Origin of the sequence: Streptomyces sp. NRRL S-244 (assembly GCF_000717915.1) — a bacterium.
Classification (GTDB): Bacteria; Actinomycetota; Actinomycetes; order Streptomycetales; family Streptomycetaceae; genus Streptomyces.
In genome coordinates this window covers 115128-230470 of record NZ_JOCX01000004.1, presented here as the reverse complement: position 1 = coordinate 230470, position 115343 = coordinate 115128, and the positions used below count along the sequence as shown (strand labels likewise).

The following is a 115343-nucleotide window of genomic DNA, read 5'->3' as shown; positions in this document are numbered from 1 at the left end:
CCCGCGCCGAGGGCGTCCTGCGGATCGCGGACGAAGGCGTGCTCGCCGGTGCGGTACGCCGTCCCGGTGACCTCCGTGACCAGGCCGTCGCGGGATCCCACCGGCACCACCCGGCCCGTGAACACCGTGCCCGTCACCGACTCGTGGAGCAGGTCCTCGCCGGCCCCGATCCGGCCGTCCTCCGCCAGCAGCGCGAGGCGCGCCGAGGTGCCCGATCCGCAGGGCGAGCGGTCGATCTGCCCGTCGGCGAACACGGTGACATTGCGCTGGTGCGGCCCGAAGGGGGTGCCGGGCAGCTCCTCGTACAGGATCACCCCGTAGACCCCGGAGAGCAGCGGACCGTCGGGGTGCCAGGTCCCGGGGTGGGAGGACAGCGCGGCCCTGATCTCCTGCCCGGCGCGGACGAGTTCGGGCAGTGCGGCCCGGGTGACCTCCAGACCGAGGTCCCGGGCGGCGACGGACGCGTAGCAGGCTCCGGCGTGCGCGATGTCCACCTCCGCCAGGCCCAGCGTGGTCGCCACCGGCACCTTGCGGGCGCCGACCCGGGCCGGGACGTTGCGGAAGGTGACCCCGGTGGTCCGGCCGCCGGCGCGGTGCACGGTCGCGGCGACCCGCCCCGACGGCACGTCGATCCGTACCTGCGCGTCCCCGTCGTCCGGCGCGGGGACCCGGCCGGTGTCCACGGCCCAGACGCCGAGGGCCATCGTGCCGTGGCCGCAGGCGGTGGAGTAGCCGTCCTTGTGCCAGAACAGCACGCCGAGGTGGGCCCCGTCGTCGTCCGGGGGCACGACGAACCCGCCGTACATCCCGGCGTGCCCGCGCGGCTCCTGCACGAGGAGCCGCCGTACGTCGTCCAGCGGGCTCCGGCGCGGAGCCGTCCCGGAGCCCCCGGGGCCGATGGCGGTGGCGCAGCGCTCGGCGACGGTGTCCCCGGGTACGGGCGGCAGGCCGGCCGCGGCGGTGTCGACGATCCGGAACGGCTCCCCGGCGGTGTGGTAGTCCACGGTGCGTACGGTGGTCACAGCAGGAACCCCGCGGGGAAGGGGTCGGACGGGTCGAGGAAGTACTGGGCGGTGCCGGTGATCCACGCCCGCCCGGTGACGGTGGGGACGACGGCCGGGAACCCGCCGACCGTGGTCTCCCCGACCAGCCGGCCGGTGAACTCCGTCCCGATGAAGGACTCGTTGACGAAGTCCGCGCCGATCCCGAGGAGGCTCCTGGCGTGCAGCTGGGCCATGCGCGCGCTGGTCCCCGTACCGCAGGGCGAGCGGTCGAACCAGCCCGGGTGGATGGCCATGGCGTGCCGGGAGCGGCGGGCGTCGGAGCCGGGGGCGGCGAGGTAGACGTGTTTGACCCCGGAGATGGTGGGGTTCTCGGGGTGGACGGGCCGGTCGCCGGAGGCGTTGATCGCGTCCATGACGGCGAGTCCGGCGGCGAGCAGGTCGCCTTTGCGCTCCCGGTCGAAGGGGAGGCCGAGGGCGTCGAGTTCGACGAACGCGTAGAAGTTCCCGCCGTAGGCGAGGTCGTAGGTGACCGTGCCGAAGCCGGGGACATCGGCCTTGAGGTCGAGTCCGGCGCAGAAGGAGGGGACGTTGGTGAGGGTGACGGCGGTGGCCGCCCCGTCCTCGACCCGGACGTCCACGCTCACCAGCCCGGCCGGGGTGTCGAGCCGCACGGTGGTGACCGGCTCGACGACCTCCACCATGCCCGTCTCGACCAGGACGGTCGCGACCCCGATGGTCCCGTGCCCGCACATGGGGAGCAGACCCGACACCTCGATGTACAGCACGCCGAAGTCGGCGTCGGGGCGGGTGGGGGGCTGCAGGATGGCGCCGCTCATCGCGGAGTGCCCGCGCGGCTCGTACATGAGCAGGGTCCGGACGTGGTCCAGGTGCTCGATGAAGTGGAGCCGTTTCTCGGCCATGGTGGCGCCGGGGATCACCCCGACGCCCCCGGTGATCACCCGGGTCGGCATGCCCTCGGTGTGCGAGTCCACCGCGTGGTAGATGTGGCGCGTACGCATTCCAGTCCCCTTCCGGTCCCCGCGGGGGACTAGTTGTGGCCCTCGGCGAGGGCCTTCTCGGTGGCGGCGCGGACGGCCGCCTCGATCTCCCCGGTGAGCGGGAAGCGGGGCGGGCGGGTGGCGCCGCCGGGGCGTCCGGCGAGGTCCATGGAGAGCTTGATGGCCTGGACGAACTCGGTCTTGGAGTCCCAGCGCAGCAGCGAGTGCAGGGACTTGTAGAGCGGCAGCGCGGTGGCGAGGTCCCCGGCGACGGCGGCCCGGTAGAGCTCGGCGCAGGAGCGCGGCAGGGCGTTGGGGTAGCCGGCGATCCAGCCGACCGCGCCGGCGAGGGCGAGTTCGAGGAGGACGTCGTCGGCGCCGATGAGCAGGTCGAGGCCCGGGGCGAGTTCGGCGATCTCGTACGCCCGGCGGACGTCCCCGCTGAACTCCTTGACGGCGACGATGCTGCCGTCGCCGTGCAGGCGGGCGAGGAGGGCGGGGGTCAGGTCCACCTTGGTGTCGATGGGGTTGTTGTACGCGACGACGGGCAGCCCGGCGCGGGCGACGTCGGCGTAGTGGGCGCGCACGGTCGCCTCGTCGGCCCGGAAGGCGTTGGGGGGCAGCAGGAGTACGGAGCCGGCCCCGGCCTCGGCGGCCTGGTCGGCCCAGCGGCGGGCCTCGGCGCTGCCGTAGGCGGCGACGCCGGGCATGACGCGGGCGCCGTCGCCGGCCGCCTCGACGGCGGTGCGGACCACGCGGGCCCGCTCCTCGTCGGTGAGGGTCTGGTACTCCCCGAGGGAGCCGTTGGGGACCACGCCGTCGCAGCCGTTGGCGATGAGCCAGGCCACGTGCTCGGCGTAGGCGTCGTGGTCGACGGTGAGGTCCTCGCGCAGCGGCAGCGCGGTGGCGACCATGATGCCGTGCCAGGGGCGGGTGCGGGTGTCCGTACCGGTGGTGGGCGCGGGGGTGTGCGCGTCGGTCATGAGAGAGCTCCCTAGAGTGATGTGTGACATTTTACTAGTGGGTGTGAGGCGGCCACAAGGGTCCGGACCGCCCGATCAGCCGTCCGCCGGGGGCAGTTCCGCGAGGTGGCGCAGCGGGACCGGGCAGGACAGGGGCCGCCGGTCGGGCGCGGGCCCGCCGCCGGCGAGGGCGGCGACGGCCGGTCCGCACATGCGGCCCTGGCACCAGCCCATTCCGGAGCGGGTGAGGAGTTTGACCGTACGGGCGTCCCGCGCGCCGAGGTCGGCGACGGCCTCGCGGATCCGGCCGGCCGGAACCTCCTCGCAGCGGCACACGTCGGTGTCGTCGCGGAGCCAGCCGGTCCAGCCGTCGCCGGGGCGGTGGGCGGCGCCCATCGCCTCGGCGAAGACGCGCAGGCGGGCGCGGCGGCGGGCGAGGGCGGCTGGCGCGGGCCGGCCGGCGATCGCGTGTACGGCGATCGAGTGTGCGGCGATCTCCCCTTCGAGCAGGGCCAGTTGGGCGCCGCCGATACCGCCGGTCTCGCCCGCGGACCAGATCCCGGGGACCGAGGTCCGCTGTTCGGCGTCCAGCTCCAGGGCGACGGTGCCGTCGGGAGTGACGCGGGTGGCGCAGCCGAGGCCGGTCGCCAGCTCCAGCTGGGGCACGAGCCCGTGGCCGACGGCGAGAGCGTCGCAGGGGATCCGGCGGGCGGTGCCGGGCACGGGCCGCCAGTCCCGGTCCAGGCGGGCCACGGTGACGGCCTCGACCCGGTCGGTGCCGTGGGCCTCGGTCACGGCGTGCCGGGTGAGGAGGCGGATGTGCCGGTGCAGGAGGGCGCTGCCGTACGTGGCGGCCTCGGCGAGCTTGCCGGGGTTGCGCAGCAGGGCGGGGAGGTGGCCGGCGTACGCGGTGTACGCGGCGGCCTCGACCACGGCCGGCACCCGGGCCCCGGCGGCCGCCAGGGACCCGGCGACGGCGAGCAGCAGCGGGCCGCTCCCGGCGACGACGACGCGCTTGCCCGGCAGTACGAGCCCGCTCTTGAGCATGGCCTGGGCCCCGCCGGCCCCGACCACCCCGGGCAGGGTCCAGCCGGGGAAGGGCAGTTGCCGCTCGTACGACCCGGTGGCGAGGAGCACGGCCCGGGCGTGCACGCTGGCGGCCGCCTCCTCGGGACCGGCGACGGCGTGCAGCGTCCACCCGGGGCCGCCGCCCGGGACCACGGCCCAGACGTGGTGGGCCGGGAGGTACGTGATCCGGCCGGCCGACGCGTGAGCGCGCAGGGCGGCTTCGCGCGGGGCGAAGGCGGCCCACCCGTGGTGCAGGGCTTCGGGACGGTCCGCCCCGAGTCCGGGCGCGGGGTGGCGGTAGTACTGGCCGCCGGGGCGTTCCCCCGCGTCGAGGAGGACGACCCGGAGCCCGAGTCCGGCGGCCGTGACGGCGGCGGCCAGCCCGGCGGGGCCCGCGCCGACGATCGCGAGGTCGGGCGGGGCGGTGTCAGACGCCGAGCTCGGCATGGCCGGTTCCCTCCTGGGTGGTGACGGTGTCCCCGGGGCGGGCGGGGACGAGGCAGGCGCGTTGGTTGGGGCGGCCGTTGACGGTGACGAGGCAGTCGTAGCAGCTGCCGATCCCGCAGAACGCCCCGCGCGGGGCGCCGCCTTGGCGGGTGGTCCGCCAGGCGAGGATCCCGGCGCCCCAGAGCACGGCGGCGATGCTCTGGCCCGCCTGGGCCGTGAGCTCGCGGCCGTCGAAGCGCAGGACGTAGGTGGCCGAGGGGGCTCCGCCGACGAGGGTGCGGGGGGTTCGGCTCATCGGGGGTTCTCCTGGACGGTCATCGGGCCGGATCCTGGTCGAAGCGGGCCGGGTGGAACGGGGCCGGGGGGAGCGGGGGCTCAGACCCCGTCAGGGCGGCGGTGATCAGGACGCCCGTGGCCGGGGCGAGGCCGATGCCGGCTCCCTCGTGGCCGCAGGCGTGCAGGAGGCCCGGGAGCTGGGGGTCCGGGCCGATCGCCGGGAGGTGGTCCGGGAGGTACGGGCGGAAGCCGTGGTAGGTGCGCAGCACCCGGGCGTCGGCCAGGACGGGGAAGAGCGCCGCCGCCTGCGCGGCGAGGCGCCGCAGGGCCTCCACCGACAGGCTGCGGTCGAAGCCGACCCGCTCCCGGGTCGCCCCGATGAGCACCGGCCCCGCCGGCGTCCCCTCCACCACCGCCGAGGACTGGAGCGCCGCCGAGCCGCTCGCCACGTCGGCGATGTAGTCCGCGGCGTAGACCTTGTGCCGGACCACCCTCGGCAGCGGCTCCGTCACCAGGACGAACCCGCGGCGCGGAAGCACCGGGAGGGACACCCCGGCCAGTTCCGCGATGCGCCCGCCCCAGGTCCCGGCCGCGTTCACCACCGCCGGGGCGAGGAGTTCACCGCCTCGGGTGCGGACCCCGCGGACGCCCCCGGGTCCCGCGAGGATGCCCGTCACCTCCTCGCCGAGGTGCACCGAGGCCCCCGATGCGGCCAGCAGCCTCGCCGCCGCCTGGGCCGGCTGGACCTGGGCGTCCTGCGGGTACAGGAAGCCGCCGACCTGACCCGGGGCCAGATGGGGCTCCAGCTCGCGGAGGTCGCGGGGGCCCGCCTCGACGGCTTCGACCCCGGCGGCGCGCTGGCCTTCGGCGAAGTCCCGCAGCGCCCCCAGCGAAGCCTCGTCCGGGGCGACGACGAGCCCGCCCTTGGCCTCGTACTCGATCTCCTGCGGGAGGACGGCGGCGAGTTCGCGCCACAGGCCGGCCGACAGCAGGGCCAGGTCGAGCTCCGGGCCCGCCTCCTTGTCGGAGACGAGCAGGTTTCCTTCCCCGGCTCCCGTCGTGCCGCCCGCGACGGGGCCGCGGTCGACGACGGCCACGGAGAGTCCGGCGCGGGCCGCGTAGTACGCGATCGCGGCTCCGACGACGCCGGCGCCGATGATCACGACGTCCAGGGGATGTCTCTTGGGCACGGCAGTAATATGTCACATTCTTTAGTAGGTGCCTAGGGTCGCCTACGGTCCGGCGGCCGGTCCGCCCCCCCGTTCGGAATCGGACCGGCCGCCGGCGCCGGATCAGCTGCGCAGCGGGCCCTCGCAGCTGTAGCTCGACGTCCCCGCCTTGTGGTCGGTCCAGATCTCCACGGGGCCGAAGGAGCAGTTCATGTCGGCCAGGTTGTTGGAGGCCGGAGCCGCCCGGTCGAGGATGAAGTAGTCCACCGTCTCCGACATGTCCTTGAAGTTCTGGTCGTCGCTGCGCCAGTTCTTCAGGTTCGCGCTGATCCGGCCGGTACAGGTGAACCGGCGCTTGCCCGGGTCCCCGTTCTCCACGCAGTCCGGGGTGTTGTAGGTGGCGGTCGCGAAGGCCGACTTCACGTTGGCCAGCGCCGCGTCGCGCAGTTGGCCGTTGGGCGTGAAGCTGGTGTTCGGCACGTAGAGCTGGTCGACCTTGGCGATCTGCGCGTCCAGGAAGCGGTTGTAGTCGCGCTGGAGGTAGGAGTCCGCGCCCATCCGGTGGCGCCAGGCGTCGTACCCGGCCACGTCGTTGGCCCGCAGGTGGGTGTACATCTCGCGCAGCAGCGAGGGCTTCTCGGTCCACAGGAACTCGAAGAAGGTGCCCGCATAGTTGTAGAAGCGGAAGCCGTCGCCGTCGTACGTGGCGTTGAGCAGCTGCTCGACCGTCATCCGCGGGCCGCCGCCGGCGGTGTCGTTGATGATGCCCTTGACCAGGGACTTGCGGACGGCGATGCCGTTGTCGCGGGTGGCGCCGTCGAAGAACTCGGCGGTGCCCTCGTCCATCGCGGTCGTGCGGTCGCCCTCGTACCAGGGGCCCTCGCCGAAGAACCCGGGGACGGCGAACCGGCCGTTGAGGTAGTGCGTGTACTCGTGCCGGAAGAGCTCCTCGAGGGTGAGGGAGGAGTCCTGCGGGACGCGCCGCTGGTAGGTGTAGAACGTGGCGCCGTTCTCGATGTACATGCCGCCGTTCTCGGTGCCGTAGCCGTACAGCATCGTCTGGTAGGTCACGTAGTCGGCGCGGGAGGCGTACAGCACGATGTTCAGCGTGGTGTTGGGGTCGCCGGCGAGCGGCTGGTCGGTCCCGATGACGCGGTGGAACTGCGTCTTGACCTGCTTGCTCGCGTAGTAGAGCTGGTCGACGGTGGCCCGGTCGAGGGCCGTGCGGACCTTGATGGCGCCGTTGTCGTAGGTGTACGTGTTCGGGAAGAGCATCTTCTCGATGTCCTCCTTGCACACCCCGTACTGCTTGCACGCGTTGTAGGTGTTCAGCCAGGAGACGATCTTGGCCCAGGGCTCGCTGCCGTTGCCCCACGCGGACTTGACCGGTTCCAGGAGGGCGCCGAGGTCGGTGGCGGTCTGGTCCTGGAGGCCCTCGATCTGGCCGAAGCGGCCGTACTCGCCGAGCGCGTCGCGCACCACCCACGCGTTGGTGGTGCCCTTGAGGTGGGTGTATCCGGCGAAGGCCTTGAAGGCGGCCCGGTAGGCGGGGTCGGCCTTGGCCGCGGCGTGGAAGGCGGCGTCCTGGTTGCCCGGGTAGACGCCGAGGTAGTTGACCGTGAGGGCGGCGAGGGCCGCGCCGCCCCAGTTCGCGTCGCCGCTGGTGGCGGGGTGCGAGGCGTCCAGGGTGGCCAGGACCTTCTTGATCAGTCCGAGCTGGGTCTGGCGCATGCCGGGGCCGGTGGCGTAGAGGGCCTCGCGCAGGGTCCGGGCATTGGAGGCGGTGACGTCGAAGGTGCGCGCGGCGTTGCCGAAGTCGGTGACGGCCCGGCTCATGGCGTCGGCGGTCGCCGCGTCGGTGAGGTCGATCTCCTCGCGCGAGAAGTCGTGGTAGATCGCCGCGTGCAGGTACGTGAACATCTCCTCCAGGTGCGAGGAGTTGCGGCCGTCGTGGGCGGCGGCCAGGCCGGATATCCGGCGGGAGACGGCCTGGACGTGCGCGTCGTCCATGACGGGCGCGAGGCGGGCGTCCCAGGTCCAGACCAGTCCGCGCAAACAGCCGTCGGCGGTGACGGCCGGGTCGGCCAGGAAGTCGGCGAACTGCTCGGGGCTGAGGCCCGTGATCCCGTCGAGGGTGCAGGGGACGCCGGCGGCGACGCTCCGCGCGGTGGGCGCGGCCTGGGCGGCGGCGCGCTCGCGGCTCTTCTCGCTGCGCTCGGTCAGGCGCGCGGGCCGGTCGGCGGCCGGGGCGGCTCCGGGGACGCGGCCGTCGGCGGCGATCCCGCCGGGAGCCTGGGCCGTCGCCGGGGCGGCCTCCTTGGGCGAGGCGCGGTGCTCGACCTCGTCGAACGGGTTCGCGCCGGGTGCTCCGGAGGTGAAGGTGCCGGGCACGGCGGCCGGGGCGGGGGCGGCCGCGGGGGCCCGGTCCGCGGTCTGGGACACGGCCTGGCCGGCGGAGGCGAGCAGTGTCACCGCGACCGCGGCGGAGAGGAGAGACGTACGCACAGCTCTGTGCTGAGACACCAAGGACTCCTGGTTGGGAAGGGAGGTGGGGGAAGTGGTGCGCGAGGTGGTGCGTGATACGCGAAATGCCTGAACTGCCCTGCGTCACACGGCGTTTGACGGGGATTAACGTGCCGCGGTGTGAGCTGTAACATAGTAATGTGAAATTGCACTGACAAGACCTGTGCGCCCACCAGTTCGCATCTTCTTGAGGGAGCCCCGATGGCCGACACCCCCTCCCGCCTCAACATCGGCAGCCACGACCTGCCGGTATCACCGGAGTTGTCCCGCTTCATGGCCGCCGACTGGGCGCCGTCACCCCTCCCCGACACCGCGCGGGTCCCGGCGTACGAGGTCACCCCGGTCCGGCGCGAGCGCCTCTCGGCGCGCTTCCCGGGCGAGCGGTTGATCGTCCCGGCCGGCGAGCTCAAGGTCCGCTCCAACGACTGCGACCACCGCTTCCGCCCGCACAGCGCGTACGCCTGGCTGACCGGGCTGACCGGCGAGGACCAGGTGGGCCACGTCCTGGTACTGGAGCCCTCGGGCCCGCACGGCCACGAGCCCGTGCTGTACCTGCGCCCCCGCTCCCCGCGCGCCGACGGCAACGAGGAGTTCTACCGGGACCGCCGGTACGGGGAGTTCTGGGTCGGCCGCCGCGCCGACCTGGCCGAGGCCGAGCGCCTGACCGGCCTGCGCTGCGCCCACCTGGACGACCTCGGCTCCCCGGCCGGCCGCAACGCCGCGACCGACACCGAACTGGCCGCCGCCCTCTCCGAGTTGCGGCTGGTGAAGGACGCCTGGGAGGTCGGGCAGCTCCAACTCGCCGTCGACCACACCACCGCCGGATTCGAGGACGTCGTACGGGCGCTGCCGCACGCACTGGCGCACCCGCGCGGCGAGCGGTGGATCGAGGGGGTCTTCGGCCTGCGCGCCCGGGCGGAGGGCAACGGCACCGGGTACGACACGATCGCGGCGTCGGGCGCGCACGCGTGCGTCCTGCACTGGATCCGCAACGACGGCCGGCTCGACCGCGGCGATCTGCTGCTGCTGGACGCGGGCGTGGAGACCGACAGCCTCTACACGGCGGACATCACGCGCACCCTCCCGCTCTCGGGGCGCTTCTCCCCCGTCCAGCGCCAGGTGTACGAGCTGGTGCTGGCGGCGCAGGACGCGGGCATGGCGGCGCTGCGCCCGGGCGCGAGCTTCCGGGACTTCCACCGGGCCGGGATGCGGGTGATCGCGGAGGGCCTGGCGGAGTGGGGCGTCCTGAAGGACGCGCGGGGGGACCTGCACCGGCGGTACACGCTGTGCAGCAGCGGCCACATGCTGGGACTGGACGTCCACGACTGCGCGAAGGCGCGCGCGGAGACCTACCTGGACGGGGTCCTGGAGGAGGGCCAGGTGCTGACGGTCGAGCCGGGCCTGTACCTGCAACCGGACGACGAGACCCTGCCGCCGGAGCTGCGGGGCATCGGCGTGCGCATCGAGGACGACCTGGTCATCACGGCAACGGGCGCCCGACTGATGTCGGGCGCCCTGCCCCGCACGGTGGCGGGGATCGAGGAGTGGATGGGGAACCTGCTGGCCGGCTGAGCATCCGCCCCGGGTGGCTGTGGAGGACGGGCGGGCACCGGGACTACCGGCTCATGGAAGCCCCGGGCCCGCTCACCCGGACGCTGACGGGGGGCTAGTGGCCGCCGCCGCCGCCACCCCCACCGTTGCCTCCGCCGCCGCCGTTGCCGCCGCCGCCCCCACCGTTGCCGCCGCCGCCGTCGCCGCCCCCGCCGCCACCGTTGCCGCCACCACCGCCGCCGTCGCCGCCGTAGCCGCCACCACCGTCGTGGCCGCCGCTGCCACCGCCGTCGCCGCCGTATCCGCCGCCGCCGTCGTGGCCGCGGCCGGATCCGTTGTCGCTCCAGCCGTTGTCGTGGCCGCCGTTCCAGTTGTTGTCGTTGCGGTTGTCATGGTTGGAGCGACTGTCATTCCAACGGCCGTTGTTCCAGTTGTCGTTCCAGTTGGCGTTGTTGTGACGGCCGTTGTTCCACGAGTCGTTGTCCCAGCACCAGCTGGGACGGTCGTTCCAGTTGCTCCAGCGGGAGGAGTCGCAGCAGTCGCGCCAGTTGTTGCTGTCCCGGCGCCAGTCGTCGGAGCACCATCCCGAGTTGTTCTGCTGGGTCTGGGGCAGACCCGCGGCGAACGCCCCGCCGACAGGCATCAGGCCGAGCGCGACGCCTGCGGCTCCTGCCACAACCGTCGCGGTGATGACACGGCGCATGACCATGCACCTCCGAGCATTGAGGACATTTCCTTATAAAAAGGTCATTTCCACCCTCACCCTTCTCTGGCCCGCTGTCAAAACCACCTGGTCAGCGGTTCGACAACGTACGTCAGACCTCACCGAGTACGGCGATACCGTCCAGTTCGACCAGTGCCGGCTCGTCCCAGAGCCGGACGACCCCGATGACCGCCATGGCCGGGTAGTCGCGGCCGGCCAGCCGGCGCCAGATACGGCCGAGTTCGGGCGCGTGGACGCGGTACGCCTCCACGTCGACCGTGTACACGGTCACCCGGGCCAGGTCCGCCGGAGCGCCCCCGGACGCGGCGAGGGCCGTCAGGAGGTTGCCCAGGGCGCGTTCGAACTGCTCGGGCAGGGTGTCCCCCACCACCTTTCCCTCGGCGTCGAGCGCGGTCTGGCCCGCCAGGAAGACCAGCCGGGAGCCGCTCGCCGCCACGGCGTGGGAGAAGCCCGTCGGCGGGGAGAGCTCCGCCGGATTGATCCGCTCCGCACTCACCGGTAGAGCTCCTTCGCGATGATGGTGCGCTGCACCTCGCTGGCGCCCTCGTAGATCCTCGGGGCCCGGACCTCCCGGTACAGGTGCTCCAGCAGGTGGCCCCGCTCGAGGGCGACGGCCCCGTGCAGCTGGACCGCGTGGTCCACCACGTACTGGGCCGTCTCCGTCGCGAGCAGTTTCGCCATCGCCGACCGGCGGGGCACGTCCGGCGAGCCGGCGTCGTACGCCCCCGCCGCCGCGTAGACCAGGAGCCGGGCGGCCTCGGTACGGGTGGCCATCTCGGCCACCCGGTGGCCCACCGCCTGAAGGTCGCCCAGTACGCCGCCGAACGCGCGCCGCGCCGCCGTGTACGCCAGGGTCGCGTCCAGGGCGGCCCGGGCCATGCCGACGGCGAAGGCGCCCACGCTCGGCCGGAACCGGTTCAGGGTGTCCATCGCCACCCGGAAGCCCCGGCCGGGCTCGCCGAGCAGGTCCTGCGGGCCGACCGGGACCCCGTCGAAGGACAGCCGGCCGATCGGATGCGGGGAGAGCATGTCCAGGGGCTCGCCCGAGAGCCCGGGGCGGTCGGCCGGGACCAGGAAGGCCGTGACCCCCTTGGCGGCCGGGCCCTCGCCCGTCCGGGCGAACACCGTGTAGAAGTCCGCCTCGGGGGCGTTGGAGATCCAGCACTTCTCGCCGCTGAGCCGCCAGCCGCCCCGGCCCGCGCCGCCGTGCCCGCCGCCTACGCCCTCATCCCGTACGCCCTCGTCCCGTACGGCCTCCAGCGCCAGCGCCGCCGCGTCCGACCCCGCCCCCGGCTCGCTCAGCGCGAAGGCCGCCACCGCCCGCCCGGCCCGGACCTCCGGCAGCCAGCGCGCCCGCTGCTCCGGCGTGCCCGAGCGGAGCACCGGATGCGCCCCGAGACCTTGCAGGGCCAGGGCCGTCTCCGCCTCCGTGCACCCGTACGCGAGGGATTCGCGGAGCAGGCACAGCTCCAGCGCCCCCGAGGTGAAGACCCGCTCCAGCAGGCCCAGCTCGCCCAGCGCCGCGAGCAGCGGGCGGTTGACCCGCCCCGGCTCCCCCTTGTCGGCCAGCGGCCGCAGCCGGTCCGCCGCCAGTGCGCGCAATTGCCCGCACCACTCCTCTTGTTCCGCCCCGAGCGCGAATCCGTTCATCCGAACATCCCCGGTTCTATCGCGTCCTGTTGACTGCCGTCACCATCACGATACGCTCGTAGCGCACCCGTACGGCCCGCTCCGCCACTTCGGTCCCCCACCCGGGGAGCCGCTGTCGTTGCAAGGGGGCGAACCCGCCTTGGAGCTCAAGCCTTCCGCCCACGCCGACACCTTCGCGCGCGACCATCTGCCGCCGCCGCACGCCTGGCCGCGGCTCCTCTTCGAGCTCCCCGAACTGGCCTACCCGGACCGGCTCAACTGCGGCGCCGAGCTGCTCGACGCCACCATCGAACGGTTCGGGCCCGACCGCCCCGCCTTCCGCAGCGCCGCCGGCGAGGTGTGGTCGTACGGCGGGCTGCGCCGGCGCGTGGACCGCATCGCCCACGTGCTCACGGCCGACCTCGGCGTGGTCCCGGGGAACCGGGTGCTCCTGCGCGGCCCCACCGGCCCCTGGCTCGCCGCGTGCTGGCTGGCGGTGATGAAGGCGGGCGCGGTGGCCGTGACCGTACTCGCCCAGCAGCGGGCGCAGGAGCTGGCCACGGTCTGCGCGATGGCCCGGGTGCAGCACGCGCTGTGCCACGTGGGCGTACTGGACGACCTGGCCAAGGCGGAGGTGCCCGGCCTGCGGATCACCCCGTACGGCGGCGAGGGGGAGGACGACCTGCTCCGGCTGGCCGAACGGCACCCGGCCGCGTTCCCCGCAGTCGAGACCTCCGCCGACGACGTGGCCCTGATCGCCTTCACCTCGGGAACCACCGGCCGGCCCAAGGGCTGCATGCACTTCCACCGGGATCTGCTCTCCGTCGCCGACACCTTCTCCCGCACCGTCCTGCGCCCCCGCCCCGACGACGTCTTCGCGGGCAGTCCGCCGCTCGGCTTCACCTTCGGCCTCGGCGGCCTGGTCGTCTTCCCGCTGCGGGCCGGCGCCTCCGCGCTGCTGCTCGACCAGGCGGTCCCGCGCCGGCTGCTGCCCGCCCTCGCCGAACACCGGGTCACGGTGCTGTTCACCGCGCCCACCGCGTACCGGACGATGCTGGACGAGCTGGGCCCCTACGACGTGGGCACCTACGACCTGTCCGCGCTGCGCCGCTGCGTCTCGGCGGGCGAGAACCTCCCGGCGGCCACCTGGCAGGCCTGGTACGAGCGCACCGGACTGCGGATCATCAACGGCATCGGCGCCACCGAGCTGCTGCACATCTTCATCTCGGCGGCCGACGAGGACATCCGCCCCGGAACGACCGGCCGCGTGGTGCCGGGCTGGCAGGCCCGGGTGGTGGACGCCGCAGGCCGCCCGGTCGCGGACAACGAGCCCGGGCTGCTGGCCGTACGCGGCCCGGTGGGCTGCCGGTACCTGGCGGACCCGCGGCAGGAGGAGTACGTACGGGACGGCTGGAACCTGACCGGGGACACCTACGTGCGCGATCCGGAGGGCTACTTCCGGTACGTCGCCCGGGCCGACGACATGATCGTCTCGGCGGGCTACAACATCGCGGGCCCGGAGGTGGAGGAAGCCCTGATGCGCCACCCGGACGTGGCGGAGGCCGCGGTGGTGGGCCGCCCGGACGAGCGACGCGGGCAGATCGTGGTGGCGTACGCCGTCGCACGGGCGGGCGCGGTGCTGGGCGAGGAGGACCTGCGCGCGTTCATGCGGGCCGAGCTGGCCCCGTACAAGTGCCCGCGCGCCTTCGTCTTCCTCCCGGCCCTCCCCCGGACGGCGACCGGGAAACTGCAGCGGTTCCGGCTGCGCGATCTACAGTAGGCCCGTGGTCGAGCAGCACACTCCGCGATCCCTGATCGTCACGTTCTACGGCGCCTACGGGCGGGCCTTCGAAGGTCCCGTCCCGGTGTCCGCGCTGGTCCGCCTGCTGGGCGCGGCCGGAGTGGACGCCCCGTCGGTCCGCTCGTCGGTGTCCCGGCTGAAGCGGCGCGGCTTCCTGCTGCCCGCGCGCGCCGCGGACGGCTCGGCGGGGTACGAGCTCTCCGCGGAGGCCCGGCAGCTGCTGGACGACGGCGACCGGCGGATCTACGGGGAGCGCGGTGCGCACCCGGCGGGCGAATGGCTGCTGGCGGTGTTCTCCGTACCGGAGCAGGAGCGGCACAAGAGACACCTGCTGCGCTCGCGCCTCGCCCGCCTCGGCTTCGGGGCGGTGGCACCGGGGGTGTGGATCGCGCCGGCCCACCTGTACGAGGAGACCGGGCACACCCTGGACCGGCTGCACCTGACGGCGTACGTGGAGCTGTTCCGCGGCGGCCACCTCGGCTTCGCCCCGACCGCCGAGGCGGTGGCCCGGTGGTGGGACCTGACCTCGCTGGCCAAGCAGCACGAGGAGTTCCTCGACCTGCACGAGCCGGTGCTGCGCGCCCTGCAGTCGGGCCCGGCCCCCACCGCGGAGGAGGCCTACCGCGGCTACCTGCTCGCCCTGGACACCTGGCGGCGCCTCCCGTACGCCGACCCGGGGCTGCCGCGGGAGCTGCTGCCCGCGGACTGGCCGGGTGACCGCGCGGCGGCGGTCTTCACCGAACTGCACGCCCGGCTGCGGGACATCGGGGCGGGGTTCGTGGAACCGTAGGCGACGGGGGGCGCGTCACGTCGGGGTGTGACGAGAAACGATCTTCCTCCCGAGACCCCGCCCCCGCCCCCGCACCCACCGCAGGTCCAGCCGCCGGCCGGTTCGCCGCCGCCCGGATTCGGGCCGCCGCCCACCATGGCGGGCAAGCGGGTGCGGTGGCAGGGCGCGGTGGCCTCGGCGCTGGGCGGCGCCGTCGCCGGCTACCTCGCGCACGACCTGGCCGCCAATGCCCGCGCCTACTGTGACGCCGGCTGGGAGGCGGGCGGCAGGTTCGAGCTGTTCTTCGAGATGGTCCTGCTGGTCCCGGGGTGCGCGGTGCTCGCCCTGCTGGTCTGGCTGCTCGCCCGGCGCGTGAACCCGGTGGTGGGCGTGGCGGCCGTGGTGCTGGTCCTGGCGGTGGTGGTCGTCTGGTACTTCGCCACACAGGGCACACCGGCCGGCTACCGCGGGGACTCGGGGCTGTGCGGGCCCGACAACGTGCCTCCGTGGTGGCCGTCCTGGCTCCCCTCCTGAAACTGGAGTGCGCGGGGAAACGGTCCGGCGCCATCATGAGCCATGACGTGGACGTTCACCCATGACCTGGCGGCCTATCGGGCCGCAGCGGGCCCGGCCGTGGCCGCCGATCCCGTGGCCAACACCACCCTGCTGACCGTGCTCGACGCGCTGGAGCGCCGCGGCCCGGACGCCTACGGATCCGCCGAGCCCTTCTTCGGCTGGTGGACCGGAGCCGACGGGGGCGTCGCCGGCGCCCTGCTGCGCACCCCGCCGTACCCGCTGCTGATCGGGGCGCTGCCCGCGCAGGCCGTGCGCGACCTGGGGGCCGCGCTCGCCACCGAGCCGCTGCTCGCCGGGGTCGACGCGCTGAACGCGCGGCGCCGCGATGCGCAGGCGCTGGCCGCGGCCTGGGGCAGGCCGAGCGAGGTCGCCGAGGAGACCCGGCTGTACCGGCTCGCCGGACTGCTCGCCCCGCAGCCCGCCCCGGCCGGGCGGGCCCGGACCGCCACCGCGGCCGACCTGCCGCTGCTGCTGGACTGGGCCGGGGCCTTCAAGCGGGAGACGGGGGAGCCGGGCGGCCCCTCCGAAGCCTTCCTGCGCGACCGGCTCTCGTACGGGGGCGTGCTGTTCTGGGAGGACGCCGGCACGCCGGTGTCGATGGCCGGGTTCTTCCGCGTGATCGGCTCGGCCTCCCGCATCGGCCCGGTCTACACCCCGCCGGCGCTGCGCGGCCGCGGGTACGCGGCCGGGGTCACGCACGCGGTCAGCGAAGCGGCGTACGCGGCCGGCGCCTCGGAGGTGCTGCTCTTCACGGACCTGTCCAACCCGACGAGCAACGGCATCTACCAGCGCCTGGGCTACACCCCGGTGGAGGATCGCGTCGAGGTGGCCGCGCTGTGAGCCTCCCTCAGCCCCGCCCGGTCGGGGGTTTGCGACTGCCGGCGCGGTAGGGGGCGGGCCAGGGAGCGGCCGGGCCCTCGTAGGACTGGTCGGCGGCCGCGTGCAGGGTCCAGTGCGGATCGTAGAGGTGGGGGCGGCCGACGGCGCAGAGGTCGGCGCGGCCCGCCAGCAGCAGGGAGTTCACGTCGTCCCAGGAGGAGATGGCGCCGACGGCGATGACGGGGACGCCCAGCGCGTTGCGGATCCGGTCCGCGTACGGGGTCTGGTAGGAGCGCCCGTACTCGGGGCGCTCGTCCGCCACGACCTGGCCGGTCGACACGTCGATGGCGTCGGCGCCGTGCGCGGCGAAGGCCGCCGCGATGTCCACCGCGTCCTGGGCGGAAGTGCCGCCGGGGGCCCAGTCGGTGGCCGAGATGCGGACGGTCATCGGCCGGTCGGCGGGCCAGACGGCGCGGACCGCGTCGAAGACCTCCAGCGGGAAGCGGAGCCGGTTCTCCAGGGGCCCGCCGTAGGCGTCCGTACGGTGGTTGGTGAGCGGGGACAGGAAGCCGGACAGCAGGTAGCCGTGGGCGCAGTGCAGTTCCAGCAGGTCGAAGCCGCAGCCGGCGGCCCGTACCGCGGCGGCCGCGAAATCGGAGCGGATCGATGCGAGGTCCGCCGCCGTCAGTGCGCGCGGGACGGCCGAGACGCCCGGCCGGTAGGGCAGTTCGGAGGCTGCCGCCACCGGCCAGTTGCCCTCCGGGAGGGGGTCGTCCATGCCCTCCCACATCCGCCGCGTCGAGCCCTTGGCACCTGAGTGGCCGAGCTGTACGCCGAGCGCGGTGCCGGGCGCGGAGGTGTGCACGAAGTCCGCGATCCGGGTCCAGGCCGCCGCCTGCCCGGCCGTGTAGAGGCCGGTGCAGCCGGGGGTGATCCGGCTCTCCGGGGACACGCAGACCATCTCGGTCATCACCAGGGCGGCCCCGCCGAGGGCCCGCGCGCCCAGGTGCACCAGGTGGAAGTCCCCCGGGATCCCGTCGCCGTCCGGGGCGGAGTACATGTCCATCGGGGAGACCACGACCCGGTTGCGCAGGGTCAGCCCACGCAGCTTCAGCGGCGTGAACATCGGCGGGGTGTGCTCGTCCGGGCAGCCGAAATCCCGCTCCACGGCCCGGGTGAACCGCTCGTCGCGCAGCCGCAGGTTGTCGTGGGTCACCCGGCGGCTGCGGGTGAGCAGGTTGAAGGCGAACTGCCGGGCGGGCTGGTCCACGTACCCGGCGATCTCCTCGAACCACCGCATGCTGGCGGCGGCGGCCCGCTGGGTCGAGGCCACCGCCGGGCGCCGGGCGGCCTCGTACGCGGCGAGCGCGGCGGGTACGTCCGGCTCCGCCGCCACCGCTTCGGCGAGGGCGAGCGCGTCCTCCACCGCCAGCTTGGTGCCCGAGCCGATGGAGAAGTGGGCGGTGTGCGCCGCGTCGCCGAGCAGGACGACGTTGCCGTGCGACCACCGCTCGTTGGTGACCGTACGGAACTCGGTCCACGCCGAGCGGTTGCCGTGCAGCGGGCGCCCGCGCAGGGCCTCGCCGAAGATCTTGGCGCAGCGGGCGGCCGATTCGGCCTCGTCGCACAGGTCGAAGCCGGCGGCCCGCCACACCGTCTCGTGCATCTCCACGATCACGGTGGAGGCGTCCGCGGAGTACGGATAGGCGTGCAGCTGCATGACGCCGTGCTCGGTCTCCGCGATCTCGAAGCGGAACGCGTCGAAGGCGAAGTCGGCGGCGAGCCAGATGTACCGGCAGTGCCCGCTCGTCAGCGTCGGACGGAAGTGCGCGGCGCCGCTCTGCCGGGTCGGGCTGTGCACCCCGTCGGCGGCGACGACCAGGTCGTACGAGGCCGCCAGGACCGCGGCGGCCGGCGCCGGGGTGCGAAAGCGGAGCCTGACCCCGAGTCCGGCGCAGCGCTCGTGGAGGATCTCCAGCAGCCTGCGCCGGCCGAGGGCGGCGAAGCCGTGGCCGCCGGAGGTCAGCAGCCTCCCCCGGTGCACGATGTCGATGTCGTCCCAGCGCACGAACTCGGCGCCGAGGGCGGCGTAGACCATGGTGTCGGCCTGTTCGATGCCGCCGAGGGTCTCGTCGGAGAGCACCACGCCGAAGCCGAAGGTGTCCTCGGGGGCGCCCCGCTCCCAGACCTCGACCGTGTGGCCCTGGCGGGCCAGCAGCGCGGCGGCGTACAGGCCCCCGGGCCCGCCGCCGACGACGGCGACCCGCAATGCGCTGCCTGCCGGCATGGCGCTACCTGCCCTTCCACTCCGGAGGCCGCTTCGTGGTGAAGGCGGCGTGGAACTCGGCGTAGTCCCGGCCGTTCATCAGCAGGGCCTGGGTGTTGGCGTCGAGCTCGACCGACGCGGCCAGCGGCATGTCGAGTTCGGCGGTCAGCAGCGCCTTGGTCTGCGCGTACGCGAGGGCCGGCCCGGCGGCGAGGTGCGCGGCGAGTTCGGCGGCCCGCAGGCCTGCCTTGCCCTCCTCGGTGACCTCGCTGAGCAGGCCGATGCGCTCGGCCTCCGGTGCGCGTACGGGCTCTCCGAGCATCAGCAGCCGGGTGGCGTGGCCGAGGCCGACGACGCGGGGCAGCAGGTACGCGGCGCCCATGTCCCCGCCGGAGAGGCCGACGCGGGTGAAGAGGAACGCGAAGCGGGCGGTGGGGTCGGCGATCCGGAAGTCGGCGGCGAGGGCGAGGACGGCGCCGGCTCCGGCGGCGACCCCGTGCACGGCCGCGATGACCGGGAAGGGGCATTCGCGGATGGCCCGCACCACCTGGCCGGTCATCCGGTTGAAGTCGAGGAGCTGGGCCGTGTCCATGGCGAGGGTGGCGCCGATGATCTCGTCCACGTCCCCGCCGGAGCAGAAGCCGCGCCCCTCGCCGCCGAGGACGAGGGCCCGTACGGACCGCTCGCGGGAGAGCTCGGCGAGCAGGTCGCGCAGGTCGGCGTAGGCGCCGAAGGTGAGGGCGTTGAGTTTCTCGGGGCGGTCGAGGGTGACGGTCGCCACGCCGTCCTGCCGGGTCACCCGCAGGTGGCGCCACCGTTCGGTCGCTGCTGTGGAACCGATGAAGGGGCTCACACGATCGACGGTATCACTGCATCGTGACTGCCGTCAGAGAAACGCGACACATGGGTGAGGGGTGCCCTGCGGGATCGAAACGGCACTCCGTATCGTTGAAAGTGGAAGTTCCCCCTCCCCCGCTCGCCCCGCCCCACGCCCCCCACGCCCCCTCGCCCCTGGCCGCTGGCCCCTGCTCCCGGAACGGACGGTCCCGCATGCCCGACGTCTCCGCCTGGCGGATACCGCTGCCCCGTACGACGGCCGCGGTGCCGCTCGCCCGCGCCCTCGTCCGTACGGCGCTCACCGACGTCCCCGTCGTTCACGCCGACAGCGACACGGCGGAGCTGCTGACCGCGGAGCTGGTCGCCAATGCCGTGGAGCACACCGCCGGGGAGGCCCCGATCGAGCTGGTCGTGGAGCTGCTGGCGAACGGCTGCCAGGTCGAGGTCCACGACGGTGATCCGCGGCCGCCCGGCGCCCTCGGCACGGCCGGCGCCCCGCCCGCCCGCCCGGACGAGCTGTTCCCCGACCCGTGGCAGGAGCACGGCCGCGGACTGCCGCTGGTCCGCGCCCTCAGCTCGGCCTGCGGCCACCGCCCGACGGCGGACGGGAAGGCCGTCTGGTTCACCCTGGCGGCGCGGCCCGCATGACTATGCGGGACCATGCCATGCCATGCCTGCCTAACCGGCGTCCGGTCCGGCGAGGGTCGCGACGAGCACGGCCTTGATGGTGTGCAGCCGGTTCTCGGCCTCGTCGAAGACGACGGAGTGCTCGGATTCGAACACCTCCTCCGTCACCTCCAGCGAGTCCAGCCCGTGCCGCTCGTGGATCTCCCGGCCGACCTTGGTGCCCAGGTCGTGGAAAGCCGGCAGGCAGTGCAGGAACTTCACGTCCGGGTTGCCGGTGGCACGCAGCACGTCCATCGTGACGGCGTACGGGGCCAGGGCCGCGATCCGCTCGTCCCAGACCTCCTTGGGCTCGCCCATGGAGACCCACACGTCGGTGGCGACGAAGTCGGCCTGGGCCACGCCCTCGGCGACCTCCTCCGTCAGCGTGATCCGGGCCCCGCTGGCATCCGCGAGCTCGCGCGCCCGCGAGACCACGGACTCGGCCGGCCAGTAGGCCTTCGGCGCGACGATGCGCACGTCCATGCCGAGCAGCGCGCCGGTCACCAGGTACGAGTTCCCCATGTTGAAGCGGGCGTCCCCGAGGTAGGCGAAGACGATGCGCTCCAGCGGCTTGGCGCAGTGCTCGGTCATGGTGAGCACGTCGGCCAGCATCTGGGTGGGGTGCCAGTCGTCGGTGAGGCCGTTGAACACCGGCACGCCGGAGTGGGCGGCGAGCGCCTCGACGGCCTCCTGGCTGTCGCCGCGGTACTCGATGCCGTCGAACATCCGGCCCAGCACCCGTGCCGTGTCCTTGACCGACTCCTTGTGGCCGATCTGGGAGCTGGCCGGGTCGAGGTAGGTGGTGTGCGCCCCCTGGTCGGCGGCGGCGACCTCGAACGCGCAGCGGGTGCGCGTCGAGGTCTTCTCGAAGATCAGCGCGATGTTCCTGCCCTGGAGGCGGCGCTGCTCGGCCCCGGCCTTCTTGGCCGCCTTGAGGTCGGCCGCGAGCTCGATCAGGCCGCGGAACTCGGCGGCGGAAAAGTCGAGCTCCTTGAGGAAACTGCGGCCGACGAGGTCGGTGGCCATGGGGACACTCCAAGGGTCGCGCTGACAGGGGAGGCTGGAAGTCTATACGATCCCCTGTATTGATATACAGAGGGGTCTCAGACCGGATCCCGCTCCACCGGGCAGCTCATGCACCGCGGTCCGCCCCTGCCCCGCCCGAGCTCGCTGCCCGGGATCTCGATGACCTCGATGCCCTCCTTGCGCAGGTGGGTGTTGGTCGTCACGTTCCGCTCGTACGCCACCACCACCCCCGGCTCCACGGCGAGCACGTTGCAGCCGTCGTCCCACTGTTCGCGCTCCGCCGCGTGCACGTCCTGCGTCGCGGTCAGCACCCGGATCGAGTCCAGCCCGAGCGCCGCGGCGATCGCCCGGTGCATGTGCTCCGGCGGGTGGTCGGTCACCTTCAGCTCCTGGAGGCCCTCCCCCGGCTCGATCGTGTAGGAGCGCAGCATGCCGAGGCCCGCGTACTGAGTGAACGTATCTCCGTCCACCATCGTCATCACCGTGTCCAGGTGCATGAAGGCCCGCCGCTTCGGCATGTCCAGCGCCACGATGGTGGTCGCCGACCCGGCCGCGAACAGCCCCCGCGCGAGCATCTCCACCGCCTGCGGCGTGGTCCGCTCGCTCATCCCGATCAGCACCGCGCCGTTGCCGATGACGAGCACGTCCCCGCCCTCGATGGTCGAGGGGTAGTCCGCCTGCCCCTGCGACCAGTAGTGGAAGGCGCCGGAGGAGGTGAAGAGCGGGTGGTGCTTGTAGATCGCCTCGAAGTGCACCGTCTCCCGCTGCCGGGCCGGCCAGCGCATGGCGTTGATGGACACCCCGTCGTAGATCCAGGCGGAAGTGTCCCGGGTGAACAGGTGGTTGGGCAGCGGCCCGAGCAGGAAGTCGTCCAGCTCCATGGCGTGGAAGCGGACCGACACCGGCTCCGCGTGCCGCTCCAGGAACTCGCGCTTGGTCATCCCGCCGACCAGCGCCTCGGCCAGCCCGGTCACCGGCAGCTGGTCGAAGACCGCGCGCAGGTGGTCGGTGGCCAGCGGCCCGTACTCCTTCTCGTCGAACACCCGGTCCAGTACGAGGTGTCGGGCCTCCGGGATCTCCAGGGCCTCGCACAGCAGGTCGCCGAAGAGGTGCACCTCCACGCCGCGGTCGCGCAGGACGTCCGCGAAACCGTCGTGCTCCTGGCGGGCCCGGCGCACCCACAGCACGTCGTCGAAGAGCAGCGCGTCCTTGTTGCTCGGTGTGAGCCGCTTCAGCTCCAGATCGGGCCGGTGGAGGATGACGCGGCGAAGCCGCCCGGTCTCGGAGTCGACATGGAATCCCATGGCGTACACGTTCGCAGACCGGACGGCTTTTTGATGTGGCGTTCGCTCAGGAGACGCGGCGCAGCCGGCATCCCCCGCGGTCCCGGCGGCGCCGGCGGGGATCAGCGCAGGCCGAGGAGCGCAGCCGGGGCCCCGATCAGCTCCGGGGTGGTCAGGCCCAGCTTGGGGGTGGTCAGGTTCGGGATGCCGTAGTTGCTGCCGTCCGGCATCGTCAGCGGGGCGCCGACGACGGCGCCGGGGGTGCGGGCGAGCAGGTCGGTGGCCGGGGACTCCAGCGAGCCCTCGGCGTCGGTCTTCGGGTCGCCGAGCAGGTTCGGCACCGGCGCCCCGACCAGGGTGCTGCCGAGCTGGGTGGTGACCGGCAGCGACGGGAGGAGCGGGCTGGGGAGCAGATCGCCGGTGTGGTGGACGGGGGCCTCCGGCGCGCCGACGACGGGCACCGGCACCGCGGTGGCCACGCGCGGGGTGTCCACGCCCAGTGTGGTCTTCACGGCGTCCAGGGGGACACCCACCGGCACCGAGTCGGCCACGGCCGGGGTGGCCGCGCCGGCCGCGGCCATACAGGTCATGAGTGCCGCAATGCTTCCGCGCGCGGTCATCTTCATAGGTGACGTTCCGTCCTTCCAGGGTCGCGGACATTCCGCTGCCCTGGATGAACGATCCCGCCGGTGGTTTTCCCGGCGTTCTCCCGGAAAGTTCCCCCATACGACCTAATTCGGGGCCGTACAGGGGACTCGCCTTTACGGCTCCGCGTACCGCCCCCCACTCACAACCGGGGGTCGACCGGCTCCGATTCGAGGGCGAGCACCGCGAAGACCGCCTCGTGCACCCGCCACAGCGGCTCCTCGCCCGCCAGCCGGTCCAGGGCCTCCAGCCCGAGCGCGTACTCGCGAAGGGCCAGCGAGCGCTTGTGCCCCAGGAACCGCCCGCGCAGCTTCTCCAGCTGCTCCGGACGCGTGTACTCCGGGCCGTAGATGATCCGCAGGTACTCGCGCCCGCGCACCTTGACCCCGGGCTGGACCAGCCGGCCCTTGCCGTCCCGGGCATACGCCTGGAGCGGCTTGACGACCATGCCCTCCCCGCCCGCCGCCGTCAGCTCCAGCCACCAGTCGGTGCCCGCCCGTACGGAGTCCTCGTCGGCGGTGTCGACCAGGATCCGGCCGGTGCGGCGCAGCAGCCCGGTGCCGGCCGCCTCGTCCGCGGCGACCAGCCGGTCCAGCCAGAACAGCTGCTCGTCGTGCGGTACGGCGGCCAGCGAGCGCCCGGCCGCCGCCAGCAGCTGGAACGGCGCGAACCGTACGCCGTCCAGCCCGTCGGTGGTCCAGCAGTAGCGCCGGTAGGCGTCGGTGAACCGCTCGGCGTCGGCGGCCCGGTCCCGCTGGCGGGCGAGCAGGTCGCCGGTGTCGATGCCCCGCCCGGTGGCCGCGGCCAGGGCGGCGAGGGCGTCCGGGAAGACGGCGCGGGAGGCCGCGCCGACGGCGGCGTACTGGTTGCGCAGCAGGCCGGTGGACTTCAGCGACCAGGGCAGCAGCTCCCCGTCCAGCAGCAGCCAGTCGGTGGCGAGTTCCTCCCACAGGCCCGCGTCGGTGATGGCGCCGCGGAGCCGGGCGAGGACCTCCTCGGTGACCTCGGGGTCCTGGAAGAAGGGCCGGCCGGTGCGCGTGTAGACGGAACCGGTCGGGCCTCCCCCACCGCCTTCGGCGTGGGAGGCACCCCCGGCACCGAAGCGCGCACGGGCCGCCTCGGCGTCCTTGCAGACGAGGACGGTGGCGCGGGAGCCCATGTGCTTCTCCTCGCAGACGACCTGGGCGATGCCGTCCTTGCGGTACTGGGCGAAGGCCTCGGCCGGGTGCTCCAGGTAGCCGCTCTCGTTCGAGGTGGCGGTGGGCGCCATGGTCGGCGGCAGGTACGGGACCAGCCGCGGGTCCACCGCGAAGCGGCTCATGACCTCCAGGGCCGCCGCCGCGTTCTCCTCGCGCACGGTGACGTTGCCCAGGTGCCGGGTCTCGACGATCCGGCGCCCGTGCACGTCGCCCAGGTCGAGCGGACGGCCATCGTGTCCGCCCGGCGCCTCGGTGGCGAGCGGCCTGGCCGGCTCGTACCAGACCTTCTCGGCCGGTACGTCGACCAGTTCGCGCTCGGGCCAGCGCAGGGCGGTCATCTTCCCGCCGAAGACGGCGCCCGTGTCCAGGCAGATGGTGTTGTTGATCCAGGCGGTGTTCGGGACCGGGGTGTGGCCGTAGACCACGACCGCCTTGCCGCGGTACTCCTCGGCCCACGGGTAGCGCACGGGCAGGCCGAACTCGTCGGTCTCGCCGGTGGTCTCCCCGTACAGGGCGTGCGAGCGGACCCGGCCGGAGGTGCGCCCGTGGTACTTCTCGGGCAGGCCGGCGTGACAGACCACCAGCTTGCCGCCGTCGAGCACGTAGTGGCTGACGAGGCCGCGGATGAACTCCCGCACCTCCTGGACGAACTCCTCCGGCTCGCGGCCGAGCTGCTCGATCGTCTCGGCGAGCCCGTGGGTCTGCTGGACCTTGGAGCCCTTGAGATGACGGCCGAGCTTGTTCTCGTGGTTCCCGGGCACGCACAGGGCGTTGCCGGAGCCGACCATGCCCATCACCCGGCGCAGGACGCCGGGGCTGTCCGGGCCGCGGTCGACGAGGTCGCCGACGAACACGGCGGTGCGGCCCTCGGGGTGGACGCCGTCCTCGTACCCGAGTTTACCGAGCAGGGTCTCCAGCTCGGAGGAACAGCCGTGGATGTCACCGATGATGTCGAAGGGGCCGGTGAGGTGGGTGAGGTCGTTGAACCTCTTCTCCCGCACCACCTCGGCGGCCTCGGCCTCCTCCGGAGTGCGGAGCACGTGCACCTTGCGGAAGCCCTCGCGCTCCAGTCCGCGCAGCGAGCGGCGCAGGTCGCGGCGGTGCCGCTGGATGACGGCGCGGGGCAGCCCGGCCCGGTCGGGGCGGGTGGCGTTGCGTTCGGCGCAGACCTCCTCGGGCATGTCGAGGACGATGGCGATGGGCAGCACGTCGTGCTCGCGGGCGAGCCGGACCAGCCCGCGGCGGGCCTCGGCCTGCACGCTGGTGGCGTCGACGACCGTCAGGCGGCCGGCCGCGAGGCGCTTGCCCGCGATGTAGTGCAGGACGTCGAAGGCGTCCCGGCTCGCACTCTGGTCGTTCTCGTCGTCGGAGACCAGACCCCGGCAGTAGTCGGAGGAGATGACCTCGGTGGGCTTGAAGTGCCTGCGGGCGAAGGTGGATTTCCCCGATCCGGTGGCCCCGACCAGGACGACGAGGGACAGATCGGTCACGGGAAGTACGCGGTTGCCGGTACTGGTCATGCGGCCTCTCCCTCCTTGGCGGTGTCGGTGTCGGTGTCGGTGGCGCTGTCCGTGTCGGTCTGGATCCGTGTGAAGACGGCCATCTGGGTGGGCGGCCCCACCTCGGGGTCGTCGTCGCCGACGGGCACGAAGGCGACCTCGTACCCGTGGCGGCCGGCCACGGCGGCCGCCCAGCCGCGGAACTCCGCGCGGTTCCACTCGAAGCGGTGGTCGCCGTGCCGGACGTGCCCGGCGGGCAGGCTCTCCCAGCGGACGTTGTATTCGACGTTGGGGGTGGTGACGAGGACCGTACGGGGGCGGGCCGCGCCGAACACCGCGTACTCCAGGGCGGGCAGCCGCGGCAGGTCCAGGTGCTCGATGACCTCGCTGAGCACGGCCGCGTCATAACCGGCCAGCCGCTTGTCGGTGTACGCGAGCGAGCCCTGGAGCAGCCGGACGCGGCTGCTCTGCCGCTCCCCCATCCGCTCCAGGCGCAGCCGCTTGGCGGCCATGCCGAGGGCCCGCATCGACACGTCGACACCGACGATCTCGGTGAAGGCCGGCTCCTTGAGGAGGGCCTGCACCAGCTGGCCCTGTCCGCAGCCGAGGTCGAGGACCCGGGCCGCACCGGCGGCGCGGAGCGCGGTGAGGATCGCCTCGCGGCGCTGCACGGCGAGCGGCAGCGGCCTCTCGTCGGTCTCCTCCACGGCGTTGTCGAGCTCCTCGACCTCACTGCCGTCGGCCTCGGCCAGACGCAGCAGCTCCAACCGCTCCAGGGCGTCGCGGGTCAGCCTTTTGTGGCGTGCGAGATAGCGGGCACTGATGAGTCCGTTCTCGGGGTGCGCGGCGAGCCAGCCGTCCCCGGCACGCAGCAGCTTGTCGACCTCGTCGGGGGCGACCCAGTAGTGCTTGGCGTCGTCGAGCACGGGCAGCAGGACGTAGAGCTGCCGCAGGGCGTCGGCGAGCCGCAGCCCGCCCTCCAGGACGAGCCGTACGTACCGGGAGTCCCCCCACTCGGGGAACTGCTCGTCGAGCGGTACGGGTTCGGCCTGTACGAGGTCCCAGCCGAGCGGATCGAACAGCCGGTGGACGAGCTCCGGCCCGCCGCGGGCCGGCAGCGCCGGTATCTCGATCCGCAGCGGGCGCGCCTGCTCCGGCAGCTCCGGCCGGGCGGCGCACTTGGCGCCCAGCGCGCTGCGGAAGACGGAACTGAGCGCGACGGCGAGCAGCGAGGAGGCCGCGTACGGGCGGTCGTTGACGTACTGCGCGAGCGCGGCGTCGGGCGCACCGCCCCGCCCCTTGCCCTGCCCGCGCCGCACGAGCGCGACGGGGTCAACCTCCAGCAGCAGCGCCGCCGTGCACCGCTCTTGCGCGGCTTCGGGATAGAACACGTGGGCCACGCCGTGGGAGGTGGAGAACGCCTGCACCTTCCCAGGGTGCTTGTGCAGCAGGAAGCCCAGATCGGTGGCCGGGTGCTCGGCACTGCCAGTGGTGGAGATCGTCAGGAACATGCAGCTCAGCATGGACGCAGCCCGCCGCCGGAGGCCACTGGATTTCCTTCCTCCGCCGCCGCCGGCGACCCCGCGGATCCCGATCCGGGCAAGTACCCCACACCCGTGCGGCGGGCGCTGTACGGTCCCCGGAACACGTCGTTCCCCGTGCCCCGGCAGGCCCGTCGCCCAGGAGGGCTTCCTCTCGTGTACCCGCCGCAGCCTTACCCGCCCATGCCCGCGCCCGTGCGCCGCTGGTGGCAGCATCCCGCCCTGATCATCGCTCTGCTGGTCGTGATCCCGCCCGCGGGCATCGCGCTCGCGTGGACGAGCCGGTGGGGACAGACCAAGAAGGTCGTCGCAACAGTTCTCGCCGGTCTGTGGTTCCTCACACCGTTCCTGGGCGACCCGCCGAAGAAGGCCGAGGCCGACTCCAAGCCGGCCGCTGTCGCGTCCGCCCCGCCCAGCGCGAGCCCCGCCCGGGCCGAGCCGCCCGCCCTCGTCGGCCGGAACCTCAAGGAGGCGAAGGCGATGGCGCTCGCCGCCGGATTCGGCGTGCTCTCGCACGACGCCTCCGAGGGGAACGCCGCCCAAGTGGCCGAGGACACCTGGAAGGTGTGCTTCCAGAGCGTGCTCACCGAGAAGGCCGGTGCGATACCCACGCTCGACTTCGGCGTGGTCCGCACCGATGCCCCGTGCCCCGCGAAGGACGGGGATCCGATCCCCTATCCGAAGATGCCCAAGGTCGTCGGTCTGGCCTTCGCCAAGGCATCGGAGACGCTCAGGCCGATCGGCTTCCAGAAGATCGAGCCGCAGAGCGCCTACACGGACGTCACCCTGCCGACCGCCGTGGACGACTGGGTCGTCTGCTTCCAGGAACCCGAAGAGGGCAAGGAAATCAGCGCGCCGGGGACCACCTCCGCCGCCCTGAAGCTCGCGTCCCCCGGGACCCCCTGCCCGAGTGCGCCGAACACCCGGCTCCACCCCGAGCCGGTACCGACGCATGAGGACGACGACTCCGGCAGCACGGCATCGGGCGGTTCCTCTTCCGGCGGTTCCTCTTCCGCGGGGTCCTCCTCCGGGGGATCCGCGTCCGGGGGTTCGTCCTCCTCCGGGGGTTCGTCCTCCTCCGGCGGTTCCGACAGCGGCGGCGGGGGCGCGGGCACCGTGACGCCCGGAGCGTTCTGCTCCCCGGCCGGGGCAACCGGCGTCAGCAAGAAGGGCGTCTCCTACACCTGCAAGGGTCCCGGTCAGCCCCGCTGGCGCCAATGACCGGTCCCGTCCCCCTGAATCCCCGCGGCCAGTTCGGCGATGTCGGGCGGGCCGATGCGGCAGCAGCCGCCGATCAGGCGGGCGCCCGCGGTGCGCCAGGCCTCGACGGGCCAGGGGGCGGGGTCGGGCGGGGCGTGCCAGGTGGCGGTGGGCGCGTCCCAGACGGAGCCGTCGTTGGGGTAGGCCAGGAGCGGTGCGGCGGTGACGGAGGCGGCTGCCTCCAGGGCGGGCAGCACGTCCGCCGGGTCGCAGCAGTTGACGCCGACCGCGATGATCTCCGGGGCCCCGGCCGCGAGGGCGAAGGCCTCGGGGAGCGGCTGGCCGGCGCGGGTGCGGGCGCCGTCCACGGTGTAGCTCAGCCAGGCGGCCGCCCCCGTTCCGGCGAGGACGCCGAGGAGGGCCTCGGCCTCCTCCGCGTCCGGGATGGTCTCCAGCGCCAGGACATCGGCGCCCGCCGCGAGCAGCGCCTCGATACGGGGGCGGTGGAAGGCGGCGAGCTCGCGCACGCTCAGCCCGTACCGCCCGCGGTACTCGGAGCCGTCCGCGAGCACCGCCCCGTACGGGCCGACCGAGGCGGCGACCCAGACCTCGCGGTCGGCGGCCCCGGCCGCCCGGGCGGCCAGCGCGACGCTGCGGTGCAGCAGGTCGGTGGTCTCGGCCCGGTCGTGGCCGTGCGCGGCGAAGGCCTCGTACCCGACCTGGTAGCTGGCGGTGATCAGCACCTCCGCCCCGGCCCGCGCGTACGCCGCGTGGGCGGCCTCCACCTGGTCCGGGCGCTCGGCGAGCACCCGGCCCGACCAGAGCCCTCCGGACAGGTCGCAGCCCTGGTCGGCGAGCTGGTTGCTCAGACCGCCGTCCAGGAGCACGACCCTGCGGGCGAGGGCTTCGGCGAGCAGGCCGGACGCGCGGGGCACGGTTCCTCCGCCTCCCTCAGCCGAGCTGGGACAGCACCTGGGCCGAGATCAGCTCCAGGTGGTCCAGGTCGTCGAGATCGAGCAGCTGGAGGTAGACGCGGGAGCTGCCGACGGCCGCGTAGGCGCCGATCTTCTCCACCACCTCCGACGGGGAGCCGGCCAGGCCGTTGGCCTTGAGCTCGTCCACGTCCCGGCCGATGGCGGCGGCCCGGCGGGCGACCTCGGCGTCGTCCCTGCCGACGCACACCACCAGCGCGTTGGAGTAGACGAGGTCGTCGGCCCCCCGCCCGGCCTCCTCGGCGGCCCGGCGCACCCGGCCGAACTGCCGCTCGCTGTCCGCGATCGACGCGAACGGCATGTTGAACTCGTCCGCGTACCGGGCGGCGAGGCGCGGGGTGCGCTTCGAGCCGTGGCCGCCGATGAGCACGGGCACCTTGGCCTGGGCCGGCTTGGGCAGCGCCGGGGACTTCTCCACCTGGTAGTGGGTGCCGGCGTAGTCGAACGTGGCCCCGGGCTCGGTCGCCCACAGCCCGGTGACGATGGCCAGCTGTTCCTCCAGCCGGGCCATCCGCTCCGCCGGGAACGGGATGCCGTACGCCTTGTGCTCCTCCTCGAACCAGCCCGCACCCAGCCCCAGTTCGACCCGGCCGCCGGACATCTGGTCGACCTGCGCCACCTGGATGGCGAGCACGCCGGGCAGCCGGAAGGTCCCGGCCGTCATCAGCGTGCCGAGCCGGATCCGCCGCGTCTCCCGGGCCAGGCCCGCGAGGGTGATCCAGGCGTCGGTGGGCCCCGGCAGGCCGTCCGCCGAACCCATCTTCAGATAGTGGTCCGACCGGAAGAACGCGTCGAAGCCCAGGTCCTCGGTGGCCTTGGCGACGGTCAGGAGGGTGTCGTAGCTCGCGCCCTGCTGGGGCTCGGTGAAAATACGGAGATCCATGACTCCCATCCTGCCTCGCCCACCCCGGCAGGGTGAATCTGCGTCAACCGGACGGTCCACCCCGCGCCCGGCCAGTGACCAGCCCGGATGGAGATCGTTGGCTCGGACGGAGCCGGACCGCCCGGCCCGCGCGCCGGCGGCCTCTCGCCGACGCGTCCACCGCCCCCTTCCGCCTTGGAAGGGCCAGGGCCGAGGAGGCCGCCATGTCCCACGAGTCCGTGCCCGAGCACACCGGACAAGCCGGACAGGCAGCACACGACCACGCACGTCAGGAGCCCGCGGCGGCCGCCCAGGGCGGCGCGCCGAAGGGCCTGCTCCAGCAGATGGAAGAGCTGATGGCGGCGCTGAACGCCGACCTGTCGCAGCTCGACGCCGACCTCCAGTCCTCCACGGACCGCGCCCCCGGCACGCCGCCGGCCCCGGGCAGCCGCACCCCCGAGGGCGAGCGCCCGCCCTACCGGTCGCACTGACCGTGCCGGCCGGATGACCGTGCGGGTCCCGTCGCGCGCGGCGGGACCCCGATTCCGCTCCGCACCGCTCTCCCGTCAGGCCACGCCGGAGGCGGACCCCCGTTCACGGACCGTCAGTCTGCGCAGGACGCCCCGGACCCGGTCGCTCGATTCGTCGGCCGCGTCTATGGACTCTATGCACTGCCAGTACAGGCCTTCGTCGTCCGTCGCACAGGCCACTCCGACCAGGGCTATCCCCACTTCGCCGAGCAGTGCCTGCAGCCCGAGCAGAGCCTGGCGGACATCCGCCACCCCGGTCAGCTGCGCGGCTCTCGGCGGATAGTCGGGCGCACTGCCCTCTCCGCCCACGGCCGCTCTGTCGAGCACCCCGCAGCCTCTGCCCCCCGCTTCACCCAGTCCCCGTGCCTCCGATCTCAGCTCCGGCGGTCCCGTGACCGCCAGCCAGCTCCCGATCCCCTGCGCGAGCGCCTGGGCCTGCCAGGCCTCGCCCACGATGTCCATCGCCGCCCCGCTCTGCGCCAGCGCGTGCCGGCCGGCCGCGATGAGCCGTACCGCATCCATATGCCGTCCCCCGTCCGCACGACATCCGCCATCCTCACCACTACCCAGAGTGAGGGCAATGGGCCAGTAAAGCCAGGGGTATTCGGAAATCTGTGGACACAAACATGGTTGTGGACGACGCCATCACTCCGAAGAGTGACAATTCGATGTCGGAGGCCCTGTCACCGGGAAGCGGAGCTCGTTCCTCTCGATCTTCGCGGCGAGCGCATCCAGCACATCCACCCCGAGAACCTCACAGAATTGCAGCAGATACGCCAGTACGTCGGCGACCTCATCGGCCACGCGGTGCGCGGTCTCCGGCTTCTCCATGACCTTCGCCGACTGTTCCGGGGTCAGCCACTGGAAGATTTCGACCAGTTCGGACGCCTCCACACTCAGCGCCGCGGCCAGGTTCTTGGGCGTGTGGTACGGCTCCCAGCCGCGCGCGGCGGCGAACTCGGCCAGCCGCCGCTGGAGTCGGTGCAGCCGCTCGTGCGGCTGCGGCTCGTCCCCCTGCTGTACGTCCTGCTCATCGCTCATGGCGTCAGGTCTACCACCGTGACCCCCGGGGTCGCGCGGGCGGCCGCGGCCGCCGCCTCCCCCACCGCCGCGAGCAGCCGGACATGACCGCGACCGCAGGACAGCAGGGCCAGCCGCAGCAGTTCGGCGCTCTGCCGCCGGTCCAGATCGCGGTCGAAGCCGTCGGCGAGGACGGTCAGCGCCTGCCGGGCGGAGAGCAGCTCGGCGGCCGGGTCCATGGCGAGCACCCCCGGGCCGGTCAGCAGGACCAGCGCCAGCGCGAGGAAGCGGAGCTCTCCCGCGCCGAGCCGGCCCAGTTCCGTGGCGGGCCCGGCGCGCCCGCGGTCCAGCACCGCCGCGACCGGGCCGTGCGCGGGAGCCCGTACGTCCAGCCCCTCCACCGGGCCCGCGCAGCCGGTCCGCGCGGCCGCGGCGAGCAATGCGTGGCGGGTGCCGCATTCGTGGCGGGTCCGGCGGAGCACATCGGCCAGGTTGGCGCAGTCGCCGAGCAGCCGGCCCTCGCCCGGCGGGACGGGTGCGCGCATCCGGTCGGGGTGCGGGTCGCAGGGGAACACCGAGCGCAGCGCCACCACCACCTGCTCCGCTGCCGCGAGCACCTGGCGCTGCCCGGCCGTGGAACCGGCGACGCGCAGCGGGAGCAGGGCGGTGCCGAGCCGGTCGTCGGGCAGCGGGGCCCGGGTGACGCCGACGGCCCCGCCGGTCAGCCAGGAGGCCTGCACGGAGCGCCGGCCGGGGTCGCGCAGGGCGGTGCCGAGCAGGATCTGCCCGTCCACCGCGAGCCGTTCGCCGACGATCCGGAGCGTGGGCTCGGCCTGTACGGCGAGGTCGAGCCGGACCGGCCCGACGGGCCCGTCCACGGTGCAGCCGATGCGGAAGCCGCGCCGCCCCTGGCCGTCGGGCAGGGCCCGGTCGGGGATGCGGGCCCGCGGATCGGGGAACGCCTCCTCCAGGGTGGCCCCGGCCCCGAGCCCGGCCAGCGCCTCGTAGGCGGCCAGGACCTGGGACTTGCCGCTGCCGCTGGGCCCCGCGAGGAAGGTCACGGGCTCCAGTGCGAAGACGGCGCCGCGGTGCCTCCCGAACGCGGAGAGCCGCAACTCGGTGACGACGGGCCGGTGGTGCACGACGGCGGGCGGCCGCGCGCGGTCCACCGGCACGGCGGCAGCGGGCGGGAGCCCGTCGTCGGCAAGGGCAGCGGATAACCCGGCACGGGCAGGGGCCGCGGCCCCGGGCGCGTTCAAGTCCGAAATGGCGTCCATGCGCCGGACGGTACGGGCCGCCGGGCCCCCGGTGGGCACGGCGAACCGTTCCGCCCTGGCGACCTTCCTACGATCGGGGGACGGCTGCGGCCGCGATCCCCTCGACCTCGGTCCCGACGGGCGCCAGCAGGAAGACGTTCCGGTCGACCCGGTGCATCCCGCTGCCCAGCCCGAAGACCACGCCACTGCTGAAGTCGAGGATCCGCTTGGCCACTTCGCCGTCCGCGCCGGTGAGGTCGAGCAGCACCGGGATCTGCGCGATCAGGTACTCGGCCACCTCCCGCGCGTCGGCGAAGACCTGGACCCGGATCACGACGAAGCGCCGCTGTTCCGCCGCGGACGCCCCCGGCGCCGTGGGGATCGTGCGGTGGTCCACCCGGGAGGGCCACTCGTTGCGACTGCGCAGGGGGACCACCTGCGCGAGCCCCTCCCACTGTTCGTCCGTGACGTCGTACCTGCTCACCGGGCCGCCTCGGCCGTGCGCTTCATGTGCATCCCCCCATCCTCTCGCGTTTCACCCGTTCAGCCCAACAACGACACGAGCGACACGGGGTACTCCTGCAGAAGCGAATAGGTTAGGTTAGGCATACCTAAGTCACTTGCCCAGGACGATGGAGAGATCCCGCATGCGCATGTCCGGTGCCGCCTCCGCCACCCCGGCCGCCGGCCGGCCCGCCGATGCCGAGCGGATCCGGTCGATCCTGGCCGCCGCCCACTCCATGACCGTGGTCACCGACGGGCTGAGCAGCGAGGTCCGCCACCTCGACGGGTCGGACCCGATGGGCCGGCTGCACCTGCACCCCGCCGAACCCGGCGGCGAATCCGAGTGCCGGCCGTCGATCCGGCTGGAGTTCACCGACATCGCCCCCACCCCCGTACGGGACCGGGTGCGCGCCCGCGTCACGATCACCGGCCGCCTGCTCACGCCGTATACGGACGAAGGCGCCGACTCCACCTGCATGGAATTCGGCCGGGCCGTCCTGGAGACCGGTGAGGGCCGCACGTACGTCGGCCTCGAAGAGCTCGACGCGGCCTGCCCCGACCCCCTCGCCCCGTTCGAGGCCGGCATGCTCACCCACCTCCTCGACGACCACGCCGAGCTCGTCACGCTCCTGCTGCGCCTGGTCCGGCCGCTGCCCGCCGGCGCGGTCCTGCGCGTACTGCCGCTCGCCATGGACCGGTACGGGATCACCCTGCGCCTGGAGCTGCGGCGCGGCCACCACGACGTACGACTGCCGTTCCCCTCCCCGCTGGACGACGTCGAGCAGTCCGGGGTGCAGATCCAGGCCCTGTTCAGCGCGGCCCGGCGGCGCTCGCACCGCAACAGCCTGCCTGCCTGAGGGCTCCGGAGGAGCCCGTACGGGAATAGCTCCGCCCGGGGCCCCGTTGGGTTCGATCATGAAGGCAATCACGTACGACGCATACGGAACTCCCCAGAACCTCAAGCTCGTTGACGTACCGCAGCCCAAGGTCGGCCCCGGCGAGGTGCTGATCCGGGTCAAGGCCGCCGGTGTCAACCCGGTCGACCGGAAGCTCGCCGCCGGATATCTCGACCCGATCCTCGAAGTGCGGTACCCCGTCATACCCGGCTGGGACGTGGCCGGCGTCGTCGAGGCCGTCGGCCCCGACACCTTCGACCACGCCGTCGGCGACGAGGTGTACGGGTACGTCCGCAAGGAGTGGGTCGAGCTCGGCACCTACGCCGAACTCGTCTCGGCCCCCGTCCGGACGCTGGCCCGCAAGCCGCGCGCCCTGAGCTTCGAGCAGGCCGCGGGCCTCCCGCTGGCCGGCCTCACCGCGTACCAGTCCCTCACCCGCGTGGGCCTCAAGGCCGGCGAGACCGTCGTCATCCACTCCGCGGCGGGCGGCACCGGCTCCTTCGGCGTGCAGATCGCCGTCGCGCTCGGCCTGCGCGTCATCGGCACGGCCGGCGCGCACAACCACGACTACCTGCGCTCGCTCGGCGCCGAACCCGTCCTGTACGGGGAGGGCCTGGCGGACCGGATCCGCGCGCTCGCGCCCGAAGGCATCGACGCCGGGCTGGACTTCTTCGGGGACGGCGCCGTCGAGATCCTCCAGTCGCTCGTCAAGGAGCGCGGCCGGGTGGTCTCCATCGCCGATTACGAGGCCGCCGCCAAGGGCGCGCACCAGCTGTGGGTGCGCCCGGACCCGACCGACCTGGCGTTCCTGGCGGAACTCGCCGACGCGGGCAAGCTCACGGTCAACGTGGAGCACGCGCTGCCGCTCGCCGAGGCCTCGAAGGCCTGGGAGCTCAGCGCGGCGGGCCGCACCCGCGGCAAGATCGTCCTCACCGTCTGACGACACGCGCGGGCCGCCGGAGCACGAGGCTCCGGCGGCCCGCGGACTTGGGCCGGTCAGCCGGTCAGCCGGTGGCAGCGGCAGTGACGGCCTCCGCGTACCGGTTCGCCGGGCGCCCGAGGCCGTAGTTCTCGCGCAGGGTCGCCCCCGTGTACTCCGTGCGGAACAGGCCGCGCCGCTGGAGGATCGGCACGACGTGGTCGACGAAGTCGGTGAGACCGGTCGGCAGCACGGGCGCCATGATGTTGAACCCGTCGGCGGCGCCCTGGGTGAACCACTCCTCCAGCTGGTCGGCGATCTGCTCGGGCGTGCCGGCGAAGACGCGGTGGCCGCGGCCGGCGCCGAGGCGGGCGATCAGGTCGCGCAGGCTGAGGCCGTCGCGGCGGGCCAGTTCGGCGACGAGGGTGAAGCGGCTCTTGTTGCCGTTGATGTCCCGCTCCTCGGGAAGCTCGGGCAGCGGGCCGTCGAGGGGCAGGCCGGTCAGGTCGGTGCCGAGCATTCCGGAGAGCTGGGCGAGCCCGTACTCCGGCACCTGGAGGTCGGTGAGCTGCTGCTCCAGAGCCTTGGCCTCGGCCTCGGTGGAGCCGATGACGGGGGCGATGCCGGGCAGGACGAGCAGGTCGGACTCGGCCCGGCCGTACTTCGCGAGGCGCGACTTGAGGTCCTTGTAGAAGGTCTGCCCGTCGGCGAGGGTCTGCTGGGCGGTGAAGACGGCCTCGGCGTACTGCGCGGCGAACTCCTTGCCGTCCTCGGAGGAGCCGGCCTGCACGAGCAGCGGGTGGCCCTGCGGGGAGCGGGGCACGTTGAGCGGGCCGGCGACGCCGAAGTACGTACCGCGGTGGGCGGCGGGGTGGAGCTTGTCGGTGTCGGCGTAGATGCCGCGCTCCTTGTCGAGGACGATCGCGTCGTCCTCCCAGCTGTCCCAGAGCTTGGTGGCCACGTCGAGGAACTCGCGGGCGCGGTCGTAGCGGAGGCTGTGTTCGAGGTGCTCGTCCTGGCCGAAGTTGCGGGCCTCGTCGACGGTGCCGGAGGTGACGATGTTCCAGCCGGCACGGCCGTTGCTGATGTGGTCGAGGGAGGCGAACTTGCGGGCGAGGTGGAACGGCTCGTTGAAGGTGGTGGAGACGGTGGCGATGAGCCCGACGTGCTCGGTGACGGCGGCGACGGCGGAGAGCAGGGTCAGCGGCTCGAACCCGCCGAGGGCGTTGTAGCGGGCCTTGCCCCAGAGGGCGAGTCCGTCCGCGAAGAAGATCGAGTCCAGCCGCCCCCGCTCGGCGGTTTGCGCGAGCTCCTGGAAGTACCGCAGGTCGGTGACCCGCTCGGGACTGCTGTCGGGATGCCGCCAGGCGGCGTCGTGGTGCCCGGCGTTCATGAGGAACGCGTTGAGGTGGAGGGTCCGGCGTGCGGTCATGATGGTGTTCCTCGGGGTGGGAGAGACGAGTGTCAGGCGGGGACGCGCCAGAGGCTGAGGCGGCGCTCGACGGTGACGAGGAGCTGGTTGAAGGCGACGCCGATGGCCGAGATGGTGACGATGCCCGCGTACATCTCCGGGATCGCGAAGTTGAACTGCGAGGCGTTGATCAGATAGCCGAGACCCGCCTTGGCGCCGATCATCTCGGCGGCCACGAGGACCAGGATCGAGACGGCGCCGGCCAGCCGGATACCGGTGAAGACGGCCGGTACGGAGGCCGGCAGGATCACCTTCTGGAACAGCCTCGGCGTGGACAGGTCCATGGAGCGGGCGAGTCTGACCAGGGTCGGATCGGCGTTGCCGACGGCGCTGATGGTGTTCAGCAGGATCGGCCAGACGCAGGCGTAGACGACGATGGAGACCTTCGAGGTCTCGCCGATGCCGAGCAGCAGGACGAACACCGGCAGCAGTGCGAGGGCCGCCGTGTTGCGGAACACCTCCAGCAGCGGGCCGAGCAGCACCGCGACCGGGCGGTACCAGCCGATCAGCAGGCCGAGCGGGACCGCGACGACGACGGCGATGCCGAAGCCGCCGAAGGAGCGGACCAGGCTGGCCTGCGTGTGCTCGGCGAGCTGGCCGTTGCCCGCCAGTTCCCACCAGGCCGCGGCGACCTCGCTGACCGGCGGGAGGAAGGTGGAGTCCACCAGCCCGAGCCGGGGCGCCGCCTCCCAGACCGCGAGCAGGGCGAGAATCGCCGCCGAGCGGAGGGCGGCCGCGCGCAGCCACCGGGCGACGGCGCGCAGGGCGGCCGGTGCGGCCGGAGCCGGAGCGGGGGCCGAAGGGGCGGCGGCCGACGGCGCGGCCGGGGCCGCGGCGGGTTCCCGTACCGGGCCGGGCTCCCGTACGGGCGCGGGTTCGCGTACGGGCGCGGGTTCGCCTACGGGCGTGGGCGCCTCGGTGCGCACCCCGCTCTCGGGACCCGCCTCGGGACCCGCCTCGGCCGCGGTGCTCTTCGTATCGGTTCCGGTGCTCATACGGTGGCCTCCTCCTTCTCCAGTTGCTGGGCGCGGGCCACCTCGTCGTGGAGCAGGGTCCAGATCTCGTGGCGGTAGCGGGCGAATTCCGGGCTGGAGCGCAGCTCCTCCCCGCCGGCGCCGGTGGCCCGGTCGCCGAAGGAGACGGGGACTGCCTCCTTGATCCGGCCGGGGCGGGAGGTCATCACGGCCACCCGCTGCCCGAGGTACACGGCCTCCTCGATCCCGTGCGTGATGAACACGACGGTCTTGCCGGTGCGCTGCCAGATGCGGCGCAGCTCGTCCTGGAGGGATTCGCGGGTCTGCGCGTCGAGCGCGGCGAACGGCTCGTCCATCAGCAGGACGTCCGGGTCGTAGGCGAGGGACCGGGCGATGGCCACGCGCTGGCGCATCCCTCCGGACAGCTCGTGCGGGTGGCGGTCCTCGAAGCCGGTGAGGCCGACGAGGTCCAGGAACTCACGGGCCCGTTCCGCGCGTTCACGGCGGGGGACGCCGGTCGCCTCCAGCCCGAACTCGATGTTGCCGAGCGCGGTGCGCCAGGGCAGCAGGGCGTACTGCTGGAAGACGATGCCCCGGTCCAGGCCGGGTCCGGTGACCGGCTCGCCGTCGAGCAGGATCCGCCCGGAGGTGGGCCGGGTCAGGCCTCCCAGCAGGTCGAGCAGGGTGGACTTGCCGCAGCCGCTGGGGCCGACGACCACCACGAACTCCCCGGCCCCGATCTCCAGGTCCACGCCGTCGAGGGCGGTGAAGCTCCCGCCGTCACCGAGGGCCCCGGCCTTCCTGCCCTTGGCCTGCTTCCTCGGGAAGGTCTTCGTCACGGACTCGAACACGATCTTCGCCATGGAGCTCAGCCCTTCCCCTGGTCGTTGAACTCGTTCGTGTAGAGGTCGGAGGGCTTCAACTGGCCCTTCTTGATCTCGCCGCGCTCACCGAGCCAGTCGATCCACAGCTGGAACTCCTTGTCGGCGATCCGGCCGCCGGTCTCGGCCACGCCGAACGAGCGCCAGTACTGGAGGGTGGAGGTGTCCTCGTTGCGGCCGCGCTTCTTGACGATCTCGGTCATCCGGGCGATGACCTCCTCGCGCGGGGTGGTCCGGGACCATTCGATGGCCTTGGCGACACCGGTCGTGAAGGTCCGTACGGTGTCGGGGTTCTCCTTGATGAACCGCCGGGTCATCACGTACGACCCGGCGCTGAAGGCGCCCAGCAGCTCGAAGTCCTTGAACAGCGGGCGGATGCCGCCGGTGGCCAGGGCCTTGTCCCGCAGGACGCCGCTGAGCACCCCTACCTCGATCTGCTTCTGGCGCAGCGCCTGTTCGGTGTTGACGGGCGGGACCACGAGGGACTCGACCTTCGCGGCCTCGGCCTTGGCGACGCCGTTGCGCTCCAGGTAGATGTCCAGCAGGGCCTGGGCATGGGCGCCCAGGGTGTTCATGCCGACCTTCTTGCCGATCAGGTCGCGGGGCGAGCGGATCGGGCTGTCCTCCAGGACGTAGTAGCCGAGGTAGGTGTCCTTGTCGGAGCCGTAGTAGGAGATGACCGACTGGATCTGGGCCTTGCTCGCGGCGAGCTTGACGATCGCGCCGTTGAAGGCTCCGCCGAAGTGGGTCTGGCCGGTGGCCGCGGACTGGATGTCCTGGGGGCCGCTGATGGTGTTGCCGACCCAGTCGAGGGTCAGGCCGCCCAGGTAGCCGAGGTCCGCGGCCAGTTCGGGGAGCAGAACGGCGCCGACGGCGCCCTGGTACTTGAGGGACGTGACCTGCTTGGCGGATCCGCCGGTGGCGGTGGCCGTGCCGCAGCTCACCGCGGCCGCCGAGATGCCGAGCAGGGTGAGGAACTGGCGTCGGGTGGTGGAGGTGGAAGCGAGGGCTGCGGGCATGGAGGGGGTCCTTGTTCGGAATCGGTGGTTTCGGGGCCGCTACGGGGCGGTCGTGGCGAAGGGGGCGGCGGAGGCTTGGGCGTTCAGCGCCTCGGCGAACTCGTCGACGGCCTGGAAGAGGTCCAGTTCCGCCTCGGGCCGCAGCCGGCCGGGGCCGGCCCCGCGCTCCACGGAGGAGTCCAGGACGAACCGGCCGGCGGTGACGTGCCGGGCTCCGAGCGCGGCGAGCACCGGGCGCAGGGCGTAGTCGAGGGTCAGTACGTGGGCGAGGCTGCCGCCGGTGGCGATCGGCAGGACCGTCTTCCCGGCCAGCCCGTCCTGCGGGAGCAGATCGAGGAAGGCCTTGAGCAGGCCGGTGTACGCGGCCTTGTAGACCGGGGTCGCGACGATGATCCCGTCGGCCTCCGCGACGGCTTCGAGGGCCCTGCGGATCTCGGGCTCGCCGCGGCGGGCCGAGAGGAGGTCGGCGGCGGGCAGCTCCCGTACGGCGAGGTGGGCGGTGTCGAACCCGGCGTGGGCGAGCCGGCGCAGCACGTGCTCGGCGACGACGGCGGTACGGGAGTGCGGGGAGGGGCTGCCGGTGAGGGCGAGCAGGGTGGGCACGGTGCCTCCTGGGGCGCGTACGGGCGGGGCGGTTGGGTCAGGCGGTGGCGGAGGCGCCCGACGGGATGCCGAAGGACGGGTCGGGGACGGTCTCCGGGCTGATCAGGCGGGACGGGACCCCGTCCGGCCCCACGGGTACGTCGCCGTCGACCGTCACGCGGCGCAGGGTGCGCTCGTGGTCGTCGGAGTCGTCGACGCCGTAGTGCTGGGTGGCCCGGTTGTCCCAGATCGCGACGTCGCCGGCCCGCCACTGCCAGCGGACGGTGTTCTCGGGGCGCTCGATGTGCGACTGGAAGAGGTCGACCAGCGCACGGGAGTCCTGACCGGTCAGGCCGTCGATCCGCTGGACGAAGTTGCCGAGGAGCAGGGTGCGTTCGCCGGTCTCGGGGTGGACGCGGACGACGGGGTGCTCGGTGCGGAACTTCGTGGACGTGAACACCTCGCGGTACTGGGCGAGGGCCTCGGGCAGCGCGTCGGGCTTGAGGGCGGCGTAGTCGTACTCGTTGGTGTGGACGGCGCGCAGGCTGTCGGCGAGGACGCGGAGCGGCTCGGGGAGGTGGGCGTACGCGGCGGCGGTGTTGGCCCAGAGGGTGTTGCCGCCGTACGGGGGGATGGTGACGGCGCGGAGGATGGAGAACGCGGGGTAGGCGGGGACGAAGGTGACGTCGGTGTGCCACTGGTTGGCGCGGGCGCCGTGGTGGGAGTCGATGCCGAGGGCGTAACGGCCGTCGGCGGAGGGCACGGTGGGGTGGGCGACGGGCGTGCCGAGAAGTTGGGCGAAGGCTTCGTGGCCGGCCTCGTCGAGGTGGTCCTGGTCGCGGAAGAAGACGACCTTGTGGGCGAGGAGGGCGGACCGGACCTCGGCGACGACCTCGTCCGGAAGCCCACCCCCCAGCCGCACGCCCTCGATCTCGGCGCCGATCCGGCCACCGATCCGGGTGACAACGGGCTGGGTGCGGGTGGCGGTGCTCATGGGAACTCCTTCGGGTTGGTTTCGACAGCGGATGGCCGCAAGGCGGCGACCGGACGCGGAGCGGGTACGGGGCGCCGGCCGGAGGGGGAAGGTCCGGCCTGCGGGCAGGGCTTGCCGCCGGTCCGCGGGACAGGGGGTGCTGGGCATGTGACCGCGAGACGGCCGCAGGGGGTCGCCGAACGGGTCGACCTGGGGCCGGGTCGTCGGCCTTCGGTCAGGTGGCCGGAGGCTGGTTGGCCGGAGGCCGAGCGGGATTCGAGCCGGTTGGCAGGGCCGAACCGGCCGGAGGCCGGAAGGCGAACGGCCGCGGCCTGACCGGCCGACCGCGGAGGAGCCGGCCGGGAGCCGGGCCGTGCCGGGTCGCAGTGGGACCGATGGCCGGTCCGGCGGGAGGCCGAACGGTCATCGGGCAGGACCCGGGGCGGCGCTCAGGCGCGGCGCGGGGCCTGACAGCGGCCCGGACACGCACCCGGCGCGGTACAGGAGCCGGGGGTGTGGAACCGCGGGGCGAGAAGCTCGTACGCGGACATGGCTCGGAGCCTGGCAGCGACTCCAGGACGGGTCAAGCCCCGCCCGACACGCCGAAACAAACCCTGAACGGATCCCCCGCCCACCTCGGCGCACCACCCCTGACCTGGCGTTTCAATCGCACTTGTAGGCACCACCCACCGCCCCCGAACGGCTGAAAACCGTGGCCGGATTTCACGCCCCTGCAACGCGACCGCCACGCACCCGCCGGGCCGCATGCCCTCGGGGCCGAAGCCGCCCCCCGGCACCGGCCCCACCCCGGCCCCACTCCGGCCCCGCCACCGCCCCCGGCCCCGGGCCCCCGAACGCCGCGCCGCCGCTCGGGACGCTCTTTCGTGACCCGACCCCTCTCACATGAGAGGGGGAGATCACATCCGGTGGTTATAGTCGTGCACAAGGCCACCCCCCTAGCATTCGAGCCATGACGGTCCTGCCTGATGACGGGCTCTCCTTGGCCGCCGAGTTCCCTGACGCGACGCATGAGCAGTGGCAGCGCCTGGTAGAGGGCGTTCTACGCAAGTCCGGCAAGGACGTATCCGGCGAAGCCGCAGAAGACGCGTTGTCCACGAAGCTCGAGGACGGGCTCATCACCCGCCCGCTGTACACCGCACCCGAAACGGCCGAAGAGACCGGGTTTCCCGGATTCGCGCCGTTCATACGGGGCGGCAGCCCCGCCGGTGGTGCCGCCGCCGGTTGGGACGTACGGCAGCGGTACGTCGGAAATGACCCCGTACGGGTGAACGAGGCCGTTCTCACCGACCTCGAGAACGGGGTCACCTCCCTCTGGCTGTCCCTGGGCGGCGGCCCCGGCGGGCTCCCCGTCGACGCGCTCCCCCGCGCCCTCGACGGCGTCTACCTCGACCTGGCTCCCGTCTCCCTCGACGCCGGAGCCGAATACGCCGACGCCGGCCGCGCCTTGCTGCGCCTGTACGCCGAGCGGCGGGTGGCCCCCGAGGCCGCCCGCGCGAGCCTCGGCGCCGACCCGCTCGGCCATGAGGCCCGTACGGGTGAAGTCCTGGACCTCGCCGGCGCCGTCGGCCTCGCCCGGGAGGCCGCCGCGCACTGGCCCGGCGTCCGCACCCTCCTCGTCGACGCGCTGCCGTACCACGAGGCCGGCGGCTCGGCCGCCGAGGAGCTCGGCCTGTCGCTGGCCACCGGCGTCGCGTACCTGCGCGCCCTCACGGAGGGTGCCGCTACGGACGGCGCCCCCACCGCCGAAGGACCCACCGCCGAAGGCCTCGGCGTCGACGCCGCCCTCGGCCAGCTCGAGTTCCGCTACGCCGCGACCGCCGACCAGTTCCTCACCATCGCGAAGTTCCGCGCCGCGCGCCGTCTGTGGGCCCGGATCGCCGAGGCCTGCGGGGCCCCCGACGCCGGCGCCCAGCGCCAGCACGCCGTCACCTCTCCCGTGATGATGACCCGCCGCGACCCGTGGGTGAACATGCTGCGCACCACCGTCGCCTGCATGGCGGCGGGCGTCGGCGGGGCCGACTCGGTCACCGTGCTCCCCTTCGACCACGAGCTGGGCCTGCCGGACGCCTTCGCGCGCCGCATCGCCCGCAACACCTCCACCATCCTGCTGGAGGAGTCGCACCTGGCCCGCGTCATCGACCCGGCCGGCGGCTCGTACTACGTGGAGCAGCTCACCGACGAACTCGCGCACGCCGCCTGGGAGTTCTTCCAGACGATCGAGAAGGCCGGCGGCCTGGCCGCCGCCCTGCGCTCCGGGCTGGTCGCCGACCGGCTGGCCGCCACCTGGGCCGAGCGCTCCAAGCGGCTCGCCAAGCGCCGTGAACCCATCACGGGCGTCAGCGAGTTCCCACTGCTCTCGGAGAAGCCCCTCGACCGCGAGCCCGCCCCGGCGGGCCCCACGGGCGGGCTGCCGCGCGTACGGCGCGACGAGGCGTACGAGGCGCTGCGCGCCCGCAGCGACGCGCACCTGGCCGCGACGGGGAACCGTCCGCGCATCTTCCTCGCCGCGCTGGGACCTGCGGCGGCGCACACCGCGCGCGCCACCTTCGCCGCGAACCTGTTCCAGGCGGGTGGCGTCGAGCCGGTCCACGACCCGGTGTCGGTGGACCCGGCGACGGCCGCCGAGGCCTACGCCGCGAGCGGCGCGGACGGCATGGCCGTGCTGTGCTCCAGCGACGCGCTGTACGAGGAGCAGGCCGAGGCGGTGGCCGCGGCCCTGCGCGCGGCCGGTGCGACGACGGTGTTCCTCGCGGGCAAGCCCGGCACGTCGGCCGGCGCCGTGGACGAGTACGTATTCGCCGGCTGCGATGCGGTCGCCGTGCTGTCCTCCGTACTCGACCGGATGGGAGTGTCCTCGTGAGCGGCACCGCAATCCCCGATTTCTCCGCCCTCCCGCTGGGCGGCGGCGCCGCCGCGGCCGGGTCCGAGGACCAGTGGCGTGCGGCGGTGAAGGAGTCCACCGGGACCGCCGCCGGAGACCTGCTGTGGGAGACCCCCGAGGGCATCGGCGTGAAGCCGCTGTACACGGGCCGGGACCTGGAGGGGCTGGACTTCCTCCGGACCTACCCGGGCGTGGCCCCGTACCTGCGCGGCCCGTACCCGACCATGTACGTCAACCAGCCCTGGACGATCCGGCAGTACGCGGGCTTCTCCACGGCCGAGGAGTCGAACGCCTTCTACCGCCGCAACCTCGCGGCCGGCCAGAAGGGCCTGTCGATCGCCTTCGACCTGCCCACGCACCGCGGCTACGACAGCGACCACCCGCGCGTCACGGGTGACGTCGGCATGGCGGGCGTGGCGATCGACTCGATCTACGACATGCGCCAGCTGTTCGACGGCATTCCGCTGGACAAGATGACGGTGTCGATGACGATGAACGGCGCGGTGCTGCCGGTCCTCGCCCTCTACATCGTGGCGGCGGAGGAGCAGGGCGTCTCCCCCGACAAGCTCGCCGGGACCATCCAGAACGACATCCTCAAAGAGTTCATGGTCCGCAACACCTACATCTATCCGCCCAAGCCCTCGATGCGGATCATCTCCGACATCTTCTCGTTCACCTCGCAGAAGATGCCGCGGTACAACTCCATCTCGATCTCCGGCTACCACATCCAGGAGGCCGGGGCCACGGCCGACCTGGAGCTCGCGTACACGCTGGCCGACGGCGTGGAGTACCTGCGCGCCGGTCAGGGCGCCGGGCTGGACGTGGACGCGTTCGCGCCGCGCCTGTCGTTCTTCTGGGCGATCGGCATGAACTTCTTCATGGAGGTCGCGAAGCTGCGCGCCGCGCGCCTGCTGTGGGCGCGCCTGGTCAAGCAGTTCGACCCGAAGAACTCGAAGTCGCTCTCGCTGCGCACCCATTCGCAGACCTCGGGCTGGTCGCTGACCGCCCAGGACGTGTTCAACAACGTCACGCGCACGTGCATCGAGGCGATGGCGGCGACCCAGGGGCACACCCAGTCGCTGCACACCAACGCCCTCGACGAGGCGCTCGCGCTGCCGACGGACTTCTCGGCGCGCATCGCCCGCAACACCCAGCTGCTGCTCCAGCAGGAGTCGGGGACCTGCCGGTCGATCGACCCGTGGGGCGGCAGCGCGTACGTCGAGAAGCTGACGTACGACCTGGCGCGCCGGGCCTGGCAGCACATCCAGGAGGTCGAGGCGGCCGGCGGCATGGCGCAGGCCATCGACGCGGGCATCCCGAAGCTGCGCGTGGAGGAGGCCGCGGCCCGTACGCAGGCGCGGATCGACTCGGGGCGCCAGCCGGTGATCGGCGTGAACAAGTACCGGGTGGAGAACGACGAGCAGATCGACGTGCTCAAGGTCGACAACTCCTCGGTGCGCACGCAGCAGATCGAGAAGCTGCGGCGGCTGCGCGAGGAGCGCGACGAGGCGGTCACGCAGGACGCGCTGCGGGCACTGACGAACGCCGCGGACCGCGCGGACGGGAACCTGCTGGCGCTGGCGGTGGACGCGGCGCGGGCCAAGGCCACGGTGGGTGAGATCTCGGACGCACTGGAGAAGGTGTACGGGCGGCACGCGAGCCAGATCCGTACGATCTCGGGTGTGTACCGCACCGAGGCGGGCGAGTCCCCGAACGTGGAGCGCACGCGTGCGCTGGTCGACCGGTTCGAGGAGGCGGAGGGGCGCCGTCCGCGTGTCCTGGTCGCCAAGATGGGCCAGGACGGGCACGACCGCGGCCAGAAGGTGATCGCGACCGCCTTCGCCGACCTGGGCTTCGACGTGGACGTCGGCCCGCTGTTCCAGACCCCGGCGGAGGTGGCCCGCCAGGCCGTCGAGGCGGACGTCCACGTGGTGGGCGTGTCGTCGCTGGCGGCCGGTCACCTGACCCTCGTACCGGCGCTGCGCGAGCAGTTGGCGGAGGAGGGGCGCGAGGACATCATGATCGTGGTGGGCGGGGTGATCCCGCCGGCCGACGTGCCGACGCTGCTGGAGATGGGCGCGGCGGCGGTGTTCCCGCCCGGCACGGTGATCCCGGACGCGGCCCACGACCTGGTGACGCGGCTGGCCGCGGAACTGGGCCACGAGCTGTAGGGCGCGGCCGATGCCTCCGAAGATCGAGATCGAGGCCTACGCGAAGGGGGTCCTCGACGGGAAGCGCGCGTTCATCGCGCGCGCCATCACCCTCGTCGAGTCCACCCTGCCCGCCCACCGCGCCCTGGCGCAGCAGCTGTTGACGGAACTGCTCCCCCACGCGGGGCGGGCGCGCCGGATCGGGATCAGCGGGGTGCCGGGGGTCGGCAAGTCCACGTTCATCGACGCTTTCGGCACGATGCTGACGGGGCTGGGCCACCGGGTGGCGGTCCTGGCGGTGGACCCGTCCTCCACCCGTACGGGCGGTTCGATCCTGGGCGACAAGACGCGGATGGAGCGCCTGTCGGTGGACCCGGCGGCGTTCGTCCGCCCGTCGCCTTCGGCGGGGACGCTGGGCGGGGTCGCGAAGGCCACCCGGGAGTCGATGATCGTCATGGAGGCGGCGGGCTACGACGTGGTCCTCGTCGAAACGGTGGGCGTGGGCCAGTCGGAGACGACGGTCGCCGGCATGGTGGACTCCTTCCTCCTGCTCTCCCTGGCCCGTACGGGGGATCAGCTGCAGGGCATCAAGAAGGGTGTCCTGGAGCTGGCGGACGTCCTCGCGGTGAACAAGGCGGACGGCCCACACGAGCGCGACGCGAAGGCGGCGGCGCGGGAGTTGTCGGGCGCCCTGCGCCTGATGCACCCGGCCGACGCGGCCTGGACCCCGCCCGTACTCACGTGCAGCGCGCGGGAGTCGGCGGGTCTGGACGAGGTGTGGAACCGCCTGGAGCAACACCGCCGGCTGCTGGACGCGGGCGGCCGGCTGGCGGCGAAGCGCGCCGATCAGCAGGTGGAGTGGACCTGGTCGATGGTCCGCGAGGAGCTCCTGGAACGCCTGCGCGCGAACCCGGCCGTCCGCGACGTGTCGCCCGCCCTGGAAGCAGCGGTCCGAGCGGGCACCGTCACCCCCACCTCCGCGGCGGACCGCATCCTGTCGGCGTTCGCCAACTGACCGACCCACCCCGGTGTCCGGGGTGGGTCGGAGCGGGTCAGGCTTCGATCAGGGCCGCGTCCTGGGTGCCCAGCGCGCGGGCCAGGACGCGGGTCTGCCCGGCCGGGTCCGTGGTGGCCAGCAGGGCCGAGAGGACCGCGATGCGGGCCTGGCCGGCGCGGAGGGTGCCCGTCGGGACGGCGCCCGCGGCGACCAGGTCCACGGCGCCGCCGTGCGTGTAGATCTCCGTCACCGGCCCGGCGGCGACCCGCGTGGTCAGCGCGACCAGCACGCCTCGCGCGACGGCGTCCCGTACCGCGTCCACGATCTCGGGAGTCGCGTTCCCGGCCCCCGTACCGACCAGCACGAGCCCCCGCGCACCCGCCGCGAGCGCGGCCTTCAGGAGCACCGGGTCCCCGTCCGCGTGGTGCATCACCATGTCCACCCGCGGCGGCACCTCCGGCATGGCCGGCAGCGGCAGCGGCTCCGGGCGCTGCGGGGCCCGCAGCATCGTGACCTTGCCGAAGCCGATCTTGCCGAGCAGTTCCTTCGAGGGGTCGGCGAACGCGTCCAGCGCCACCGCCTGGGTCTTCACCGTGCCGCGGGCCGCGTGCACCCGCCCGCCGAAGGCGATCAGCACGCCGAGCCCCCGGGTGTTCGCCGCGGTGAGCAGGGCGTCGTAGAGGTTGCCCGGGCCGTCCCCGTCGGCCGTGCCCATCGGGCGCTGCGCGCCGGTGAAGACGACGGTGCGCGGGTCGTGGTGGTGCAGGTCGACGAGGAACGCCGACTCCTCCAGGGTGTCGGTGCCGTGCGTGACGACGATGCCGTCCACGCCCGGATCGGCGAGCACCTCGTGCACGGTGCGCAGCAGGGTGAGCTGGTGGGCGGTGGTCAGCCGGGGGCTGTTCACGCTGAACAGGTCCACCACGTCGATGGTGATGTCCTCGGGCAGCGGCGCGGTGGCCATGACCTCACGCCCGTCGGCGTCGGCCGCGAAGCCGGAACCCTGCCAGCGGCTGGCTATCGTGCCGCCGGTGCTGATGACGACGATCCGTCCCATGGCCACCCTTTCTCGCGTACGGGTGATACCTCGTACAGATGTGCTGAGCTGGCAATGATAGTGAGATCGATGCGCAACGCGATTGCCAGTTTCACTCACACTCTCACCCTCCACGGGGTGATAATTGCCCGATGGACGCCATTGACCGTGAAATCTTGCGCGAGCTCCAGGCCGACGGCCGCCTCAGCAACCAGGAGCTGGCCCAGCGTGTCGGCTTGACTCCCTCCCCCTGCATGCGCCGCGTACGCCAGCTCGAACAGGACGGGGTGATCCAGGGCTACCGCGCGGTGATCGCCCCCGAGGCGGTCGGCCGCGGCTTCGAGGTGCTGGTCTCGGTCGAGGTGCGCCGCGACCGCGCCGCCGTCGAGGCCTTCGAGGCCGCCCTCCAGGACATCCCCGACGTCATCGAGGCGTACCGCCTCTTCGGCAGCCCCGGCTGCCTCCTGCGCATCGCCGTCGCAGACCTCCGCGCGTACGAACGCCTCTGGATCGAAAAACTGACGGCCCTCTCCGGCGTCACGGAAGTCAACTCCCAGATCATCATGAAGCGCATCAAGGAACCAACGGGCCTCCCCGTCTGAACACACCAAGGCCCCGTTCGATGAACCAGAGGGCCGCGGCCGCGATGGCGGCGGGCACGGCATCAACCCCCTGGGCGTCTGCCGGAGTCACCCGGCCGGAGGAGCCGCCGTTGATATTGTCGGCCCTGCCCGGCTGCTCGTCCGGGCGAGGCATTCGGGGACTTCCGGGGGATCGATGGGGCCGCGCCTGGTGTTCGTGCACGGAATCGGCGGTCCTCGCGACCCCGCGGCCGAGCGGGAGATACTGCTGCGCGCGCTGGCCGACGGAGCGCGAGCAGCCGGCCATTCCCGCATCGTCCCGGGGCTGCTGGACGGGTCCCTCGCCGACGTGCGATTCGCCTACTACGGCGACCTGTTCACGGACGGCCGGGCCCGGGGCAGGGCGGGCCGCAGCGCGGACGAAGCCGAGGCGGAGCTGGTGGGAGAACTGCTGCTCGACGCGGTCGAGCAGCGACTGGCGGTCACCGCGGACGGGCAGGAGGCACGGGTGCTGCGCCGTGCCCGGGCACAGCTCGCCCCCGAGGGCGAGCAGCAAGGACTCGGCAACGTCCTGCGCCGGGTGCTCAACGCGGCGAACACCCTCCTTGCCCTGCCCGGCCTGAGCAGGGCGGGCGGCTGGATCAGCTCCGCCGTCATGGTCCACCACCTCGGGCAGGTCAGGCGCTACCTGGCCCGCCGGGATGCGGACGGAGCCGGGATCGGCATAGACCGGCGGATCCGCGACCGGGTCGCCGAACAGCTCGACGCCGCGGGTCCCACCATTGTCATCGCTCATTCGCTGGGCACCGTGGTCACGTTCGAGACGCTCCACGACCACACCGGCCCGGTGCCGCTGTTCGTCACCCTGGGCTCGCCCATCGGGATGCGCACGGCGGTGCGGCCCCGCATGCGGCCGCAGCCGCTGCGGGCGCCCGCGACCGTCGGCGGCTGGTTGAACTTCTGGGACCGCGACGACTTCATCGCGGGGCAGCCGGAGTTGGAGAAGTGGATCGCCCCGAACGCCGCAGCGGTGGGGCCGGTCAGCAGGCGCATCGACTCGGACGGTGCGTGGGCGCACCCTGCGGTCAAGTACCTCTCGCAGCCCGGTGTGGCCGGCCCCGTCGCCGAGGCGCTTGTGGCAGCCGCCGCCCGATGACCGCCCAGCTCCCGCCGCGGCACCTCCTGGTGATCGCTCCCCAGTGCCCGGACCTCGGGATGCTGCCGGGCCTGGAGGATGTGGCGCGCTCCCTCCACAGCACGCTGCTGGACCGCTGGACGGGCGGATGCGCGCAGCCGCCGCCGGGCGTGGCGACGCTGCTGTCCGGGCCGTCGATCAGGCAGACCCAGATCGAGGACGCCGTGCGCGGCGCGGCCCGCCGGGCCGGTGAGGCCGGCGCCGTGCTGGTCCTGGCCTTCGTCGGGCACGGCACGCTCCCCGGCGAGGTGCCGAAGCTGTTCCTGATGGCCGGCGACTCCCGGCAGGACGAGCCGACCACGGTCGTGAACGTGGGCGACCTGCTGTCGCAGGTGCTGGACACCCGGGGGGTCCAGGAGGTCATCGCCCTGGTGGACACCTGCCACGCCGGAGCAGCCGTACCGAACATCGCCGACCTGGGCGCGGGGATCCGCGAGGGCGCGACACGGCTGACGCTGCTGATGGCGGTGGGGCCCACCGAGACGACGTACGGGCTGGATTTCACACGCGGGCTGCTGCACGTGCTGGAAGCGGGCGTTCCTGGGGCAGGCGAGTTCTTGTCGGCGGAAACCCTGCGCGACGCCGTCAACGAGTCCGCGGACACGGGCGCCCGGCTGGTGCAGATGGACGGCGACCCCTTCGGCCGGCTGCGGTGGGTCGCGCGCAACGTCCGGCACGCCCGGGACGGCGGGCCGGTGCTGGGGCCCGCCGGTGAGGAGGAACTGGCCTGGGCACTGGAGCCGTTCGATGCGGAGGCGCTGCCGGGACCGGTCCACTGCGCCGCCGACCTGGAGAAGCTGCGGGAGGCCCTGCGCGGCCCGCGGTCCGGCGGTGCGGGATCCGAGGTCGAGGTGACGTGCGCACTGCGCACCGTCGACGGCCTGATCGACGCGTGCCACACGATCCGTCTGCTGCGTTCGTGGCCGGGCGCCCCGCTGACCTCCGAGCGGATCCGGCGGGCGGCCTGGTCCGCATGGCCGGCTGCCGCCGCGGCGGGCTCCCTGCCCGATACCGACGGCAGCGATCTCCTGCGCGACTGCGTGGAGTTGCTCAGGCTGCGGGCGCCCCGGGCGGGTGGCAGCCGTACGGCGCCGATCGCCGCGTTCGTGGCCGCGCTCGCCGAAGAGGACGGCCTCAAACCGGACTGCCCCGATCTGGCGGCGTGGGCCGGGGCGGGCAACGCGGTCGTCGAGCTCAATGACGCGTTCGCCGCGCTGGAACAGCAGGCCGGTTCCTCCCGGCTGCGGCTGGTCGTCAGTCTGCACGCGGCGCTCGCCGACGACTGGCCGGAGACGCTGGTCGCCTGGCTGTTGGACCGCGGCGAGCAGGTCGCACACCGGGAATTCGCCTGCGCCCCGAGTCGGGCGGGAGTCGAAGCCCAGCTGATGGGCGTGCTGAAGTGGGCGTCGACCGAGGCCAGGCGGGTCGGGGCGGCACTGCGGCGCGTGGAGATCGCGGCGCCCACCGCGCTCCTGACCCGGTGGCGGCCCGAGGAGGCCGGCCCTCAGGTGCTGCTGGGGGTGGGGTACGACGTCGTACTGCGCTGGAGCGAGCGGCTGTGCCCGCCCGACCACTTGAGCTGGATCAACGAACACGCCCGCATGCAGCTCGCGACGATGGCGGCGGAGCCCGGCTGCCGAGCCCCCGTGGACTGGCTCGACCAGGACGACACCTGCCGGCCGGCGGAGCTGAACGAGCGGCTGCGGAAAGGCGCCTACGGGCGGGCCGTCGCCCTGGGTCACCGGCCCGAGCACCTCGACCAGGTGATGCCCTCCCTGCTGGCCTACGCGCCGATCGTGCTGTGGCCCGAGGGCGCGGAAGACCTGCCGCCGGACTCCCGCACGAGTGTGGACCGCTACTGGAACCGGCTGCCCGGGGAGTTCAGCGCCGCCTACCGGGACAGTTGGAAGGTCCGGCCGGGGCAGAGCGGCGCGGCGGACGGCCGGGCGCACCTCGCGCGCTTGCGGTCCGTGTGGCACGACACGGAATGGCTGGACTTCTGCGACTGGTTCGAAGCGTGTACGACTGATGGGGAGAACACCGTATGACCTGGCAGCCCTTCTACGTCGGCGACGGCAGGCCGCGGGACGTGGACCTCGGCACGCCGCCGCCCTGGCGGAGGTTTCCCCGGCAGCCCCTGCACCGGCAGTTCCAGCCGCCCGCGGGTCTGGTCAGCGCGGTCAATGCCGCCCTGGCACTGCGGCGGCCGCTGCTGGTGACCGGCACCGCGGGATCCGGGAAGTCGACGGTGATCGAACAGGTGGCGGCCGAACTGAAACTGGGCGACGTGCTGCGCTGGCACATCACTTCCCGCAGCACGCTCACCGATGCCCTCTACCGCTATGACGCGTTGGGCCGCATCCACGCGCAGCGCCTCGAAGGGGCGGACGGCAGCGACGACATCGCCCCGTTCCTGCGGCTGGGCCCGCTGGGGACGGCCCTGTTGCCGACGCGGCTCCCGCGGGCGCTGCTCATCGACGAGATCGACAAGAGCGACCTCGATCTGCCGAGCGACCTGCTCGACGTACTGGAGCGCGGCGAGTTCGAGATCCCCGAGCTCGCACGGTACCGGGAGGACGTCGTGGAGGTACGCGAGTGGGGCGGCGACGCCCGGCACCCCGTGGCCAAGGGCCGGGTGCAGTGCGACAGCTTCCCGTTCATCGTGATGACGAGCAACGGCGAACGGGACTTCCCCGGCGCCTTCCTGCGCCGCTGCGTGCGCTACACCATGCCGATGCCCACGGCCGCGTCGCTGCGCCAAGTGGTCGAGGCCCACCTGGAGATCGACGAGGACCGGTCCGGCTCGGTGGACGCGCTGATCGCGGGGTTCGTGGAGCGGCTCGCCGCGAACGAGAGCCTGGCCGTGGACCAGCTCCTCAATGCGGTGCACGTGCTCACCGGGGCGGGCGCGCCGGGCGGGGCGGACGAGCAGGAAGTCATGCGGCTGATCCTGCGCGAGCTGTCTCGTGCCTGAGTCTGCTTCCTCCGGGGCGGCGCCGGCCGGCGCGATCGGCACGGCTGCGCTGGCGCGGGCCGTCGCCGCCCTGCGCGCCGCGGCTCCCGCGCTGGACGCCACGGCCCTCGCGGAGGCGTTGTGGCTGGCGGCCCGCATGGACGCGGCGGCGACCGCGGCCGCGACGGACCGTGCGGCCGACCGGGAGCCGGAGCGCTCCGGGGAGAGTGGTTCCGTCCCCGCCGACCCGCCCTGGACAGAGCGGGCCGAGGCACGACCGCAGTCCGGGACCGAGGGGCGCGAGGGACATGCGGGGCACGAGGGGCCCGACGGCGAGCGGGCACTGCACGAGCGGCTGCCCGGGTCGGGCAGCCGGGTGCGCGGCGATGCGCTGACCGCCCCGCGCGGCGCACGGCTTCCGCTCGCGCTCGACGTGACGCGGGCGCTGCGTCCCTGGAAGCGGCAGTGGCGGCCCGGCCGGCGCCACGAGCTGGACGTCGAGGCCACGGTGGACGGGTACGCGAGGAGCGGCGAGCTGATCCCGGCGTTCAGGGCCGCGCCGGAGCGTTGGTTCGACCTGGTCCTCGTCGTGGACCGGTCGCCCTCGATGCAGGTGTGGAAGGACACTGTCGGCGCCTTCGCCGGTGTACTGGACCGGCTGGGCGCGTTCCGTACGCTCCAGATCCGGGACCTGACCTTCGACGGCCCGGCGGGCGCGGCACTGCGCGACGGTCAGGGCCGACCGACCCCGCCCGGCCGGCTCCGCTCACCGGACGGGCGCCGTCTGGTGGTAGTCGTATCGGACTGCACGGCCGGGGCATGGCGCAGGCCCCAGGTGTGGCAGCAGGTGCGGGACTGGTCCCTGACGACACCGGTCGCGCTGCTCAACCCGCTGCCGGCCGCCATGTGGCGCAGGACCGGCCTCGACCTGCCGACGGTCCGGGTCGCACCGGCCGTTCCCGGCGCGCACAACGCTCAGCTCGTCTTCGACCGGCCGCCTCTGCTGCCACCGGCCGAGGACGCGGGACAGGGCTACTGGCTGCCGATCCCGGTCCTGTCGCTGTCGCCGCACTCCCTGGACCGCTGGTCGCGGACGGTGATGCGCGCCGCGCCGGACGGCTGTGGCGCCGTACTGGTCCCGCCCGCCGGCCGGGTCGGGAGCGCCGATCAGCCGCGTCCGCCGGCGTCCCGGAGCCTGGAAGCACGTACGGAGGGGTTCCTCCGCACGGCCGCGCCCGCGGCCGCCCGGCTGGCGGTGCTGGCCTCGGCCTACGACCGGCTGAGCCTGACGCTGCTGCACCTGATCCGCCAGGAACTCGTACCGGAGGCGACGACCGCCGACCTCGCCGAGCTGCTGACGGGCAGCGTGTTCACCCTGGAGACGCAGGCCGGCGGCGCCGTGGAACTCGTCGTGCCGCCGCAGGTGCAGGGCCTGCTGAGGCAGCACCTCGCGGAGCGCGATGTGATGCGGCTGGACCGCGCCGTGAGCGGGTACATCTGCGCACAGGTCGGCGGGCAGGGCGGAATGCCCGCAGTGGCCGCCCGTACGTCGGAGCCCGGACAGGACTCCCCGGACGCGCCGGACCTTCCCGCGGAACTGCGGCCGTTCGCGCAGGCGTCACTGCGGACGCTTCAACTGCTCGGGCTGGCCGCCCCGGAGGCGACGTCCGCCCAGCCCAGCCGATGGCCGGTGCCCGATCAGCTTCCGCCGCAGTCGGAGCCGTTCTTCGTGGGCCGGCAGAACGAGGTCGCCCGGGCCATCCGCCTCGTGACCGGCCCTGGTGTCCCGACCGTATGCATCACCGCGCCTCAAGGCGTGCAGGGTGCGGGCGCCACCAGCCTGATGCTGCACGTGGCGCACCGGGTGAAGGAACAATTCGAAGACGGTGTGCTCTTCGCCGACCTGCACACGACGAACGTCTCATCGGCCCTGTACGGCTTCCTCCGGGCGCTCGGCGTCCCGAGCACGACCATTCCGAGCGGCATGCAGGACATGGCGGAGCTGTACCGCGCCACGCTGGCCGGACGCCGCGTCCTCATCGTGCTCGACAACCCCTCCACCGACTCCGCGGCCAGGCTGCACCCGACAAGTCCCGGCTGCGCCGTCCTGGCAACGGCCAAGGACGCGGCGGGACCCTTCCGGTCGGTCGTCTCCCTCGGGCCACTGGACAGCGCGAGCGTGCAGACCCTGATGCGCCGCTTCGCACCGCAGCCGGACGGCGCCGTACCCGCCGCCCACCTCACGGAGCCCTTCCACCTCGCCGAAGCCTGGCCCCTGGCCGTCAAGGTGATCGCCAAGTGGGTCGCCGCCGACAGCTACGCACCCGCCACACTGCGGGCAGCGCCTCCCGGCACGCCGGAGCAGCTGCCCGGCTGGGACCTGCGGTCGGTCCTGACCGCGCGGCTGAACCGGCTCGCGCCCGATCGGGTTCGGGCGCTGCTGCTGCTGGCGCTGCATCCGCGGGCCCGGCTGACGCTCGCGGAGATCGCCGTGCTGCTGGGCACCACGGAGCGCGAGGCCCAATGGTCCACCGATGCCCTGGTCGCCGCCGGACTGGTGGAGCGTTCCCCGGGGGATGTTCACCATCTACACGACGCCATCAGGAGTTTCGCTCAGGCCAAGGGGCTGTCCGACCTCCCCGCCGCGGAATGGCGTGCGGCGCTGGAGCGGCTGGTCTCCCACCATGGCCGCATCGTCGTCAGCGCCTGCACGCATGAGCATCCGGGTGACCCCCTTCCCCGCCAGGTCGGCTGCGATCCGTACGAGGGCCCACCGGAGTTCCCTCTGGGCGACTACGCGGACCGGCACCCGCACCTGCTGACCCTGCTCACACCGCGCGACGAAGCCGAGGACGGCGACCTGGGCACCCGGGCCCGCCTGTTGGTCCTGCTGCGCGACCTCGCGGCGTCGCCGCGCCACCGGACGGCATATGCGAGGGCCGCCGACGGGCTGTCCAAGGCTGCGCTCGCCGCCTCGGACGAGGCGAGTCACAGCTGGGCAGGGGTCGCGCTGGCCCACAGCCAGCTGGCCTCGCACCACTTCTCGCGGGCCACCGCCACTCTGACTCAGTTGAAGGCGCCACCGACGGAACTGCGGTGCCTGATCGCCCGGTTGCAGGCCGACGCGGCCCTCGGCCAGGGCAAGCCGACGGTAGCCGAGTCACTGCTGGCGAAAGCGGTCGACCTCGCCCACGAGAACGGCGACCCGTTCAATGAGACGAAGGCCCTGCACCGCCTCGCCGAGCTGCTGGCCGGCGCCGGGCAGAGGGCTGCAGCCCTGCGCTACCTCGATCGGGAACTGAAGCTCCTCCGTACCCTTGGCGACGAGGAGTCGCTGGCCGTGGCCGCCCGCACCCTGCAGAACACGCTGGAGCACGCGCCCGACCTGCCGACCCCGGCCCCGGCCCCGGCCGTCCAGGCCCGGGCGGAGCGGGCCTCGGAACACGCGACCGTCATCATGGCCGACGGGGACCTGGGGGACGGCTCGCTGTACGGCCGCCTGCTCACGGCCGTACGGAGGGCCGGGGCGCTGGAGTCCGAGTACCGCATGCACATCACGGACAGCACCCTGACGGTGGCAGTGGCACGCCGGGTGCCGGTTGGGCGCCTCGTCGAGGCGCTCCTGGCGGGTCTCCCCGCTCCGGCGGTCCCCGTGTTCAGCATGGTGGTCCACACCGGCGTGGTCCATGAGGACTTCACAGGAACCGGCATCCGGACGGCCCGTCTTATCCTGCGCTCCTCCGAACTGAACCGCACCGCGTCGGAGCTGGGCCTGCTGAACCTGCTGACCGTCTCCGATGCGGCCATGCTCCTGTCGGAGCAATCGGGCGGAGCCTTCGCCAAGGTCCGACTCGCCGACGAATCCCTGGACGCCTGGCTGCACTACCCGGAAACGGCACGTCAGCCGCAGGCGCCGGTCACGGACGCAGCGCCGGACGAGGAGTTGGAGGCGCTGCACTCGTCCCTTCTTGCTGCGGATCCCGACGGCAGCGTGCTGGCGTACGCCCTGCGCGACGCCTTCGACTTCGTCCTCGACGGAACCCGTACGGGCCGCTTCGACGTCCGGGAGCTCTCACGCGCGGAACGGTCCGTGATCGGAGTCAAGGTCGAGCAGGCCATCACCTCGGCGTTGGCCCTTGAGCGTGGGGTCCGGATGGACCTGCGACACCGAGGCACAGAATTCGACCTACGCTTCTCCGGGCGTCGTGGCGTCTGGGCGATCCCGCCCGAAACGTACGGCCACATCTGCCTCCTCATCCACGCGGACGACCTCCATTCACGCTGGGGCGCCGGCCTGTTGCGCATCGATCCCGACCTCGTCCTCAGGCCTGCGGGCAACCGTGACGGCAACCGAGCGCTCCGGAGAACCGCGATGGACCGGGTGCGGTGGCTCCATCAGGACATGCCACTGCCCGAAAACGTCCTGCTCCATCTCGACCCCGACGCCCGTGCGGCGGTCCTCACCCCGCGGGGCCCGCAGAGGCGCGTCAACGAACTCTTCCGCAGGGCGATCGGCAAGCGGATCACGGTCACGACTCTCACCATGGTCGCCGGCCCGAGCGGCCACCGCCGCGCCCGAGAAGCCCGCCGCCTCCTGGAACCCGAGGGCATCGCCGTCCTCGGCCCCCGCGACCTGCCCCCCGACGGCTACTCCGCCCCGGCCCTCAACGAATGGATGAGCGTCCGCGTCCCCCCCACCCCCACCTGACGTCCGGCTCCACCACAGCCGGGCCGGCGACGGCTCATGCGTCGTCGCGGATGGGGACCGTCACCGGTCCTCACGCATGAAGCTGCCGCCCAGCTCCGGGGACATGATCCACGTCCTGTTCTAGGATTGCTACGACCATCTCAGCGGCCCGCCGGGCTTCCGCTCCACTTCCGTGGAACCGAAGGACATGCCCCCACCCGCACGAGCTACTTCGTGCTGCCTGGGGGCATTTTCTTGCTGTTCCGTGAGTCCGCGGCGTCGTTGGCCACCCGCACCCACCTCGAAGGACGGCTGGCCGAGCTCCTGAGCGAGAACTTCCTGCACAAGCACCGCCACCGGCCCCATCCGTCGGAGGTGCGCTCCTGGGAGCGCAGCATCCCCGCGCTCACCAATGCGCTGGTCGAAGCCGGCCTCGGCGAGGTGGAGATGCTGCTGGAGTACGGGCTGCCTCTGACCAGCAAACGCGCGGACGTGATACTGGCGGGGGTGCATCCGGGCACCGGAGGACCGTCGTACGTGGTGGTCGAGCTCAAGCAGTGGAGCAGTGCCTACCCGGAGGACGGCGACCCGCTGCGGTGCCGCATCGACGCGTACCCGGGGCCCGTCCTGAACCCGATCGAGCAGGTGCGGGGCTACTGCGACTATCTGGTGTCGTTCAACGGGGCATTGGAGCAGGCACCGGAGTCCATCGCCGGAGTGGCGTACCTGCACAACGCGACCGAGTTCGGGGTGGCAGGGCTGCGGGACGTGACGGAAGACCGTCGAGGCCGGATGTTCACCGGTGAGCAGCGCGGCGCCTTCCTCGACTACCTCCGCTCGATGCTCGCACCGAAGCCCGGCGCCGAAGCGGCCGACGCCCTGCTCCAGGGCAAGGTCAGGCCGTCCAGGCAGCTGATGGCCGTCGCCGCCGAAGAGGTGCGCAACCGGGAGCAGTTCGTGCTGCTGGGTGAGCAGCGGCTCGCGTACGAGACGGTGATGTCCGCGGTTCGAAAGGCGCGGAGGTCCAACCACAAGCAGGTGGTCGTGGTGGCCGGTGGTCCGGGCTCCGGCAAGAGCGTGATCGCGCTGTCCCTGCTGGGCGACCTCTATCGGCGCGGGGTGCCCGCCCTGCACGCCACCGGATCGGCGTCGTTCACCAAGACGATGCGCAGGGTCGCGGGAGCCCGCAAGCCCGAGGTCCAGAAGCTCTTCCGCTACTTCAACAGCTTCATGGAGGCCGAGCCCAACGACCTGGACGTGCTCGTCTGCGACGAGGCGCACCGCCTCCGCAAGACCTCCGCGAACCGCTACACCAAGGCCGCCCTGCGCTCCGGCCGCCCCCAGGTGGCGGAGCTGATGGACGCTGCACGGGTTCCGGTGTTTCTCCTGGACCAGCACCAGGTGGTGCGCCCGGGTGAGATGGGGACCGTGGAGGAGATCCGGGAGGCGGCGGCCGAGCAGGGGCTGGAGTGCACGGTGGTCGAGCTGGACAGCCAGTTCCGGTGCGGCGGCAGCGACGCGTACCTGCGCTGGGTGACCGGTCTGTTGGGGCTGGAGGGCGACGGGCCCGCCGCATGGGAACCCGACGGGAAGGTGCAACTGCTGGCGGCGGACAGCCCGCAGGAGCTGGAGGAGTTCCTGGCCGCACGGCGTGCCCTGGACTACGAGGCTCGGCTGTCTGCCGGCTACTGCTGGAAGTGGACGACGAAGATCACTCCGAGCATGACGGAGCTGCCCGCCGATGTGGTCATCGGCGACTGGGCGAAGCCGTGGAACCTGTCCGGGGACCGTTCCCTGCTCGGCGCGCCACCGGCGCCGCTGTGGGCCACCGACCCCGCGGGCTTCGAACAGGTCGGGTGCGTCTACACCGCGCAGGGCTTCGAGTACGACTGGTCCGGCGTGATCATGGGTCCGGACCTCGTCTGGCGGACCGACCGCTGGGTCGTGGACCGTACGGCGTCCAAGGACCCCTCCTTCACCAAGGCCACCCCGGACGAGGACGTCGACCGCCTGGTCCGCAACACCTACAAGGTGCTGCTGACGCGGGGCATGATCGGCACGATCATCTACTCAACCGACCCGGAAACCCGCGGGAAACTCCGCTCATTGATCCCGCCCGTTGCCGAGGTCTCGACCGCCGAATAGGGCCCGGACCAGCGGGAGGGCATCGTCGGCGCGACATGGATCGGCATGTTTGCGCCAATGAACCAGCCGGTTCCGGAAGACAGTGCCATAGGCATCCATTCCCCTGTATATCCTCACGGGTTCGTGCGCGCCGCACGAGGAAAACAGGGGGACAGTCAGCATGAACACCAGCCACGCGGGTTCGCCCGGCTACCGCATCTCCATCGTCGACGAGGACCCGCTGCGGGCTCGCCGCGAGACACGCGAGCTCCTCACCGCGATCGGTGACGCCGACCCCTCGGCCGCCCTCGACGTCCCCGGTCAGCGGACCGTCCGCGAGGGCGACAAGGGCGGCCCGGTCACGGACCTCATCGGGCTGGTGTTCAGCGGAGGCTCCCTGGTGACCGCGTTGGTGCAGGTCTGGCTGGCCCGCGTGCCGCAGCGGACCATTGTCGTCACCCGCCCGGACGGGGCCACCCTGCGCATCTCCGGCAAGGAGGCACGCGCCGACGACGAGCAGATCGCACGGTTCCTCGACGGGGACACCCGGGCCGCCGCCGACGGCGATGAGGGCGGGCCGGGCGCCGAATGAGCGAGAACGACCGGTACGCCATCCTCATCGGCGTATCCACGTACGACAGCGACCGCTACCACGATCTGCCGCCGGTCCGGGCCGACCTGCACTACATGCAAGCAGTCCTGGAGAGCACCGAGATCGGCATGTACAACGACTGCGCCATGGTCACGGAGCCCACCCGCGCCGAGATGCTGCACGCGATCGAGGCGTTCCTTGAGGAGCGCCAGCCCAGCGAGACGGCCCTGCTGTACTTCAGTGGACACGGGGAGTTCTGCGAGGCCGACAACCAGCTGTACTTCCTCACCCGCGACGCCGACCCGGACGACCTGCCGGGCACGGCCGTCTCCGCGGAGTTCCTGGAGCGCATGCTCCAGTCCTGCCGCGCCTCGTCAAAGGTCGTGCTGCTGGACTGCTGCTCCAGCGGCTCCGTCGTCCAGGGGTGGACGGCCAAGGGTTCGACGGAGGCGGAAGTCCGGCCTTCGCCCAGCACCCTGCTGCGGCCGACCGGCGTCTACTTCATCACCGCCTCCGACGCACTCCAGGCGGCCTCCGCCATGGCCCCGGTCGGATCGTCCCTCGGCACCTCCCGGTTCACCGGGGAGATCGTGGAAGGCCTGCGCACGGGCCGGGTCAAGGAGAACGGCGGCTGGATCACACCGGATGACCTCTTCGAGTACCTGACCTCGCAAATGGTGCGCAATGGCGTCCCCGAGGAACAGCGACCGACCAAATCGACGATCCGCGCGACACACAGTCTGCCCTTCGCACGCTCCGTGGCCCGAACCGTCCAGCTCCAGCCCCCGCCCCACGACGCCGTCGAGGCCGCACAGCGCTCCCCCGCACTCGTCAAGGCACGGGAACTGGCCGCGCGGGACGCTCGCGACGGCGTGGAGTGGCAGCGGCTGCTGCGCTATTACGTGCACTGCCTGACCGCGCAGGCAGCGTCGGGAACACTGCCCGACCGGGACAAGGGGCGCGACTCGGCCTACTTCCTCCTGGGACGGGGCCCCGAGACGATCCAGTCCGGACTCGGGGCCTCCTTCCCCGCCCCCGCACAGCTGCCCAAGCCCCGCAGCGGCGGCGCGCAAGCGAATGCCGATGCGCTGCAGGAGTACTGGTACGGATATCCCGCCGTCACCCTGCCCGAACGCGGCGGAGACGGCCGACGACGAGCCTCGGTGCGGCTCGCGCCACTGCTGATCCAGTCGATGGAACTCGCTCCGGACGAAGACGGCCGGGACCTGCTCCGCCCGAGCGGAGTGCCCTCCCTGCACGCCGGCGTGATCACGGAACTGCTGGGCGACGACGAGGCCGCCGATCTGCTGGCCCGCTGGCAGCCGACCTGGCAGGAGGGCAACGAGAGCCAGATGGTGCGAGCCATCAGGGAGTTGCTCACCGAGTTGGGGCTCCCGGAGCTGGAGCCCCTCGACCTGTCCGCGCTGAGCGAGCAATCCGTGATGCAGTCCCTGCGTCCCGGAGCCCACAACGCCGCCGTACTCCTGGCGCCCACGGGTGTGGAGCGCATCGCCACGCAAGCCCTGGTGGACAACCTGCTCCAGATGTCGGCCCGTACGGGACAGATCGCCGGTACCGCGCTGGACGCGCTCCTGACGGGAGGGGATCCGGGCGCCGTTCTCGACGCGCCCGACACCGTGGTCGCGCCCGGACCCTGCAACGAGAGTCAGGAGCTGGTGATCAGGTCGGCGATGTCACGCCACCTCACCGTCGCCACCGGGCCGCCCGGTACCGGAAAGAGCGAGGTCGTCACCGCGGTCGTCACCACCGCCGTCGCTGCCGGACAGTCCGTACTCGTCGCCTCCACCAACAACGAGGCGGTCGATGTCGTCGCCGGACGGTGCGATGACATCTCGCCGGGGCTGCTCATGCGGACGGGGAATGCCGCGGCCCTGGAGCGCGAGGCGACGAAGCTGGAAAGGCTGCTTGCCGAGCCGGGTGAGACACCGCGGCGCGGCGCGGCGACCGTGGCGGGAGAACTGCGCAACCGCCACGCGGAGGCAGCCTCAAGGCGGGCGGAAGCAGCCGGCCTGATCAGTGCGGAATCCCGGTTGCTGGAGCTGCTCCGCGAGCGCGCCGAGCGGGCCGGCAGCCTTGGAATGCCTGTGGAACTACTGGAACGGGCTTGGGCGGGCGACGGGTCCTTGCCGCTCACCCGTTGGCAGGAGCGGGCGCGGAAGGCCGCCTCGGCGGGTTGGTTCTCGCTCGGCCGGTGGCGCAGGGGGCGGGCCCTGTCCGCGCTCGTCGCCTCTCAAGCCGCCGACCCGGCGTACCCGTGGCCGGTCTGGGCCTCCGAGCGGCCCGCCCTGCCCGAGCTGCTCGACTCGCTGGCCGAAGCCGCAGACGTGGAACGCACCCTGCGGGATCTCGTACCCGAACATCTCGCCCGGGACGAGGAACAACTGAAACGGGCGCGGCTGGAAAGCGCGGCCCGCCTGGCGGAAGCTTCGGGCGAGCTGTCCCGGGCCGTGGCCGCCGAGGCCATGTCCCGGGGGCGCTCGCTGATGAACCAGCGGCTGCAGGCCCTGCGCCAGCGCTCCGGCTTCCAGAAGAGCCAGCGGAATCTGATGACCCACATCAAGGGGTGGGCCATCAGTACCCATTCGGTGCGCCAACTCGAGCTGGCCCCGAAGCTCTTCGACCTCGTGGTGATCGACGAGGCGAGCCAGTGCTCGATCCCGGCGATCCTGCCGCTGCTGTTCCGCGCGAAGCGTGCGCTGATCATCGGCGACCCGATGCAGCTCGGCCACATCCCGGGCATCTCCCCCGAGCAGGAGCGGCAGGCACGGGTCCGCTCCGGTCTGAGCGCAGCGCTCCTGGAGGACCACCGGCTCGCCTACCACGTCTACTCCTCGTATCACGCCGCAGCGCAGCACGGTGAGGCGGCGCTGCTGCTGGACGAGCACTACCGGTGCCACCCCGAGATCGCGGACGTGGTCAACGGCTATTGCTACGCGGGCCAGTTGCAGGTGCTCACCGACGTCCGCAAGCAGGTGCCGGCGCTCGATCCGGTCGGGTGCGCCGATCCGGCCCCGGTCCTGGGCTGGGTGGACGTACCGGACGGCGAGTCCGCGCGGGGCGCCGACGGGCAGTCCTGGCGCAACACGGCCGAGGCCCGAGCGGTACGGACCACGGTGGACGAACTGCTCGCCCGGCTGCCCGAGCAGGCCACCGTCGGGGTGGTGACACCGTTCAGGGCCCAGAAGGACGCACTGGCCCGCATCTGGGCGGACGACGACCGCGTACGGGTGGGCACGGTGCACGCCTTCCAGGGCGGCCAGCGGGACGTCATGGTGCTCAGCCCGGTGGCGACGGGGAACACCCCGCCGCGGACGGCGCACTGGGTGGCGAGTCAGGTCAATCTGTGGAACGTGGCGATCACCCGGGCGAAATCGCAGCTGGTCACCGTGGGCAGCCACGGCTTCTGGCAGGGGCAGGCGGGACTCCCCGCCCTGCTCGCCGAGCGGTCCTCCCGGTTGAGCGCGGTCGCGCGCGCAGCCGCGGACCCTGACGTCAGCCCGGTGACAGCGCCAGTGACAACGGCGTCCAGGTTCCGCGAGGAACTCGGGGACCGGATCCAGCAACACCTCGCCGCACGGGGGGTCACCGATCTGGAACGGTCGGCGCCGGTCGGCGGGCACTCCGTGGACCTGCTGTTCACGGTGGACGGTGCGAACACGGCGGTACTGATCGACACCGGCCCGCAGCACGGCCAGGACCCCGCACGGCACCTGCGCCTCACCCACGCGCGCGGCGATCTGCTGGTGGGCCTGCCGTCCGGCGGCCGCGGCGCGAAGGCCGGTCCGGTCGAGCACACGATCCGGGTTCCGGCCTGGCGGATCCTCGCCGGAGACAGTGCGCTGAATCCACTGTTCGACATGGAAACCACTCATTGAGAACCGGGCGAACGCGGCGCTCGCGGCCGCCCGGCCCGCGCTGCCATGGGTGCACCGCACCCATGGCAGCAAGCGCTCACGACTTCGTCGACTCGGACAGCACTCAGCGGCACTGCCCTGGCACGCGGGTCAGGCGTCTTCGCGGATGGGCTCAAGGATGGCGACGCACTCCACGTGGTGGGTCATCGGGAAGAGGTCGAAGGCTCGGAGGGTGCGGGGCTTGTAGCCGGCTTCCTTGAAGTAGGCCAAGTCGCGGGCCAGGGCTGCCGGGTCGCAGGCCACGTACGCGATGCGGCGGGCGGAGAGGCCCGCTACGTGGCGGACCGTCTGCTTGCCCGCGCCCGCGCGCGGCGGGTCCAGGACGACCAGGTCGCACTCGGTGATGCCGGTCTTCGGGAGGACCGTCTCGACCTTGCCCTGCTCGATGCGGACCCGGGGGAAGTCCGCCAGGTTGTGCCGGGCGTCCTCGACCGCGCGCTTCGTCGACTCGATGCCGAGCACCGCGCCCGTCTCGCCCAGGCGTTCGGCGAGGGCGCCGGCGAAGATGCCGACGCCGCAGTAGAGGTCGAGGGCCATCTCGCCCTTGCGCGGCATCAGGCCCTGCATGACGGCCTTGATCAGGGTGTCGGCGGCCTGCGGGTGGACCTGCCAGAAGCCGCCCATGCCGACGCGGTACGTACGGCCGTCCGCGCGCTCCCGTACGAAGGGGCGGCCGTGGACCCGGTGGACCCCGCCGTCCTTCTCCTCGACGCGGAGCACCGAGACCGGCTTGTCCAGCTCCACGAGCGGGAGGCGGCCGCCCGGGCGCGGGGTCAGCACGACCTGGCGGTCCTGGGAGCCGGTCGCGGCGATCGCCTCGACGGTGGCCATCTGGGGCCAGTCCTGCTTCTCGATGCCCAGCTCGCTGACGCCCGGCGCCGCGATCATGCAGTGGTCGACCGGCTCGATGTCGTGCGAGCGGTGCTTGCGCAGGCCCGCGCGCCCGTCCTCGTCGATCGCGTACTGGACGCGGGTGCGCCACTGCGGGACCTCCCCGGCCGGCAGCTTGTCGCCCTCGGCCGGCATGACCGTGCCGTCCCAGCCGGCCTCCTCCGGGGTGAGCCCGGCGAGCCGCAGCAGCTGCTCGGCGACGACCTCGCCCTTGAGCCGGCGCTGGGCGCCCGGCTTGGCGTGCTGCCAGTCGCAGCCGCCGCACTTGCCGGGGCCGGCGTACGGGCACGGGGCCTCGACCCGGTCCTTGGAGGCGTCGAGGACGGTGATCGCGTCGGCGCGCAGGAAGCGGGAGTCCGACTCGCCCTCGGTGACCTTGGCGATCACTTTCTCCCCCGGGAGGGTGTGGCGGACGAAGAGGACACGGCCGTCGGCGGTGCGGGCGATGCAGTGGCCGCCGTGCGCGACGGGACCGACCTCGACCTCGTACTCCTCCCCGACCAAGGACTGCTTCTCGTTCTGCTCGGTCATGTTGGGGAGACTCCAAAACATAAATGGGAACGGCCGGACGACCGACCCACCAGTTTACGTGGATCTCGTCCGGCCGTTCGCCACACCTACGGCAGCGCCGCTACTTTCCGGCGCGGTCCTTCGGGCGCGGGGTGTCCACCGGTCCGCGGCGCACCGCGCCCGGGGCGTTCCATTCCTGCCGCTTCTTCGCCCGCCTCTTCGCGAGCTCCGAGGACTCCAGCTGGTAGGGCACCGAGGTGACCATCACGCCGGGGGTGAACAGCAGGCGGCCCTTGAGCCGCAGCGCGCTCTGGTTGTGCAGCAGGTGCTCGTACCAGCGGCCGACGACGTACTCCGGGATGTACACGCTGACGGCGTCGCGCGGGTTCTCGCTGCGCAGGCCCTTCACGTACTCGACCACCGGGCGGGTGATCTCGCGGTACGGGGAGTCGAGGATCTTGAGCGGTACGTTGATCCCGCGCCGCTCCCACTCCTCCTTCAGCGCCTTCGTCTCGGCCGCGTCGACGCTGATGCTGAGCGCCTCCAGGGTGTCCGAGCGGGTCAGCTTGGCGAAGGCCAGGGCGCGCAGCGTGGGCTTGTGCACCTTGGAGACCAGGACGATGGAGTGGACCCGGGAGGGCCGCACGCTGTCGTCGCTGGGGCCCTCGGCGGCGGCGATCTCGGCGGCGACCCGGTCGTAGTGCTTCCGGATCGCGGTCATCGTGCCGTAGAAGATCACCATGCCCAGCAGCGCGACCCAGGCGCCGTGCGTGAACTTGGTGGCCAGGACGACGACGAGCACCAGGCCCGTGAAGATCGCGCCGAACGTGTTGATCGCCCGGGAGCGGTGCATCCGGCGCCGCGCGGCCTGGTCCTTCTCGGTCCGCAGGTGGCGGTTCCAGTGCCGGACCATGCCGATCTGGCTCAGCGTGAAGGAGACGAAGACGCCCACGATGTAGAGCTGGATCAGCTTCGTGGAGTCGGCGTCGTAGATCCACACAAGGAGGATCGCCGCGCCCGCGAGCAGCACGATGCCGTTCGAGAAGGCGAGCCGGTCACCGCGGGTGTGCAGCTGGCGCGGCAGGTAGCGGTCCTGCGCGAGGATCGAGCCGAGCAGCGGGAAGCCGTTGTACGCGGTGTTGGCGGCCAGGAACAGCACGAGCGCGGTGGCGGTCGCCAGGACGATGAACAGGAAGCTGCCGTTGCCGAAGACGGCCTCGGCCACCTGGGAGATCACCGGGTGCTGGACGAACTCGGGGCCGACGGGGACTCCGTTGTCCAGCAGGTTGGTGGCGGGCTCCTCGGCCATCCTCACGTCGGTGGCCATGGCCAGGCCGATGATCCCGCAGAACATGGTGACTGCCAGGCCGCCCATGAGGGCGAGGGTGGTGGCCGCGTTCTTGCTCTTGGGCTTGCGGAAGGCGGGCACGCCGTTGCTGATCGCCTCGACGCCGGTCAGGGCGGCACATCCGGAGGAGAAGGCCCGCAGCAGCAGGAAGACCAGCGCGAAGCCGGCCAGCCCCTGGTGCTCGGCCTTGATCTCCAGATGGGCCGTCGGGGCCTCCATGGTGTCGCCGGCGACGAGGCCGCGCCAGGCGCCCCAGGCGATCATCACGAAGACGGCGCCGACGAACACGTACGTCGGAATGGCGAAGAGCTTCCCGGATTCCTTCACGCCGCGCAGATTCATCAGCGTGAGCAGCAGAATCATGATCACCGCGGAGAGCACCTTGTGCTCGATCACGAAATCCACGGCGGAGCCGAGATTCTCGACTCCGGAGGAGATCGACACGGCGACGGTCAGGACGTAGTCGACGAGCAGCGCGCTCGCGACGGTGAGTCCGGCCTTCGGCCCGAGGTTGGTGTTGGCGACCTCGTAGTCACCGCCGCCGCTGGGGTACGCGTGGACGTTCTGGCGGTACGAGGCGACCACGGTGAACATCAGCACGACGACCGCGAGGGCGATCCAGGGGCTGAAGTGGTACGCCGACACACCCGCGATCGACAGGACCAGCAGGACCTCGCCGGGGGCATATGCCACCGAGGAGAGCGGGTCGGATGCGAACACGGGTAGGGCGATCCGCTTGGGGAGGAGCGTTTCCCCGAGGCGGTCGCTGCGTAGCGCCCGGCCGATCAGGATCCGTTTGGGCACGTCGGTCAGTTTGGACACGCAGAGGATCGTAAGCGTTCGAAATCCGGCTGACGAACCCCCCGCCCGTATTACAGGGCAATGACACCCGCATTGAGACCCCGTGTGCGCTTCAAAGGTCACATGGGGGACCGCCCGTGTGTAGCTTGGGCCATGGTCTGAGACCCTGTGAAGCCAGAGCATGCAATGAGGCTGGGAACCAGCGAGCGCTGACAGCCGGAAGGACGGCCGTGCACATCGTCATTATGGGCTGCGGAAGAGTGGGCTCCGCCCTCGCGCAGACCTTGGAACAGCAGGGGCATACGGTCGCTGTCGTCGACCAGGACCCCACCGCATTCCGCCGGCTGGGAGCCGGATTCGGCGGGCGCCGCGTCACCGGGGTCGGCTTCGACCAGGACACGCTGCGCGAGGCCGGGATCGAGGAAGCGGGCGCTTTCGCGGCGGTCAGCAGTGGTGACAATTCCAACATCATCGCCGCCCGCGTGGCACGCGAGATGTTCGGTGTCGAGAACGTCGCCGCCCGCATCTACGACCCCAAGCGCGCCGAGGTCTACCAGCGCCTGGGCATCCCCACCGTCGCGACCGTACGGTGGACCGCCGACCAGATGCTGCGCCGGCTGCTGCCGTCCGGGGCCGAGCCGCTGTGGCGCGACCCGAGCGGCGGGGTCCAGCTCGCCGAGGTGCACACCTCCGCCGCCTGGATCGGGCACAAGGTCAGCAAGCTGCAGGAGGAGACCGGCGTCCGCGTGGCGTTCCTCACCCGACTGGGCGAGGCCATGCTGCCGACCTCCCAGACGGTGCTGCAGGAGGGCGACCTCGTCCACGTGATGATGCGTACGGACGAGATCGACAAGGTCGAGGCGTCCTTCGCCGAGGGCCCCGAGGAGGCACACGCATGAGGGTCGCGATCGCCGGAGCCGGCGCGGTGGGCCGTTCCATCGCGGGCGAGCTGCTGGAGAACGGGCACGAGGTGCTCCTCGTCGACAAGGCGCCGACCGCCATCTCCGTGGAGCGCGTGCCGCAGGCCGAGTGGCTGCTGGCCGACGCCTGCGAGATCACCTCGCTCGACGAGGCCGCGCTGCAGCGCTGCAACGTGGTCATCGCGGCCACGGGCGACGACAAGGTCAACCTGGTCGTGTCCCTGCTGGCCAAGACCGAGTACGGGGTCCCCCGGGTCGTGGCGCGCGTCAACAACCCGAAGAACGAGTGGCTCTTCAACGAGTCCTGGGGCGTCGACGTCGCGGTGTCCACGCCGCGTCTGATGTCGGCCCTCGTCGAGGAGGCCGTCAGCGTCGGCGACCTGGTGCGGCTGCTCCGCTTCAGCCACGGCGACGCCAACCTCGTCGAGCTGACCCTGCCCGCCGACTCGTCGGTCGCCGGCACCCAGATCAGCGAGATCACCTGGCCCGAGGACACCTCGCTGGTCACGATCATCCGCGGCAACCGGGTCCTCACCCCGCACGCCGAGGAGACCCTGGAGCCGGGCGACGAACTGCTCTTCGTGGCCGCCCAGGCCCGCGAGGAACAGCTGGAGGAACTCCTCCAGGCCCGCCACTGACGGCCCGCCACTGACGGACGTACGCATGCGAGAGGGGCGGGCAGCCGGTCGGCTGCCCGCCCCTCTCGCATGTCCTGTGGACCGTCCCGCTACTTGGCCCCGGCCTTGCGGGCCTTCTCCGCGGCCTCCTCGGCCTCCCACTCCGCGATCACGTCGATCGGCGGCGGCGCCTTCGCCAGGAACACCCACGTGAAGTACACCGCGAGCACCATCGGCGGCAGCTTCAGGGCGATCAGCACCCAGCCCAGCTGCGTCGCGTCCCCCCACCAGTACAGCGGGAAGAGGATCGCGTACTTCGCCAGGAAGATGAGCCCCCAGGCCAGACTGGCCTTGGTGTACGCCTTCTTGCGCCCGGGGTTGCGCGTCCGCCAGGACAGGTTCTCCTTGAACACCGGCCCCAGGATCACGCCCAGCAGCGGGAACCCGACCAGCGCGGACAGCGTGAAGGCCACGCCCAGCCCGGCGCCGTAGATCATGCCGGGCAGGTAGAAGCCCTTGGCGGTACCGGTGAACAGGGCGAAGGCCACGCCGACGCCCACGCCGAAGACCCCGCTGAACGCGTGCTTGACGGTGTCCTTGCGCAGCAGCCGCACGATCACGAGCAGGACCGCCACCGCGCCCGCCGCGAAGGCGGACATCTTCACGTCCTTGTTGATCGTGTAGATCATCACGAAGAGCAGGCCGGGGAGCATCGTCTCCACGGTGCCCCGCACGCCTCCGAAGGCGTCGAAGAGCGCCGCCTGCGTCACGGCCTTCTGGTCCGCGGACGGTTCGCCCGCGGGATCCGGGGTGATCGGTTTGTCGAGTGACGTCACCGGCTAGTGCTCCTGTCCGAGCGGTCGGAGTTCGTACTTCGGATTGAAGAGGACCCGGCGGCCGTGGCTCATCGCGATCCGCCCCGAGGCGATCATGCGCCGCCCCGGTTCGATTCCCACGATCGAGCGACGTCCGAGCCAGACCACGTCCAGCGCCGCCGAGCCGTCGAAGAGCTCCGCCTCCAGGGCGGGCACCCCGGCGCGCGGCCGGAGGGTGACGGTACGCAGGGTTCCCGTCACCTTGACTATCTGGCGGTCGTGGGAGTCGCAGATCCGCGTGCACCCCGCGGCTTCTGCGGCCTCCTGCAGTTCCGCCGAATGCAGCTCCTCCTGCGAGGTGGACAGCCGCTCTATCATCCGCCGGAACCGGCCCGCCGGCCTGACCGGCTTGACGGACTTCTCGGGACGCGGTTCAGCACTCATACAGGAAGCGTACCGGCGCCCGCACTACCTCTCGAAGCGGTATCCCATGCCCGGTTCCGTGATGAAGTGCCGCGGATGCGAGGGGTCGGCCTCCAGCTTGCGCCGCAGCTGGGCCATGTAGACCCGCAGGTAGTTCGTCTCGGTGCCGTACGAGGGCCCCCAGACCTCCTGGAGGAGCTGCTTCTGGCTGACCAGCTTTCCCCCGTTGCGGACCAGCACCTCCAGCAGGTGCCACTCGGTCGGCGTAAGCCGTACGTCGCGCCCCTCGCGCACCGCCTTCTTGGCCGCCAGGTCCACCGTGAAGCCGTCGGTCTCCACGATCACCTCGTCCTCGCCGGAGCCCGCGCCCGGCTCGGCCCGGCGGACGGCGGCGCGCAGCCGCGCCAGCAGCTCGTCCATGCCGAAGGGCTTGGTGACGTAGTCGTCGGCCCCGGCGTCCAGGGCCTCGACCTTCTCGTCGGAGCTGTGCCGGGCCGACAGGACCAGGATCGGCACCCGGGTCCAGCCGCGCAGGCCCTTGATCACCTCGACGCCGTCCATGTCGGGCAGGCCCAGGTCCAGGACGACCACGTCGGGGTGGCGGGCCGCCGCGAGCTCCAGGGCCTGGGCCCCGTCCGCCGCCGCGTCGACCTCGTACTTGCGCGCCTTCAGATTGATCACGAGGGCTCGGACGATCTGCGGCTCGTCGTCCACCACGAGCACCCGGGTCATTGAGGTCCTGCTTTCTGTCGTATGGGGTCGAGATCGATGAGGTCGGCGGCGTCGGCGGCGTCGAGGCCGCCGTGCACCGCGGCGTGTTCCGGTCCACTGTCGCCCGTCGCGGCGCGCAGCGTCAGCACCATGGTCAGCCCGCCGCCGGGGGTGTCCTCGGCCGCCAGGGTGCCGTCCATGGCCTCGGCGAAGCCCCGGGCCACCGCGAGCCCGAGGCCGACCCCCGCGCCGCGGGGGGCGTCCCCGTGCCGCTGGAAGGGGGCGAAGATCCGGTCCTTGGCCTCGTCGGGCACCCCGGGCCCCCGGTCCACGACGCGTACTTCGACCCGGTCGCCCAGGTAGCTCGCCCGGACCAGCACCCGCTCGTCGGCCGGGCTGTACTTGACGGCGTTCTCCACCACGTTGGCCACGGTCCGCTCCAGCAGCCCGGGGTCCACCGCCACCATCGGCAGCGTCTCCGGGACGTCCAGCACCACGCTGTCCTCCGGTACGCCGCCCAGCGCCATCGGGACCACCTCGTCGAGGTCGATCTCCCGGATCAGCGGGGTCACGGTGCCGGTCTGCAGCCGGGACATGTCGAGCAGGTTGCCCACCAGGTGGTCGAGCCGGTCGGCGCCGTCCTCGATGCCTTCGAGGAGCTCGGCCCGGTCCTCCTCGGACCAGTCCACGTCGTCGGAGCGCAAGGAGGACACCGAGGCCTTGATGGAGGCCAGCGGCGTACGCAGGTCATGGCTGACGGCGGCCAGCAGCGCGGTCCGGATCCGGTTGCCCTCCGCCAGCCGGCGGGCCTCCTCGGCCTCCCCGACCAGCCGCTGCCGGTCCAGGACCACGGCGGCCTGGGCGGCGAAGGCGCCGAGCACGCGGCGGTCCTCGGCGGGCAGCACCCGGCCGGACAGGGCCAGCGCCATGTGGTCGCCGATGGGCATGTCCACATCGGCTTCCTCGGGGCGGTCGACCGGGCGCGGGCCGACGCTGCCGGCCCGCTTCCAGGGCTCGACGTCGCTCGTGCGCTCCAGCAGGGCCACGGACTCCATGGCGAAGGTCTCGCGCACCCGTTCCAGCAGCGCGTCCAGCGTGGTCTCGCCGCGCAGCACGCTGCCGGCCAGGAAGGAGAGGATCTCGGACTCGGCGCGCAGCCGGGCGGCCTGGTGGGTGCGCCGGGCGGCCAGGTCCACCACGGAGGCCACGGAGACCGCCACCCCGAAGAAGACGGCGATGGCCACGATGTTCTTCGGGTCGGAGATGGTGAACCGGTGCACGGGCGGGGCGAAGAAGTAGTTCAGCAGCAACGAGCCGAAGGCGGCCGAGGCCAGCGCCGGCCAGAGCCCGCCCAGCAGCGCTGCGGCCACGGTCAGCGAGAGGAACAGCAGCATCTCGTTGGCGAGGCCCGGGTCGGCGTTCACGTGCGTGAGCAGGACGGCCAGCAGAGCGGGGCAGACGATGCCGACGACCCAGCCGGCGATGATGCGGGGCCTGCCGAGCCGGGCCGCCGAGCGGACCACGGGCAGCCCGCGGCCCCGGGCGACCTCCTCGTGCGTGACGATGTGCACGTCGAGGTCGGGCCCCGAGTCGCGGGCCACGGTGGCGCCGACGCCGGGGCCGAAGACGTACTGCCAGGCCTTGCGGCGGCTGGAGCCGAGCACGATCTGGGTGGCGTTGACCCCGCGGGCGAATTCGAGCAGCGCGTCGGGGATGTTGTCGCCGATCACATGGTGAAACGTTCCGCCAAGGTCTTCGACCAGCGTCCGCTGGACCGCGAGCTCCTTCGGCGAGGCCGCGGTCAGCCCGTCGCTGCGGGCGATGTAGACGGCGAGGATCTCGCTGCCCGAGCCCTTCGCCGCCATCCGGGAGGCGCGGCGGATGAGCGTACGGCCCTCGGGCCCGCCCGTGAGCCCGACGACGATCCGCTCGCGGGCCTGCCAGGTGGAGCGGATGTTGTGCTCGCCCCGGTACTGCTGGAGGTACTCGTCGGCCCGGTCGGCCACCCACAGCAGCGCCAGCTCGCGCAGCGCGGTGAGGTTGCCGGGCCGGAAGTAGTTCGACAGGGCCGCGTCGACCTTGTCGGACTGGTAGATGTTCCCGTGCGCCATCCGCCGGCGCAGCGCTTGCGGGGACATGTCGACGAGCTCGATCTGGTCGGCCCGCCGCACCACCTCGTCCGGCACGGTCTCCCGCTGCCGCACCCCGGTGATGGACTCCACCACGTCGCCGAGCGACTCCAGGTGCTGGATGTTCACGGTGGACACCACGTCGATGCCGGCCCGCAGCAGCTCCTCCACGTCCTGCCAGCGCTTGGCGTTGCGCGAGCCCGGCACGTTGGTGTGCGCGAGCTCGTCCACGAGCGCGATCGCGGGCCGGCGCGCCAGTACGGCGTCCACGTCCATCTCCGTGAAGCCGGCGCCCCGGTACGAGAGCTCCTTGCGCGGGACCTGTTCCAGGCCGTGCAGCATCACCTCGGTGCGCGGCCGCCCGTGGTGCTCGACGAAGCCGACGACGCAATCGGCGCCCCGCTCCACCCGGCGGTGGGCCTCGGACAGCATCGCGTACGTCTTGCCCACACCGGGTGCCGCGCCGAGGTAGATCCGTAGCTTGCCGCGTCCCATGCGCCCATTCTCCGGGACGTTTCCGCCGATCACGCACTTTTGCAGCCCCTCCGCCCATCCCTGACGGATCCCTGACACCCCGCGGGTACGACAGCGGGCCGTACCCCCGAAGGAGTACGGCCCGCGGCCGGAAACAGTCGCCTGACAGGCGCCGCCGGGCATCAGCCGGCGGTCAACCGGCGATCAGTCGGCGGTCAATCGGGGATCAGCCGGGTCAGCGGACCTCGGTGATCGTCGGACCCTGCTCCAGCTGGCCCATGCCGCCGGAGAAGCGGGAGCCCTCCTGGTCCTCGGTCTGCACGCCGTCCGGCACCATCTGGGCGTCGTTCGGCAGCTTCAGCACGATCGGGTCGCGCGGAGCCATCGGGCCGTCACCGCGCACGATGACGGTCTCGCGGAAGATCTGCTCCAGCACGCCCGCCGACTCGGGGCGCACCGCGCCCTGGCCGGAGATGACGCCGCGCAGGAACCAGCGCGGGCCGTCGACGCCGACGAAGCGGACCAGCTGGGCGCCGGTCTGGCCGTCGGGCATCGGTACGGGCACCTGGGCGCGCAGCTCCCAGCCCAGCGGACCCTCGACCTCGTCGATGATGCCGCCCTGCTGGGTGATGCCCGTGGCGATCTCGTCGCGGACCTCGCCCCAGATGCCTTCCTTCTTGGGCGCCGCGAAGGCCTGCAGCTGTACGGCGCTGTCGCCGAGGACGACCGTAGCGGCGACGATCGCGTCCCCGGCGACCTCGACGCGCAGCTCCATGCCCTCGACACCCGGTACGAGAATGCCGCCCAGGTCGACGCGACCCTCCTCGGGTGCACCGGGCACCTCGGAGACGTCCCAGGGGCCGTCGGGCCGCGGGGCCGGCGGCAGATTCACCCTGCGGGGCGCGGAGTCGAGCTCCTCGCCGCCGTCCTGCTCATCGGCAGCCACGCCGTCCACGACCTGCTCGGCCGCGCCGCCGTCCTTGGCGGAGTCGTTCTTCTTGCGACGTCCGAACACGTCACTGTCCTTCCCGGTCGGATACGACCGAAGCGTAGCCATTCCCACCCTGCTGACCAGCGCCGAATCCGGCCACGGCCGCATGACCGCCGGTGGAGCCGAAACCCCCCTCGGCCCGCGCCGAGCCGGGAAGTTCCGCCACCTCGTGGAAGCGCACCTTCTCGACCCTCTGGACAACCAGCTGGGCAATGCGGTCGAAGCGCTCGAACCGGACGCTCTCGCGCGGGTCGAGATTGACCACGATCACCTTGATCTCCCCACGGTACCCGGCATCCACCGTCCCCGGGGCATTCACGAGCGCGAGCCCGCAGCGGGCGGCCAGGCCCGAGCGCGGGTGCACGAACGCCGCGTACCCGTCGGGCAGGGCGATCGACACCCCCGTGGGCAGTACGGTGCGCTCGCCGGGCTCCAGTACAGCCGCCTCGGTGGTCACCAGGTCGCAGCCGGCATCGCCGGGGTGGCCGTACGCGGGCAGGGGCACCTCGGGGTCGACACGCTTGATGAGCACGTCGACCGGGGCGTGGTTGTTCTCAGACATCAGGGGTTCACCTCGAAGGCGCGCGTGCGCCTGACCTGGTCCGGGTCGGACATCGCCGCCCGGATCTCCTCGGGCCGACCGTTGTCGATGAAGTGGTCGACCTTCACCTCGATGAAGAGCGCGTCTGCGCGCACGGCGACCGGGCCCTCGGGCCCGCCTATCCGGCCGACCGCGGTGGAGTAGATCTTGCGCCCGGCGACGGCGGTCACCTCGGCCTCCAGATACAGCACGGTGCCCACGGGCACGGGCCGCACGAAGTCGGTCTCCAGCCGTCCCGTCACCGCGATGACGCGCAGCAGCCAGTTCAGGGAGCCCAGCGTCTCGTCGAGCGCGGTGGCGAGCACGCCGCCGTGGGCCAGGCCGGGGGCACCCTGGTGCGCGGGCTTGACGGTGAACTCGGCGCTGACGCGGACGCCCTCCCCGGCACGGGCCTCCAGGTGGAGTCCGTGGGGCTGGCCCTCGCCGCAGCCGAAGCAGTGCCCGTAGTGCGCACCGAGCAGCTCGCCGGGTGCCGGGGCGTCGGGGTGCCGGACCGGTGCGGCGGCATCGGCCGGGGGCGTCAACGCTGTGTTTCGTCCACTCACAGGCGCAGACCTTACCCGCGCCGCTACCCACCGGTCGCCTCGTGGCAGGCTTGGCGCTATGCAGCTTTCCCCCGCGCACCACGACGAACGTCTGACCGCCCCCCGCTCCTGGTGGGCCATCGCCGTACTCATCGGCCTGGCGTGCGCGCTGATGCTGCTGCCGCTGGGCACGCTGCCGCTGCTGGCCGGGCTGGTCGGGGGCACCGCGCTGGCGGGGCTGCTGGTGAGTTCGTACGGCTCCGCGCGCGTGCGCGTGGTGAACGGTGCGCTGGCGGCCGGTGAGGCGCGGATCCCGGTGGCGGCCCTGGGCGAGCCCGAGGTGCTGGACGCGGAGGAGGCGCGCGCCTGGCGCACGCACAAGGCGGACACGCGCGCCTTCATGCTGCTGCGCAGCTACGTCCCGACGGCGGTGCGCGTCCCGATCACCGACCCCGGGGACCCGACGCCGTACGCGTACGTCTCCACCCGCGAGCCGCAGGCGCTGGTCTCGGCGATCCGGGCGGCCAAGGGCTGATCAGCCGCGCTCGGCGGCGCTCAGGCCGGGGGCCAGTCGCCGTCCGGGCCTTCGAGGGCGTCCCTGATGGCCTCGGGAAGGGGCTGGGAGGGCTGCTCAAGGGGCGGGAGCTGCGGGAGCGACTCCCACGCCACGGCGCGGCTCCGCAGGTCGGCACGGACCTTCTCGGCGAGTTTGAGGGTGTCGCGGTGGTTCATGACCGCCCCGACGGTGGCGCCCACCATGAACGGCAGCAGGTTCGGGAGGTTGCGGAACGTCCGCTTCATGATCTGTTGGCGCAGTTCGCGCTTCATCTGACCACCGAGCGCGATGTTCAGCGTCGTCGGCTTGGTCAGGTCCACCCCGCGCTCCTCCGTCCACGCGGTCAGGTAGGCGAGGCTGCGTTCTTTGAGGTTCCCGGCCGGCCGCTGGCCGTACACCTCGTGGAGCTCCGCGACGAGCTTCAGCTCGATGGCGGCGACCCCGGTGATCTCCGCGGCCAGTTCGGCCGGCATCGCGGGCGGCACCGGCAGCATCGCCGCGGCTCCGATGCCCGCGCCCACCGTGGAGGTGCCGTACGCGGCGCCCGCGATCAGCTTGTCGGCAAGCTGATCGGGACCGAGGCCCGGGAACTGCGCGCGCAGGGTCGCGAGGTCCCGAACCGGAACGCGCGGTGCGTTCTCGATGATGCGGTCCGCGACGTGCTGGACGGCGGCCCTGACATATTCGCCGCCCTTGCGCACACCGCTCTTGACGGCTTGCAGCCGACGAGCCCCGGACCTGTGCCGGGTTCCCTCGCCGGACTCTGCGGCCGACGGCACCGCCGCGGCGGTGCCGGACGACACGGCGGGTACGCCGGAGGCTGCTGGGCCCGTTACCGGGCCCGTGGCCGCCTCTTGCGCCTCCACCGGATCACCAGCTTTTCGGAAGCGGCGCTTCCGAAACGGTGTCGAGCCGGTCACGGCCGACGCCTCTCAGTCGCAGTCGCGGCAGATCGGCTGACCGTTCTTCTCGCGTGCCAGCTGGCTGCGGTGGTGGACCAGGAAGCAGCTCATGCAGGTGAACTCATCGGCCTGCTTGGGCAGCACCCGAACGGCCAGTTCCTCGTTGGAGAGGTCTGCGCCGGGGAGCTCCATGCCCTCCGCCGCGTCGAAGTCGTCGACGTCGACGCTCGAAGACGACTTCTCGTTGCGCCGGGCCTTCAGCTCTTCAATGCTGTCGTTGTCGACGTCGTCGTCGGTCTTGCGTGGGGTGTCGTAGTCCGTTGCCATTTTTCGCTCTCCCCCTCTGGGATTTAGCGGTGTCTCAGCGCACGTAACGCGCGAGAGGCCGGACTTGTGCCCGACCTGAGGCGGAGATTTTGCCTCACATCAAGGTCTGTTACTCAATCGACACCCAGCCGCACACCTGAAGGAGCGATTGGCTGGGATGACGACCGGGACCGTACACGGTCCGGGGGCCGTCTTGCACAAACGCCACCCCGTGTATTTCCCGCCGTTCGAGGGGCGGGAAACCCGGACGTCCCGGGCTTTCCGGCCCCCTATGGGGTCACTGAACGCACATGACCCAACACTCGACAATGTGATCGATCACACAGGCGCCACCCTCGCCACCTCCTCACTGTTCAGCCAAGAGCGAACAAGCGGCCAGGGGACTCACAGGGGCAAAGTGACACGCATCACGAGGCCACCGCCCTCGCGCGGCGTCGCCGAGATCCGCCCGCCGTGTGCGCGGGCCACAGAGCGAGCGATCGACAGGCCGAGCCCCACACCCTTGTCACTGCCCGTGCGCTCCGTACGCAGCCGCCTGAAGGGCTCGAAGAGGTTGTCCACCTCGTACGCGGGAACCACGGGACCCGTGTTCGAGACGATGAGGATCGCCTGGCCGTGCTGGGACTCGGTGATGACCTCCACCCAGCCGCCCTCCGGCACGTTGTACCGGACGGCGTTCTGCACCAGGTTGAGCGCGATCCGCTCCAGCAGGACGCCGTTGCCCTGGACCACGGCCAGTGCCCGCTCGCCGCGGATCTCCACGCCCTTCGCCGCGGCCTCCCCGCGCGCCTGGTCGATGGCGCGCGAGGCGACCTCCGCCAGGTCCACGGGTTTGCGCTCGACTATCTGGTTGTCGCTGCGGGCCAGCAGCAACAGGCCCTCGACCAGCTGCTCGCTGCGCTCGTTGGTCGCCAGCAGCGTCTTGCCCAGCTGCTGGAGCTCCACCGGTGCACCCGGGTCGGACAGGTGCACCTCCAGCAGCGTCCGGTTGATCGCCAGCGGCGTGCGCAGCTCGTGCGAGGCGTTCGCGACGAACCGCTGCTGGGCGGTGAAGGCCCGCTCCAGCCGGTCGAGCATCTCGTCGAAGGTGTCGGCAAGCTCCTTGAGCTCGTCGTCCGGCCCGTCCAGCTCGATCCGCCGGGTCAGGTCGGAGCCGACCACCCGGCGGGCGGTCCGGGTGATCTTGCCCAGCGGCGAGAGCACCCGGCCGGCCATCGCGTAGCCGAAGGCGAAGGCGATGATGCTGAGGCCGAGCAGGGCCATCAGCGACCGGCTGAGCAGGTCGTCCAGCGCGTGCCGGCGCTGCTCCAGGATGCAGGTGTTGATCACGGAGTTGAACTGGTCCGGGGCCTGGATCTTGCCGACCACGCCGGGACAGGTGCTGGTGACCTGGATGTCCGTGCCGCCCAGGATCTTGTACGGCAGCCCGTTGCCCTCGCGCAGGGCCTGCGCCGCCAGCAGGTAGATGATCGACAGCAGCAGGATGCCGGCGATCAGGAACATCCCGCCGTACAGCAGCGTGAGGCGTATGCGAATGGTCGGCCGCAGCCAAGGGAAGGGACCCTCGGGCTGGCCGGGGTCCCAGGTCGGTCTCGGCGGCACCGTTGGCGGTGCCGGGGTCGCCGCCACCCGCGTCAGATCCGGTAGCCGGAGCCAGGCACGGTCACGATGACCGGCGGCTCCCCCAGCTTGCGCCGCAGGGTCATGACCGTCACCCGCACCACGTTCGTGAAGGGGTCGGTGTTCTCGTCCCATGCCTTCTCCAGCAGCTGCTCGGCGGAGACGACGGTCCCCTCGCTCCGCATGAGAACCTCCAGCACCGCGAACTCCTTGGGCGCCAGCTGCACCTCTCTGCCCTCACGGAACACCTCGCGCCGGTTCGGGTCCAGCTTGATCCCGGCCCGCTCCAGTACGGGGGGCAGGGCGACGGTGGTACGCCGCCCCAGGGCGCGCACGCGGGCGGTCAGCTCACTGAACGCGAAGGGCTTGGGCAGGTAGTCGTCCGCACCCAGTTCCAGGCCTTCCACCCGGTCGCTCACATCGCCGGACGCCGTCAGCATCAGCACGCGGGTGGGCATGCCGAGCTCGACGATCTTCCGGCAGACGTCGTCACCGTGCACGAGCGGGAGGTCCCGGTCGAGCACGACCACGTCGTAGTCGTTCACCCCGACGCGCTCCAGGGCCGCGGCGCCGTCGTACACGACGTCCACGGCCATGGCCTCCCGGCGCAGCCCGGTGGCCACCGCATCGGCGAGCAGCTGCTCGTCCTCGACGACGAGTACGCGCACGTCGTTTCCTTCCATCGAGCCCTGAGGGCACACGTGTATTGCGTCGTCCATCCTGCCCGTTTCAGCCGTAAACCGGCTGTAAGGCGCCCCTCCGGGGCCCGCGGGGGCCGGAAGTGAGGATTCCCTCGCCTCCCGAGGTTTCTGCGCCCAGGGTGCCGGGGAGGACGACAGCACACCCCAACCACTCCCTGACGGCGGACTGCCACGTGCCGCCGCCGACCCACGAAGAGGGGGCGAACCCACCATGGACGCATTCACCGCGGGTCTCCTGCAGCGCATCCGGGCCACGCAGTCGGACCTTGAGCAGGCCCGCGAGACGGGCGACGACTTCCTCGTGGAAGTGGAGCAGGCGGAACTGGAAGATCTCCAGCGCCTCGCCGCCGAACACGGCGTTCCCGTCTCCGTCTCCGCCTGCTGACAACCTCCAGTCCAGCCAGAACCCCGGCGGCCGCAGTGCGGCGGCCGGGGTTCCCTCATGCCGGGGTTCCCTGGGGTCCGTCGGTCCGGGGTCCGTCGGTCCGGGGTCCGTCATTCCGGAGCCGCGTCAGTCGTGCCAGGCCCCGGCCTCGTCCAGCAGCGGCTGGAGCGAGGCGAACACCGCCGGCGTGGCGGCCAGCGCCAGCTCCCCCGAGGCCGGCTGCCCGGGCCGCCCGCCCGTGAGCGCCCCGGCCTCCCGGGCGATCAGCTCGCCCGCGGCCAGGTCCCAGGGGTTCAGCCCGCGCTCGTAGTACGCGTCCAGCCGCCCGGCGGCGACATCGCTGAGGTCCAGCGCCGCCGAGCCGCCCCGCCGGATGTCCCGCACCCGGGGGATCACCCGCCGGGCCACCTCCGCCTGCTGCTCCTTGCGCGCCTGGAGGTAGGCGAACCCGGTCCCGACCAGCGCCTGGTCCAGCGGCGCCGCCGCCCGGCAGGCGAGGCGGACCCCGCCCAGCCAGGCCCCGCCCCCGCGCACCGCGTGGTACGTCTCGCGCCGCATCGGCGCCGCCACGACCCCGACCACCGTCCGGCCCTCGTACTCGGCGGCGATCGACACGCTCCAGCTCGGCAGCCCGTACAGGTAGTTGACGGTGCCGTCGAGCGGGTCCACGACCCAGCGCACCCCGCTGGTCCCGGGGACGTCCGCGCCCTCCTCGCCCAGCAGCCCGTCCTCGGGCCGCCGCCGCGCGAGGATCCCGGTGATCAGCTTCTCCGCCGCGATGTCCATCTCGGTCACCACGTCGATCGGGCTGCTCTTCGTCGCCGCCACCGCGAGATCGGCCGGCCGGCCGTCCCGCAGCAGCTCCCCGGCCTGCCGGGCGGCGTCCAGCCCCACGTCCAGCAGTTCGGCCTTCAGCTCTTCGGAGATCACGCTCGCCCTTTCCTAGGCGTACGGGCTGTCGACGCCCGCGGCCGCCGGCCGGGGCCCGCGCGCCGGGCAGCAGCCCACCGCGCACAGATCGTGGCCGGGCCCGAGCAGCCCCAGCGCGCACCGCTCCACCGGCTCGCCCCGCTCCGCGGCGGCGCGCTCCAGCACCAGCTCCCGGACCGCGGCCGCGAACCGCGGGTCGGCCCCGACGGTCGCCGACCGGGCGACCGGCAGCCCGAGCTCCGCGGCCTTCGCCGTGGCCTCCGTGTCGAGGTCGTACAGGACCTCCATGTGGTCCGAGACGAACCCGATCGGCACCATCACCACCGCCGGCGCGCCCGCTTCGTGCAGCGCCTCCAGGTGGTCGCAGATGTCCGGCTCCAGCCACGGGATGTGCGGGGCGCCGCTGCGCGACTGGTAGACGAGCTCCCAGGGCAGCTCCGTGCCCGTCTCGGCGCGCACCGCGTCCGCGATCACCTGCGCGACGTCAAGGTGCTGCTTGACGTACGCCCCGCCCCCGCCGCCGGTGGTGTGCTCCTCGACCGGGCCGGAGGTGTCGGCGGCCGCGGTGGGGATCGAATGGGTGGTGAAGGCCAGGTGCGCGCCGGTGCGCACGTCCTGTGGCAGCCCCTCCAGCGCGGCGAGCACCCCGTCGATCATCGGCTGCACGAAGCCGGGGTGGTTGAAGTAGTGCCGCAGCTTGTCGACCTTCGGCAGCTCGGCGACGCCCTCCTCCACCAGCGCCGCCAGCGCGTCCGCGAGGTTCTCGCGGTACTGCCGGCAGCCCGAGTACGAGGCGTACGCGCTGGTCGCGAGCACCGCGATGCGGCGGCGCCCGTCGGCGGCCATCTCCCGCATCACGTCGGTCAGGTACGGGGCCCAGTTCCGGTTGCCCCAGTACACGGGCAGGTCCAGCCCGTGCTCGGCGAAGTCCTTGCGCAGGGCGTCCAGCAGCTCACGGTTCTGCCCGTTGATCGGGCTGACCCCGCCGAAGCCGAAGTAGTGCTGCCCGACCTCCTTGAGCCGCTCGCGCGGGATGCCGCGCCCGCGCGTGACGTTCTCCAGGAACGGCACGACGTCGTCGGGTCCTTCAGGACCGCCGAAGGAGAGCAGCAGGAGGGCGTCGTACGGGGCGGCGAGGCCTTCGGCCGGGGGCGAGGCGGCGGCGCGGAGCTGGTCTGACATGGTTCGAATCCTGCCACCCGGCATCCGCGCCCGGGAACCGGCCCGGCGGCGCGCCCGCGCCGCAACCTGGGTAAGGTGACCCTAAGTTCCCGATCCGGATCCTGGTCCGGGTCCTGGTCCGGCTCCTGGTCCGGATTCTCCCCGTGCGGGTGCCGTGTCGGCGGTCGTAACCTGTATGGGCCAATGACGTCCCTTACGGAGGGCACCTTGCCCAGTCCCTACCGCGCGATATTCGCGGCCCCCGGCACCTTGGGGTTCAGCGCCGCAGGCCTCATAGGCCGCCTGCCCATATCCATGGTCGGCGTCGGCATCCTGACGATGATCTCCGAGATCACCGGACGCTACGCGATGGCGAGCGCCCTCACCGGCACCCTCGCCCTGGCCGCCGCGTTCATCGGCCCCCAGGTGTCCCGCTTGGTGGACCAGTACGGGCAGGGGCGGGTGCTCCGTCCCGCCACCCTCATCTGCGTGGCCTCGGTCGCCGTCCTGCTGACGGCCGCCGCCAACGGGTGGCCGGACTGGACCCTCTTCGTCTGCGCGGCCGTGGCGGGCTGCGTTCCGAGCGTGGGCTCGATGATCCGCGCCCGGTGGACCGTGATCTACCGGGACTCCCCGCGCGAACTGCACACCGCGTACTCCTTCGAGTCCGTCGTGGACGAGGTCTGCTTCATCTTCGGCCCGATCATCGCCATCGGCCTGTCCACCACCTGGTTCCCCGAGGCCGGCCCGCTGATCGCCGCGCTCTGCCTGCTCGTCGGGGTCTGGCTGCTCACCGCGCAGCGCTCCACCGAGCCCGAGCCGCACCCTCGCGAGGAGCACGGGGACCGCACCTCGGCCCTGCGCTCCCCCGGACTCCAGGTGCTGACGGCGACCTTCGTGGCGACCGGCGCGATCTTCGGCTCCATCGACGTGTCCACGCTGGCCTTCGCCGAGGAGCAGGGCCACAAGTCCTGGGCGAGCTTCATCCTGGCCATCTGGGCGTTCGGATCCTGCCTCGCAGGCATCGTCTTCGGCCTTCTCCACCTCAAGGGCAAGAGCGAACGCCGTTGGGTACTGGGCGTATGTGCGATGGCCGTGAGTATGATCCCCCTCCTACTGGCCGGGAACCTTCCGTTTCTGGCCGTGGCGCTCTTCGTCTCGGGCCTCGCCATCGCTCCCACGATGATCACCACGATGGCCCTGATCGAGGCGCACGTACCACGCGCGAAGCTGACCGAGGGCATGACCTGGATCAGCACCGGCCTCGCGGTCGGCGTCGCGGTCGGCTCGTCGGTGACCGGACTGGTCATCGACGCCTCCGGGGCGCGCAGCGGGTACGTCGTCTCCATCTCGGCGGGAGCGGCCGCGGCGGCGGTTGCGTTCGCGGGATACCGCCGGCTGTCGAAGCCGGCGCAAGGGGAGGAGCCAGCAACCGATGGGGACGGCGACAGCAGGGCAGCAGAGCAGGGCGACCGCGTGGCGTAACTGGGCCGGCAACGTCACGGCCACGCCCGCCCGCGTGGTGACCCCGGCCTCGGTCGGGGAGCTTCAGGAGGCGGTGCGCCGGGCCGCCGAGGACGGGCTGAAGGTGAAGGCGGTCGGCACCGGCCACTCCTTCACCGCGGCCGCCGCGACCGACGGGGTGCTCGTACGTCCGCAGGCGCTGGCCGGGATCCGGGAGATCGACCGGACCGCGGGGACCGTGACGGTGGCCGCGGGCACGGTGCTCAAGGACCTGAACGTGGCCCTGGCCCGGGAGGGCCTCTCGCTCACCAACATGGGCGACATCATGGAGCAGACCGTCTCCGGCGCCACCAGCACCGGAACCCACGGCACCGGCCGGGACTCGGCCTCCATCGCCGCCCAGATCCGCGGTCTGGAGCTGGTCACTGCGGACGGGCGGTTGCTGAGCTGCTCCGAGAAGGAGAATCCGGAGGTCTTCGCGGCCGCCCGGATCGGCATCGGCGCCCTGGGCATCGTCACCGCGATCACCTTGGCCGTCGAGCCGGTGTTCTTCCTGACCGCCCGTGAGGAGCCCATGGGCTTCGACCGGGTGACCGCCGAGTTCGAGCAGCACTTCGCGGAGAACGAGCACTTCGAGTTCTACTGGTTCCCGCACACCGGCAACTGCAACACCAAGCGCAACAACCGCAGCCAGGGCCCCGCCGCCCCGCCCGGAGCCGTGAGCGCCTGGGTCGAGGACGAGCTGCTGTCCAACGGGGTCTTCCAGGCCGTCAACTCCCTCGGCCGCGCCGTCCCGGCGACCATCCCCTCCATCGCCCGGGTCGCCAGCCGCGCCCTGTCCGCGCGCACCTACACGGACATCCCGTACAAGGTGTTCACCAGCCCGCGCCGGGTGCGGTTCGTGGAGATGGAGTACGCACTCCCGCGCGAACGGGTGGTCGAGGCGCTGCGGGAGCTCAAGTCGATGGTCGACCGTTCCGGGCTGCGCATCAGCTTCCCGGTGGAGGTGCGGACCGCTCCGGCGGACGACATCGCGCTGTCGACGGCCTCGGGGCGCGAGACCGCGTACATCGCGGTGCACATGTACAAGGGCACGCCGTACCAGGCCTACTTCACGGCCGCCGAGCGGATCTTCACCGCGCACGGCGGGCGGCCGCACTGGGGCAAGGTGCACACGCGGGACGCGGAGTACTTCGCGGACGTCTACCCGCGCTTCGGCGAGTTCACCGCGCTGCGGGACCGGCTGGACCCGGACCGGCTGTTCGGCAACGACTACCTGCGCCGGGTGCTGGGCGAGTAGCCCCGGCTCAGGGAGCCTGCTGCCGGCCCTCGCCGCTCGGGGTCGGCGCGGGGGTGGGCGTCGGCGTCGGGGTGGGCGTGGGCTTTCGGCTCGGCGTCGGTGTCGGCGGGCTCGGACTCGGCGCCGGGCCACCGGAGTCGGAGGGGGCCGGGGATGACGGGTCGGGGCTCGGACCCGGGCTCGGGCCCCGGCCGCCGTGCGGAGCCGAAGGGCTCGGGGAGGTACCGGACTCCGGGGTCGCCCCGCCCTTCCCGCCGGTGCCGGACTCCTTTCCGGGGCCGGCCGGCCGCTCGTTGCCCACCTTGTGCGTGCCGCCGGACCAGATGGTTCCGCCGCCCTGGCTGATCGCCGTGCCGGAGAAGGCCTCGTACGCCCCGAGGCCGCCGAGCGCGATGGCGAAGGCCGCGCCCGAGGCCACCGCGGTCCGCTTCCAGCCCCGTACGCGGGTGCCGTGGACGGTGGCCGCGCCGAACTCCTCGGAGGGCGCCGCCGCACGGAGCAGCAGGGTGCCCTCGGGGGCCATCTCCCCGCCGGGCGGCGGGACCTGACGGGCCCTGGGGCGGGCGCTCTCGCGCAACTGGTCGCCGGTGCGCTTGAAGAGGTGCTGGATGACGGGGCCGCCCGCGGTGGCGACCACGCTGACCACGCCGGCGCCGAGGATGGTCCCGTAGACGCCCAGCTTGGAGGCGAGCAGGGCCGCGGCGACGGTGGCGAGGGAGGAGCCCGCGATCTGGGCCACGCTCAGATCGAGCTTCTTCTTCTCGGCGCCTTCCGTGCCTTCCGCGCCGTCCGCCCGGTCCGCCCGGTCCGCGAGGGACCCCGGTTCGACCTCTGGCGTGGCCTTCTGACCCATCCTCATCCCCTGCTGTGTTCTGCCTCTCGCGACCTCTCGCGCTTCACCGCTCTCAGCACTTACTGACCGCTGGGCGAAACGGATAGTTCCGTTTCTGGTGATTCTGTGAAGCAGGACACGCGAAATCGGGCGCGGGCGCAGGTCCCGCCCGATTCGGGGCAGCCCAACTCCCGCCGCCCGCGACAAGTTCGGCGGCGCGGCGGTCCACCCAGGTGGCCCGAATGGAGTACTGTGGCGAGCCCTGGGGCCGTCCTTCCTTACGGATGTCCGGACTCGGGAGAGGGGGCCGACTGATGGAGAAACGGCACTCGAGACCGGTGATGCCGCGGCATTGCACGCATTTCTGATGCGCACAGTAACCGTTCGGTCACTGTGTGTGCCCAACAGGTAACCGTGCCATAACGGCGATCAAGGGCGCATGCCCGACACGCCGGTTGAACTCGGCAAGGTTGTGGCAGGCTGCACCCGGGCAGGCCACACTCGACTAGCGGAAGCAGCGACGCACGTGACGTCGGCAGGCACCACCCGGGAGGTCCCCATGCCCGAACTGCGTGTCGTGGCCGTCTCAAATGACGGCACACGACTGGTGCTCAAGGCTGCGGACAGCACGGAGTACACGCTTCCGATCGACGAGCGGCTGCGGGCTGCCGTGCGCAACGACCGCGCGCGCCTGAACCAGATCGAGATCGAGGTGGAGAGCCACCTCCGCCCCCGTGACATCCAGGCCCGTATACGGGCCGGTGCCTCCGCTGAGGAGGTCGCCCAGCTCGCCGGCATCCCCGTCGACCGCGTACGCCGCTTCGAGGGCCCGGTGCTGGCCGAGCGCGCGTTCATGGCGGAGCGCGCCCGCAAGACGCCCGTACGCCGCCCCGGAGAGAACACCGGACCCCAGCTCGGCGAGGCCGTGCAGGAGCGGCTCACGCTGCGCGGCGCCGAGAAGGAGTCCGTGCAGTGGGACTCCTGGCGCCGCGACGACGGGACCTGGGAGGTCCTGCTGGTCTACCGGGTCGCGGGCGAACCGCACTCGGCCAGCTGGACGTACGACCCGCCGCGCCGGCTGGTCGTGGCCGTGGACGACGAGGCCCGCTCGCTGATCGGCGAGGCGGACGACCTGCCGGCGACGCCGGAGCCGAGCTTCCCGTTCGTGCCGAGGATCGCGCGCCTGCCGAGGGACCGGCCGCTGGACCGCGCCCTGGACCGGCAGTTGGACCGGCAGTTGGAGCGGACGGCCCACAACGCGGCGCCCGCGCCGGAGCCCGAGGAGGAACGGGACACCCTGACGAGCCTGTTGGAGGCCGTACCGAGCTTCCGCGGCGACCTGGTGGTCCCGGAACGCCCCGAGCCCCCGGCGGAGGAGGAGCCGGAGGCGGAGGAGCCCCCGGCGGCCTCGGCGAGCGCCGGTGCCGGCTCCGCGTACGCGGACGTCCTGATGCCGCGCACGGTGGCGGGCCACCGCGACCGCCTGACGGGCACCACGGACCGCCAGGCGGAGGCCGACGGCGTCCGCCCGGGCCGCCGCGCGGCGGTGCCGAGCTGGGACGAGATCGTCTTCGGCACGCGCCGCAAGAAACAGGAGTAGCCCGGGCGGCAGCTCCCGCCCGGCCGCAGCTCCCGCCCGGGCGCAGGACCGGCCCGGGCGCAGCCCCCCGCTACTGCGGGTCCGGGCCCGTGGCCACGGGCCGGGCCGGGTCCGCGGACCATTCCGACCAGCTGCCCGCGTACAGGGCGGCCGGAATCCCCGCGACCGCCAGCGCGAGCACCTCGTGCGCCCCCGAGACGCCCGAACCGCAGTACACCCCCACCGGCGCCCCGCCCGAGGCACCCAGCCCGGCGAACCGCGCCCGCAGCGCGTCCTCCGCGAGGAACTTCCCGTCCGCGCCCACGTTCTCCGTCGTCGGCGCCGACACCGCTCCCGGGATGTGCCCGCCGACCGGGTCGATCGGCTCGACCTCGCCCCGGTAGCGCTCCCCCGCCCGCGCGTCCAGCAGGATCCCGCTGCGCGCGAGCGCCGCCGCGGCGTCCGCGTCCAGCAGCCCCGCCGCCTCCGCGTTTGGCTTGAAATCGCCCTCCGTAACGGTGACGGTGTCGGCCGTCACCGGCCCGCCCGCCGCCGTCCACGCGGCCAGTCCGCCGTCCAGCACCCGTACGTCCGTGTGACCCGTCCAGCGCAACAGCCACCACCCCCGTGCCGCGGCCCAGCCGAGACCCCCGTCGTACACGACCACCGGCGCGTCCGCCGAGACCCCGGCGCGGCGCATCACCGCCCCGAACTCCTCCGGCTGCGGCAGCGGGTGGCGCCCGCCCGCTCCCGGCGGACCTGCCAGTTCGCGGTCGAGGTCCACGTACACCGCCCCCGGCAGGTGGCCCGCCTCGTACGCGGAGCGCAGGTTCGGACCGCCCAGCTGCCAGCGGATGTCGAGCAGCACCGGCGGCCGCGGCCCGGCCAGCTCGTCCATCAGTTCGGCGGCGGAAATGATCACAGGGGGCGCAGAGTTCGCAGTCATGCGGCCCATCTTCCTCCCCCCTCCTCAGCCCGTGTAACAAGCCCGACACCGACAGGCCGCATCGATTCGGTCATCTCTCCCCGCAACGGCGAAACCCGGCCGGTCGAGGCGCGCCGGACCCGTCGTAGTGGAAGCATCTGGTCCGGGATGAGCGACGACGGAGGAGACGGCTGACATGACCGAGGAACCGGAAGAAACGCGGCGCCCGCCCGGCACGCCGTGCTGGTCGAGCCTGATGGTGCACGGCCTCGGGACGACCGAGGCCTTCTACACCGACCTGTTCCGCTGGGAGTACGAGCCCGGCCCCCAGCCCTTCGGCCCGTACGTCCGCGCCCTGCTCGACGGCCAGGAGGTGGCCGGCATCGGCGAGATGCCGCCGGACCGGCACCTTCCGGTGGCCTGGACCACGTACTTCGCCACCGACGACGCGGACTCGACGGCCGAGACGATCCGCTCCTGCGGCGGCACGGTCGCGGTGGGCCCGCTGGACGCGGGCGGCGAGGGGCGGGTGGCGATCTGCTCCGACCCGCTGGGGGCGATCTTCGGGATCTGGCAGGCCGAGGAGCACATCGGGACCCGGCTGTCCGGCGTCCCCGGCACCCCGGTCTGGGCCGAGCTGGTCACGCAGGACACGTCGACCGTCGGCAAGTTCTACGAGCACGTCTTCGGCCACGAGGCCGAGACGCACGCCACGGCCACTTCCGACTTCGACTACGTGACGCTGCTGCTGGACGGACGCCCGGTCGCCGCCGTGCACGGGGTCGGGCGCTCGCTCCCGCACGACCGGGGCCCGCACTGGATGACGTACTTCGAGGTGGAGGACGTCGACACGGCCGCGGCCCGGGTCCACCGGCTGGGCGGGCGCGTCATCCAGCCGCCCCGCGAGGGGCTGACCGGCAGGGTGTCCACGGTCACCGACACGGAGGGCGCGGTGTTCACGCTCGTGGAGTCACGCCCCGCGAACGGCCGCTGACTGCAGGGGCGTTCAGGCCGGGTTGACCGGGAGGACGTCCGGGGAGAGCGCGCCGGCGTGGGCCGCGGCGCTCGTCATGCGGCGGCGGTGGTGGCGGCGGCACAGCACCTCGTAACCGACCTCCTCCGGCGACCGGTTGACGTCGCCGACGACGACCTGCTCGCCCTCCACGACCATCTCGCCGCCCACCGTGCGGGCGTTGTGCGTGGCGCGCGCCCCGCACCAGCACATCGCCTCCACCTGGAGGGTCTCGATCCGGTCCGCCAGCTCGATCAGGCGCTGCGAGCCGGGGAAGAGCTTGGTGCGGAAGTCGGTGGTGATGCCGAAGGCGAAGACGTCCAGGTCCAGGTCGTCCACGACGCGCGCCAGCTGGTCGATCTGGTCGGGGGCGAGGAACTGCGCCTCGTCCACGATGACGTAGTCGACCTTGGCGCCCTTCGACATCTGGCCCACCAGGTACCCGTACAGGTCCATGTCCGGGCGCGCCTCGACGGCTTCGGTCACCAGTCCGAGGCGCGAGGAGAGCTTGCCCTCGCCCGCCCGGTCGTCGCGCGTGAAGATCACGCCCTGCAGACCCCGGGCCGACCGGTTGTGGCCGATCTGGAGCGCCAACGTACTTTTCCCGCAGTCCATCGTGCCGGAGAAGAACACCAATTCAGGCATGGAAGGAACGGGACCTTTCGGGTCGTGGTCGGCGGGAGGGGCGTACGGGGGGGGCAGGAGGTCTCAGGTGCGGATTTCGAGCAGCGGGACCAGCTGCTCGGCCGCGGTCATGGAGCCGTGCATTCCGGCGAGCGCCGATTCGTTGGGCTCGTTCACGGACGCGGTGATCGCGGCATCGGTATACGCGGCGGCGACCACGTCGCCGATCCGGCCGAGCACGCGCTCGTCGCACTCCCCCGGCGGCCCGAACCAGCCCAGCTCCAGGGCCTCTTCGCGGCTCGCGATCCAGAACCGGTCGCCCAGCACCTCGCGCCACACGGTCAGGACATCGGCCTCGGCGCCCGGTACGGCGTACACGTGCCGGGCCCGGCCCTCGCCGCCGAGCAGGGCCACGCCCGCGCCCAGCTCCCAGTCCTCGTCGTAGTCGATCCGGGAGTCCTCGTCGAAGGGGACGTCCACCATGCCGTGGTCGGCGGTCACGTACAGCGCGGTGCGCGGCGGGAGTTGTTCGGCGAGCCGCTGCACCAGCCGGTCGACGTACATCAGCTGGCCGCGCCAGGCGTCGGAGTTCACGCCGTGCCGGTGGCCGGCCCCGTCGAGCTCGCTGTAGTACGTGTACACGAGGGAGCGGTCGCCGGCCGCGAGCCGCTCGGCCGCGAGGTCCATCCGCTCCTCGCCGGTCATCCGGCCGAGGAAGGTGCCGCCGCTCAGCGCGACCTTGGTGAGCGGGGTGGTCTGGAAGGCGGGCGAGGACACCTGCGCCGTCGCCACCCCCGCCTTGTCGGCCTGCTGGAAGACGGTCGGGTACGGCTGCCAGGGCTTCGGCGGGGTCCAGGGGTGCCAGCGGAGCTGGTTCATCAGCTCGCCGGTGGCCGGGTTGCGCACGGTGTAGCCGGGCAGGCCGTGCCGGGCGGGCGGCAGGCCGGTGCCGACGGAGGCCAGCGAGGTGGCGGTGGTCGCCGGGAAGCCCGCGGTGATCGGGCGGCCGGTGCCGCCGCGCGAGCTGCCCAGGAGGGAGGTCAGGTACGGGGCCTCGTCCGGGTGGGCCTTGATCTGCTCCCAGCCCATGCCGTCGACCAGGAACACGCAGTTCCGGTCGGCCGGGGTGAGCTCGGGGATCGCGGCGGTGAACCCGGGGACGCCCTGGCCGGCCACGAGGGTCGGCAGCAGGTCGGCGAGCGAGCCGGTGCCGTACTCCGGGACGGGGGCGCCGGTGAGGTCCAGCAGCTCCGGCTCGTCCCAGTTCGACGGTGCGGAGTAGGACATCAGCGGGCGGAGGCGGAAGTCGCCGCTGTCGCTTCGGAGAGTGCCTGCGCGAAGACGAGGGTCTGGCGGACCGCCTCCGGGCCGTCGCCCGCCTCGCTGACGCGCAGGCTGAGGTCGTCGGCGGTGGAGTTGCCGGTGTAGCCGTGGTCGGAGTCGCAGTTCGGGTCGCCGCAGGCGGCGGGCTCCAGGTCGATCCGGGAGACCGCGCCCCAGCCGATGGTCAGGACGACCTCGCGGGGCAGGGTGCCGGGGGTGTACGACTCGGGGTTGGCGACGACGCGGCTGAGCACCACGGAGGAGATGGCGCCGATCTTGACGGACTCGGTGGAGGTGGTCGCGTACGGGGACGGGGACCCGGCGTCGGCGGCCTGCTCGTCGGTGTGGCTCACGATGAAGCGGTTGCCGGTCAGGACCAGGACGGTGACGTGCCGGCGCACCTCGTTGGAGTCGAAGGTCGTCTCCTGGTGGACCAGGTACGACGAGACCGGCTCGCCGCCCACCGCGGCCTCCACGGCCTCGGCCACGAGGGCCGGGTAGTAGCCGCTGCGCTCGATCGCCGTGCGCAGCCCCTGGGTCGTCGTACCGGATTTCGCCATGAGGTCCATCCTAAGGCCCGTACGGGGCGCCCCGGGCGCCCAAGGTCGCGTCTTCCCGAGGTTGCTCCCGAGGTTGCCGGGCCGGTCAGTAGCTGGGGAGCGTCCGGGGACCGAGATCGGTGCGGGCCGGCGGGTGGGCCACGCGGACGGCGGCGCTGAGCACGGAGAGGCCCTCGGTGGCGACGACGACGGGTTCGAGCGTGACGCCCACCACTTCGGGGTGGTCGTCGACGAGCCGGGACAGCCGCAGCAGGAGCTCTTCGAGAGCGGGGGTGTCCACGGGGTCGCTGCCGCGCCAGCCGAAGAGGAGGGGTGCGGTCCGGATGGACCGGATCAGCCCGGCGGCGTCCCGGTCGGTGGCGGGGACGAGGCGGTGGGCGGTGTCGCCGAGCAGTTCGGAGGCGACGCCGGCGAGCCCGAAGGAGAGGACGGCGCCGGCGGCGGGGTCGATCACGGACCGCACGACGGTGTCGACCCCGCGGGGCACCATCGCCTGGACGACGGGGAGCAGCTCGCCGGGGGTGCCGAGGAGGTCGGTGAGCTCCTCGTACGAGCGGCGCAGGTCGGCCTCGCCTCCGAGGTCGAGGCGTACGCCGCCGAGGTCCGCGCGGTGGCGCAGGTGCGGGGCGGTGGTCTTGAGGGCGACCGGGTAGCCCAGGCTCCGGGCGGCCCGGACCGCGGCGTCGGCGCTGGGCGCCGGAAGGGTGGGGAGCACCCGGATCCCGTAGTGGGCGAGCAGTGCGGCGGCGTCGGGCTCGGTGAGGGTGAGCACGCCGTCGCCGACATCGGCCAGGAGGTCGGCGAGCCGGGCGGCGGCCGCGGCCTCGTCGATGTCCTCGTACTCGGGGACCTGCCCGGCGTCGGCGTTGGCCCGCCGCCACTGTCCGTACCGGACGGCCTCGGCGACGGCCCGTACGGCCCGCTCGGCGGCCGGATACGCCGGAATCCGTACCTCCGGTCCGATGAATCCGCCCTCGTCCTCGTCCGTGGGGCGGGGGCGCGGGGACAGTGCCCCCATCGCGGGCGCCGCGCCCAGCCCCGCCGGGGACAGGGCGTCGACGAGTTCGGCCAGTTCCACGTGGACCACCGCCACCGGCTTGCCGGGGTGCGCGGCCACCGCGTCCCGCAGGGCCTCGGCCAGGTCGTCCTGCGGCTCCTGCTCGTTCACCCACGGGATGACGGTGACGATCACCGCGTCGTTCTCGGCGGAGCCCAGCGCCGTGCCCAGCGCCGCCCGGAAGTCCTCCGGCGTCGCCGCCGTCGTCAGGTCCTGCGGGGCCCCGGGCTGCAGCCCCTGGGTGAGGCAGGCGTCGTACGTGAGGACGCCGAGCGACTCCGAGTTCCCGAGGATCGCCACGCGCGGCCCGGCCGGCAGCGGCTGCGAGGCCAGCAGCAGCCCGACGTCCACCAGCTCCGTCACCGTGTCGACCCGGATCACCCCCGCCTGCCGCAGCAGGGCCGAGACCGTGGCGTCCGGCAGCCTGGTCCCGGGGACCACGTGCCCCGCCGGGGTGTGGCGGCCGCCCCTGGCGACGACCACCGGCTTCACGGCGGCCGTCCGCCGCGCGAGCCGGGTGAACTTCCGCGGGTTGCCGAGGGTTTCGAGGTACATCAGCGCGACGTCGGTGGCCTCGTCCTCGTACCAGTACTGGAGGATGTCGTTCCCGGAGACGTCCGCCCGGTTGCCCGCCGAGACGAAGGACGACAGCCCCTCGCCCCGCCGCAGCAGCGCGGACAGCAGCGAGATGCCGATCGCCCCGGACTGGGTGAACAGCCCGATGCGGCCCCGGATCGGGGCGGGCGCCGGGGTCAGGGAGGCGTTGAGCCCGACCTCGGGGGCGGTGTTGATCACGCCGTACGCGTTCGGCCCGATGAGCCGCATCCCGTACGAGCGCACCTGGCGCACCAGTTCGCGCTGCCGGTCGAGCCCGGCCGCGCCGCTCTCCCCGTACCCGGCGGAGAGCACCACGAGCCCCTGCACCCCGTGTTCGCCGCAGGCGGCCACGGCTTCGGGGACCCGCCCGGCGGGGACCGCGATCACCGCGAGGTCGACGGGGGCGTCGACGGCGCCGAGTGCGCGGTAGGCCCGTACGCCGTCCAGCAGATCGGTGGTGACGGCCTCGTTCACGGCGTAGAGGTGGCCGCGGAAGCCGCTGTCGCGCAGGTTCCGCAGGGCCGCCGCGCCGACGCCCCCGCCGGAGCGGCTGACTCCGATGACGGCCACGGAGCGGGGGGCCAGCAGCCGCTGCACGGAGCGGGCCTCGGCGCGCTGCTCGCGGGCGCGCTGCACGGCCAGGGACTCGGCGGTGGGTTCGAGGTCGAGGGTGAGGTGGACGGAGCCTTCCTCGAAGCTGCGCTTCTGCTCGTACCCGGCGTCCTTGAACACCTTGATCATCTTGTTGTTGGCGGGCAGCACCTCGGCCGCGAACCGGCGGATGCCCCGCTCGCGGGCGACCGCGCCGATGTGTTCGAGGAGTGCGGAGGCGACCCCGCGGCCCTGGTGGGCGTCCTGGACGAGGAAGGCGACCTCGGCCTCGTCGGCGGGGGCGGAGGCGGGCCGGCCGTCGGGGCCGATCCGGTCGTAGCGGACGGTACCGATGAACTCCTCGCCGATGGTCGCCGCGAGGCCGACCCGGTCCACGTAGTCGTGGTGGGTGAACCGGTGCACGTCACGGGCGGAGAGCCGCGGGTAGGGCGCGAAGAAGCGGTAGTACTTCGACTCGTCGGAGACCTGCTCGTAGAAGCTGACCAGCCGGCCCGCGTCCTCCGTGGTGATCGGCCTGATCCGGGCGGTGCCGCCGTCGCGCAGGACGACGTCCGCTTCCCAGTGGGCCGGGTACGAGGGGTCCGACGCGGTGGTCATGCGGCGATCTTAAGGCCAGGACTGGCCGAATAGCTCCTGCGCGGCGCACGCGGCAGGCATGGGCAAACCAGGGCAAGCTGGGGTGGGTCGAACGGCGGTGGATCCGGGCCGAAGGTCGGTCGGAGCATGAGGGGCGTCGTGAGAGACTGGTCTAGACAACCGTAAGAACCTGAAGGGCATCACCATGGCAGAGCGCCGCGTCAACGTCGGCTGGGCCGAGGGCCTGCACGCTCGTCCCGCCTCGATCTTCGTCCGCGCGACGACCGCTTCCGGCGTCCCGGTGACCATCGCGAAGGCCGACGGGAACCCCGTCAACGCCGCGTCCATGCTCGCGGTGCTGGGCCTGGGTGCGCAGGGCGGCGAGGAGATCATCCTCGCGTCCGACGCCGAGGGCGCCGAGGCGGCGCTGGACCGCCTCGCGAAGCTGGTCGCCGAGGGCCTCGACGAGCTCCCCGAGACCGTCTGACCCTTCGGGTTCACCCCGGGCACACGAAGAAGCCGCGGCCACCACCGGTATTCCGGTGGCCGCGGCTTCTTCGTTCCGCCGAAGCCGTGCGAGCCTTTTCGGGAATTCATCGCATGCACGCAGGACGCGAGCGCATCCAACGTATGCGGTGCGAATTCAGCCGCAGCCCTCACTCTTTAATACGCCGCTTTTGTTAATACGGACCGCTCGCCGTGTTTACGGCATGTTGCGAAGTCCTCACCCGCAGCCGGTGCGCCCCGGCCGCGCGGTCCGCGTGGATCGCGGTCAGCGCCCGGGCCCGCTCGGCGTCACCCCGGGCGACCGCGTCCACGATCGCGCCGTGCTCCGCCCAGGAGTCCGCCGGCCGGGCCGGCGCCTCCACGGCGTACATCCAGGCCACCTTGTGCCGCATCTGCGTGAGCAGCACGATCAGCCCGGGACTGCCGGAGGCCTGGGCGAGGGTCTCGTGGAACCAGCCACCCAGGGACCGCAGGTCCTCCCCCTGGCCCCGCCTGGCCCGCTCCTGGCCCAGCCTGACCAGCCCGCGCAGCACCTTGAGGTGGCCCTCGGTACGCCGCCGGGCGGCGCGCGCGGCCGCCAGCGGCTCCAGCAGCAGCCGCAGTTCCAGGAGGTCGGCCGCCTCCTGCTCGGTGGGCTCGGCCACGCAGGCTCCCGCGTGCCGCCGGGTGGTGACGAAGCCCTCGGACTCCAGGGTCCGCAGCGCCTCGCGGACGGGGACGCGGGAGACCCCGTACCGGCGGGCCAGCAGTTCCTCCGTCAGCCGGGCGCCCGGTTCGAAGACCCCGGAGACGATGTCTTCGCGGATTGCGGTGCATACCGCGTGCGCAGGAATACGCAAGTCCGGACCTCCGCCTATTTCCGATTGCCGACTGCCGTACCGGAACTCTATTGCACCGGGCGATAAATTCCGAGCGCGGACGGGAATGGCAGATACTTACAGCCAACACGAAGGCCCCGGCTCGGGGAGCCGGGGCCTTCGGTGGAAGTGCTGCGGGTCAGACGTTGACGCCGTGCTGGCGCAGGTACGCGACCGGGTCGATGTCCGAGCCGTACTGGGCACCGGTACGGGCCTCGAAGTGCAGGTGCGGGCCGCTGGAGTTGCCGGTGGAGCCCGACAGGCCGATCTGCTGGCCGGCGGTGACCTGGTCGCCGACGGAGACGCTCAGCGAGGACATGTGGCCGTACTGCGTGTACGTGCCGTCGGCGTGCTTGATGACGACGTTGTTGCCGTACGCGCCGCCCCAGCCCGCCTCGACCACGGTGCCGAGGCCGACCGCGTGCACCGTGGTGCCGGAGGCCGCGTGGAAGTCGATGCCGGTGTGGCTGCCGGAGGACCACATGCCGCCGCCCGCGTGCCACTGGGTGCTGATGTAGGACTCGTCGACGGGGGCGACGAAGGTGTTGAGGCGCTTGCGCTCCTCCTCGCGGGCGGCGCGCTCGGCGGCGTCGCGCTCGGCCTTCGCCTTCTCCTCGGCCTTCTGCTTGGCCTCGGCGGCGCGCGCCTTCGCGTCGGCCTCCGCCTTCGCCTTGAGGGCCGCGGCCTCGGCCGCGTGCTCCTGGGCGTCGGCCTGGGCCTCGATCTGGCCCGGGAGGTCCTCGGCCGTCACGACGGCGTTCAGGCCGGTGTCCTCCATGGAGGGGGCCTTGTCCGACGCGGCGAACGCCGGGCCTGCGAGGGAGCCGACGACACCCGTGGTGGCGAGGGCGGCTATGCCGGCGTAACCGGCGGTCTTGCGGCTCAGACGACTGGAACCACGGTGCTTACCGGCGGCACGACTGCCAAACGCCATGAAGGGGCTGATCCTTTCCTTCCTTCTCGCCTACCGGGTTAGCTGACGGGTTCGGAGCAGGAAGGTCTCCTACGGGCCCCCTCTGACGAGGCGGTCCGATTCACCCCAGGGACACATGTGGGTCCCCGGCTCCCCAGGCTCGCGCCTGACGGGGACTCGGCGATCGCTGCCCGGTGCCGCGGATGCGGCGCGTACAACTGACGGACAGCACGGCCGACGCTAGGCGGATCATCAGTCAATCGCCAAACAGACACGTGTTTTTGTTGCATACGCCACACCCCATACGAGCAACCTCTCCGCGAAACAGACAAAAAGGGCCCCGGCGGACAAGCCGCCGGAGCCCCTTGAAATGTCCGTCAGTTGGTGACGACGGTGACCTCACCGATCCCGAGCGCGCGCACCGGCTCCTCGATCTGCGCGGCGTCGCCCACCAGGACCGTGACCAGGCGGTCCACCGGGAAGGCGGCCAGGACGGCGGAAGTCGCCTCCACCGTGCCCGTCTGGGCCAGCTGCGCGTACAACTGCGCCTGGTAGTCGTCCGGGAGCTCCTGCTCGACCTGGTCGGCGAGCGTGCCGGCGACGGCCGCGGCCGTCTCGAACTTCAGCGGGGCCACGCCCACCAAGTTCTGCACCGCCACGTCCCGTTCGGCGTCGGTCAGGCCGCCCTCGGCGAGGGTGCGGAGCACCTTCCAGAGGTCGTCGAGCGCCGGGCCGGTGTTGGGGGTGTCCACCGAGCCGCTGATGGCCAGCATCGAGGCGCCCTTGCCGTCGGCCGTGGAGCGCAGCACCTGGCCGAAGGCGCGCACGCCGTAGGTGTAGCCCTTCTCCTCGCGCAGCACCTTGTCCAGGCGCGAGGTGAGGGTGCCGCCCAGGCAGTACGTGCCGAGCACCTGCGCCGCCCAGACCCGGTCGTGCCGGTCCGGCCCGATCCGGCCGATGAGCAGCTGCGTCTGGACCGCGCCGGGCCGGTCCACGATGACCACGCGGCCGGTGTCGTCGGCGGTGACCGGCGGGACCGGGAGCGGCTCGGCGGAGTTGCCGGTCCAGGTGCCCAGGGTGTCCCCCAGGACGGCGTCCAGGTCGATCCCGGTCAGGTCGCCGACGACCACCGCGGTGGCGGTGGCGGGGCGTACGTGGGCCTCGTAGAAGGCGCGTACGGCCGCGGAGTCGATCCGGGCGACCGTCTCCTCGGTGCCCTGGCGCGGCCGGGACATGCGCAGGGTCGACGGGAAGAGCTGCCGGGAGAGCTCCTTGGCGGCCCGGCGCTGCGGGTTGGCCAGCTCGTGCGGGATCTCGTCGAGCCGGTTGCGCACCAGCCGGTCGACCTCGCTGTCGGCGAAGGCGGGTGCGCGCAGCGCCTCGGCGACCAGGCCCAGCGCCTTGGCCAGCCGGGAGGCCGGGACCTCCAGGGAGACTCGCAGACCCGGGTGGTCGGCGTGCGCGTCGAGCGTGGCGCCGCAGCGCTCCAGCTCGGCCGCGAACTCCTCGGCGGAGTGCTTGTCGGTGCCCTCGGACAGCGCGCGGGCCATGATGGTCGCCACGCCGTCCAGGCCCTGGGGCTCGGCGTCCAGCGGGGCGGCGAGGTTGACCTCGACGGCCACGACCTGCTGGCCGGGCCGGTGGCAGCGCAGCACGGTCAGGCCGTTGGGCAGCGAGCCGCGCTCGGGGGCCGGGAAGGCCCACGGGCGGGCCTGGCCGGCCTGGGGCTGCGGGTGGAAGGTCATCGTGACGGCTGCGGTGTCGCTCACTGCTCCGCCCCTTCGTTCTCGTCGCTCTCGCCGTTCTCGCCGGCTTCTGCCGGGAGCGGCTCGTACACCAGCACCGCGCGGTTGTCGGGGCGCAGTCGGGCCGCGGCCACGGCCTGCACCTCCTCGGCGGTGATGTCGAGGACGCGTCCGACCGCGCTGAGCGCCAGCTGCGGGTCGCCGAACAGCACCGCGAAGCGGCACAGTTCGTCGGCGCGCCCGGCCACCGTGCTCAGCCGGTCCAGCCACTCGCGCTCCAGCTGCGCCTGCGCGCGCTCCATCTCCTCGGCGGTCGGGCCCTCGGCGGCGAACCGCGCGAGCTCCTCGTCGACGGCCGCCTCGATGGCGGGCACCTCGACGCCGCTGGAGGTCTTCACGTCCAGCCAGCCCAGCGAGGGCGCACCGGCGAGCCGCAGCATGCCGAAGCCGGCCGCGACGGCGCTCTGGTCGCGGCGTACCAGGCGGTTGTGCAGCCGGGAGGACTCGCCGCCGCCCAGCACGGTCAGTGCCACGTCGGCGGCGTCGCACTCGCGGGTGCCGTCGTGCGGGAGGCGGTAGGCGGCCATCAGCGCGCGGGCCGGGACCTCCTCGACGATCTCCTCGCGCAGCTCGCGGCCCATGATCTCGGGCAGGGCGCCGTCGCGCGGCGGCTGCTTGCCGTCGTGCCCGGGGATGGTGCCGAAGTACTTCTCGACCCAGGCGAGCGTCTGCTCGGGGTCGATGTCGCCGACGACCGACAGCACCGCGTTGTTGGGCGCGTAGTACGTACGGAAGAAGGCGCGGGCGTCCTCCAGGGAGGCCGCGTCCAGGTCGGCCATGGAGCCGATCGGGGTGTGGTGGTACGGGTGGCCCTCGGGGTAGGCGAGGGCGGTCAGCTTCTCGAAGGCCGTGCCGTACGGGACGTTGTCGTACCGCTGGCGGCGCTCGTTCTTGACGACGTCGCGCTGGTTCTCCATGGACTCGTCGTCCAGGGCGGCCAGCAGCGAGCCCATCCGGTCGGCTTCCAGCCAGAGCGCGAGCTCCAGCTGGTGGGCCGGCATGGTCTCGAAGTAGTTGGTGCGCTCGAAGCTGGTGGTGCCGTTGAGCGAACCGCCGGCCCCCTGGACCAGCTCGAAGTGCCCGTTGCCGGGTACGCTCGCCGAGCCCTGGAACATCAGGTGCTCGAAGAGGTGAGCCAGGCCGGTTCGCCCCTTGACTTCGTGGCGCGAGCCGACGTCGTACCAGAGGCAGACCGCGGCGACCGGGGTCAGGTGATCCTCGGAGAGCACCACGCGCAGGCCGTTGGCCAGCCGGTGCTCGGTCGCTGTCAGGCCGCCGGAGCCGGCCTGGGCTGTGGCCGTGTGACCCATGGGCATGTGGTCCCTTCGATCGCGATGCAGAGTTTTCCGTCAGACCTGCCACTGTATGCAAGCGCGTCGGGCACCGGAGAAGTTCCCGACTCACACTCACCCACGCCTCCGTCCGGGGGTGACCCCAGGGTCGGAGTCGGCGTTGTCGGTGCCTCGGGCCACAATGGTCCGCGACAACCCCGTCAACACCGATCAGACCAGCCGCCAGACCCCCAGCACACTTTCTTTCTTGGTTAAGGAGCCGCGCAGCGATGGCCCGCCGCAGCACGAAGACCCCGCCGCCGGAGGATTTCGAGGAGAAGATCCTCGACATCGACGTCGTCGACGAAATGCAGGGCTCCTTCCTCGAGTACGCGTACTCGGTGATCTACTCCCGCGCCCTGCCCGACGCCCGGGACGGCATGAAGCCGGTACACCGGCGCATCGTCTACCAGATGAACGAGATGGGCCTGCGCCCCGACCGCGGCTATGTGAAGTGCGCCCGCGTCGTCGGCGAGGTCATGGGCAAGCTGCACCCGCACGGAGACGCGTCGATCTACGACGCCCTCGTGCGCATGGCCCAGCCCTTCTCGATGCGGCTGCCGCTGGTCGACGGCCACGGCAACTTCGGTTCGCTCGGCAACGACGACCCGCCGGCCGCGATGCGTTACACCGAGTGCAAGATGGCGGACGCCACGTCGCTGATGACGGAGTCGATCGACGAGGACACCGTCGACTTCACCGCCAACTACGACGGCCAGGAGCAGGAACCGGTCGCGCTGCCCGCGGCGTACCCGAACCTGCTGGTCAACGGCGCCTCCGGGATCGCGGTCGGCATGGCCACCAACATGCCCCCGCACAACCTCGGCGAGGTCATCGCGGCCGCCCGCCACCTGATCCGCTACCCGCAGGCGGACCTGGAGGCGCTGATGCGCTTCGTGCCGGGTCCGGACCTGCCCACGGGCGGCCGGATCGTGGGCCTCTCGGGGATCAAGGACGCCTACGCCAACGGCCGCGGCACGTTCAAGATCCGCGCCACGGTGGCCGTGGAGAACGTGACGGCGCGCCGCAAGGGCCTGGTCGTCACGGAACTGCCCTTCACGGTCGGCCCCGAGAAGGTCATCGCGAAGATCAAGGACCTGGTCGGCTCCAAGAAGCTCCAGGGCATCGCGGACGTCAAGGACCTCACCGACCGCTCGCACGGCCTGCGCCTGGTCATCGAGATCAAGAACGGCTTCCACCCGGAAGCCGTCCTGGAGCAGCTGTACAAGCTGACGCCGATGGAGGAGTCCTTCGGCATCAACAACGTCGCGCTGGTCGACGGCCAGCCGCTGACCCTGGGCCTCAAGGAGCTGCTGGAGGTCTACCTCGACCACCGCTTCGAGGTCGTGCGGCGGCGCAGCGAGTTCCGCCGCACCAAGCGCCGCGACCGGCTGCACCTGGTCGAGGGCCTGCTGGTGGCCCTGGTCGACATCGACGAGGTCATCCGGATCATCCGGGACAGCGACAACTCGGCGCAGGCGATGGAGCGGCTGATCGAGCGCTTCTCGCTGAGTGAGATCCAGACCCGGTACATCCTGGACACCCCGCTGCGCCGCCTCACCCGCTTCGACCGGATCGAGCTGGAGTCCGAGCGCGACCGGCTGACGGGCGAGATCGACGAGCTGACCGGGATCCTGGAGTCCGACACGGAGCTGCGCAAGCTGGTCTCCACGGAACTGGCCGCGGTCGCGAAGAAGTTCGGCACCGAGCGCCGTACGGTCCTGCTGGAGTCGGCGGGCACGGCGGTCGCCGCGGTCCCGCTGGAGGTCGCGGACGACCCGTGCCGGGTCCTGCTGTCCTCGACGGGCCTGCTGGCGCGCACCGCGGGCGGCGACCCACTGCCCGAGGAGGAGGGCGGGTCCCGCACGAAGCACGACCTGATCGTCTCGCAGGTGGCCGCGACCGCCCGGGCCGACGTCGGCGTGGTCACCTCGTACGGGCGGCTGCTGCGGCTCGCGGTGATCGACCTGCCGCAGCTGCCGGACACCCACGCCGCGCCGAACCTGGCGGGCGGCGCCCCGGTCTCGGAGTTCCTCTCCGGGCTGGAGGCGGACGAGAAGGTGATCTGCCTGACCTCGCTGGACGAGTCCTCGCAGGGCCTGGCCCTGGGCACCGAGCAGGGCGTGGTCAAGCGCGTCGTGCCGGACTACCCGGCGAACAAGGACGAGCTGGAGGTCATCACCCTCAAGGAGGGCGACCGGATCGTCGGCGCGGTCGAACTGCGCACGGGCGAGGAGGACCTGGTCTTCCTCACCGACGACGCCCAGCTGCTGCGCTACCCGGCGGGCCAGGTGCGCCCGCAGGGCCGCCCCGCGGGCGGTATGGCGGGCATCAAGCTCTCCGAGAACGCCAAGGTGATCCACTTCTCGGCGGTGGACCCGGCGCGCGACGCCGTGGTGTTCACGGTGGCGGGCTCGCACGGGACGCTGGACGACTCGATGCTGTCCGGGAAGCTCACCCCGTTCGACCAGTACCCGCGCAAGGGCCGGGCCACCGGCGGCGTGCGCTGCCAGCGGTTCCTGAAGGGCGAGGACCTGCTGGTCCTGGCCTGGGCCGGCAACGCGCCGGTCCGCGCGGCCGCGGCGAACGGCAGCCCGGCCGAACTGCCGGCCGTGGACCCGCGCCGCGACGGTTCGGGGGCCGCGCTGCCCGCGGTCGTCGCCGCTCTGGCGGGTGGCGCGCTGTAGGACGTACGGCGGCATTCGGGTGGTGCGACCGGGGGGACGTACCACCCGAATGCCGACTAGTGTTTTCCCTCTGGGTGTTGGTGGGGGGAGTACACAGCTGATGAGTCGTCGGTCGGGCGGATTGATCGGGGAGTGGGCCGAGGCCCAGCGCCGGCAGCAGCAGACGCAGGTGATCCAGCAGCGGGAGGCCGAGCGCCGGCTGCTGGCGTACGAACGGGACCGGCAGCGGACCCACGAACGCGACGCGAACCGCAGCCACCGGCAGTACCGCGAGGCCGAGGCCCTGCGGCGGACCGCGCAGATCGACGCCGAGGTCGACGCCCTCAAGGGCCTGCTGGTCGCGGGCTGCCGGGCGCCGGCGTTCCGGATATCCGCCCTGGCCCGGCCCGAGCAGCTGGAACCCTTCGATCCCGGGGCGCTGGCGCATCCGGTGCCGATGCCGCGCATCGACCAGTTCCAGCAGCAGAGCAGCGGCTGGACGCTCGGATCCGGCCACCGGGCGCAGGCGGAGCGGGAGGCCCACGCCCGGTACACCGAGGCCTGGCAGGCCGCGAGCGCCGCGGAGGCACAGCGCCAGCAGCAGCTGGCCGCGTACCGGCAGCAGTACGACCGGTGGGCCGCCGAGCAGCTCGCCGGGGTACGGGCGCACAACAGCGGGCTCACCGAGCTGGCCGCCGCCCTGCGCACGGGCGACGCGGAAGCGGCGGTGGAGTACTTCTCGGCGGCCCTGTACGCCTCGACGGCCTGGCCCGAGGCGCTGCCGAGGCAGGTCGCGGCCGCCTACGACCCGGCGGCGCGCCAGCTGGTGCTGGACTGGGAACTCCCCGGATACGCGGTGGTGCCGGAGGCCAGGGCGGTGCAGTACCTGCCGAGTACGGACCAGGACAAGGTGAAGCCCCGCCCGGTGACGGAGCGTCGGGCGCTGTACCGGGACCTGCTGGCGCAGTGCATGCTGCTGGTGGTGCGCGAGCTGTACGCGGCGGACGAGTTCGGCGTACTGGACTCGGTCGTGGTCAACGGGTTCGTGGACTGCCACGATCCGGCGACGGGGCAGGAGGCGCGGTTCGTCCTGTCCACGGTGCCGGCGGCGCGGAGCGCGTTCTCGGGGCTGCGCCTGGAGCAGGTCAGCGCCGTGGACTGTCTGGTCTCGGGGCTGGGCGGGCAGTTGTCGACGCGGCCCGACCAGCTGACGGCGGTGCGCCCCGGGCGCCACCCGGACGAGGTCGGCGGAGGGGTCGTCAGCCACGGCGGGCAGGCGGGCGGCGCGGACGAGGCCGAGGACGAGCCGGACCTGTTCGTGATGGATCCGATCGCCTTCGAGAACCTGGTCGCCGAGTTGTTCCGGGCGATGGGCATGGAGGCGGTGACCACGCAGCGGTCGGGCGACGGCGGGGTGGACGTGGAGGCGCTGGACCCGGCGCCGATCCGGGGCGGGCGGATCGTCGTACAGGTCAAGCGCTACCGGAACACGGTGCCGCCGACGGCCGTGCGTGATCTGTACGGCACGGTCCAGGACAAGGGGGCGAACAAGGGGGTGCTCGTCACCACCGCGTCCTTCGGGCCCGGGTCGTACACCTTTGCCAACGGCAAGCCGCTGGAGTTGGTTCCCGGGGCGGATCTCGTCGAGCTGCTGCACCAGTACGGACTGCGCGGGCGGCTGGGCGGCGGTCCGGCGCAGCGCGCGCCCGAACCGGAGCCCGCCGCCCCGGCGGCGGACCACAACGTGCTCGGCATGTCCTGGTCCGGCCGGGTCGCGCTGGACGTGTGCGCCCTCGTCTGCACGGGCAACCGGGTGCTGAGCGAGGAGCACTTCGTGTTCTTCAACAACCCGCGGACCCCGGACGGTTCGGTCCGGGCCCGGGCGCACGCGGCACCCGACAAGGCGGCGCTGGAGGTCTCCTTCGACGCCCTGCCCGAGCCCGCCGACCGGCTGGTCCTCGTGGCCGCGATCGACCCGGAGGTCGATCCGCACGCCGACCTCGCCGGGTTCACCGACGCCCACATCCGCCTGCTGTCCGCGGGTGGCGAGGAACTGGGCCGGCTGGACGTCTCCGACGGGCGCGCCGGGGAGACCGCGCTGGTCCTCGGCTCCTTCCGGCGCCGCTCCAACGGCGACTGGGACTTCGTGATCGGCGGCAAGGGCTACCGCGGCGGCCTGGAGGACCTGCTGAGCGAGTACGGCGTCGAGGTCGCCTGACGGCGGCCGCGGCCTCCCTACAGGTCTTCGGGGTCGGGATCGCCGTACGAGTCGGGCTCGTACGGCTCAGGCTCCGGCTCCGGCTCCGGCTCGGGTTCCGTGTCCGGCTGCGCCGGGCGGTCGACGTAGCGCAGGACGCCCCACATGCTCTCCGGCGGCGCGTCCTGCGGGGCCGGTTCGCGGCAGGCCTCCAGCTCGCGCAGCAGGGCGGGGCCGTCCGTACCGGCGCCGATCAGGACCAGTTGGCTCCGGCGCGGCTCCCCGCGGCCCCAGGGGCCCGGCACGAAGCGGAGGAAGCGGCCGACGGCGTGGACCTCGTAGCGCTCCTCGTGGCCGGGGACGCCGAAGTGGACGTAGCCCTTGATCCGGTACAGCCCGGCCGGACGGCGGTCGAGGAAGTCGATGAACCGGCGCGGGTTCAGGGCCTGCTCGGACACGAACTCCGTGCTCTCGTAGACCGTGTGGGCGTGCCCGGCGTGGTCCTCCTCGTGAGCGGCGTCGTGGGCCTCGGGGTGGTCTGCCTCGGCGGCGTCCCTCGCCTGCGAGATCAGGTCCTCGAAGGACAGCTGGCCCCGGGTCTCGGTCCACGGCCGCCGGTCGAAGAGCAGCTCCGGGTCGATCCGGCCGTGGTCGGCGGCCACCACCGGTGTGCCGGGGCAGAGCGTGCCCAGCTCGGCCTCGATCCGGGTGAGGCCGGCCGGCTCCACCCGGTCGGTCTTGTTGAGCACCACCAGGTCCGCGACGGCCAGGTGGCGGTCGGTCTCCGGGTGCTTGGCCCGGGTCTCGTCGAACTCCGCCGCGTCCACGACCTGGACCAGCCCGCCGTACCGGATCGCCGGATTCTCGCTGGCCACCAGCATCCGGATCATCTCCTGGGGCTCGGCCAGCCCGCTCGCCTCGATGACGATCACGTCGATCCGGTGGACGGGCGCGGAGAGCTTCTCCAGGTACGCGTCCAGCTCGCTGCCGTCGACCGCGCAGCACAGGCAGCCGCCGCCGAGCGAGACCATCGAGTCGCCGACCTGGCCCGCGACGGCCATCGCGTCGATCTCGATCGAGCCGAAGTCGTTGACGACGACGCCGATCCGGGTGCCTCCCCGGTTCCCGAGGAGGTGGTTGAGCAGCGTGGTCTTGCCGGATCCGAGGAATCCGGACAGCACGACGACGGGGATCGGCTGGACGGGCGGCTGGGCGGGCGGCTGGGCAGGCTGCCGGACGGGCGGCCGTGCGGACTGCTGGGCGGGCTGACGGCTGTTCACACGGCCGATCGTAGTCAGCCGAGCGCCGGAACCGGCTCGGGCGGGTTCGGGCCCACGTACCGGGCGGCCGGACGGATGATCTTCGAATCGGCGGCCTGTTCGAGGATGTTCGCGCTCCAGCCGACCACGCGGGCCGCGCAGAAGGTCGGGGTGAACATCTCGCGCGGCAGCCCGCACAGCTCCATGACCACGCCGGCGTAGAACTCCACGTTGGTGTGCAGCTCCCGCCCCGGCTTGAGCTCGGCGAGGATCTCCTCGACGTGCCGCTCCACCTCCACGGCGAAGTCCACGAGCGGGCCGCCGAACCGGAGCGCGATGTCCCGCAGCATCCGCGAACGCGGGTCCTCGGTCCGGTAGACGGGGTGCCCGAAGCCCATGATCCGGTCCCCGGCGAGCACCCGCTCGCGGATCCACGGTTCGATGCGGTCCGCCGTGCCGATGGCGTCCAGGGTGTCCAGGGCCCGGCTGGGCGCGCCGCCGTGGAGCGGGCCGGAGAGCGCGCCGATCGCGCCGGTGAGGGCGGCGGCCACGTCCGCTCCGGTGGAGGCGATCACGCGGGCGGTGAAGGTCGAGGCGTTGAAACCGTGGTCGATCGTGGAGATCAGGTACTGCTCGACGGCGCGCGCCTTGACCGGGTCGGGTTCCTGACCGGTGAGCATGTACAGGTAGTTGGCGGCGTACGGGAGGTCCGCGCGCGGCTCGACCGGTTCCAGGCCCTGCCCCAGCCGGTGCAGCGCGGTGAGCAGGGTCGGTACGGCGGCGCAGGCGGCCATCGCGTCGGCGGCCCTCCGCCCGGGGTCGATGTCGTACACGGGGCGGAACCCGGCGGAGGCGCCGAGCAGCGAGAGCGCGGTCCGCAGCCCGGCGAGCGGGCCGGAGAGAGCGGTGGCCCGGGCGAGGGCGGGCAGGGCGCCCTGCACCGCGTCGGGCAGCCGCCGCAGCGGGGCGATCTCGGCGGCGAACGCAGCCCGCTCGGCGGCGTCGGCCGGGAGGGCGCCGCGGAACATCAGGTGCCACACGTCCTCGAAGCTGCGGCTCGCGGCGAGTTCGACGGCCGAGTACTGGCGGTAGTGGTAGAAGCCCTCGCGGCCTCGGACGTCACCGAGTTCGGTCTCGGTGACCACGACTCCCGCGAGACCGCGGGGCACATCGACGGTGGTGTTCATGGATCGACCATCCATCATGGATTGAATCCTTGTCAATGTTGATTGAATCAATATATGTAGGGTGGGCATCATGAACGACCAGGCGGACGGCGAGCGCCGGCTCAGCACCCGGCAGGCGGCGGAACTGCTGGGGGTGAAGCCCGCGACCGTGTACGCGTACGTCAGCCGCGGCCAGCTCACCAGCCGCCGCGACCCGGTCGGCCGCGGCAGCAGCTTCGACGCGCGCGAGGTGGAGGCCCTGGCCCTGCGCAGCCGGCGCGAGGCGGCGGCGCCTCCGGGTGCGGAACTCTCCGTACGCACCTCGCTCACGCTCATCGAGCCCGACCGGTACTACTTCCGGGGCGTGGACGCCGTCGAGCTGGCTTCGCGCCACCCCTACGAAGAGGTCGCCGAGTGGCTCTGGACCGGGACGCTGCCGCGCGGCGCACGGTTCACGGCTCCCCCGCAGGCGCTGGCCGCCGCCCGGCGCGCGGTGGCCGCGCTGCCCGAGCACAGCGGTCCGATCGACCGGCTGCGGGTGGCGACGGCGGCCGCCGCGGTGGCGGATCCGCTGCGCTTCGACCTGTCCGCGGAGGCCGTACTGGGCTCCGCGCGCTGCCTGATCCCGACGCTGGTCGGTGCGCTGCCCGAGGTGGGCCCGCCCGGCTGGCGCGGGGACGGCCGGCTGGCCCGGCAGCTGTGGACCCGGCTGACGGAGCGTGAGCCGGATCCGGACGCGCTGGCCACGCTGGACCTGGCCCTCGCCCTGCTCATCGACCACGATCTGGCCGCCTCGACCCTGGCCGTACGGGTGGCGGCGTCCGCGCGGGCCCATCCGTACGCGGCGGTCTCGGCCGGTCTCGGCGCGCTCGAGGGACCGCTGCACGGCGCGGCCGGACGGCTCGCGCACCGGATGCTGGTCGAGGCGCTGGAGCGGGGCGGCGCCGCTCCGGTGGTCGCGGACCACCTGCGCGCGGGACGGCGGGTTCCGGGGCTCGGGCACCGGCTGTACGAGGGCGAGGACCCGCGGGCCACGGCGCTGTTCGCCCGGCTGGAGGGCGTGCCGCAGGCGGGACCCGCGCTGGCGGCCGCCCGGGAGGTCGTCGCGACGGCGGCGGCCCGGCGGGGCGGGCTGCACGCCAATGTGGACCTGGCGCTGGCGGTGCTGACCGTGTCCTGCGGGATGTCCGCGGAGGCCGGGGAGACGGTGTTCGCGGTGTCCCGGACGGCGGGCTGGGTGGCGCACGCGCTGGAGGAGTACCAGGAGCGGCCGCTCCGGATGCGCCCGAGCGGCCAGTACCAGGGGCCCCGCCCACCGCAGCCGATGCCCTGAACCCCTGCCGGCCCGCGCCGGCGGTCCGGCCGCGGGGTCAGGTCCGCAGCCAGACCGCCGTGTCCTGCGGAAGCAGCCCCTCCGCGTCCAGGGCGGAACTGCTCAGCAGGAGGCTCGAATGCGCCGGCAGCGGGACCGGCCCGCCGGACAGGTTGACCACGCAGAGCAGCCCGTCGGGGCGGGCGAAGGCCAGCACCCCGGGCGGCGCGGGCAGCCACGCGAGCGAGCCGCCGCCGAAGCCGCCCGCCGCGCGGCGCAGCCCGAGGGCGGTCCGGTAGAGGGTGAGCATCGAGTCCGGCTCGCCGTCCTGGCGGTCCGCGGCGTACGTGCCCCAGTCCTCGGGCTGCGGCAGCCAGGGGTCGTGCCACGGCTGCGCGGTCCAGGGCAGCGGGACCCGGCAGCCGTCCCGCCCCGGGTCGGTGCCGCCCGACCGGAAGTGCATGGGGTCCTGGATCCGGCCGATCGGTATGTCGGCTTCCGGCAGGCCCAGTTCCTCCCCCTGGTAGACGTACACGGCGCCGGGCAGGGCGAGCGTCAGCAGGGCCGCGGCCCGCGCCCGCCGGGTACCGAGGACCGGGTCGGTCGGGGTGCCGAAGGCCTTGGCGGCGAAGTCGAAGCCGGTGTCGGCGCGCCCGTAGCGGGTGACGGTACGGGTCACGTCGTGGTTGCACAGCACCCAGGTGGCCGGGGCGCCGACCGGGGCGTGCTCGGCGAGGGTCTCCTCGATGGAGGTGCGCAGCCGCCCGGCGTCCCACGGGCAGCTGAGGAAGGAGAAGTTGAAGGCGGTGTGCAGCTCGTCGGGGCGCAGGTAGCGGGCGAAGCGCTCGGAGTCGGGCAGCCAGACCTCGCCGACGAAGACGGCTCCGTAGGCGTCGGCGATCGCGCGCCACGAGCGGTAGATGGTGTGCAGGTCGTCACGGTCGATGTACGGGTGGGCCTCGCCGGTCCCGGGCGGCCAGGGCTCGGGCGGGCGGCCCGCCAGGTCGGGCAGGGCCGGGTCCTTCGCGAGCAGGGCCGCGGAGTCGATCCGTACGCCGGACACGCCGCGCTCGAACCAGAAGCGCAGCACGTCCTCGTGCTCCCGGCGCACGGCGGGGTGGTCCCAGTTGAGGTCGGGCTGCTGCGGGGTGAACAGGTGCAGGTACCACTCCCCGTCGGGCACGCGCGTCCAGGTGGCGGCGCCGTTGAACTGCGAGGGCCAGTCCCCCGGCGGCAGTTCGCCCCTTTCGCCGCGGCCGGCCCGGAAGTGGAACAGCTCGCGCTCGGGGCTGCCGGGGCCGGCGGCGAGCGCGGCCCGGAACCAGGCGTGCTGGTCGGAGACGTGGTTGGGGACGATGTCGACGATGGTCCGCAGGCCCAGCGCGCGGGCCTCGGCGATGAGCTTCTCGGCCTCGGCGAGGGTTCCGAAGGCGGGGTCGATGGTGCGGTAGTCGGCGACGTCGTAGCCGCCGTCGGCGAGCGGGGAGAGGTACCAGGGGGTGAACCAGAGGGCGTCCACGCCCAGTTCGGCCAGGTACGGGAGGCGGGCCCGGACGCCCGCGAGATCGCCGGTGCCGTCCCCGTCGCCGTCGGCGAAGCTGCGGACGTACACCTGGTAGATGGCGGCCGTGCGCCACCAGTCGGCGGCGTCTGCGGGCAGGGGGAGGTCAGCCACGGGGGGTCCTTTCACAGGGGGCGGCCGGGCGTGGCGGTGCGGGGCGCTGCGGTCGGCCCTCGGTGGTCAGCCCTTGAGGGAGCCCGCCGTCAGACCGCTCACGATGTTGCGCTGGAAGACCAGGAAGACGAGGAGCGTGGGCGCGGAGGCCATCGCGAGGGCGGCGATGAGGTGGTTCTCGGGCACTCCCGTGGACAGGGAGTAGATGCCGACGTTGAGGGTCTGCAGCGCCGGGTCGGGGAGGGTGAGCATCGGCCAGAGGAAGTCCTTCCAGACGCCGACGATCGCGAAGATGGACACGACGCCGAGGACGGGCCGGGACATCGGCAGGACCACGGAGCGCAGGGTGCGCAGGGCGCTCGCCCCGTCGATGGAGGCGGCGTCGAGGATCTCCTGCGGGATGGAGTCGAAGAACCGCTTCAGCAGGAAGATGTTGAAGGCGTTGGTGACGGACGGCAGCCAGATGACCCAGGGCGAGTTGAGCAGGTTCCGCTGGACGAGCGGCACGTCGAGGACCGTGAGGTACTGCGGTACGACGAGGACGGTGGCCGGGATCATCAGGGTCGCCAGCATCATGCCGAGGACCGCCTTGCCGAGGACGGGGCGCAGCCTGGACAGCGAGTAGGCGGCGCCGACGTCGAGGACGAGCTGGAAGGCGAGGGCTCCGAAGGCGTAGTAGAGGGTGTTGAACAGCAGCTTGGCGAGGTCCATGACCTTCCAGGCGGCCGTGTAGTTCGCGGTGTGCGCTGAGTGGGGCACCAGGGTGGGCGGGACGCGGGCGAACTCCTCGGTGCTCTTGAGGCCGCCCGCCACCATCCAGTAGAGGGGGCCGAGGAAGACGGCGGTGAAGGCGATGACCACCACGGCGAGGACGGTCCAGTAGAGGATCTTCCCCCGGGTGCGGCCCAGCTGCGCGGGGGATATCAGCGTGCGCTCTGCCATGGCAGGGGGCTCCTGTCAGCTCTCGTTGTCGCGGCTGAGGCGGACGTACAGGGCGGAGAAGCCGGCGAGCAGGACGAGCAGGCACAGTCCCAGGGCCGCGGCGCCGCCGTACTGGTTGAAGCTGAAGGCGTACTGGTAGATGAGGACGACGACGGTGGTGGTCGATCCTTCGGGGCCGGCGCCGCCGGTCAGCAGGAACGGTTCGGTGAACACCTGCATCGTCGCGATGATCTGCATCAGCAGCATGAGCGAGAGGATGAGCTTGGTCTGCGGGACGGTGACGTGCCAGATCTTGCGCAGCAGTCCGGCGCCGTCCAGCTCGGCGGCCTCGTACAGCTCTCCGGGGACGCCCTGGAGGGCGGCCAGGTAGATCAGGGTCGCGCCGCCCATGTTCATCCAGGTCGACGCGATGACGACGGACAGCATGGCGGTGTCACTGGATTGCAGCCAGTCTTGCGCCGGCAGGTGCAGAAATTCCAGGGCCCTGTTGAAGAGGCCGTATCCGGGGTCGTAGAAGTACTTGAACAGCAGGACCGAGGCCACCGGCGGCATCATCACGGGCAGGTAGACCAGCAGGCGCAGATAACCCTGGGCGTGCCGGAACTCGTTGAGGACGACGGCGACCACGAAGGGGAGGAGGAAGCCGAGGACCAGCGCGAGCCCGGTGAAGAGCAGGGTGTTGCGCCAGGCCTGCCAGAAGCCCGGGTCCTGGAAGACGTGGCGGAAGTTGTCCCAGCCGACCCATCGGGTGGTGCCGCCCTCCGTCTTCTGGAAGGCCAGCAGGAACTCCCGGACCATCGGGTACCAGGAGAAGAAGGAGAAGCAGAGGACGGCGCCGATCAGGAATCCGTGGGCCGTGAGGTTCCGCTTGAACGCCCGGCGGAACTCCTCCTTCGAGGCCGCGCGCGCGGCGCGGCTCGTGGGCGGGGCGGTGGGCGGGGTGGTGGGCAGGGTGGTGGGAGCCGACATCGCCGCTCGCTCCTACTGGTTCGCCAGCAGCTGGTTGACCGCCTTCTCCGCCTCGGCGAGGAGCTGCCCGGCGTCGGCGTCCTTGTTGGTGAGGACCCCGGACATCACCTTGTCGAGCACCTTGTAGACCTCCTGGGCCTTCTTCGGCTCCGCCTTGCCGGGGACCGGGTTGTCCAGGAAGGCCTTGAAGTTGGCGACGGGCATGGTGGCGCTGGCGGCCTTCAGCTCGTCGTCCTTCGACTTGCTCGCGCCGGTGAAGAACGCGGGCTGCGGGAGGCCGACCGGCAGGCCGTCGGCCTTGGAGCGGTCGTACCGGAACTGGCCCTTGCCGACCGCGAGGGTCTTGAAGTTCAGCCAGGCGACCGCGGCCTTGATCTTGTCGGGCGAGCTGCCCTTCTTGATCATGTACCCGTTGCCGCCGGCCAGGGTGGCCGCGCCGCCGGGGAGCGGGCCCATGCCGAAGTTCTCGTACTTGGCGCCGAGCTGCTGGACCATGTACGTGATGTCGTCGGGCGCGGCGAGGAACATGCCGAGCTTGTCCGAGGCCATCTGCTTCTGCAGGTCGCCCCACTTGAGCAGCTGGGTCTTGCCCATGCTGTCGTCCTCCCAGCGCATGGCGTGGAGGTTGTCGACGATCTGCTTTCCGGTGGCGTTGTTGAAGGCGGCCCTGCCGTCGGCGCCGACGATGTCGCCGCCGAGGCCGTACAGGGCGGCCGTGTAGTGCCAGCCGCCGGTGTTCTCGACGCTGTACTCGCCGTAGCCGGCGGTGCCGTTGCCGAGGGCCGCGATCTTCTTGGCCGCGGCCCGGACTTCGTCCCAGGTGCGCGGCGGGGTGTCGGGGTTCAGGCCCGCCTGCTGGAAGAGCTTGCGGTTGATCAGCAGACCCATCGTGTAGTTGCTGGTGGGCAGGCCGTAGAGCTTGCCGTCCCGCTTGAGGACGCCCAGGACGTTCTTGTCGATGTCGTCGACCGCGGGCACCGACTGCGGGGTGACGTAGGCGGAGATGTCCTCGGCGCCGTCGTTGTCGAGGACCTGCTGGAGGTCGGTGAAGTACGCGTAGAACACGTCCGGCTGGGACTTGGCCTTGAGCATCGCGGTGAAGCGCGGGGGCTCCAGGCACTGGCCGGGGGTGGAACGGCCCTCGATCGTGACGTTCGGGTACGTCTTGTTGAACTCCGCCACGTCCTCCTTCCACTCCTTGAGCTCGGCCGCCTTGGCCGCCGGAGGCATGCAGTCGATGGAGAGGGAGACCTTCGTCTTCGGGTCGAGCGGGGCGGCGGCGTCGGCGGAACCGCCGCTCGGCTGCGCTGACTTGCCGTCGCCGCTGCTGCTCGTACCGCAGGCCGCGAGGGCGGTGGCGGCGAGGGCGCAGACAAGGGCGGTCGCGGTGCTGCGGCGGAGGCTGGTTCTCATCGGTGGTCCCCTTCGAGCATCGGGCAGGAGGCATGGGGCGAGCGCGGCACACTCAACCACCACCCACAGATGGACGCAATATCTCGCGCAGATTTCGTAAGAGATTGACAGCCTGGTGCCGGACGCGGGACGCACAAAGGGCCCCGAAGCGTCCAGGGGACGTTCCGGAGCCCTTCGCCGTACGTGCGGAGCCGGTACGGGACTACGCGCGCGGGGCCTGTGCGGTGGAGCCGCGGACCACCAGCTCGGGCTCGAAGAGCAGTTCGCCGGGCTGCACGGCGGCGCCCTGGATCTGCGCGGTGAGCAGCTCGACGGCGGCCCGGCCCATGGCCTCGATGGGCTGGCGGACGGTGGTCAGCGGGGGCTCGGTGCAGTTCATGAACGCCGAGTCGTCGTAGCCGACCACGGAAACCTCCCGGGGCACGTCGAGCCCCCGGCGGCGGGCCGCCCGTACGGCGCCCAGCGCGAGCGGGTCGCTGGCGCAGATGATGCCGGTGACCCCCCGGTCGAGCAGCCGGGAGGCGGCCGCGTGGCCCCCCTCCAGGGAGAACAGCGCCCGCTCCACGTGGGCGGGCGGCAGCTCGGTGCCGGCCGCGGCGGCGACCGCCTGGGCGGCCGTCAGCTTGCGCAGGGAGGGGATGTGGTCGGGCGGGCCCAGCACCAGGCCGATGCGCTCGTGCCCCAGGGAGGCCAGGTGGCGCCAGGCCTGCTCGACGGCGACGGCGTCGTCGCAGGCCACGCAGGGGAAGCCGAGGTCCTCTATGGAGGCGTTGATGAGCACCACCGGGACCTTGCGGTCGGACAGCAGCCGGTAGTGCCCGTGCGGGGCGTCGGCCTGCGCGAAGAGGCCGCCGGCGAAGACGACGCCGGACACCTGCTGCTGGAGGAGGAGCTCGACGTAGTCGGCCTCGGAGACCCCGCCGGTGGTCTGCGTGCACAGCACCGGGGTCAGCCCCTGCTGGGCCAGCGCGCCGCCGATGACCTCGGCGAATGCGGGGAAGATCGGATTCTGCAGCTCCGGCAG

At 72.5% G+C, this 115343-nt stretch carries 95 protein-coding genes and 1 riboswitch (2 of these 96 cut by a window edge); of the genes, 33 read left to right on the top strand and 62 right to left on the bottom strand.

Going from position 1 to position 115343, the window contains the following annotated elements:
• The 7 genes from IF02_RS0107020 to IF02_RS0106990 all read right to left on the bottom strand — a co-directional run.
• A protein-coding gene (locus IF02_RS0107020) for a proline racemase family protein (RefSeq protein ID WP_030154468.1) crosses the window boundary here: on the bottom strand, positions 1-1022 show its 5' portion. 13 nt of this gene lie to the left of the window's left edge; the window shows 1022 of its 1035 coding nt (coding positions 1-1022); its start codon is at positions 1020-1022; its stop codon lies beyond the left edge, outside the window.
• A complete protein-coding gene (locus IF02_RS0107015; protein ID WP_030154466.1) occupies positions 1019-2023 on the bottom strand; it encodes a proline racemase family protein in 1005 nt (334 codons plus the stop codon). The genes IF02_RS0107020 and IF02_RS0107015 overlap by 4 nt, the downstream gene beginning before the upstream one ends.
• Positions 2024-2052: 29 nt before the next feature.
• Positions 2053-2985, bottom strand: coding sequence for a dihydrodipicolinate synthase family protein (locus IF02_RS0107010; RefSeq protein WP_030154463.1), 933 nt, complete (start codon positions 2983-2985; stop codon positions 2053-2055).
• 75 nt (positions 2986-3060) lie between these two features.
• Positions 3061-4479 (bottom strand): FAD-dependent oxidoreductase, encoded by a 1419-nt coding sequence (locus IF02_RS0107005; RefSeq protein WP_030154461.1) that lies wholly within the window; start codon positions 4477-4479, stop codon positions 3061-3063.
• A complete protein-coding gene (locus IF02_RS0107000; RefSeq protein WP_030154459.1) occupies positions 4460-4774 on the bottom strand; it encodes a (2Fe-2S)-binding protein in 315 nt (104 codons plus the stop codon). The genes IF02_RS0107005 and IF02_RS0107000 overlap by 20 nt, the downstream gene beginning before the upstream one ends.
• Before the next feature lie 19 nt (positions 4775-4793).
• A complete protein-coding gene (locus IF02_RS0106995) occupies positions 4794-5945 on the bottom strand; it encodes an NAD(P)/FAD-dependent oxidoreductase (protein ID WP_030154457.1) in 1152 nt (383 codons plus the stop codon).
• Positions 5946-6047: 102 nt separating this feature from the next.
• Positions 6048-8447 (bottom strand): collagenase, encoded by a 2400-nt coding sequence (locus IF02_RS0106990; protein ID WP_030154455.1) that lies wholly within the window; start codon positions 8445-8447, stop codon positions 6048-6050.
• Between the two features lie 201 nt (positions 8448-8648).
• Between IF02_RS0106990 and IF02_RS0106985 the strand changes: the two genes are divergently transcribed.
• Complete coding sequence (locus IF02_RS0106985; protein ID WP_030154453.1) at positions 8649-10019, top strand: aminopeptidase P family protein; 1371 nt, start codon at positions 8649-8651, stop codon at positions 10017-10019.
• A 94-nt stretch (positions 10020-10113) separates the two neighbouring features.
• On the opposite strand, the gene IF02_RS35095 is transcribed toward IF02_RS0106985, so the two are convergent.
• The 3 genes from IF02_RS35095 to IF02_RS0106970 all read right to left on the bottom strand — a co-directional run bounded on the left by IF02_RS35095 (position 10114) and on the right by IF02_RS0106970 (position 12372).
• On the bottom strand, positions 10114-10701 hold the full coding sequence (locus IF02_RS35095; RefSeq protein ID WP_199809187.1) for a hypothetical protein: 588 nt from the start codon (positions 10699-10701) through the stop codon (positions 10114-10116).
• Positions 10702-10813: 112 nt separating this feature from the next.
• Positions 10814-11218, bottom strand: a complete 405-nt coding sequence (locus IF02_RS0106975; protein ID WP_030154449.1) for a RidA family protein — start codon at positions 11216-11218, stop codon at positions 10814-10816.
• Positions 11215-12372 (bottom strand): acyl-CoA dehydrogenase family protein, encoded by a 1158-nt coding sequence (locus IF02_RS0106970; RefSeq protein WP_030154447.1) that lies wholly within the window; start codon positions 12370-12372, stop codon positions 11215-11217. The genes IF02_RS0106975 and IF02_RS0106970 overlap by 4 nt, the downstream gene beginning before the upstream one ends.
• Positions 12373-12511: 139 nt before the next feature.
• Between IF02_RS0106970 and IF02_RS0106965 the strand changes: the two genes are divergently transcribed.
• From IF02_RS0106965 to IF02_RS0106950, 4 genes are read left to right on the top strand one after another with little or no spacing between them, the layout of a single operon-like run.
• Complete coding sequence (locus IF02_RS0106965) at positions 12512-14131, top strand: AMP-binding protein (RefSeq protein WP_030154445.1); 1620 nt, start codon at positions 12512-12514, stop codon at positions 14129-14131.
• Between the two features lie 4 nt (positions 14132-14135).
• Positions 14136-14942: a PaaX family transcriptional regulator C-terminal domain-containing protein gene (locus tag IF02_RS0106960; RefSeq protein WP_030154443.1), complete on the top strand. Its 807-nt coding sequence runs from the start codon at positions 14136-14138 to the stop codon at positions 14940-14942.
• A gap of 27 nt (positions 14943-14969) precedes the next feature.
• The gene (locus IF02_RS34250; RefSeq protein WP_158708464.1) at positions 14970-15455 is read left to right on the top strand and encodes a hypothetical protein; all 486 of its coding nucleotides are present in this window, start codon (positions 14970-14972) and stop codon (positions 15453-15455) included.
• 42 nt (positions 15456-15497) lie between these two features.
• The gene (locus IF02_RS0106950) at positions 15498-16337 is read left to right on the top strand and encodes a GNAT family N-acetyltransferase (protein WP_030154439.1); all 840 of its coding nucleotides are present in this window, start codon (positions 15498-15500) and stop codon (positions 16335-16337) included.
• 7 nt (positions 16338-16344) lie between these two features.
• Here the strand turns inward: IF02_RS0106950 and IF02_RS0106945 are convergent, their stop codons facing one another.
• Positions 16345-18603, bottom strand: a complete 2259-nt coding sequence (locus tag IF02_RS0106945) for a bifunctional salicylyl-CoA 5-hydroxylase/oxidoreductase (protein ID WP_030154437.1) — start codon at positions 18601-18603, stop codon at positions 16345-16347.
• A 4-nt stretch (positions 18604-18607) separates the two neighbouring features.
• Entirely contained in the window at positions 18608-19435 is an 828-nt protein-coding gene (locus IF02_RS0106940) for an enoyl-CoA hydratase family protein (protein ID WP_030154434.1), read from the bottom strand.
• Between the two features lie 197 nt (positions 19436-19632).
• Here IF02_RS0106940 and IF02_RS0106935 point away from each other — a divergent pair, with 197 nt between their 5' ends.
• Positions 19633-20067: an ATP-binding protein gene (locus IF02_RS0106935; protein WP_030154433.1), complete on the top strand. Its 435-nt coding sequence runs from the start codon at positions 19633-19635 to the stop codon at positions 20065-20067.
• 30 nt (positions 20068-20097) lie between these two features.
• Here IF02_RS0106935 and argF read toward each other — a convergent pair whose 3' ends face one another.
• From argF to IF02_RS0106910, 5 genes are all read right to left on the bottom strand, one after another.
• Complete coding sequence (argF, locus tag IF02_RS0106930; protein WP_030154431.1) at positions 20098-21111, bottom strand: ornithine carbamoyltransferase; 1014 nt, start codon at positions 21109-21111, stop codon at positions 20098-20100.
• Positions 21112-21188: 77 nt separating this feature from the next.
• The gene (locus tag IF02_RS0106925; protein WP_030154429.1) at positions 21189-22415 is read right to left on the bottom strand and encodes an arginine deiminase; all 1227 of its coding nucleotides are present in this window, start codon (positions 22413-22415) and stop codon (positions 21189-21191) included.
• Between the two features lie 101 nt (positions 22416-22516).
• Complete coding sequence (locus IF02_RS0106920) at positions 22517-22984, bottom strand: hypothetical protein (RefSeq protein WP_234318114.1); 468 nt, start codon at positions 22982-22984, stop codon at positions 22517-22519.
• A gap of 197 nt (positions 22985-23181) precedes the next feature.
• Positions 23182-25758 carry a polynucleotide kinase-phosphatase gene (locus tag IF02_RS0106915; RefSeq protein ID WP_030154425.1) on the bottom strand — a complete coding sequence of 859 codons (2577 nt, stop codon included), beginning with the start codon at positions 25756-25758 and terminating at the stop codon, positions 23182-23184.
• The gene (locus tag IF02_RS0106910) at positions 25755-27248 is read right to left on the bottom strand and encodes a 3' terminal RNA ribose 2'-O-methyltransferase Hen1 (protein WP_030154423.1); all 1494 of its coding nucleotides are present in this window, start codon (positions 27246-27248) and stop codon (positions 25755-25757) included. The genes IF02_RS0106915 and IF02_RS0106910 overlap by 4 nt, the downstream gene beginning before the upstream one ends.
• Positions 27249-27461: 213 nt before the next feature.
• Here IF02_RS0106910 and IF02_RS34725 point away from each other — a divergent pair, with 213 nt between their 5' ends.
• Entirely contained in the window at positions 27462-28499 is a 1038-nt protein-coding gene (locus IF02_RS34725) for a PASTA domain-containing protein (RefSeq protein WP_158708463.1), read from the top strand.
• Here IF02_RS34725 and mmuM read toward each other — a convergent pair.
• Together mmuM and IF02_RS0106895 are read right to left on the bottom strand one after the other, a co-directional pair.
• Complete coding sequence (gene mmuM / locus IF02_RS0106900; protein WP_030154420.1) at positions 28478-29413, bottom strand: homocysteine S-methyltransferase; 936 nt, start codon at positions 29411-29413, stop codon at positions 28478-28480. The genes IF02_RS34725 and mmuM overlap by 22 nt on opposite strands.
• Before the next feature lie 16 nt (positions 29414-29429).
• Positions 29430-30353, bottom strand: a complete 924-nt coding sequence (locus tag IF02_RS0106895) for an LLM class F420-dependent oxidoreductase (protein ID WP_030154418.1) — start codon at positions 30351-30353, stop codon at positions 29430-29432.
• Positions 30354-30556: 203 nt separating this feature from the next.
• Here IF02_RS0106895 and IF02_RS32230 point away from each other — a divergent pair, with 203 nt between their 5' ends.
• The gene (locus IF02_RS32230) at positions 30557-30823 is read left to right on the top strand and encodes a hypothetical protein (protein ID WP_037835702.1); all 267 of its coding nucleotides are present in this window, start codon (positions 30557-30559) and stop codon (positions 30821-30823) included.
• Positions 30824-30898: 75 nt separating this feature from the next.
• Here IF02_RS32230 and IF02_RS0106885 read toward each other — a convergent pair whose 3' ends face one another.
• From IF02_RS0106885 to IF02_RS0106870, 4 genes are all read right to left on the bottom strand, one after another.
• Positions 30899-31384 carry a DUF6099 family protein gene (locus IF02_RS0106885; RefSeq protein ID WP_030154416.1) on the bottom strand — a complete coding sequence of 162 codons (486 nt, stop codon included), beginning with the start codon at positions 31382-31384 and terminating at the stop codon, positions 30899-30901.
• A 123-nt stretch (positions 31385-31507) separates the two neighbouring features.
• Positions 31508-31903, bottom strand: coding sequence for a nucleotide pyrophosphohydrolase (locus tag IF02_RS0106880; RefSeq protein WP_078621930.1), 396 nt, complete (start codon positions 31901-31903; stop codon positions 31508-31510).
• On the bottom strand, positions 31900-33159 hold the full coding sequence (locus IF02_RS0106875; protein WP_420708103.1) for an ATP-binding protein: 1260 nt from the start codon (positions 33157-33159) through the stop codon (positions 31900-31902). The genes IF02_RS0106880 and IF02_RS0106875 overlap by 4 nt, the downstream gene beginning before the upstream one ends.
• Positions 33160-33226: 67 nt before the next feature.
• On the bottom strand, positions 33227-33622 hold the full coding sequence (locus IF02_RS0106870; protein WP_030154409.1) for a cell division protein SepF: 396 nt from the start codon (positions 33620-33622) through the stop codon (positions 33227-33229).
• Positions 33623-33785: 163 nt separating this feature from the next.
• Between IF02_RS0106870 and IF02_RS0106865 the strand changes: the two genes are divergently transcribed.
• Positions 33786-34499, top strand: coding sequence for a DUF2470 domain-containing protein (locus tag IF02_RS0106865; RefSeq protein ID WP_030154407.1), 714 nt, complete (start codon positions 33786-33788; stop codon positions 34497-34499).
• A 58-nt stretch (positions 34500-34557) separates the two neighbouring features.
• On the top strand, positions 34558-35478 hold the full coding sequence (locus tag IF02_RS0106860) for an NADP-dependent oxidoreductase (RefSeq protein WP_030154406.1): 921 nt from the start codon (positions 34558-34560) through the stop codon (positions 35476-35478).
• A gap of 64 nt (positions 35479-35542) precedes the next feature.
• Here IF02_RS0106860 and IF02_RS0106855 read toward each other — a convergent pair whose 3' ends face one another.
• The 6 genes from IF02_RS0106855 to IF02_RS0106830 are packed head-to-tail and all read right to left on the bottom strand — an operon-like array spanning position 35543 to position 41378.
• Positions 35543-36889 carry an LLM class flavin-dependent oxidoreductase gene (locus IF02_RS0106855; RefSeq protein WP_030154405.1) on the bottom strand — a complete coding sequence of 449 codons (1347 nt, stop codon included), beginning with the start codon at positions 36887-36889 and terminating at the stop codon, positions 35543-35545.
• Between the two features lie 32 nt (positions 36890-36921).
• Complete coding sequence (locus IF02_RS0106850) at positions 36922-37923, bottom strand: ABC transporter permease (RefSeq protein WP_324603757.1); 1002 nt, start codon at positions 37921-37923, stop codon at positions 36922-36924.
• Entirely contained in the window at positions 37920-38765 is an 846-nt protein-coding gene (locus tag IF02_RS0106845) for an ABC transporter ATP-binding protein (RefSeq protein ID WP_030154403.1), read from the bottom strand. Before IF02_RS0106845 ends, IF02_RS0106850 begins: the two co-directional genes overlap by 4 nt.
• 5 nt (positions 38766-38770) lie before the next feature.
• On the bottom strand, positions 38771-39802 hold the full coding sequence (locus IF02_RS0106840) for an ABC transporter substrate-binding protein (RefSeq protein ID WP_030154402.1): 1032 nt from the start codon (positions 39800-39802) through the stop codon (positions 38771-38773).
• Positions 39803-39841: 39 nt separating this feature from the next.
• Positions 39842-40405 carry an NADPH-dependent FMN reductase gene (ssuE, locus tag IF02_RS0106835; protein WP_030154400.1) on the bottom strand — a complete coding sequence of 188 codons (564 nt, stop codon included), beginning with the start codon at positions 40403-40405 and terminating at the stop codon, positions 39842-39844.
• A 37-nt stretch (positions 40406-40442) separates the two neighbouring features.
• Complete coding sequence (locus IF02_RS0106830) at positions 40443-41378, bottom strand: TauD/TfdA dioxygenase family protein (RefSeq protein ID WP_030154398.1); 936 nt, start codon at positions 41376-41378, stop codon at positions 40443-40445.
• A gap of 949 nt (positions 41379-42327) precedes the next feature.
• Here IF02_RS0106830 and IF02_RS0106825 point away from each other — a divergent pair.
• The 3 genes from IF02_RS0106825 to meaB are packed head-to-tail and all read left to right on the top strand — an operon-like array spanning position 42328 to position 47424.
• Positions 42328-44238, top strand: coding sequence for a methylmalonyl-CoA mutase family protein (locus tag IF02_RS0106825; RefSeq protein WP_030154396.1), 1911 nt, complete (start codon positions 42328-42330; stop codon positions 44236-44238).
• Positions 44235-46430, top strand: a complete 2196-nt coding sequence (gene scpA / locus IF02_RS0106820) for a methylmalonyl-CoA mutase (RefSeq protein ID WP_030154394.1) — start codon at positions 44235-44237, stop codon at positions 46428-46430. Before IF02_RS0106825 ends, scpA begins: the two co-directional genes overlap by 4 nt.
• A 10-nt stretch (positions 46431-46440) precedes the next feature.
• On the top strand, positions 46441-47424 hold the full coding sequence (gene meaB, locus IF02_RS0106815; RefSeq protein WP_030154391.1) for a methylmalonyl Co-A mutase-associated GTPase MeaB: 984 nt from the start codon (positions 46441-46443) through the stop codon (positions 47422-47424).
• 37 nt (positions 47425-47461) lie between these two features.
• Here the strand turns inward: meaB and IF02_RS0106810 are convergent, their stop codons facing one another.
• A complete protein-coding gene (locus IF02_RS0106810; RefSeq protein WP_030154389.1) occupies positions 47462-48463 on the bottom strand; it encodes an asparaginase in 1002 nt (333 codons plus the stop codon).
• A gap of 131 nt (positions 48464-48594) precedes the next feature.
• Here IF02_RS0106810 and IF02_RS0106805 point away from each other — a divergent pair, with 131 nt between their 5' ends.
• The 8 genes from IF02_RS0106805 (at position 48595) to IF02_RS0106770 (ending at position 64470) form a co-directional block, all read left to right on the top strand.
• Positions 48595-49044 carry an Lrp/AsnC family transcriptional regulator gene (locus IF02_RS0106805; RefSeq protein ID WP_030154387.1) on the top strand — a complete coding sequence of 150 codons (450 nt, stop codon included), beginning with the start codon at positions 48595-48597 and terminating at the stop codon, positions 49042-49044.
• A gap of 190 nt (positions 49045-49234) precedes the next feature.
• A complete protein-coding gene (locus tag IF02_RS0106800) occupies positions 49235-50179 on the top strand; it encodes a hypothetical protein (RefSeq protein WP_030154385.1) in 945 nt (314 codons plus the stop codon).
• A complete protein-coding gene (locus tag IF02_RS0106795) occupies positions 50176-52266 on the top strand; it encodes a caspase family protein (protein WP_030154383.1) in 2091 nt (696 codons plus the stop codon). The genes IF02_RS0106800 and IF02_RS0106795 overlap by 4 nt, the downstream gene beginning before the upstream one ends.
• Positions 52263-53192: an AAA family ATPase gene (locus tag IF02_RS0106790; protein ID WP_030154381.1), complete on the top strand. Its 930-nt coding sequence runs from the start codon at positions 52263-52265 to the stop codon at positions 53190-53192. Before IF02_RS0106795 ends, IF02_RS0106790 begins: the two co-directional genes overlap by 4 nt.
• A complete protein-coding gene (locus IF02_RS33015) occupies positions 53185-57879 on the top strand; it encodes a NaeI family type II restriction endonuclease (protein ID WP_051695906.1) in 4695 nt (1564 codons plus the stop codon). Before IF02_RS0106790 ends, IF02_RS33015 begins: the two co-directional genes overlap by 8 nt.
• 234 nt (positions 57880-58113) lie before the next feature.
• Entirely contained in the window at positions 58114-60003 is a 1890-nt protein-coding gene (locus IF02_RS0106780) for a DUF2075 domain-containing protein (protein ID WP_037835697.1), read from the top strand.
• A gap of 160 nt (positions 60004-60163) precedes the next feature.
• Positions 60164-60574, top strand: coding sequence for an effector-associated constant component EACC1 (locus IF02_RS0106775; RefSeq protein WP_030154375.1), 411 nt, complete (start codon positions 60164-60166; stop codon positions 60572-60574).
• Positions 60571-64470: a caspase, EACC1-associated type gene (locus IF02_RS0106770; RefSeq protein WP_030154373.1), complete on the top strand. Its 3900-nt coding sequence runs from the start codon at positions 60571-60573 to the stop codon at positions 64468-64470. Before IF02_RS0106775 ends, IF02_RS0106770 begins: the two co-directional genes overlap by 4 nt.
• Before the next feature lie 129 nt (positions 64471-64599).
• On the opposite strand, the gene IF02_RS0106760 is transcribed toward IF02_RS0106770, so the two are convergent.
• On the bottom strand, positions 64600-65931 hold the full coding sequence (locus tag IF02_RS0106760) for a class I SAM-dependent RNA methyltransferase (protein WP_030154371.1): 1332 nt from the start codon (positions 65929-65931) through the stop codon (positions 64600-64602).
• A 100-nt stretch (positions 65932-66031) separates the two neighbouring features.
• The gene (locus tag IF02_RS0106755) at positions 66032-68080 is read right to left on the bottom strand and encodes an APC family permease (RefSeq protein WP_030154369.1); all 2049 of its coding nucleotides are present in this window, start codon (positions 68078-68080) and stop codon (positions 66032-66034) included.
• Between the two features lie 209 nt (positions 68081-68289).
• On the opposite strand from IF02_RS0106755, the gene IF02_RS0106750 reads away from it, so the two are divergent.
• The gene (locus IF02_RS0106750; protein ID WP_030154367.1) at positions 68290-68958 is read left to right on the top strand and encodes a potassium channel family protein; all 669 of its coding nucleotides are present in this window, start codon (positions 68290-68292) and stop codon (positions 68956-68958) included.
• Positions 68955-69617: a potassium channel family protein gene (locus IF02_RS0106745; protein WP_030154364.1), complete on the top strand. Its 663-nt coding sequence runs from the start codon at positions 68955-68957 to the stop codon at positions 69615-69617. Before IF02_RS0106750 ends, IF02_RS0106745 begins: the two co-directional genes overlap by 4 nt.
• An 89-nt stretch (positions 69618-69706) precedes the next feature.
• On the opposite strand, the gene IF02_RS0106740 is transcribed toward IF02_RS0106745, so the two are convergent.
• From IF02_RS0106740 to IF02_RS0106710, 7 genes are all read right to left on the bottom strand, one after another.
• Entirely contained in the window at positions 69707-70432 is a 726-nt protein-coding gene (locus IF02_RS0106740; protein WP_030154362.1) for a DUF3159 domain-containing protein, read from the bottom strand.
• Positions 70433-70435: 3 nt separating this feature from the next.
• The gene (locus IF02_RS0106735; RefSeq protein ID WP_078621928.1) at positions 70436-70855 is read right to left on the bottom strand and encodes an OB-fold nucleic acid binding domain-containing protein; all 420 of its coding nucleotides are present in this window, start codon (positions 70853-70855) and stop codon (positions 70436-70438) included.
• A gap of 24 nt (positions 70856-70879) precedes the next feature.
• The gene (locus IF02_RS0106730; protein WP_030154358.1) at positions 70880-71566 is read right to left on the bottom strand and encodes a response regulator; all 687 of its coding nucleotides are present in this window, start codon (positions 71564-71566) and stop codon (positions 70880-70882) included.
• Positions 71563-74169 (bottom strand): sensor histidine kinase, encoded by a 2607-nt coding sequence (locus IF02_RS0106725; RefSeq protein WP_078621927.1) that lies wholly within the window; start codon positions 74167-74169, stop codon positions 71563-71565. The genes IF02_RS0106730 and IF02_RS0106725 overlap by 4 nt, the downstream gene beginning before the upstream one ends.
• 214 nt (positions 74170-74383) lie before the next feature.
• Positions 74384-75163: a DUF3710 domain-containing protein gene (locus IF02_RS0106720; protein ID WP_030154354.1), complete on the bottom strand. Its 780-nt coding sequence runs from the start codon at positions 75161-75163 to the stop codon at positions 74384-74386.
• 1 nt (position 75164) lies between these two features.
• Positions 75165-75701 (bottom strand): dUTP diphosphatase, encoded by a 537-nt coding sequence (gene dut / locus IF02_RS0106715; RefSeq protein ID WP_030154352.1) that lies wholly within the window; start codon positions 75699-75701, stop codon positions 75165-75167.
• Positions 75701-76285, bottom strand: a complete 585-nt coding sequence (locus IF02_RS0106710) for a PaaI family thioesterase (RefSeq protein ID WP_030154350.1) — start codon at positions 76283-76285, stop codon at positions 75701-75703. Before IF02_RS0106710 ends, dut begins: the two co-directional genes overlap by 1 nt.
• 58 nt (positions 76286-76343) lie before the next feature.
• Between IF02_RS0106710 and IF02_RS0106705 the strand changes: the two genes are divergently transcribed.
• A complete protein-coding gene (locus IF02_RS0106705) occupies positions 76344-76799 on the top strand; it encodes a DUF3093 domain-containing protein (RefSeq protein WP_030154348.1) in 456 nt (151 codons plus the stop codon).
• A 20-nt stretch (positions 76800-76819) separates the two neighbouring features.
• Here the strand turns inward: IF02_RS0106705 and IF02_RS0106700 are convergent, their stop codons facing one another.
• The 4 genes from IF02_RS0106700 to IF02_RS0106685 all read right to left on the bottom strand — a co-directional run bounded on the left by IF02_RS0106700 (position 76820) and on the right by IF02_RS0106685 (position 80337).
• The gene (locus tag IF02_RS0106700; RefSeq protein ID WP_030154346.1) at positions 76820-77740 is read right to left on the bottom strand and encodes a hypothetical protein; all 921 of its coding nucleotides are present in this window, start codon (positions 77738-77740) and stop codon (positions 76820-76822) included.
• A gap of 12 nt (positions 77741-77752) precedes the next feature.
• Positions 77753-78049 (bottom strand): DUF4193 domain-containing protein, encoded by a 297-nt coding sequence (locus tag IF02_RS0106695; protein WP_030154344.1) that lies wholly within the window; start codon positions 78047-78049, stop codon positions 77753-77755.
• Positions 78050-78433: 384 nt separating this feature from the next.
• Positions 78434-79678: a sensor histidine kinase gene (locus IF02_RS0106690; protein WP_030154342.1), complete on the bottom strand. Its 1245-nt coding sequence runs from the start codon at positions 79676-79678 to the stop codon at positions 78434-78436.
• 5 nt (positions 79679-79683) lie between these two features.
• Entirely contained in the window at positions 79684-80337 is a 654-nt protein-coding gene (locus IF02_RS0106685; RefSeq protein ID WP_030154340.1) for a response regulator transcription factor, read from the bottom strand.
• 244 nt (positions 80338-80581) lie between these two features.
• On the opposite strand from IF02_RS0106685, the gene IF02_RS35090 reads away from it, so the two are divergent.
• Complete coding sequence (locus IF02_RS35090) at positions 80582-80755, top strand: hypothetical protein (protein ID WP_199809186.1); 174 nt, start codon at positions 80582-80584, stop codon at positions 80753-80755.
• 126 nt (positions 80756-80881) lie between these two features.
• Here IF02_RS35090 and IF02_RS0106675 read toward each other — a convergent pair whose 3' ends face one another.
• Positions 80882-81685 (bottom strand): inositol monophosphatase family protein, encoded by an 804-nt coding sequence (locus IF02_RS0106675; protein WP_420708101.1) that lies wholly within the window; start codon positions 81683-81685, stop codon positions 80882-80884.
• Between the two features lie 12 nt (positions 81686-81697).
• A complete protein-coding gene (locus tag IF02_RS0106670; protein WP_030154337.1) occupies positions 81698-82867 on the bottom strand; it encodes a ferrochelatase in 1170 nt (389 codons plus the stop codon).
• A gap of 207 nt (positions 82868-83074) precedes the next feature.
• Between IF02_RS0106670 and IF02_RS0106665 the strand changes: the two genes are divergently transcribed.
• Positions 83075-84331 (top strand): MFS transporter, encoded by a 1257-nt coding sequence (locus tag IF02_RS0106665; RefSeq protein WP_030154336.1) that lies wholly within the window; start codon positions 83075-83077, stop codon positions 84329-84331.
• A complete protein-coding gene (locus tag IF02_RS0106660; protein WP_030154335.1) occupies positions 84282-85610 on the top strand; it encodes a D-arabinono-1,4-lactone oxidase in 1329 nt (442 codons plus the stop codon). The genes IF02_RS0106665 and IF02_RS0106660 overlap by 50 nt, the downstream gene beginning before the upstream one ends.
• Positions 85611-85617: 7 nt before the next feature.
• On the opposite strand, the gene IF02_RS0106655 is transcribed toward IF02_RS0106660, so the two are convergent.
• Positions 85618-86463, bottom strand: a complete 846-nt coding sequence (locus IF02_RS0106655; protein WP_078621926.1) for a hypothetical protein — start codon at positions 86461-86463, stop codon at positions 85618-85620.
• Between the two features lie 538 nt (positions 86464-87001).
• Between IF02_RS0106655 and sepH the strand changes: the two genes are divergently transcribed.
• Positions 87002-88042 (top strand): septation protein SepH, encoded by a 1041-nt coding sequence (sepH, locus tag IF02_RS0106650; protein ID WP_030154333.1) that lies wholly within the window; start codon positions 87002-87004, stop codon positions 88040-88042.
• A gap of 70 nt (positions 88043-88112) precedes the next feature.
• On the opposite strand, the gene IF02_RS0106645 is transcribed toward sepH, so the two are convergent.
• Complete coding sequence (locus IF02_RS0106645; protein WP_030154332.1) at positions 88113-88967, bottom strand: sulfurtransferase; 855 nt, start codon at positions 88965-88967, stop codon at positions 88113-88115.
• Between the two features lie 175 nt (positions 88968-89142).
• On the opposite strand from IF02_RS0106645, the gene IF02_RS0106640 reads away from it, so the two are divergent.
• Positions 89143-89940, top strand: coding sequence for a VOC family protein (locus tag IF02_RS0106640; RefSeq protein WP_030154331.1), 798 nt, complete (start codon positions 89143-89145; stop codon positions 89938-89940).
• 12 nt (positions 89941-89952) lie between these two features.
• Here IF02_RS0106640 and IF02_RS0106635 read toward each other — a convergent pair whose 3' ends face one another.
• The 4 genes from IF02_RS0106635 to IF02_RS0106620 form a co-directional block, all read right to left on the bottom strand.
• Positions 89953-90603: a thymidine kinase gene (locus IF02_RS0106635; RefSeq protein WP_030154330.1), complete on the bottom strand. Its 651-nt coding sequence runs from the start codon at positions 90601-90603 to the stop codon at positions 89953-89955.
• 63 nt (positions 90604-90666) lie between these two features.
• Positions 90667-91869, bottom strand: a complete 1203-nt coding sequence (locus IF02_RS0106630) for an alkaline phosphatase family protein (protein WP_030154329.1) — start codon at positions 91867-91869, stop codon at positions 90667-90669.
• Positions 91869-92465 carry a DUF5998 family protein gene (locus IF02_RS0106625; RefSeq protein WP_030154328.1) on the bottom strand — a complete coding sequence of 199 codons (597 nt, stop codon included), beginning with the start codon at positions 92463-92465 and terminating at the stop codon, positions 91869-91871. Before IF02_RS0106625 ends, IF02_RS0106630 begins: the two co-directional genes overlap by 1 nt.
• Positions 92466-92550: 85 nt before the next feature.
• Positions 92551-95328 (bottom strand): bifunctional GNAT family N-acetyltransferase/acetate--CoA ligase family protein, encoded by a 2778-nt coding sequence (locus tag IF02_RS0106620; RefSeq protein ID WP_030154327.1) that lies wholly within the window; start codon positions 95326-95328, stop codon positions 92551-92553.
• A gap of 184 nt (positions 95329-95512) precedes the next feature.
• Between IF02_RS0106620 and IF02_RS0106615 the strand changes: the two genes are divergently transcribed.
• Positions 95513-95794, top strand: a complete 282-nt coding sequence (locus tag IF02_RS0106615) for an HPr family phosphocarrier protein (protein WP_030154326.1) — start codon at positions 95513-95515, stop codon at positions 95792-95794.
• A 193-nt stretch (positions 95795-95987) separates the two neighbouring features.
• Here IF02_RS0106615 and IF02_RS0106610 read toward each other — a convergent pair whose 3' ends face one another.
• The 4 genes from IF02_RS0106610 to IF02_RS0106595 form a co-directional block, all read right to left on the bottom strand.
• Complete coding sequence (locus IF02_RS0106610) at positions 95988-96653, bottom strand: GntR family transcriptional regulator (RefSeq protein WP_030154325.1); 666 nt, start codon at positions 96651-96653, stop codon at positions 95988-95990.
• A gap of 157 nt (positions 96654-96810) precedes the next feature.
• On the bottom strand, positions 96811-97605 hold the full coding sequence (locus tag IF02_RS0106605) for a M23 family metallopeptidase (protein ID WP_030154324.1): 795 nt from the start codon (positions 97603-97605) through the stop codon (positions 96811-96813).
• 12 nt (positions 97606-97617) lie between these two features.
• Positions 97618-97777: riboswitch (cyclic di-AMP (ydaO/yuaA leader) on the bottom strand.
• 184 nt (positions 97778-97961) lie between these two features.
• Positions 97962-99329 carry a M16 family metallopeptidase gene (locus IF02_RS0106600; protein ID WP_030154323.1) on the bottom strand — a complete coding sequence of 456 codons (1368 nt, stop codon included), beginning with the start codon at positions 99327-99329 and terminating at the stop codon, positions 97962-97964.
• Between the two features lie 20 nt (positions 99330-99349).
• Positions 99350-100699, bottom strand: coding sequence for a M16 family metallopeptidase (locus tag IF02_RS0106595; RefSeq protein ID WP_030154322.1), 1350 nt, complete (start codon positions 100697-100699; stop codon positions 99350-99352).
• Between the two features lie 251 nt (positions 100700-100950).
• On the opposite strand from IF02_RS0106595, the gene IF02_RS0106590 reads away from it, so the two are divergent.
• Positions 100951-103407 (top strand): DNA gyrase/topoisomerase IV subunit A, encoded by a 2457-nt coding sequence (locus IF02_RS0106590; RefSeq protein ID WP_030154321.1) that lies wholly within the window; start codon positions 100951-100953, stop codon positions 103405-103407.
• A 100-nt stretch (positions 103408-103507) separates the two neighbouring features.
• The gene (locus tag IF02_RS0106585) at positions 103508-105604 is read left to right on the top strand and encodes a restriction endonuclease (protein ID WP_030154320.1); all 2097 of its coding nucleotides are present in this window, start codon (positions 103508-103510) and stop codon (positions 105602-105604) included.
• Positions 105605-105621: 17 nt separating this feature from the next.
• Here IF02_RS0106585 and IF02_RS0106580 read toward each other — a convergent pair whose 3' ends face one another.
• Together IF02_RS0106580 and IF02_RS0106575 are read right to left on the bottom strand one after the other, a co-directional pair.
• Positions 105622-106776 carry a CobW family GTP-binding protein gene (locus tag IF02_RS0106580; protein WP_037835725.1) on the bottom strand — a complete coding sequence of 385 codons (1155 nt, stop codon included), beginning with the start codon at positions 106774-106776 and terminating at the stop codon, positions 105622-105624.
• 101 nt (positions 106777-106877) lie between these two features.
• On the bottom strand, positions 106878-108044 hold the full coding sequence (locus tag IF02_RS0106575; protein WP_030154318.1) for a citrate synthase/methylcitrate synthase: 1167 nt from the start codon (positions 108042-108044) through the stop codon (positions 106878-106880).
• A 55-nt stretch (positions 108045-108099) separates the two neighbouring features.
• On the opposite strand from IF02_RS0106575, the gene IF02_RS0106570 reads away from it, so the two are divergent.
• Entirely contained in the window at positions 108100-109341 is a 1242-nt protein-coding gene (locus tag IF02_RS0106570) for a citrate synthase (protein ID WP_030154317.1), read from the top strand.
• A 37-nt stretch (positions 109342-109378) separates the two neighbouring features.
• Here the strand turns inward: IF02_RS0106570 and IF02_RS0106565 are convergent, their stop codons facing one another.
• The 5 genes from IF02_RS0106565 to IF02_RS0106545 all read right to left on the bottom strand — a co-directional run.
• Positions 109379-110995, bottom strand: coding sequence for a glycoside hydrolase family 13 protein (locus tag IF02_RS0106565; protein ID WP_037835692.1), 1617 nt, complete (start codon positions 110993-110995; stop codon positions 109379-109381).
• 66 nt (positions 110996-111061) lie between these two features.
• The gene (locus tag IF02_RS0106560; RefSeq protein ID WP_030154315.1) at positions 111062-111937 is read right to left on the bottom strand and encodes a carbohydrate ABC transporter permease; all 876 of its coding nucleotides are present in this window, start codon (positions 111935-111937) and stop codon (positions 111062-111064) included.
• Positions 111938-111952: 15 nt separating this feature from the next.
• A complete protein-coding gene (locus tag IF02_RS0106555) occupies positions 111953-112906 on the bottom strand; it encodes a carbohydrate ABC transporter permease (protein WP_030154314.1) in 954 nt (317 codons plus the stop codon).
• A 12-nt stretch (positions 112907-112918) separates the two neighbouring features.
• Positions 112919-114319 (bottom strand): ABC transporter substrate-binding protein, encoded by a 1401-nt coding sequence (locus tag IF02_RS0106550; RefSeq protein ID WP_030154313.1) that lies wholly within the window; start codon positions 114317-114319, stop codon positions 112919-112921.
• A gap of 202 nt (positions 114320-114521) precedes the next feature.
• Positions 114522-115343, bottom strand: the 3' portion of a protein-coding gene (locus tag IF02_RS0106545; RefSeq protein WP_030154312.1) for a LacI family DNA-binding transcriptional regulator. It continues 189 nt past the right edge of the window; the window shows 822 of its 1011 coding nt (coding positions 190-1011); its start codon lies off the right edge, out of view — the gene reads right to left on this strand; its stop codon occupies positions 114522-114524.

Bases quoted from the DNA above. Each gene is read 5' to 3' on its own strand.
- IF02_RS0107015 (WP_030154466.1), bottom strand. From the start codon at position 2,023: ATGCGTACGCGCCACATCTACCACGCGGTGGACTCGCACACCGAGGGC.
- IF02_RS0107010 (WP_030154463.1), bottom strand. From the start codon at position 2,985: ATGACCGACGCGCACACCCCCGCGCCCACCACCGGTACGGACACCCGC.
- IF02_RS0107005 (WP_030154461.1), bottom strand. From the start codon at position 4,479: ATGCCGAGCTCGGCGTCTGACACCGCCCCGCCCGACCTCGCGATCGTC.
- IF02_RS0107000 (WP_030154459.1), bottom strand. From the start codon at position 4,774: ATGAGCCGAACCCCCCGCACCCTCGTCGGCGGAGCCCCCTCGGCCACC.
- IF02_RS0106985 (WP_030154453.1), top strand. From the start codon at position 8,649: ATGGCCGACACCCCCTCCCGCCTCAACATCGGCAGCCACGACCTGCCG.
- IF02_RS35095 (WP_199809187.1), bottom strand. From the start codon at position 10,701: ATGCGCCGTGTCATCACCGCGACGGTTGTGGCAGGAGCCGCAGGCGTC.
- IF02_RS0106970 (WP_030154447.1), bottom strand. From the start codon at position 12,372: ATGAACGGATTCGCGCTCGGGGCGGAACAAGAGGAGTGGTGCGGGCAA.
- IF02_RS0106950 (WP_030154439.1), top strand. From the start codon at position 15,498: ATGACGTGGACGTTCACCCATGACCTGGCGGCCTATCGGGCCGCAGCG.
- IF02_RS0106945 (WP_030154437.1), bottom strand. From the start codon at position 18,603: ATGCCGGCAGGCAGCGCATTGCGGGTCGCCGTCGTCGGCGGCGGGCCC.
- IF02_RS0106935 (WP_030154433.1), top strand. From the start codon at position 19,633: ATGCCCGACGTCTCCGCCTGGCGGATACCGCTGCCCCGTACGACGGCC.
- argF (WP_030154431.1), bottom strand. From the start codon at position 21,111: ATGGCCACCGACCTCGTCGGCCGCAGTTTCCTCAAGGAGCTCGACTTT.
- IF02_RS0106925 (WP_030154429.1), bottom strand. From the start codon at position 22,415: ATGGGATTCCATGTCGACTCCGAGACCGGGCGGCTTCGCCGCGTCATC.
- IF02_RS0106920 (WP_234318114.1), bottom strand. From the start codon at position 22,984: ATGACCTGTATGGCCGCGGCCGGCGCGGCCACCCCGGCCGTGGCCGAC.
- IF02_RS0106915 (WP_030154425.1), bottom strand. From the start codon at position 25,758: ATGACCAGTACCGGCAACCGCGTACTTCCCGTGACCGATCTGTCCCTC.
- IF02_RS0106910 (WP_030154423.1), bottom strand. From the start codon at position 27,248: ATGTTCCTGACGATCTCCACCACTGGCAGTGCCGAGCACCCGGCCACC.
- IF02_RS34725 (WP_158708463.1), top strand. From the start codon at position 27,462: ATGCCCGCGCCCGTGCGCCGCTGGTGGCAGCATCCCGCCCTGATCATC.
- IF02_RS0106895 (WP_030154418.1), bottom strand. From the start codon at position 30,353: ATGGATCTCCGTATTTTCACCGAGCCCCAGCAGGGCGCGAGCTACGAC.
- IF02_RS32230 (WP_037835702.1), top strand. From the start codon at position 30,557: ATGTCCCACGAGTCCGTGCCCGAGCACACCGGACAAGCCGGACAGGCA.
- IF02_RS0106885 (WP_030154416.1), bottom strand. From the start codon at position 31,384: ATGGATGCGGTACGGCTCATCGCGGCCGGCCGGCACGCGCTGGCGCAG.
- IF02_RS0106880 (WP_078621930.1), bottom strand. From the start codon at position 31,903: ATGAGCGATGAGCAGGACGTACAGCAGGGGGACGAGCCGCAGCCGCAC.
- IF02_RS0106875 (WP_420708103.1), bottom strand. From the start codon at position 33,159: ATGGACGCCATTTCGGACTTGAACGCGCCCGGGGCCGCGGCCCCTGCC.
- IF02_RS0106865 (WP_030154407.1), top strand. From the start codon at position 33,786: ATGCGCATGTCCGGTGCCGCCTCCGCCACCCCGGCCGCCGGCCGGCCC.
- IF02_RS0106860 (WP_030154406.1), top strand. From the start codon at position 34,558: ATGAAGGCAATCACGTACGACGCATACGGAACTCCCCAGAACCTCAAG.
- IF02_RS0106855 (WP_030154405.1), bottom strand. From the start codon at position 36,889: ATGACCGCACGCCGGACCCTCCACCTCAACGCGTTCCTCATGAACGCC.
- IF02_RS0106850 (WP_324603757.1), bottom strand. From the start codon at position 37,923: ATGAGCACCGGAACCGATACGAAGAGCACCGCGGCCGAGGCGGGTCCC.
- IF02_RS0106845 (WP_030154403.1), bottom strand. From the start codon at position 38,765: ATGGCGAAGATCGTGTTCGAGTCCGTGACGAAGACCTTCCCGAGGAAG.
- IF02_RS0106840 (WP_030154402.1), bottom strand. From the start codon at position 39,802: ATGCCCGCAGCCCTCGCTTCCACCTCCACCACCCGACGCCAGTTCCTC.
- IF02_RS0106830 (WP_030154398.1), bottom strand. From the start codon at position 41,378: ATGAGCACCGCCACCCGCACCCAGCCCGTTGTCACCCGGATCGGTGGC.
- IF02_RS0106825 (WP_030154396.1), top strand. From the start codon at position 42,328: ATGACGGTCCTGCCTGATGACGGGCTCTCCTTGGCCGCCGAGTTCCCT.
- meaB (WP_030154391.1), top strand. From the start codon at position 46,441: ATGCCTCCGAAGATCGAGATCGAGGCCTACGCGAAGGGGGTCCTCGAC.
- IF02_RS0106810 (WP_030154389.1), bottom strand. From the start codon at position 48,463: ATGGGACGGATCGTCGTCATCAGCACCGGCGGCACGATAGCCAGCCGC.
- IF02_RS0106805 (WP_030154387.1), top strand. From the start codon at position 48,595: ATGGACGCCATTGACCGTGAAATCTTGCGCGAGCTCCAGGCCGACGGC.
- IF02_RS0106795 (WP_030154383.1), top strand. From the start codon at position 50,176: ATGACCGCCCAGCTCCCGCCGCGGCACCTCCTGGTGATCGCTCCCCAG.
- IF02_RS0106790 (WP_030154381.1), top strand. From the start codon at position 52,263: ATGACCTGGCAGCCCTTCTACGTCGGCGACGGCAGGCCGCGGGACGTG.
- IF02_RS0106775 (WP_030154375.1), top strand. From the start codon at position 60,164: ATGAACACCAGCCACGCGGGTTCGCCCGGCTACCGCATCTCCATCGTC.
- IF02_RS0106770 (WP_030154373.1), top strand. From the start codon at position 60,571: ATGAGCGAGAACGACCGGTACGCCATCCTCATCGGCGTATCCACGTAC.
- IF02_RS0106760 (WP_030154371.1), bottom strand. From the start codon at position 65,931: ATGACCGAGCAGAACGAGAAGCAGTCCTTGGTCGGGGAGGAGTACGAG.
- IF02_RS0106745 (WP_030154364.1), top strand. From the start codon at position 68,955: ATGAGGGTCGCGATCGCCGGAGCCGGCGCGGTGGGCCGTTCCATCGCG.
- IF02_RS0106735 (WP_078621928.1), bottom strand. From the start codon at position 70,855: ATGAGTGCTGAACCGCGTCCCGAGAAGTCCGTCAAGCCGGTCAGGCCG.
- IF02_RS0106730 (WP_030154358.1), bottom strand. From the start codon at position 71,566: ATGACCCGGGTGCTCGTGGTGGACGACGAGCCGCAGATCGTCCGAGCC.
- IF02_RS0106725 (WP_078621927.1), bottom strand. From the start codon at position 74,169: ATGGGACGCGGCAAGCTACGGATCTACCTCGGCGCGGCACCCGGTGTG.
- dut (WP_030154352.1), bottom strand. From the start codon at position 75,701: ATGTCTGAGAACAACCACGCCCCGGTCGACGTGCTCATCAAGCGTGTC.
- IF02_RS0106705 (WP_030154348.1), top strand. From the start codon at position 76,344: ATGCAGCTTTCCCCCGCGCACCACGACGAACGTCTGACCGCCCCCCGC.
- IF02_RS0106695 (WP_030154344.1), bottom strand. From the start codon at position 78,049: ATGGCAACGGACTACGACACCCCACGCAAGACCGACGACGACGTCGAC.
- IF02_RS35090 (WP_199809186.1), top strand. From the start codon at position 80,582: ATGGACGCATTCACCGCGGGTCTCCTGCAGCGCATCCGGGCCACGCAG.
- IF02_RS0106670 (WP_030154337.1), bottom strand. From the start codon at position 82,867: ATGTCAGACCAGCTCCGCGCCGCCGCCTCGCCCCCGGCCGAAGGCCTC.
- IF02_RS0106660 (WP_030154335.1), top strand. From the start codon at position 84,282: ATGGGGACGGCGACAGCAGGGCAGCAGAGCAGGGCGACCGCGTGGCGT.
- IF02_RS0106655 (WP_078621926.1), bottom strand. From the start codon at position 86,463: ATGGGTCAGAAGGCCACGCCAGAGGTCGAACCGGGGTCCCTCGCGGAC.
- sepH (WP_030154333.1), top strand. From the start codon at position 87,002: ATGCCCGAACTGCGTGTCGTGGCCGTCTCAAATGACGGCACACGACTG.
- IF02_RS0106645 (WP_030154332.1), bottom strand. From the start codon at position 88,967: ATGACTGCGAACTCTGCGCCCCCTGTGATCATTTCCGCCGCCGAACTG.
- IF02_RS0106640 (WP_030154331.1), top strand. From the start codon at position 89,143: ATGACCGAGGAACCGGAAGAAACGCGGCGCCCGCCCGGCACGCCGTGC.
- IF02_RS0106635 (WP_030154330.1), bottom strand. From the start codon at position 90,603: ATGCCTGAATTGGTGTTCTTCTCCGGCACGATGGACTGCGGGAAAAGT.
- IF02_RS0106630 (WP_030154329.1), bottom strand. From the start codon at position 91,869: ATGTCCTACTCCGCACCGTCGAACTGGGACGAGCCGGAGCTGCTGGAC.
- IF02_RS0106625 (WP_030154328.1), bottom strand. From the start codon at position 92,465: ATGGCGAAATCCGGTACGACGACCCAGGGGCTGCGCACGGCGATCGAG.
- IF02_RS0106620 (WP_030154327.1), bottom strand. From the start codon at position 95,328: ATGACCACCGCGTCGGACCCCTCGTACCCGGCCCACTGGGAAGCGGAC.
- IF02_RS0106615 (WP_030154326.1), top strand. From the start codon at position 95,513: ATGGCAGAGCGCCGCGTCAACGTCGGCTGGGCCGAGGGCCTGCACGCT.
- IF02_RS0106605 (WP_030154324.1), bottom strand. From the start codon at position 97,605: ATGGCGTTTGGCAGTCGTGCCGCCGGTAAGCACCGTGGTTCCAGTCGT.
- IF02_RS0106600 (WP_030154323.1), bottom strand. From the start codon at position 99,329: ATGACCTTCCACCCGCAGCCCCAGGCCGGCCAGGCCCGCCCGTGGGCC.
- IF02_RS0106595 (WP_030154322.1), bottom strand. From the start codon at position 100,699: ATGGGTCACACGGCCACAGCCCAGGCCGGCTCCGGCGGCCTGACAGCG.
- IF02_RS0106590 (WP_030154321.1), top strand. From the start codon at position 100,951: ATGGCCCGCCGCAGCACGAAGACCCCGCCGCCGGAGGATTTCGAGGAG.
- IF02_RS0106585 (WP_030154320.1), top strand. From the start codon at position 103,508: ATGAGTCGTCGGTCGGGCGGATTGATCGGGGAGTGGGCCGAGGCCCAG.
- IF02_RS0106575 (WP_030154318.1), bottom strand. From the start codon at position 108,044: ATGGATGGTCGATCCATGAACACCACCGTCGATGTGCCCCGCGGTCTC.
- IF02_RS0106570 (WP_030154317.1), top strand. From the start codon at position 108,100: ATGAACGACCAGGCGGACGGCGAGCGCCGGCTCAGCACCCGGCAGGCG.
- IF02_RS0106560 (WP_030154315.1), bottom strand. From the start codon at position 111,937: ATGGCAGAGCGCACGCTGATATCCCCCGCGCAGCTGGGCCGCACCCGG.
- IF02_RS0106555 (WP_030154314.1), bottom strand. From the start codon at position 112,906: ATGTCGGCTCCCACCACCCTGCCCACCACCCCGCCCACCGCCCCGCCC.
- IF02_RS0106550 (WP_030154313.1), bottom strand. From the start codon at position 114,319: ATGAGAACCAGCCTCCGCCGCAGCACCGCGACCGCCCTTGTCTGCGCC.